This is a genomic window from Pasteurella skyensis (assembly GCF_013377295.1).
GTDB lineage: Bacteria > Pseudomonadota > Gammaproteobacteria > Enterobacterales > Pasteurellaceae > Phocoenobacter > Phocoenobacter skyensis.
Genome location: NZ_CP016180.1, coordinates 1095761 through 1211103, shown reverse-complemented (window position 1 = coordinate 1211103; position 115343 = coordinate 1095761). Strand labels below are relative to the sequence as shown.

General features: G+C 35.8%; 105 protein-coding genes, 1 other RNA gene and 2 pseudogenes (2 of these 108 running past the window's edge). 77 read left to right on the top strand and 31 right to left on the bottom strand.

What is annotated here, in order from left to right:
• The 6 genes from lapB to A6B44_RS05880 form a co-directional block, all read left to right on the top strand.
• Positions 1 to 133, top strand: the end of a protein-coding gene (lapB, locus tag A6B44_RS05905; RefSeq protein ID WP_090919631.1) for a lipopolysaccharide assembly protein LapB. It extends 1058 nt beyond the left edge of the window; 133 of the gene's 1191 nt are visible here — the last part of the coding sequence; its start codon lies off the left edge, out of view; its stop codon occupies positions 131 to 133.
• A 1475-nt stretch (positions 134 to 1608) separates the two neighbouring features.
• The gene (locus tag A6B44_RS05900; RefSeq protein WP_090919634.1) at positions 1609 to 1788 is read left to right on the top strand and encodes an ESPR domain-containing protein; all 180 of its coding nucleotides are present in this window, start codon (positions 1609 to 1611) and stop codon (positions 1786 to 1788) included.
• A 3-nt stretch (positions 1789 to 1791) separates the two neighbouring features.
• Complete coding sequence (locus A6B44_RS05895; protein ID WP_090919638.1) at positions 1792 to 3150, top strand: hypothetical protein; 1359 nt, start codon at positions 1792 to 1794, stop codon at positions 3148 to 3150.
• Complete coding sequence (locus A6B44_RS05890) at positions 3116 to 8734, top strand: YadA-like family protein (RefSeq protein ID WP_176673487.1); 5619 nt, start codon at positions 3116 to 3118, stop codon at positions 8732 to 8734. The genes A6B44_RS05895 and A6B44_RS05890 overlap by 35 nt, the downstream gene beginning before the upstream one ends.
• 549 nt (positions 8735 to 9283) lie before the next feature.
• Positions 9284 to 9381, top strand: an RNA gene (gene ffs / locus A6B44_RS05885) — signal recognition particle sRNA small type.
• A gap of 33 nt (positions 9382 to 9414) precedes the next feature.
• The gene (locus A6B44_RS05880) at positions 9415 to 10098 is read left to right on the top strand and encodes a pseudouridine synthase (protein ID WP_090922391.1); all 684 of its coding nucleotides are present in this window, start codon (positions 9415 to 9417) and stop codon (positions 10096 to 10098) included.
• Here the strand turns inward: A6B44_RS05880 and A6B44_RS05875 are convergent.
• From A6B44_RS05875 to glpE, 3 genes are all read right to left on the bottom strand, one after another.
• On the bottom strand, positions 10093 to 10818 hold the full coding sequence (locus tag A6B44_RS05875; protein WP_090922389.1) for a YwiC-like family protein: 726 nt from the start codon (positions 10816 to 10818) through the stop codon (positions 10093 to 10095). The two genes, A6B44_RS05880 and A6B44_RS05875, sit on opposite strands and share 6 nt — an antisense overlap.
• Before the next feature lie 49 nt (positions 10819 to 10867).
• Positions 10868 to 11833: a 6-phosphofructokinase gene (pfkA, locus tag A6B44_RS05870; RefSeq protein WP_090922387.1), complete on the bottom strand. Its 966-nt coding sequence runs from the start codon at positions 11831 to 11833 to the stop codon at positions 10868 to 10870.
• A 112-nt stretch (positions 11834 to 11945) separates the two neighbouring features.
• On the bottom strand, positions 11946 to 12269 hold the full coding sequence (gene glpE / locus A6B44_RS05865) for a thiosulfate sulfurtransferase GlpE (protein ID WP_090922385.1): 324 nt from the start codon (positions 12267 to 12269) through the stop codon (positions 11946 to 11948).
• 163 nt (positions 12270 to 12432) lie between these two features.
• On the opposite strand from glpE, the gene exbB reads away from it, so the two are divergent.
• The 8 genes from exbB (at position 12433) to A6B44_RS05825 (ending at position 19332) form a co-directional block, all read left to right on the top strand.
• Positions 12433 to 12879: a TonB-system energizer ExbB gene (exbB, locus tag A6B44_RS05860; protein WP_090922384.1), complete on the top strand. Its 447-nt coding sequence runs from the start codon at positions 12433 to 12435 to the stop codon at positions 12877 to 12879.
• A 51-nt stretch (positions 12880 to 12930) separates the two neighbouring features.
• Entirely contained in the window at positions 12931 to 13314 is a 384-nt protein-coding gene (gene exbD, locus A6B44_RS05855; protein WP_090922381.1) for a TonB system transport protein ExbD, read from the top strand.
• Positions 13314 to 14135 carry a TonB family protein gene (locus A6B44_RS05850; protein WP_306383798.1) on the top strand — a complete coding sequence of 274 codons (822 nt, stop codon included), beginning with the start codon at positions 13314 to 13316 and terminating at the stop codon, positions 14133 to 14135. Before exbD ends, A6B44_RS05850 begins: the two co-directional genes overlap by 1 nt.
• 69 nt (positions 14136 to 14204) lie before the next feature.
• Positions 14205 to 14534: a YbaB/EbfC family nucleoid-associated protein gene (locus A6B44_RS05845; RefSeq protein WP_090922377.1), complete on the top strand. Its 330-nt coding sequence runs from the start codon at positions 14205 to 14207 to the stop codon at positions 14532 to 14534.
• Positions 14535 to 14627: 93 nt separating this feature from the next.
• Positions 14628 to 15233: a recombination mediator RecR gene (gene recR / locus A6B44_RS05840; RefSeq protein WP_090922375.1), complete on the top strand. Its 606-nt coding sequence runs from the start codon at positions 14628 to 14630 to the stop codon at positions 15231 to 15233.
• Positions 15234 to 15254: 21 nt separating this feature from the next.
• A complete protein-coding gene (gene sppA, locus A6B44_RS05835) occupies positions 15255 to 17120 on the top strand; it encodes a signal peptide peptidase SppA (protein ID WP_090922373.1) in 1866 nt (621 codons plus the stop codon).
• 12 nt (positions 17121 to 17132) lie between these two features.
• On the top strand, positions 17133 to 18413 hold the full coding sequence (pepB, locus tag A6B44_RS05830; protein ID WP_090922371.1) for an aminopeptidase PepB: 1281 nt from the start codon (positions 17133 to 17135) through the stop codon (positions 18411 to 18413).
• Between the two features lie 10 nt (positions 18414 to 18423).
• On the top strand, positions 18424 to 19332 hold the full coding sequence (locus A6B44_RS05825; protein ID WP_090922369.1) for a LysO family transporter: 909 nt from the start codon (positions 18424 to 18426) through the stop codon (positions 19330 to 19332).
• An 89-nt stretch (positions 19333 to 19421) separates the two neighbouring features.
• Here the strand turns inward: A6B44_RS05825 and A6B44_RS05820 are convergent, their stop codons facing one another.
• The 4 genes from A6B44_RS05820 to A6B44_RS05805 are packed head-to-tail and all read right to left on the bottom strand — an operon-like array spanning position 19422 to position 21457.
• On the bottom strand, positions 19422 to 19718 hold the full coding sequence (locus tag A6B44_RS05820) for a YciI family protein (RefSeq protein WP_090922367.1): 297 nt from the start codon (positions 19716 to 19718) through the stop codon (positions 19422 to 19424).
• Positions 19719 to 19728: 10 nt separating this feature from the next.
• Positions 19729 to 20172 carry an acyl-CoA thioester hydrolase YciA gene (gene yciA / locus A6B44_RS05815; protein WP_090922365.1) on the bottom strand — a complete coding sequence of 148 codons (444 nt, stop codon included), beginning with the start codon at positions 20170 to 20172 and terminating at the stop codon, positions 19729 to 19731.
• Positions 20162 to 20710, bottom strand: a complete 549-nt coding sequence (locus A6B44_RS05810) for a septation protein A (protein ID WP_090922362.1) — start codon at positions 20708 to 20710, stop codon at positions 20162 to 20164. The genes yciA and A6B44_RS05810 overlap by 11 nt, the downstream gene beginning before the upstream one ends.
• A 9-nt stretch (positions 20711 to 20719) precedes the next feature.
• Entirely contained in the window at positions 20720 to 21457 is a 738-nt protein-coding gene (locus A6B44_RS05805) for a hypothetical protein (protein ID WP_090922360.1), read from the bottom strand.
• A gap of 127 nt (positions 21458 to 21584) precedes the next feature.
• On the opposite strand from A6B44_RS05805, the gene yfbV reads away from it, so the two are divergent.
• From yfbV to A6B44_RS05765, 8 genes are all read left to right on the top strand, one after another.
• On the top strand, positions 21585 to 22019 hold the full coding sequence (gene yfbV / locus A6B44_RS05800; protein WP_090922358.1) for a terminus macrodomain insulation protein YfbV: 435 nt from the start codon (positions 21585 to 21587) through the stop codon (positions 22017 to 22019).
• A 155-nt stretch (positions 22020 to 22174) separates the two neighbouring features.
• Positions 22175 to 22816, top strand: coding sequence for a lipoprotein insertase outer membrane protein LolB (gene lolB / locus A6B44_RS05795; RefSeq protein WP_090922356.1), 642 nt, complete (start codon positions 22175 to 22177; stop codon positions 22814 to 22816).
• Between the two features lies 1 nt (position 22817).
• Positions 22818 to 23663 carry a 4-(cytidine 5'-diphospho)-2-C-methyl-D-erythritol kinase gene (gene ispE / locus A6B44_RS05790; protein ID WP_090922354.1) on the top strand — a complete coding sequence of 282 codons (846 nt, stop codon included), beginning with the start codon at positions 22818 to 22820 and terminating at the stop codon, positions 23661 to 23663.
• A gap of 21 nt (positions 23664 to 23684) precedes the next feature.
• On the top strand, positions 23685 to 24635 hold the full coding sequence (locus A6B44_RS05785; RefSeq protein ID WP_090922352.1) for a ribose-phosphate pyrophosphokinase: 951 nt from the start codon (positions 23685 to 23687) through the stop codon (positions 24633 to 24635).
• A gap of 464 nt (positions 24636 to 25099) precedes the next feature.
• Positions 25100 to 25699 (top strand): TetR/AcrR family transcriptional regulator, encoded by a 600-nt coding sequence (locus A6B44_RS05780; RefSeq protein WP_090922350.1) that lies wholly within the window; start codon positions 25100 to 25102, stop codon positions 25697 to 25699.
• Between the two features lie 40 nt (positions 25700 to 25739).
• Entirely contained in the window at positions 25740 to 26795 is a 1056-nt protein-coding gene (locus A6B44_RS05775) for an HlyD family secretion protein (protein ID WP_090922348.1), read from the top strand.
• Complete coding sequence (locus A6B44_RS05770) at positions 26788 to 27711, top strand: ABC transporter ATP-binding protein (RefSeq protein WP_090922397.1); 924 nt, start codon at positions 26788 to 26790, stop codon at positions 27709 to 27711. The genes A6B44_RS05775 and A6B44_RS05770 overlap by 8 nt, the downstream gene beginning before the upstream one ends.
• Entirely contained in the window at positions 27708 to 28844 is a 1137-nt protein-coding gene (locus tag A6B44_RS05765) for an ABC transporter permease (RefSeq protein ID WP_176673486.1), read from the top strand. The genes A6B44_RS05770 and A6B44_RS05765 overlap by 4 nt, the downstream gene beginning before the upstream one ends.
• A 2-nt stretch (positions 28845 to 28846) precedes the next feature.
• Here A6B44_RS05765 and lpxL read toward each other — a convergent pair whose 3' ends face one another.
• On the bottom strand, positions 28847 to 29791 hold the full coding sequence (gene lpxL, locus A6B44_RS05760) for an LpxL/LpxP family Kdo(2)-lipid IV(A) lauroyl/palmitoleoyl acyltransferase (RefSeq protein WP_090922346.1): 945 nt from the start codon (positions 29789 to 29791) through the stop codon (positions 28847 to 28849).
• Positions 29792 to 29992: 201 nt separating this feature from the next.
• On the opposite strand from lpxL, the gene hpf reads away from it, so the two are divergent.
• The 20 genes from hpf (at position 29993) to A6B44_RS05660 (ending at position 57766) form a co-directional block, all read left to right on the top strand.
• A complete protein-coding gene (gene hpf / locus A6B44_RS05755; RefSeq protein ID WP_090922344.1) occupies positions 29993 to 30307 on the top strand; it encodes a ribosome hibernation-promoting factor, HPF/YfiA family in 315 nt (104 codons plus the stop codon).
• Between the two features lie 163 nt (positions 30308 to 30470).
• On the top strand, positions 30471 to 30890 hold the full coding sequence (locus A6B44_RS05750) for an Rrf2 family transcriptional regulator (protein WP_090922342.1): 420 nt from the start codon (positions 30471 to 30473) through the stop codon (positions 30888 to 30890).
• Between the two features lie 45 nt (positions 30891 to 30935).
• A complete protein-coding gene (locus A6B44_RS05745; protein WP_090922340.1) occupies positions 30936 to 32150 on the top strand; it encodes an IscS subfamily cysteine desulfurase in 1215 nt (404 codons plus the stop codon).
• A gap of 28 nt (positions 32151 to 32178) precedes the next feature.
• On the top strand, positions 32179 to 32559 hold the full coding sequence (gene iscU / locus A6B44_RS05740) for a Fe-S cluster assembly scaffold IscU (RefSeq protein ID WP_090922338.1): 381 nt from the start codon (positions 32179 to 32181) through the stop codon (positions 32557 to 32559).
• Positions 32560 to 32678: 119 nt separating this feature from the next.
• A complete protein-coding gene (gene iscA, locus A6B44_RS05735; protein WP_090922336.1) occupies positions 32679 to 33002 on the top strand; it encodes an iron-sulfur cluster assembly protein IscA in 324 nt (107 codons plus the stop codon).
• A gap of 19 nt (positions 33003 to 33021) precedes the next feature.
• Positions 33022 to 33543 (top strand): Fe-S protein assembly co-chaperone HscB, encoded by a 522-nt coding sequence (gene hscB / locus A6B44_RS05730; RefSeq protein ID WP_090922333.1) that lies wholly within the window; start codon positions 33022 to 33024, stop codon positions 33541 to 33543.
• A 241-nt stretch (positions 33544 to 33784) separates the two neighbouring features.
• Positions 33785 to 34462 carry a DUF2625 family protein gene (locus tag A6B44_RS05725; protein WP_090922331.1) on the top strand — a complete coding sequence of 226 codons (678 nt, stop codon included), beginning with the start codon at positions 33785 to 33787 and terminating at the stop codon, positions 34460 to 34462.
• An 87-nt stretch (positions 34463 to 34549) separates the two neighbouring features.
• Positions 34550 to 36403: a Fe-S protein assembly chaperone HscA gene (gene hscA, locus A6B44_RS05720; protein ID WP_090922329.1), complete on the top strand. Its 1854-nt coding sequence runs from the start codon at positions 34550 to 34552 to the stop codon at positions 36401 to 36403.
• 14 nt (positions 36404 to 36417) lie between these two features.
• Entirely contained in the window at positions 36418 to 36759 is a 342-nt protein-coding gene (fdx, locus tag A6B44_RS05715) for an ISC system 2Fe-2S type ferredoxin (RefSeq protein WP_090922327.1), read from the top strand.
• Between the two features lie 13 nt (positions 36760 to 36772).
• The gene (gene iscX / locus A6B44_RS05710; protein WP_090922325.1) at positions 36773 to 36976 is read left to right on the top strand and encodes a Fe-S cluster assembly protein IscX; all 204 of its coding nucleotides are present in this window, start codon (positions 36773 to 36775) and stop codon (positions 36974 to 36976) included.
• A gap of 394 nt (positions 36977 to 37370) precedes the next feature.
• Entirely contained in the window at positions 37371 to 40436 is a 3066-nt protein-coding gene (locus tag A6B44_RS05705) for a TonB-dependent receptor domain-containing protein (protein ID WP_090922323.1), read from the top strand.
• A gap of 153 nt (positions 40437 to 40589) precedes the next feature.
• Positions 40590 to 41375 (top strand): Slam-dependent surface lipoprotein, encoded by a 786-nt coding sequence (locus A6B44_RS05700; RefSeq protein WP_090922321.1) that lies wholly within the window; start codon positions 40590 to 40592, stop codon positions 41373 to 41375.
• Positions 41376 to 41518: 143 nt separating this feature from the next.
• Positions 41519 to 42982 (top strand): surface lipoprotein assembly modifier, encoded by a 1464-nt coding sequence (locus A6B44_RS05695; protein ID WP_090922319.1) that lies wholly within the window; start codon positions 41519 to 41521, stop codon positions 42980 to 42982.
• 164 nt (positions 42983 to 43146) lie between these two features.
• Positions 43147 to 44478, top strand: a complete 1332-nt coding sequence (gene mukF, locus A6B44_RS05690; RefSeq protein WP_090922317.1) for a chromosome partition protein MukF — start codon at positions 43147 to 43149, stop codon at positions 44476 to 44478.
• A 106-nt stretch (positions 44479 to 44584) separates the two neighbouring features.
• Positions 44585 to 45307 (top strand): DUF6088 family protein, encoded by a 723-nt coding sequence (locus A6B44_RS05685; protein WP_090922315.1) that lies wholly within the window; start codon positions 44585 to 44587, stop codon positions 45305 to 45307.
• The gene (locus A6B44_RS05680; protein WP_218061361.1) at positions 45304 to 46203 is read left to right on the top strand and encodes a nucleotidyl transferase AbiEii/AbiGii toxin family protein; all 900 of its coding nucleotides are present in this window, start codon (positions 45304 to 45306) and stop codon (positions 46201 to 46203) included. The genes A6B44_RS05685 and A6B44_RS05680 overlap by 4 nt, the downstream gene beginning before the upstream one ends.
• A 233-nt stretch (positions 46204 to 46436) precedes the next feature.
• Entirely contained in the window at positions 46437 to 47177 is a 741-nt protein-coding gene (gene mukE / locus A6B44_RS05675; protein WP_090922313.1) for a chromosome partition protein MukE, read from the top strand.
• Entirely contained in the window at positions 47177 to 51679 is a 4503-nt protein-coding gene (gene mukB / locus A6B44_RS05670) for a chromosome partition protein MukB (RefSeq protein ID WP_090922311.1), read from the top strand. The genes mukE and mukB overlap by 1 nt, the downstream gene beginning before the upstream one ends.
• A 763-nt stretch (positions 51680 to 52442) precedes the next feature.
• Positions 52443 to 56384 (top strand): ESPR-type extended signal peptide-containing protein, encoded by a 3942-nt coding sequence (locus A6B44_RS05665; protein ID WP_090922309.1) that lies wholly within the window; start codon positions 52443 to 52445, stop codon positions 56382 to 56384.
• Positions 56384 to 57766: a YadA-like family protein gene (locus A6B44_RS05660; RefSeq protein ID WP_176673485.1), complete on the top strand. Its 1383-nt coding sequence runs from the start codon at positions 56384 to 56386 to the stop codon at positions 57764 to 57766. The genes A6B44_RS05665 and A6B44_RS05660 overlap by 1 nt, the downstream gene beginning before the upstream one ends.
• Positions 57767 to 58035: 269 nt before the next feature.
• Here A6B44_RS05660 and A6B44_RS05655 read toward each other — a convergent pair whose 3' ends face one another.
• From A6B44_RS05655 to A6B44_RS05640, 4 genes and pseudogenes are all read right to left on the bottom strand, one after another.
• Positions 58036 to 58662 (bottom strand): ATP-binding cassette domain-containing protein, encoded by a 627-nt coding sequence (locus tag A6B44_RS05655; protein WP_090922691.1) that lies wholly within the window; start codon positions 58660 to 58662, stop codon positions 58036 to 58038.
• Positions 58662 to 59345 (bottom strand): molybdate ABC transporter permease subunit, encoded by a 684-nt coding sequence (modB, locus tag A6B44_RS05650; RefSeq protein ID WP_090922693.1) that lies wholly within the window; start codon positions 59343 to 59345, stop codon positions 58662 to 58664. Before modB ends, A6B44_RS05655 begins: the two co-directional genes overlap by 1 nt.
• Complete coding sequence (modA, locus tag A6B44_RS05645; protein ID WP_090922695.1) at positions 59338 to 60069, bottom strand: molybdate ABC transporter substrate-binding protein; 732 nt, start codon at positions 60067 to 60069, stop codon at positions 59338 to 59340. Before modA ends, modB begins: the two co-directional genes overlap by 8 nt.
• Before the next feature lie 175 nt (positions 60070 to 60244).
• Positions 60245 to 60787 (bottom strand): annotated as a pseudogene (locus A6B44_RS05640) (acetate uptake transporter); the annotation flags it as partial.
• Between the two features lie 273 nt (positions 60788 to 61060).
• Here A6B44_RS05640 and A6B44_RS05635 point away from each other — a divergent pair.
• From A6B44_RS05635 to ccmI, 24 genes are all read left to right on the top strand, one after another.
• Positions 61061 to 61753: a transferrin-binding protein-like solute binding protein gene (locus tag A6B44_RS05635; protein ID WP_090922699.1), complete on the top strand. Its 693-nt coding sequence runs from the start codon at positions 61061 to 61063 to the stop codon at positions 61751 to 61753.
• 196 nt (positions 61754 to 61949) lie between these two features.
• Complete coding sequence (locus tag A6B44_RS05630; RefSeq protein ID WP_090922702.1) at positions 61950 to 62780, top strand: transferrin-binding protein-like solute binding protein; 831 nt, start codon at positions 61950 to 61952, stop codon at positions 62778 to 62780.
• A 116-nt stretch (positions 62781 to 62896) separates the two neighbouring features.
• Positions 62897 to 64339: a surface lipoprotein assembly modifier gene (locus A6B44_RS05625; protein ID WP_090922704.1), complete on the top strand. Its 1443-nt coding sequence runs from the start codon at positions 62897 to 62899 to the stop codon at positions 64337 to 64339.
• 170 nt (positions 64340 to 64509) lie between these two features.
• A complete protein-coding gene (moeA, locus tag A6B44_RS05620; protein ID WP_090922706.1) occupies positions 64510 to 65742 on the top strand; it encodes a molybdopterin molybdotransferase MoeA in 1233 nt (410 codons plus the stop codon).
• A gap of 8 nt (positions 65743 to 65750) precedes the next feature.
• Positions 65751 to 66758: a GTP 3',8-cyclase MoaA gene (gene moaA, locus A6B44_RS05615; protein ID WP_090922708.1), complete on the top strand. Its 1008-nt coding sequence runs from the start codon at positions 65751 to 65753 to the stop codon at positions 66756 to 66758.
• A 4-nt stretch (positions 66759 to 66762) separates the two neighbouring features.
• Positions 66763 to 67281, top strand: coding sequence for a molybdenum cofactor biosynthesis protein B (moaB, locus tag A6B44_RS05610; protein WP_090922710.1), 519 nt, complete (start codon positions 66763 to 66765; stop codon positions 67279 to 67281).
• 18 nt (positions 67282 to 67299) lie between these two features.
• Positions 67300 to 67932, top strand: coding sequence for a molybdenum cofactor guanylyltransferase (gene mobA / locus A6B44_RS05605; protein WP_090922712.1), 633 nt, complete (start codon positions 67300 to 67302; stop codon positions 67930 to 67932).
• A gap of 4 nt (positions 67933 to 67936) precedes the next feature.
• Positions 67937 to 68413, top strand: coding sequence for a cyclic pyranopterin monophosphate synthase MoaC (moaC, locus tag A6B44_RS05600; RefSeq protein WP_090922714.1), 477 nt, complete (start codon positions 67937 to 67939; stop codon positions 68411 to 68413).
• Complete coding sequence (locus A6B44_RS05595) at positions 68397 to 68654, top strand: MoaD/ThiS family protein (RefSeq protein WP_090922716.1); 258 nt, start codon at positions 68397 to 68399, stop codon at positions 68652 to 68654. Before moaC ends, A6B44_RS05595 begins: the two co-directional genes overlap by 17 nt.
• Before the next feature lie 2 nt (positions 68655 to 68656).
• Positions 68657 to 69082, top strand: coding sequence for a molybdenum cofactor biosynthesis protein MoaE (locus A6B44_RS05590; RefSeq protein WP_115315008.1), 426 nt, complete (start codon positions 68657 to 68659; stop codon positions 69080 to 69082).
• Between the two features lie 3 nt (positions 69083 to 69085).
• A complete protein-coding gene (locus tag A6B44_RS05585; protein ID WP_090922719.1) occupies positions 69086 to 70129 on the top strand; it encodes a HesA/MoeB/ThiF family protein in 1044 nt (347 codons plus the stop codon).
• 244 nt (positions 70130 to 70373) lie between these two features.
• Entirely contained in the window at positions 70374 to 71522 is a 1149-nt protein-coding gene (gene torC / locus A6B44_RS05580; RefSeq protein ID WP_090922721.1) for a pentaheme c-type cytochrome TorC, read from the top strand.
• 11 nt (positions 71523 to 71533) lie between these two features.
• Positions 71534 to 74014: a trimethylamine-N-oxide reductase TorA gene (gene torA, locus A6B44_RS05575; protein WP_090922723.1), complete on the top strand. Its 2481-nt coding sequence runs from the start codon at positions 71534 to 71536 to the stop codon at positions 74012 to 74014.
• A gap of 3 nt (positions 74015 to 74017) precedes the next feature.
• Positions 74018 to 74605 carry a molecular chaperone TorD gene (torD, locus tag A6B44_RS05570; protein WP_090922725.1) on the top strand — a complete coding sequence of 196 codons (588 nt, stop codon included), beginning with the start codon at positions 74018 to 74020 and terminating at the stop codon, positions 74603 to 74605.
• A gap of 94 nt (positions 74606 to 74699) precedes the next feature.
• Complete coding sequence (gene tatA / locus A6B44_RS05565) at positions 74700 to 74921, top strand: twin-arginine translocase TatA/TatE family subunit (RefSeq protein WP_090922727.1); 222 nt, start codon at positions 74700 to 74702, stop codon at positions 74919 to 74921.
• A 107-nt stretch (positions 74922 to 75028) separates the two neighbouring features.
• Positions 75029 to 75685 carry a cytochrome c biogenesis heme-transporting ATPase CcmA gene (gene ccmA, locus A6B44_RS05560; RefSeq protein ID WP_090922729.1) on the top strand — a complete coding sequence of 219 codons (657 nt, stop codon included), beginning with the start codon at positions 75029 to 75031 and terminating at the stop codon, positions 75683 to 75685.
• Entirely contained in the window at positions 75675 to 76340 is a 666-nt protein-coding gene (ccmB, locus tag A6B44_RS05555; RefSeq protein WP_090922731.1) for a heme exporter protein CcmB, read from the top strand. The genes ccmA and ccmB overlap by 11 nt, the downstream gene beginning before the upstream one ends.
• A 14-nt stretch (positions 76341 to 76354) precedes the next feature.
• Complete coding sequence (locus tag A6B44_RS05550; protein ID WP_090922733.1) at positions 76355 to 77086, top strand: heme ABC transporter permease; 732 nt, start codon at positions 76355 to 76357, stop codon at positions 77084 to 77086.
• Between the two features lie 98 nt (positions 77087 to 77184).
• Positions 77185 to 77382: a heme exporter protein CcmD gene (ccmD, locus tag A6B44_RS05545; RefSeq protein WP_090922737.1), complete on the top strand. Its 198-nt coding sequence runs from the start codon at positions 77185 to 77187 to the stop codon at positions 77380 to 77382.
• Entirely contained in the window at positions 77379 to 77894 is a 516-nt protein-coding gene (gene ccmE, locus A6B44_RS05540; protein ID WP_090922739.1) for a cytochrome c maturation protein CcmE, read from the top strand. Before ccmD ends, ccmE begins: the two co-directional genes overlap by 4 nt.
• On the top strand, positions 77894 to 79843 hold the full coding sequence (locus A6B44_RS05535; protein WP_090922740.1) for a heme lyase CcmF/NrfE family subunit: 1950 nt from the start codon (positions 77894 to 77896) through the stop codon (positions 79841 to 79843). The genes ccmE and A6B44_RS05535 overlap by 1 nt, the downstream gene beginning before the upstream one ends.
• A 6-nt stretch (positions 79844 to 79849) precedes the next feature.
• Positions 79850 to 80392 (top strand): DsbE family thiol:disulfide interchange protein, encoded by a 543-nt coding sequence (locus A6B44_RS05530; protein ID WP_090922742.1) that lies wholly within the window; start codon positions 79850 to 79852, stop codon positions 80390 to 80392.
• Entirely contained in the window at positions 80392 to 80859 is a 468-nt protein-coding gene (locus A6B44_RS05525; RefSeq protein ID WP_090922744.1) for a cytochrome c-type biogenesis protein, read from the top strand. The genes A6B44_RS05530 and A6B44_RS05525 overlap by 1 nt, the downstream gene beginning before the upstream one ends.
• Before the next feature lie 2 nt (positions 80860 to 80861).
• Positions 80862 to 81734, top strand: coding sequence for a c-type cytochrome biogenesis protein CcmI (gene ccmI / locus A6B44_RS05520; RefSeq protein WP_090922746.1), 873 nt, complete (start codon positions 80862 to 80864; stop codon positions 81732 to 81734).
• Between the two features lie 247 nt (positions 81735 to 81981).
• Here ccmI and A6B44_RS05515 read toward each other — a convergent pair whose 3' ends face one another.
• Positions 81982 to 83379, bottom strand: coding sequence for a YdgA family protein (locus tag A6B44_RS05515; RefSeq protein WP_090922748.1), 1398 nt, complete (start codon positions 83377 to 83379; stop codon positions 81982 to 81984).
• Between the two features lie 11 nt (positions 83380 to 83390).
• Entirely contained in the window at positions 83391 to 84248 is an 858-nt protein-coding gene (locus A6B44_RS05510; RefSeq protein ID WP_090922750.1) for a CYTH domain-containing protein, read from the bottom strand.
• 148 nt (positions 84249 to 84396) lie between these two features.
• Here A6B44_RS05510 and A6B44_RS05505 point away from each other — a divergent pair, with 148 nt between their 5' ends.
• The 3 genes from A6B44_RS05505 (at position 84397) to A6B44_RS05495 (ending at position 87337) form a co-directional block, all read left to right on the top strand.
• On the top strand, positions 84397 to 85803 hold the full coding sequence (locus A6B44_RS05505) for a YcjX family GTP-binding protein (protein ID WP_090922753.1): 1407 nt from the start codon (positions 84397 to 84399) through the stop codon (positions 85801 to 85803).
• Between the two features lie 75 nt (positions 85804 to 85878).
• A complete protein-coding gene (locus A6B44_RS05500) occupies positions 85879 to 86175 on the top strand; it encodes a helix-turn-helix domain-containing protein (RefSeq protein ID WP_090922755.1) in 297 nt (98 codons plus the stop codon).
• A gap of 1 nt (position 86176) precedes the next feature.
• Complete coding sequence (locus A6B44_RS05495; RefSeq protein ID WP_176673484.1) at positions 86177 to 87337, top strand: type II toxin-antitoxin system HipA family toxin; 1161 nt, start codon at positions 86177 to 86179, stop codon at positions 87335 to 87337.
• A gap of 254 nt (positions 87338 to 87591) precedes the next feature.
• Here the strand turns inward: A6B44_RS05495 and A6B44_RS05490 are convergent, their stop codons facing one another.
• A complete protein-coding gene (locus A6B44_RS05490; protein ID WP_090922759.1) occupies positions 87592 to 88734 on the bottom strand; it encodes an MFS transporter in 1143 nt (380 codons plus the stop codon).
• A 240-nt stretch (positions 88735 to 88974) separates the two neighbouring features.
• Between A6B44_RS05490 and smpB the strand changes: the two genes are divergently transcribed.
• Positions 88975 to 89454, top strand: a complete 480-nt coding sequence (gene smpB, locus A6B44_RS05485) for an SsrA-binding protein SmpB (RefSeq protein ID WP_090922761.1) — start codon at positions 88975 to 88977, stop codon at positions 89452 to 89454.
• Between the two features lie 46 nt (positions 89455 to 89500).
• On the top strand, positions 89501 to 90808 hold the full coding sequence (gene serS / locus A6B44_RS05480) for a serine--tRNA ligase (RefSeq protein ID WP_090922763.1): 1308 nt from the start codon (positions 89501 to 89503) through the stop codon (positions 90806 to 90808).
• Between the two features lie 101 nt (positions 90809 to 90909).
• Here serS and mglC read toward each other — a convergent pair whose 3' ends face one another.
• The 4 genes from mglC to A6B44_RS05460 form a co-directional block, all read right to left on the bottom strand.
• On the bottom strand, positions 90910 to 91920 hold the full coding sequence (gene mglC, locus A6B44_RS05475) for a galactose/methyl galactoside ABC transporter permease MglC (RefSeq protein WP_090922765.1): 1011 nt from the start codon (positions 91918 to 91920) through the stop codon (positions 90910 to 90912).
• 13 nt (positions 91921 to 91933) lie between these two features.
• On the bottom strand, positions 91934 to 93460 hold the full coding sequence (mglA, locus tag A6B44_RS05470) for a galactose/methyl galactoside ABC transporter ATP-binding protein MglA (protein WP_176673483.1): 1527 nt from the start codon (positions 93458 to 93460) through the stop codon (positions 91934 to 91936).
• A 55-nt stretch (positions 93461 to 93515) separates the two neighbouring features.
• Positions 93516 to 94514: a galactose/glucose ABC transporter substrate-binding protein MglB gene (gene mglB / locus A6B44_RS05465; RefSeq protein WP_090922770.1), complete on the bottom strand. Its 999-nt coding sequence runs from the start codon at positions 94512 to 94514 to the stop codon at positions 93516 to 93518.
• A 222-nt stretch (positions 94515 to 94736) separates the two neighbouring features.
• On the bottom strand, positions 94737 to 95741 hold the full coding sequence (locus A6B44_RS05460; RefSeq protein WP_090922772.1) for a substrate-binding domain-containing protein: 1005 nt from the start codon (positions 95739 to 95741) through the stop codon (positions 94737 to 94739).
• A 224-nt stretch (positions 95742 to 95965) separates the two neighbouring features.
• On the opposite strand from A6B44_RS05460, the gene galT reads away from it, so the two are divergent.
• The 5 genes and pseudogenes from galT to A6B44_RS05435 all read left to right on the top strand — a co-directional run.
• Positions 95966 to 97009, top strand: coding sequence for a galactose-1-phosphate uridylyltransferase (gene galT / locus A6B44_RS05455; RefSeq protein WP_090922774.1), 1044 nt, complete (start codon positions 95966 to 95968; stop codon positions 97007 to 97009).
• 52 nt (positions 97010 to 97061) lie between these two features.
• The gene (gene galK / locus A6B44_RS05450; protein ID WP_090922777.1) at positions 97062 to 98219 is read left to right on the top strand and encodes a galactokinase; all 1158 of its coding nucleotides are present in this window, start codon (positions 97062 to 97064) and stop codon (positions 98217 to 98219) included.
• Positions 98213 to 99241, top strand: a complete 1029-nt coding sequence (gene galM, locus A6B44_RS05445; protein WP_090922779.1) for a galactose-1-epimerase — start codon at positions 98213 to 98215, stop codon at positions 99239 to 99241. The genes galK and galM overlap by 7 nt, the downstream gene beginning before the upstream one ends.
• A gap of 140 nt (positions 99242 to 99381) precedes the next feature.
• Complete coding sequence (locus A6B44_RS05440; protein ID WP_090922781.1) at positions 99382 to 99720, top strand: DUF496 family protein; 339 nt, start codon at positions 99382 to 99384, stop codon at positions 99718 to 99720.
• A 184-nt stretch (positions 99721 to 99904) separates the two neighbouring features.
• Positions 99905 to 100810 (top strand): annotated as a pseudogene (locus A6B44_RS05435) (IS256 family transposase, variant Zn-binding type); the annotation flags it as partial.
• A 186-nt stretch (positions 100811 to 100996) separates the two neighbouring features.
• Here the strand turns inward: A6B44_RS05435 and A6B44_RS05430 are convergent.
• The 12 genes from A6B44_RS05430 to sucA all read right to left on the bottom strand — a co-directional run bounded on the left by A6B44_RS05430 (position 100997) and on the right by sucA (position 114404).
• Positions 100997 to 102022, bottom strand: coding sequence for a peptidoglycan-binding domain-containing protein (locus A6B44_RS05430; protein WP_090921991.1), 1026 nt, complete (start codon positions 102020 to 102022; stop codon positions 100997 to 100999).
• A 190-nt stretch (positions 102023 to 102212) separates the two neighbouring features.
• Entirely contained in the window at positions 102213 to 102983 is a 771-nt protein-coding gene (locus tag A6B44_RS05425; RefSeq protein ID WP_090921989.1) for a Nif3-like dinuclear metal center hexameric protein, read from the bottom strand.
• A gap of 60 nt (positions 102984 to 103043) precedes the next feature.
• Positions 103044 to 104753, bottom strand: a complete 1710-nt coding sequence (locus A6B44_RS05420; RefSeq protein WP_090921987.1) for a DUF3413 domain-containing protein — start codon at positions 104751 to 104753, stop codon at positions 103044 to 103046.
• Position 104754: 1 nt separating this feature from the next.
• Positions 104755 to 104979 (bottom strand): YejL family protein, encoded by a 225-nt coding sequence (locus tag A6B44_RS05415; protein WP_090921984.1) that lies wholly within the window; start codon positions 104977 to 104979, stop codon positions 104755 to 104757.
• Between the two features lie 115 nt (positions 104980 to 105094).
• Positions 105095 to 106054: an NYN domain-containing protein gene (locus A6B44_RS05410; protein ID WP_090921982.1), complete on the bottom strand. Its 960-nt coding sequence runs from the start codon at positions 106052 to 106054 to the stop codon at positions 105095 to 105097.
• Between the two features lie 124 nt (positions 106055 to 106178).
• The gene (locus A6B44_RS05405) at positions 106179 to 106850 is read right to left on the bottom strand and encodes a DUF799 domain-containing protein (RefSeq protein WP_090921980.1); all 672 of its coding nucleotides are present in this window, start codon (positions 106848 to 106850) and stop codon (positions 106179 to 106181) included.
• A complete protein-coding gene (locus tag A6B44_RS05400; RefSeq protein ID WP_090921978.1) occupies positions 106850 to 107218 on the bottom strand; it encodes a DUF4810 domain-containing protein in 369 nt (122 codons plus the stop codon). The genes A6B44_RS05405 and A6B44_RS05400 overlap by 1 nt, the downstream gene beginning before the upstream one ends.
• A 10-nt stretch (positions 107219 to 107228) precedes the next feature.
• Positions 107229 to 107894 carry a CsgG/HfaB family protein gene (locus tag A6B44_RS05395; protein ID WP_090921976.1) on the bottom strand — a complete coding sequence of 222 codons (666 nt, stop codon included), beginning with the start codon at positions 107892 to 107894 and terminating at the stop codon, positions 107229 to 107231.
• Between the two features lie 103 nt (positions 107895 to 107997).
• Positions 107998 to 108864 carry a succinate--CoA ligase subunit alpha gene (gene sucD / locus A6B44_RS05390; protein ID WP_090921974.1) on the bottom strand — a complete coding sequence of 289 codons (867 nt, stop codon included), beginning with the start codon at positions 108862 to 108864 and terminating at the stop codon, positions 107998 to 108000.
• Positions 108864 to 110045, bottom strand: coding sequence for an ADP-forming succinate--CoA ligase subunit beta (sucC, locus tag A6B44_RS05385; RefSeq protein WP_090921972.1), 1182 nt, complete (start codon positions 110043 to 110045; stop codon positions 108864 to 108866). The genes sucD and sucC overlap by 1 nt, the downstream gene beginning before the upstream one ends.
• Positions 110046 to 110359: 314 nt before the next feature.
• The gene (odhB, locus tag A6B44_RS05380; RefSeq protein ID WP_090921970.1) at positions 110360 to 111568 is read right to left on the bottom strand and encodes a 2-oxoglutarate dehydrogenase complex dihydrolipoyllysine-residue succinyltransferase; all 1209 of its coding nucleotides are present in this window, start codon (positions 111566 to 111568) and stop codon (positions 110360 to 110362) included.
• Positions 111569 to 111590: 22 nt separating this feature from the next.
• A complete protein-coding gene (gene sucA / locus A6B44_RS05375; RefSeq protein ID WP_090921968.1) occupies positions 111591 to 114404 on the bottom strand; it encodes a 2-oxoglutarate dehydrogenase E1 component in 2814 nt (937 codons plus the stop codon).
• 201 nt (positions 114405 to 114605) lie between these two features.
• Between sucA and A6B44_RS05370 the strand changes: the two genes are divergently transcribed.
• Positions 114606 to 115343, top strand: the 5' portion of a protein-coding gene (locus A6B44_RS05370; RefSeq protein ID WP_090921966.1) for a DNA internalization-related competence protein ComEC/Rec2. 1590 nt of this gene lie beyond the right edge of the window; 738 of the gene's 2328 nt are visible here — the first part of the coding sequence; it begins with the start codon at positions 114606 to 114608; the stop codon falls past the right edge of the window.

Genomic DNA, 115343 nt, shown 5'->3' with positions numbered 1-115343 from the left:
CACACAACGCTTCAAATACCACTGTATAAACTGCGGGTATCAAGGTATCAGATTAAATTGGTTTTGCCCCTCTTGTCGCAATTGGGAAACCATAAAACCTGTTCAAAGTTTAGAAAATATGATCAATAATTAACACAAATTTTCTGACTATTCGTTTATATCATTCATCCCTTTTCTATAAAATATTTATAAGTCAAAGGGTTAGAAAGATCGAGTTTAGTGATCGAGATACTCATTCTTACTAGCTATTTAATATAAAAAATCGCCTATATTTTAATAAGCGGTTATGGATTTTTGTTTTATTTACTTAATTGCTTAATTGTCCATATAATAGCACTGGTTACCATTATCAACATAATAACAAAAACAATATAATTAAACATATTAATTCTCCTCTTCTAACTTATTGAGATAAGTAATAATACTCTTTACCACAAAGGTAAGCTGTAATGACAAGTACGATAAGAGAATGCTAAAAGGCTGATTTTTAGCTTACTTAACGATTCTATATGGATAAATGTATAACTTATTACGCCAAACAACGCCATTAAAAAAGCAAATAACAAACTTTTTAGAAAGTCTAACGTTGTTTTGATTCTGTCTTTTTTACTCACAAAAATCTACCATAATTGTATTGTAGGGTTATTCTATATTAATTTTATCTTGTAGCATCTGAGCCAAACTAAGTCAAGATGCTTTCTTTTTGTTATGAATAATCATAGCGGTCACATTTCAATAAAAATTTACCAATTAAATCAATAATCATACTACGTCTCCGTTCTCGGTTACTGAGCCTGTCGAAGTATAAGAGAACGCTCACAGAACAAATTCAGTGCCCAAACACCTAACACTTCGACAGGCTCAGTGACCGGTGTTTGGTTAGTTTTGTGATTTTAATTTAGCTTACGGGAGGATAGTTCATTCGCTTCGCTCATTAAATCCTTTGCTACAAACCATTTATAAATCAAAAAGTTAAAAAATCGACCGTAGGGGAGGATTAGCAAACTTGTTTGCGTATATCCTCCCGCTGCTCGATATAAAAACCTCCACAAAACATTATAAGACATAATCATAGCGGTCACATTTCAATAAAAATTTACAAATTAGATCAATAATTTATAGATGTGATATGTTACGTTCCCGTTCTCGGTTACTGAGCCTGTCGAAGTATAAGAGAACGCCCACAGAACAAATCCCGTGTCCAAACACCTAACACTTCGACAAGCTCAGTGATCGGTGTTTGGTTAGTTCCGTGATCGATATTCCTCGCTTCGGCTCCCTGAACCTGTCGAAGGGAAGAGAAGCGCCCACAGAACAAATCCCGTGCCCAAACACCTAACACTTCGACAGGCTCAGCGACCGGTGTTTGACTAACCCCGTGATCGATATTTCACACTCCCTAATCAAAACCACCCCATCCCCACTCTAAATTGTCTATTTTTCACCCAAATAACCTCCATTACTACGATTTTGCTTGCGTTTTTTTTTTTACAATCGGGAAGTTTATACATATTTTTTAACAAAATATTCACGAGGCGGTAAAAGGAATTTACATCAACCTCAGCAAAGTCCTAAGGAAAGGATATCAACTAAAAAGGATACCTGACTATGAACAGCATCTACAAAATCGTGTTTAACAAAGCAACACAAACTTTCACCGCCGTAAGCGAATTAGCTAAAGGCGCCACAAAAACACAAAGCCAATCAACAAAACAAGGGGGTACATTCTTACCAAAATTTGCAAAAATTACTTTGGCAATCTCAATGGTATTGGGCTTTAGTACTTAAGTAATGGCGGTTACCGATGCGGACTTTAATGCATTAAAATCAAGATTGGATAAACTAGAAGGTGTTAATAATACAACATCTAATAATTCTATTGCTATTGGAGGAAATGACAACCTAAGTATAGGACGTTCTATAACATTGGGCGGATTAGCAAACAAGGTTAAAGGGGATTATTCAACAGTGATGGGGGGGTATTCACTAGTAGAGGGACAAGGTTCTTTCGCTTATGGTACTGGTAATATTGCTAAAATAGATGAAATTGCTGGAAATTTAGAGACGAAAACGATAGATGATTATGTAGATATCTTAACTACAGAAGAACAAGGTAAAATAGCGAATGGTACTGCTACAGCTGAAGAAAAGGTAGCAATGAAGAATAAAATTGCAGGCGCTAAGAGATATCTTGGAAGCTTTGCTTGGGGAAATAATGCATTTGCATTTGGTAGAAATAATGTGGCTGGTTACAGTTTTACTAGTGTGCTAGGTGGTATCAATAACAGAGTAAGTGGAATTGAGTCTATAAAATCAGCAATATTAACAGGAGCTGATAATAAAATTGAAGTAACTGTTGGTCTGGGTATGAGTAAATATAATATATGGAAGAGAGACAGTAATGGGGTATTGCAATTTAAATCAAATGGAGATGCAGACGTCATTAAAGATTATGATGCAGTAGGTGGATATACAGGAGGTTCTATTATAGCAGGTGGAGCGCATAATGTAGTTACTTCAGCGGCGTCTTTTGTTGGTGTGGGTATAAACAATAGAGTAGAGGGAATACATGGTAATGTTATAATTGGAGGAGAGTCTAATACTGTAGGACAAAGAGCAAGGACATCAGATTCAGGAATATTTGTAGGGGAAGGAAATGCAGTTGATAGACACTTCTCAAGCATTGTATCAGGACAAAGAAATAGTGTATTAGCACAATCATCAAGTATATTAACAGGGAAATATAATACTGTTAAGGGAGGTAGATCAGCAATCATAGCTGGTTCTTTTAATAAAGTTACAGGTAATGATGCTACAGCAACAGGTGTTTTATCATACGCTGAAGGACAAAGTTCTTTCGCTGGTGGTGCTGGTGATATTACTAAAATAGATGAAATTGCTGGAAATTTAGAAATGAAAGCGATAAATGATTATGTAGATATCTTAACCAAAGAAGAGCAAGCTAAAATAACAAATGATATTGCTACAGCTGAAGAAAAGACAGCAATGAAATTTAAAATTGCAGAAGCTAAAGGGTATCTTGGAGGTGTTGCTAAGGGGGAGGGTTCATTTGCATTTGGTCAAGGGGTAAGATCCTACACAGCTAGCTGGTTCAATGGCATTAGGAACAGAAACCGTAGCAGGTGTTGAAAATGGAAACCAAGAAGCCGTTGCAATGGGCTACCGTGCTAAAGCTGTTGCAGATAAAACCCTTGCTTTAGGTTTTGATGCTGTCGCAAATAATGAAAACTCAGTCGCCTTAGGTTCAAACGCAGAAACCAGAGCCTTTACACAAGTAGATGGAACAAAGGCTATAAATGGTCTTAAATACAAGGAGTTTTCAGGTATTGCAGATGGTGTGGTGTCTGTGGGTAAAACCGCTCACGAAAAACAAATTATTAATGTTGCACCAGGTAAAATTTCTCAAGAATCAACGGATGCCATTAATGGTTCACAACTTTATGCAGCCACTATCGTATTAGGCAATGTCGCTACCTCAGTAAAAGACAATCTGGGTGGTAATGCCGCAATAGATGAAAATGGCAATATTACTTTCACTGATATCGGTGGTACAGGTAAAGACACGATTCAAGAAGCCATTGCATTTAATAAAGGGAATATTGAGACCAATACTGCAAATATTAACGGAAATCGTACCGCTATCGCCACAAAAGCGGATAAAAATGCCGATAACTTGAGTGTTGATGATGTGAATGCTTGGACAACTAAGTTAAATGATGAAGCGGATTTAGCCACACCAAAAGGCAAATTAGTTACCGATACCCAAGTGAAAGCTGCACTAGATACCAAACTGGAAACGAGTGATATCAAGAGCAGTGATAAAACCGTGGGTATCACCACTGCAGCAGGCAACGTGGATTTAAGGGTAAATCTTGATAATACCAGCTTAACTAAAAATGGTAATGGGGTGATTGGTATTAAGGACGGTGGCGTAACTACCGCTAAAATTGCCGATGGCAATGTTACAAAAGCAAAATTAGCCGATGAGGTCACCACTATTTTAGATAAAGTAGGCACAGGCGCGATTGAAACCGCTAATCACAACACTGTTACTGGGGATGTGGTAAAAACCTATGTGGATGGCAAAGTTGCGACAATTAACACAGAAGTGACCAACTTAGGGGATACCGTTAATACCTTAGGTGATACCATTACTCACGTAGGTAAAACCTCAAAAGAGACCGTGAAAGCAGACAATGGCAGCGGTATTAATGTCGTAACAACCCCTGCCACCAATGAGAAAGGCGCTATCTTCACCTTATCGTTAGATGAAGATGAAGTGAAAGCATTAGCGGGCACCACAAACCTTGACACCACCTATTTAAAAACAGACGGTTCAAATGTGGCTAACAAAGCTACCTTTGGTGACCAAGTGGGTACAGACACTTTAGGGACTTCCACAAAATTAGCGCAAATCAAAGCGGTGAAAGCGGTGGATGATAAAGTCAATACGAATACACAAGATATCACCGACTTAGAAGAGAGTGTCACCACAAAACTGGCTAAAAAAGCCAATCGCAATGCCACAAACTTAAATGCGAATGATGTAGCGGCGTGGAAAGCGAAAATCGATACCAACTCCATTGAAACGGTTACCGCAGGTGAGGGTATTGATGTCTCTGGTGGGACAGCTGCGACAAACAAAGAATGGGTAGTGGCACTATCACAAGAGACCAAAACACAATTGGAAAAAATTGATGATAATACCGCTGCTTTAGCAGGCAAAGCCAATATCAGCTTAGATAACATTTCTTCAGATGGCACGGCGGTGATTAAAAATGCCGCAAGAGATGCCGTAGAAGTGGCGGTCAATCCCGCGACAGACGGTGTCTTAAAATTAGTGAAAACCGCTTCAACGGCAAATCACAAAGACACCTACACCCTATCGATTGACGAGACGAAGTTAAACGACAAAGTCGCTGAAACCTTTGCGAAAAAAGATGCCAGTAACTTAACTGATGGCGATATAGCGGATTGGAAACAAGCCCTTGATATCGGTAATATACTCACACAAGCGAATTTAGCTGACCGTTTATTATTAACAGGCTCGAATGTTGGCAGTGATGACAATAAAGTGAAGTTTGGTAAAAACGTCGGTAAAGGTGAGATTACGGGTGATACCACACAACTTGTTCAAGAAAAAGCGGTAAAAGCGTATGTAGATGCGGCTAAAGCGGATGTTATTACGAATATTGATAACAGCGTGACTAACGCAATGGGTAATCAAACCATTGCTTATAAGGCTGGCAGTACAACCAAAACAGTGAAACTGTCAGAGGGCTTTAACTTTACGAATGGTACAGACACGGTTGCCTCAGTGGGCGATAACGGAGACGTATCGTTTGACTTAAATAATACCGTAAAAGGTCAATTGGCAAGTATTGCAGATAAGTTAGACCGTGCTGCCTTAAATACCATTGAAAGTGACGATATCACCGTGAGCAATGGGGGAGACTTAACCGCAGGTAAAGTGAAACTCACCCTAAAAGAAGCCAGAGTGAAAGCGTTAGCCGGAACCACAAACCTTGAGACGGATTACTTAAAAGTCGACGGTTCAAATATTGCTAACAACAAAGCGACCTTTGGGGATGCCGTGGGTACCACGGATTTAACCAAAACTACCGAGTTAGCCCAAATTAAAGCCGTGAAAGATGTGGATGATAAAGTGAAGGTCAATACAACGGCTATCACAAACTTAAACACCGATTTAACCACCCAAATCACCAATGTGGGTAAAACCTCTAAAGAAGAAGTGGCAGTAAAACCAAACAGTGGTTTAACTCTTGATACAACAGCGGCAACCGCCAGCAAAGGGGCGAAATACACCCTGGGTTTAGATGTAGATAAAATCAAAGAAATAACAGGTACCACAGACCTTGCTACTACCTACTTAAAAATAGACGGTTCGAATATTGGTGATGAGGCAGCGAAAGCGACCTTAGGTTCGAAAGTAGGTAAAGGTGAAATTACGGGCGACACCACTCAGCTTGTTCAAGAGAAAGCCGTTAAAGCTTATGTTGATACAGCGGTGGGTGGTATAGGAAAACCTAAAGACGGAAAAGACGGTTATATCGGCGTTGACGGTAAAGACGGCAAAAATGGTGTCGGCATTGACGGAAAAGACGGTATTACGGTGAAAGGCAAAGACGGTAAAGACGGCGTTACTATCAAAGGTGAAGACGGTGCCAATGGCACCAACGGTGTAATCGGGCTTAATGGGCACGATGGAATCGACGGTAAAGATAAAAAAGCTGTTTCAGCCGACATCAAAGTGGTTAATGGTAGACCGGGTGTTGATGGTAAGGATGGAGACAGCTTAACCCGTATTATTTACGAAGATGAAGCAGGAGACACCCATACTGTTGCCACAATGGATGATGGCTTAGTGTTCAAAGGTGATTCAGGTGATAAAGTCACCCGTAAGCTCAATGACACCTTAAATATTAAAGGTGGTGTAACCGATGAGAACAAACTGACTGATAACAACATTGGTGTCATTAACGATGGTACGAATGGTTTAGCGATTAAACTGGCAAAAGAGTTAACAGCTTTAGATTCAATCGTATTTGGTGCAGCGAAAGGAAATGATATTGTTTCCATCTCTACTGAAGGTGTGAATGCAGGTGGTAAGAGAATTACCAATGTAGGGGATGCCACAGCAGAGACTGATGCAGTTAACTACAAACAGTTAAAAGCAGTTGAAACCGCGGTTGTTAATGCAGGTGCAGGACTGAAATTCACAGGTAATACCGCAGATGAAGTTGCAGTGGTTGCAGGTGGAACCTTAGTGGTTGAAGGACAGAAAGGCACAGACCCTGCGAAGAACTTAACGAAAGACTCTGACTTTGCAGCAGATAACCTCTTTGTAGATACCACAGATGGCAAGTTAGAAATCAAACTGGCGAAACAACTGCAAGGTGTTGAGGGTATCGGTATTGCGGGTAAAGACGGCAAAGATGGCGTTGGCATTGACGGAATAGACGGTATTTCAGTTAAAGGTGATAAAGGTGAAGTGGGTATCAACGGAAACAATGGGATTTCTATTAAAGGCGAAGATGGCAAAGATGGCTCAATCGGTTTAAGTGGAAAAGACGGCATTACCGTTAAAGGAAAAGACGGTGCCAATGGCACTAACGGTATAATCGGACTTAATGGGCACGATGGAATCGACGGTAAAGATAAAAAAGCTGTTTCAGCCGACATCAAAGTGGTTAATGGTAGAGCGGGTGTTGATGGTAAGGATGGAGACAGCTTAACCCGTATTATTTACGAAGATGAAGGTGGAGACACCCATACTGTTGCGACAATGGATGATGGCTTAGTGTTTAAAGGTGATGTGGGTGATAAAGTCACCCGTAAGCTCAATGACACCTTAAATATTAAAGGTGGCGTAACAGCGGCCGATAAACTCACTGATAACAACATTGGTGTGGTTAATGATGGTACGAACGGTTTAGCGATTAAATTAGCAAAAGAGCTCACGGGTATTTCGTCAATTACTAACACAGCAGGTGGTGGAAAACTGACATTAAGTGATACAGAGAATAGCGTATCAGTCAATGGGGGCAGAATCACCCATTTAGGCGATGCCACAGCAGATACCGATGCGGTTAACTACAAACAGTTAAAAGCACTGAACAAGGGTCAAGGTATTGATGTTGATAAATGGAAAGATGCAATATTGTCAACCATTAGCTTCTTTAGTGGTAGCACGGGTACGGGAGCAAATTATAAACAGGGTAATACTGAAGAACAATTTGACTTAAGTAAACTTGCCTTTGACTTTGGTGATGGCTTAAAAGTGGAAAAACAACAAAGCAAAGACGGTAAACAAATCGCTCATATCACTTTAGATAAGGATGCATTGAAAAATGACCCTGACTTTAAAGGTGCGAAAGGTGATGACGGTGCCGCTGGTGCGAATGGCGCCGATGGTCAATCTGCTTATGAGGTTTGGAAAGCACAACCAGGTAACGACGCTAAAACACAAGATGACTTCTTAGCTGCTTTAAAAGGCGCAAAAGGTGACAAGGGTGATAAAGGCGATAAAGGTGACAAAGGTGACAAAGGCGATGCAGGCAACGGCAATGGAGGCAATGGTGCTGAAATCAAGGTTGCTGTAACAGACGATGTTGTATTAGACAAGGATAATCTCTCAAAAGAGGAAGTCGTGAGCAACAAGGGTGCCTTAAGCATCAAAGTCGGTAAAAACCTTAATGCCAAAACGGTGATGAACGGCAATGATAAACAGCTGGTTATTTCCACCACACCTGAAATCAAAGTCGATAAAGTCACTGTAGGCAATATCACCTTAAACCAATCCGGTTTAACAGTGAAAGAAGGTGCGGATGTCAATATTAATATGGGTGGAAACCAAATCCACAATATTAAAGCCGGTACTGCACCAACGGATGCCGTGAATGTGTCTCAATTAGCGAAAGTGGAAGAGTCACTCTCTACCCGTATTGACAGTGTAGAAAAAGCCGCAAGCGGCGGTACTGCGAGTGCGATGGCATCAGCCAGCTTACCACAGGCTTATGTCCCAGGTAAGAGTATGGTGTCATTAGCGGGCGCGAGCTATGACAAAGCGAGCTCAATGGCCGTAGGATTGTCTTCTATCTCTGACAATGGAAAATGGATTATCAAAGGAAACATTAACGCGAATACTGAGAAGAAATTTGGTATTGGTGTCGGTGTTGGCTACCAATGGTAATGTAACACAGGGCGGAAGAGGAGTTCTCTCTTCCAGTCCAACCTAGCAGGTGGTGGTTGAGAACAACTTGAGGGTTACTAGTCCTCTCTCTCAATAACACTTGACCACCACAGCACTCACCCCTTTCATTTGGAAGGGGTGTTTTTTTATGGTGCAAAATAAAATGTTTACAGAACGAGTTCGGAGTATAGACACCTAATGCTTCGACAGGCTCAGCAAGCGGTGTTTTTTGATGACTCAACGGCATTCTTCGCTTCGGCTCCCTGAGCTCGGTTATTGAGCTTGTCGAAATATTGAAGGGCAGAGAAGCGTTCACCAAACTAATTCAGTGCACAAACACCTCACACTTCGACAAGCTCAGTGACCGGTGTTTGGGTAGTCCAGTGACTCAGTTTAGAGATTAGTGTTGTAGATAAAAGAAAACATAGCGGGTAGATTGTGCTAAAAATTTGCAAATTTGATTTGTTTACTACTTGTTTCTTAAGAAGAATTTCTTTATAATCCGCAACTATTGTGTTGCTTTATAAGTGATGCAAATCAATGAGGGCGTTTTTGGTGCCTCGCAATGGAGTTCAGTTTACTTGGTCAGGTTCGGAAGAAAGCAGCCAGAATTGATTTTCCGTGTGCCGAGGGTTTGCTGGGAATGCCCTCACCCTTTTTCTCTCATTTTGAGTATCTTAATGACCTCCACTAAACCAAAATTTAAATCTAGCTCAGTAAAAGCTAAAACTAACCTTAAGGCTACAACTAAAATCAAGGCTCGTAGACCTTTACCTTCTTTTGCAGAAACAATAATAGTTTTATTTAACAAACCTTATGATGTGTTAACGCAATTTAGTGATGATTCAGGACGTAAAACATTAAAAGATTTTATTGATATCGCAAATATTTATCCTGTTGGTCGCTTAGATCGTGATAGTGAGGGATTGCTATTGTTAACTAATAATGGACAAATTCAGCACCGTTTAGCTAATCCTAAATTTGAGAAGGAAAAAACCTATTGGGTACAAGTGGAAGGTGAACCTTCGCTAGACGATTTGGAGAAGTTACAGCAAGGTGTAATATTAAAAGATGGATTAACTAAAGTTGCAAAAGTAAAACATATTGAACCACCTGAATTTAATTGGCAAAATGCACCTAAAATACGTGAACGTAAAAGTATTCCAACAAGCTGGATAGAATTAACGATCACAGAAGGCAAAAATCGTCAAGTAAGACGAATGACCGCTCATATTGGTTTTCCTACACTACGTTTAATTCGTGTTGGTTTAGGTGAGTTTAAGTTGAATAGTTTAGGTAGTGGTGAATATCGCATTTTAAATGATGATGAAAAACATCAATTATTTAAACAGTTGAAGTTATGAAGCGATTAAACAGAGCGTAAAGATCGTGATAATTAAAAATTCCCACATTCCTATTTGTTTAATATTAAGATTTTTTCTTGGTAATATGATTGCACGAATTAATCCACATAAATAAGCAAAAGCGATAAAATAGTAGCTAAATAAAGCATAACCTATCATCAGTACAATATGCGACTGTAAGCTGAGTTTTCGATAGCGTGGATTTTTACGCTCTCGAGCAACGCTTTTAACATAAAAAGTTGTGGCAATAAAAAACAGAGTTGGGTGAATTAATATATCTATATTATATTGTTGAGTGGTTAAATAATAGCTTGCCATCCCCACAATACCGAAAATTAAATAGCCTGTAATGTCGTTAATAAAATTACGTTCATCTTTTTGTTTTGTATAGTAAATTTGGATGAATATAAGCGGTATCATTGGAATAAAAAATTGCAAAATTTGAGGCTGATAAAAAATAGCAGGAAGAGCAAAAATCAGACTGATAATGGCATAAATTATTGCCCATTTTTTATTTCTAGCCGTTGGTTTTTTATTAATTTTACTTCCACGAAATAACGCAAGAAATGGATAAGAAAAAAGATATAAAAATAGCCAAGAAAGCGTGAAGAAAATATAAATAAAATGGAAATGCGTGAGGCTTATACCATATAAAAGTGGTACGAATGCCATCACTAATGCACCATATTGGTTTGAAATAACGGGTTTATCTTTTATCATTTTCTTATATAAAAATAAAGGCTAGCAAATGCCAGCCTTGAATAAATAATTAGAATAGTTTTTTTGCTACTTCAAAGAGTTTTTCATCAAACGGACGTTTCATTGTCGTGATTGCTTCAATAATGTCGTGATGTACAAGCTTGTCTCTTTGCATTCCTACACAACGTCCTGCGTGTCCTTCTAGTAATAATTCAATGGCATAAACCCCCATACGAGAGGCTAAAATACGGTCAAATGCACAAGGTGAACCACCTCGTTGAATATGTCCTAAAATAGTTGCACGAGTTTCATTGCCTAATCTTGCTTCGATCTCTTTTGCAAGTTCGTGCACGTCACATTTATGTTCTGTAATAGCTACAATTGCGTGGCGTTTTCCTTCATTTAGATCTGTTTCAATATTTCTGATAAGATCTTCTCTATCAAATTCTTTTTCTGCAGTAACAATATAATCACAACCACCCGCAATTGCTGCGTTAATGGTTAAATCGCCACAGTAACGTCCCATAATTTCTATCAGTGAAATACGACGATGTGAGGTTGATGTGTCACGTAAATAGTCAATTGCTCTTAATACCGTTTCTAAAGCAGTTTGATAGCCGATACAGTAGTCTGTACCTGGAATATCGTTATCAATAGTACCTGGTAAACCAATACAAGGGTAACCAAATTCTTCAGTAATAAGTTTAGCTCCCATATAAGATCCATCTCCACCAATCACAATCAAAGCATCAATATTATGCTTTTCTAAGGTTTTGACTGCTTGTTTACGCACTTCTGGATCTTTAAATTCTGGAAAACGAGCAGAACCTAAGAATGTGCCACCTCGATTTAATTTATCTGCAACAGAGTGATGTTCAAGCTTAATCACTTGATCGTGATATAAACCATAATAGCCATCTGTAATACCATAGACCTCTAGGCCTTCTTTTAGTCCTGCACGAACAATCCCACGAATTGCGGCATTCATACCCGGTGCATCACCACCACTGGTTAAAATTGCAATTTTTTTAATCATAAAATATCCTTAAAATAGTGTTAAATTTATTAAAATACGAAATGGCGTAAAGGTTACCTTATTCGCTTCTTTGATTCTAGGAAAAATTGTTGAAATTAGTAGAAATTTTGTTCTAACAGCCCATTTCTATAGGTAACCCAGCCTTTTGCCATGCTTCAAAGCCCCCTGTTATGCTGTAAATATCATCAAATCCTTGCTCAATAAAAAATTGCGCCGTGTTGCGACTACTGATGCCGTGATAACAGATGATCATAATAGGTTGATCGTATTCACAACTATTAAGAAACTCTTGACAATTTTGATTATTTAAGTGGATGGCGGTTTTAGGATACGAATGGTTGTAATGTATGGTATTTCGAATATCGACAATAATGGCATTATCAGTGTTTACTTTTTCCCACGCTCGTTGGGGACTAATTTCAATAAAGTTGTTCATATAATAAAAGTGAGTGTAAATTTGTGCCTATTCTAACGTAAAAGCCGTCTAACAGAAAGTTAAGTTTTTTATGCTAAGAATATTGAAATTGTCCTTAGATCAATTATAATTGATAACGGTTATCAAAGTTACTTGATAACTCTTTTTTATTTTGAGGATATTTATGGAATCTTTATTTCAATTTTTGCATTATAACAGTGACTACATTATTTTTGGTCTCTTAGTTTTAATGAGTATTGTGTTAGTTTGGAAAGTAATTGAGCGAATTCTGTTTTATAAGAATGTGGATGTAAATGACTATGCAACTATTGAAGAGTTGGAGATTGATTTAACTCATAACCTCACTACTATTTCAACTATTGGCTCAAATGCGCCTTATATTGGTTTGTTGGGTACAGTAATTGGTATCTTATTAACTTTCTATAATCTTGGACACGCTGGCGGTGATTTAGATGCGGGTTCGATTATGGTGAGTTTATCTTTAGCACTAAAAGCAACCGCATTGGGGATTTTAGTCGCTATTCCTGCGATGATGTTTTATAACGGTTTTAATCGTAAAGTGGATGCGAATAAATTGATGTGGTTAGCACAGCAGAAAAAATCATCTTAAAGAAAACAAGCGGTTACTTGATCGTAAAAATTTACAAATTTTAGGAAAATAATGAAAAAGTTTGATGAAATAAATATTATTCCTTTTATCGATATTATGTTGGTGTTATTGGCTATTGTGTTAGTAACAGCTTCATTTATCTCTCAAGGGAAAATACAGGTTAATGTGCCTCAAGCTAGTACCACCACAACATTTCAAGCAGATGACCTTGCTAAGTTATTGACCATTAATGATAAAAATGAGTTCTATTTTAATGATAAATTAATTACTAAAGAAGAGTTAGAACAAGAAATGGAAACTTGGGATAAAACACAAAAGGTGACGTTAAAAGTTGATTCTGCGGTAACGTTTGATAAGTTTGTGGAGTTAACCGATTTACTTGCTAAAAATGAAATCAAAAATGTAGCTATTGTGACGAAAAAAGAGCAAAAATAATGAAGCATAATTCTCGTATTGGTTTTATCTCCTCACTTTTGATACACGGTGGTGTGTTTGCAGCAATTTTTGTTGCAATTAAAACAGCTGATCCAGTTAATTATGTTGAAAGTGAAGTGACGAGTATTTCAATGGAAATGTTGACGGCTCGCTTAGAGCAACAGCAGGTTGCGGTGAGAACGGAAGTAGCTCCACCTCCTGAGCCTGAAAAAGTCGTTGAAGAAGTTGTTGAACCAAAGAAAGTTGCGGTTCCCGTACCCGAAAAAAAAGTAAAACCTTTAGAGAAGAAAAAAGAGAAAAAGAAAGAAAAACCGAAGAAAAAGCCTAAACCTAAAAAGAAACCAAAGAAAAAGCCTAAAAAGCGCCATAAAAAGAAAAAGCATAGAACTATTAAAGCTAAAGAAGTCGGTAAAGTTGCTAGAAAAGGTGTGGTTGAAAAAGCAAAATTCAATCAAGGCAAACAAGATCAAGCGGGTAGAAATAACGGTTCGAAAAATGGTAATTCCGTACAATCAGGCAAGGTTTCGTCTGGTATTGTGAATGCGTATAAAGCACGCTTACAACGCGCTTTGCAACGTCAAGCAATGCGTAGTTACCCTACTAGAGAGAAAAGAATGTATAAAGAGGGGATTGTGACGATTGCATTTACAGTTAATTCATCAGGAAATGTAGTGGATGTGAAAGTTGTGAAGTCGTCAGGTAATCGTAATTTTGATAGAGCAGCAATGAAAGCAGCAAAAAGAACCAAGATGAATTCATCTCCACCTGGAGGCGTATTACATATTACAGCTGTACCGATAAAATTTTCATTGCAGCAATAACTTGCCTTAATTAACGGTGTTCAGTAAAATGACACCGTTTTTTATAATTAAATTAAGAGGAATTATCCAATGATGGGAAAAGGTGGTTTAGGCAATTTAATGAAACAAGCTCAGCAAATGCAGGAAAAAATGCAGAAGATGCAGGAAGAGATTGCAAAGCTGGAAGTGACAGGGGAATCTGGAGCAGGTTTAGTAAAAATTACTATTAATGGTGCTCACAGCTGTCGTCGTATTGAAATTGATCCATCTTTAATGGAAGATGACAAAGAAATGTTAGAAGATCTGATTGCTGCGGCTTTTAATGATGCAGTACGCCGAGCAGAAGAATTACAAAAAGAAAAAATGGCAAGTGTGACTGCGGGTATGCAATTACCACCAGGAATGAAAATGCCATTTTAAGCACTCCTTGTGTTATTTATTTCTGTAAAACAATAACTCATAAAAGGCGGATAAATTTTATTCGTCTTTTCTCTATCTAAGTGATAAAAATTTATGCAAATTAGTCCGTTACTTGAAAATTTAATTGAAGCGTTAAGAGTATTATCTGGCGTTGGCCCAAAGTCAGCACAACGAATGGCTTACCAACTTTTACAACGTAATCGTTCTGGTGGGTTAAATTTGTCCAAAGCATTAGAGGATGCAATGACTCATATCGATCATTGTGAATTATGTCGCACTTTTACAGAACAAAAAATTTGTAATATTTGTAAAAATCCACGTCGACAAGCAGGTGGGCAGTTATGTGTTGTTGAAACCCCAGCAGATATTCAAGCGGTGGAACAGATAGGGCAGTTTTCAGGACGTTATTTTGTGTTAATGGGGCATTTATCACCGTTAGATGGTATTGGACCTCGTGAAATTGGATTAGATATATTACAACAGCGTTTAGAAACAGAATCTTTTTATGAAGTGATTTTGGCAACTAATCCAACCATTGAGGGTGATGCAACAGCAAATTGTATTGCTCAGATGTGTTTACCTTATAATATTAAAGTCACACGTATTGCTCATGGTATTCCTGTCGGTGGAGAGCTTGAAATGGTTGATGGTACAACACTTTCACATTCCTTTGTTGGAAGACGAGATATTAATACCTAAAAGTTCAGGAGTAACTTCATTATGATGACACTTTTCAAAAAATTGTATCAAATTTTTCGTTGTTTAAGAGAAATAGTAATAAATGTATTTTTTATGGTATTTATTATTATTTGTCTTGCCGTATTTTCATTGATACAGAGTGATAAACCTCAAAATCAGCAAGTCGCTAATTTTCAATCTGGTGCATTAGTTTTAAACCTCAATGGTTATTTAGCGGATAATCACGATGAATTGGATGATTTTTATCGTTTATTACAATCTGAAGTTGGAACGACAGAGCAACCTGCTAAAATCTCTATTTTTGATCTAACACGAGCGATCAAACGTGCTGCCTATGATGAAAAAATTACAGGAATAGTACTTGATTTACAGTTATTTTCTGGTGGTGATTTTCCTTCTATTGAATATGTAGGAGAGATACTCAAAGAGTTTAAAAAAGTAAGCAATAAGCCTGTTATTGCAATAGGGGAACATTATTCTCAAAAGCAATACTATCTGGCAAGTTTTGCAGATAAAATTTATCTTAATAAAGCAGGAGCGGTTGGTTTACACGGACTCAGTTATTCTAATTTATACTTTAAATCTTTATTAAATAGTATTGAAGCACAGCCTCATATTTTTCGAGTCGGGACTTATAAATCTGCCGTAGAGCCTTTTATTCGTGATGATATGTCACCAGAAGCGAAACAAAATGCAACACTATGGTTAGATGGTTTGTGGAGTAATATTCAACAAAAGATAGCTGAGAATAGACAAATTACAAAAGAGAATGTGCTACTACCATTTAACCGTTATATGATTCAATTTAACCAAGCTAATGGTGACGAAGCAACTTTTGCATTAAATCAACAGTTAGTGACAGAGTTGGTGACTAAGCCTCAAATGTTATCTATTTTAAAAGAGATGTTTGGGGAGGATTATGATCAAGATTATCAGCATATTAATTATATTGATTATGCAACATTATTGCCTAGTCGTTTCTATGTTGAGGGTAATAAAATTGCAGTCATTAATGTTGAGGGTGAAATTATTTGGGGAGAAAGTGATAATAACACGGCGGGGAGTGACACTCTTATTGAGCAATTACGTATAGCCAGAAATTCGGAAAGTGTAAAAGGCGTGATTTTACGCGTAAATAGTCCTGGTGGTAGTGCATTAGCTTCTGAGCTTATTCGCCAAGAAATTGAAGCTATTCAACAATCAGGTAAACCTGTTGTAACGTCAATGGGCGGAATGGCAGCTTCTGGTGGTTATTGGATCTCTGCTACAACGGATAAAATTATTGCAAGCCCTAATACATTAACAGGTTCAATTGGTATTTTTGGTTTAGCAATGAGCTTTGAAAAAACCGCTAAAAATGTAGGTGTTAATGAAGATGGTATCGCAACATCCTTACTTGCTAATCAAAGTCCATTTAAAACTTTGAGTAAAGAGCAGGGCGAACTTATTCAATTAAGTATTGAAAATGGTTATAACCGTTTCCTTGATTTGGTGAGTCGTGGTCGTACAATGACTAAAGAGCAAGTCGATAAAATTGCACAAGGACAAGTGTGGTTAGGACAACAAGCCGTTAAAAATGGTTTAGTGGATAAGCTGGGTGATTTTGAGACCGCTTATGATGAATTAATGGCAGTTATTAATACTCAAAGAGCTGAGCAAGAAAAACAAAAGCTGGAAAATCTTCCTGCTGTTTGGATTTTACCTCAAGAGAAGGGATTATTTAGCAGTTTAGTCAGAAATTTTAAAATGAATATTCAAGTTAAATTAACTCAGTGGCTGGACATTCCTTTTGTAGAACAAATAAAACAAAAAACACCTTTTGTTCCAAAATTAAATGATCCAAAACAGAGTTATTTATATTGTTTAAATTGTGGCACAGTCAAATAAAAAGGACATATAATGAAAGTTTATTTATCAACACAATCAGCCCCTGCGCAATGGGGGAAAAATGCCTTAATTTCATTTAATGATGCAGGTATTAGTGTTCATTTAAGAGATGATACCCTTAATAGTATTCAGCAGGCAGCAAGAAAGATTAAAAATCAAGGTATTACAACGGTTTCTTTAATTGGTGATGAATGGAAGTTGGAAGAGTGCTGGGCATTTCAACAAGGTTTTGTCAGTGTTAAAAATAAAGGTGAGATTAAGTTTCCAACACTTACAGAGCAAGAGCAACGTGAATTAGATGCACGTATCCAATGTAGCCAGTTTACAAAAGACATTATTAATGCACCTTCAGATGTTGTTACTCCTGAAGCCTTAGTTCAACAAGCGGTTACATTTATTCAAAAATTTGCAAATAATGATCATCTTTCATATAACATTATTAGTGGAAGTGCATTACAAGAGCAAAATTATCAAGGCATTTGGGCTGTAGGTAAAGGGGCTGTTAATCCACCTGCAATGTTACAACTAGATTATAATCCAACGGGTAATGAAAATGCGCCAGTTACAGCTTGTTTGGTTGGTAAAGGGATTACCTTTGATACTGGTGGTTATAGCTTAAAGCCAAGTAATTCAATGGAAACAATGCGCACCGATATGGGCGGAGCAGCGTTGTTAACAGGTGCATTAGGGTTAGCTATTGCTCGAGGTTTAAAACAGCGTGTAAAACTTTACTTATGTTGTGCCGAAAATTCAATTAGTGGCCAAGCAATGAAACTGGGTGATATTATTCATTATAGTAATGGCGTATCTGTTGAAGTATTAAATACTGATGCTGAAGGGCGTTTGGTTTTAGCTGATGGTTTAATTGAAGCAGATAAACAAAATCCTAACTATATTATTGATTGTGCAACTTTAACGGGTGCTGCTAAAATGGCGGTGGGTAATGATTATCATAGTGTGCTTTCTATTGATGATCATTTCGTTGAGCAATTATTTAGTTCGGCAAAAGTGGAAAATGAGAAATTTTGGCGCTTACCATTTGAAGCGTTTCATCGCAATCAAACTGCGTCTTCTTTTGCTGATATTGCAAATGTAGGTTCTTTACCTGCTGGAGTGGGGGCTGGTGCAAGTACGGCAATGGCATTTTTATCTTACTTTGTAAAAGATTATACACAAAACTGGTTACATATTGATTGTTCAGCCACTTTCCGTAAATCACCAAATGAACTATGGGCAGCAGGGGCAACTGGGATTGGAGTAAAAACTCTGGCAAACTTATTATTAAAATTCTAAGGGTGTTCAAATGTTATATGGTTTATCTATTGTTTTTGTGCCACTTTTAATCGGTTATTTTATTAAAATTAGCCAAAAGAGATGGTTACTTTTAGTAAATCATCTTTTAAATTGGTGCTTTTATTCTATACTTTTTTCAATTGGTTGCTCATTAGGGCAACTTAATAATCTAAATACAGTATTGGCAGATATTGGTTATACGGCATTTTTAATGGCAGTAATAGTTCAAATCTGTAGTATCGGTTGTTTGTTCTTATTTGATATTTTATTTCCTTTCCATTTAGAGGCACAGAGTAATGAGCCGCCACCCTCTCGCCTTAAACTCTTATTTGAATCACTACTGTTATGTTTAACTGTGTTATTAGGTGGGTTTGTTGGATTTTTCTCTAAAGGTATCATTGCATTTTCACCCCATTTAAGTGTTTATCCTCTTGTTGTAATGATCTTATGCGTAGGGATTCAATTAAAAAATAGTGGGATTCCATTAAAAGAGGTGTTTGCGAATAAAAGAGGGCTTCAACTTTCTCTCGTTTTTGTCCTTAGTGGAGCGATGAGTGGCATACTTATTGCTATTTTTTGTGAATTTTCTTTTGCTAAAGGGCTAATGTTTGCTTCTGGATTTGGTTGGTTTTCACTCTCTAGTACATTAATCGGTGACGCATTAGGTACTGTTGCAGGCTCAACGGCATTCTTTAATGATCTGTTCCGTGATATTTGCTGCTTTTTTACTATACCTTTTTTTATGCGACGTTTTCCTTCAACCGCAGTGGGACTCGGAGGGGCTACTTCATTTGATGTCAATTTACCTTTAATTCAAAAAACAGGTGGAATGCAAGTCGTTCCAATGGCAATTAGTTTTGGATTTATTATCAATATACTCGTACCACTATTTTTGTCATTCTTTATTGGATTAGTGTAAAGGAAGCGGTAAGATTGTTACAACTTTTTACAAAATAAAAAAAGGCAGATCAAATTCACTGATCTGCCTTAGTTTTTGTAGACCAAAAACTAAAATACTTTAAGGAAAGGTTTTACAATCACTTCACCATAAACCCCTGCTTCGACATAAGGATCTTCACTTGCCCATTGTTTTGCTTCTTCCAATGAGTTAAATTGAGCAATAACCGTTGAACCAGTAAAACCTGCTTCTGCTGGTGTTTCACTATCAATAGCTGGGTTTGGGCCTGCGGTGAATAAGCGATTTTCTGCTTGTAATTGTTTTAAACGAGCTAAATGTTGCTCACGTACTGCAAGACGTTGTTGTAAGGTATTGGGTTTGTCTTGAGCAAAAATAACGTAATACATCGTGCTTCTCCTATTGATTAAGTAATGTTAATGCTTCATCAAGTTCAGGGTTATCTTCTCGTGGAATAGGACGAGATTTTCCATCTTTTCCTACTGCCACAAAAGTAAACTCCGCTTCTGTTACACATTCTCGTTCACGTATACCGTCGTAAACACGTTTAATAAAAATTTCTACTTTAACTTGTAATGATGAACGTCCAATGCGAGTACATTTGCCATAACAACAAACGACATCACCCACTGAAACAGGGCGCAGAAAGTGCATTGAATCTACCGAAACGGTTACGACTCTGCCTTTAGCAATTTCTTTTGCTAAAATTGCGCCACCCATATCCATTTGAGACATAATCCAACCACCAAAAATATCTCCATTGGCGTTGGTGTCAGAAGGCATTGCGAGAGTTCTTAAAATGAGTTTACCTTCAGGCTCTCTGTATGCGTTTTTATTTTTCATTATTTTGCTCCTGTTGCTTTAAATATGGATAGAGATAAACGCCTGTAATTACAGTTGCCACAAGGCTTAATCCTGTTAAACCAAATACTTTGAATGTATACCAAGTATCATTAGACATAAAGTGGCTAATGTACATATTAAGTAGCATACAGAATATAAAGAACAATGCCCAACCTAAGTTGATTTTATTCCAAACAGCATCGTCTAATTGAATTTCTTTACCAAGCAGGTGTTTAATAATGGGATTTTTTAAAATAAATTGACTGAAAAGTAGTGCTAATGCAAATAATCCATTAACAATGGTTACTTTCCATTTTAAAAAGCTATCATCATTAAAATAAGCGGTTAAACTACCAAAAACTAATACGAATCCAGCGACAAAAAGTTGCATTTTTGTAATGCTACCAAAGAGAACTTTAAATAATATAAGTTGAATAGTGGTTGCAACCACTAATGTAATGGCCGCCTCTTGTGTACCAAAAAGTTTATAGGCAACAAAGAATAAGACTAAAGGAATAAATTCAAGAAATTGTTTCATTAGTAATCCTTATAATTGACGATAAAGCTGATAGAAACGAAAGCTAAATACGATAACAAACACGCCTATAAATGCACTGATAATAGCAGAGAGAATAAGTATAAACGAACCGTTTCCCAAACGCTCAAGACTATTGATAATAAATAGAGGCAAAAATGAAGAAAGTAAACAGAAGAGGATAAGCGGTCGCATTTTTCCTTTACTCAATCGAAAAGTAAAAGAAAGCGTTTCAGTCACACTTTTTTGAGGTTCTTCAATCAAATAAACATAAGTCGTGAGACAAAGTTTGGCAAAAAGGTAAAACCCCATTGCAACAATAGGTAATGCAACAAGACTTATAGACGATTTACCATTGATAGCGAAAGACGCAACCGCATTAATTGTAAATGCGAGTGGGATAGCGCTAATAATATTGAGTATAACCAAAGGGAAGAAAGAGTTTACTATTTTAGTAACAGGTTGGAAAAAGTGTTTGTAGCTACCATTGGTGACAGATTTTATATTTAAAATAATAAGCGCAGTAAAAAGCAACGTCAGAATAAGTAACACAACAGTTGGTATTATTACAGATAACATTCCTTCAGGGTTACCACCGTTTACAGATAACTCCATAGGAAAAAACTGTAAGATAACAAATTGACAAAGCTGAATGAATAGCATTGCTCCTATTGCAAAAACAGAAAATTGGTGTTGATTACGCATAAAATTCCAACTATCTTGAAATAGTTGCATAAATTTAATTGGCATTGAATGGTTCCTTAAGCTAAAACTATATTTTCAGATTATAACAATACTTTAACTTATCTGCATTATCTATTGTAGATTTTTGAGAGTTAGCTACAATGGTGATATTAAATTTTAAGCGGATAATATTATGTATGACACACTAAAAGCAGGGCAAGACTATATTGAGACTTTTCCTAATCAAAAAAAACTTAATTTGTTTATGCCTGATTATCGCTTTATTAAGTGGGTTAAGTTCGCTCAAAAAGTAATGCCAGCCTTTGCTTGTTTTGCGATTGTTTGGCAATATTTCTTACATAGTCCCACTCAATTTATTTTAGTCAATGTTTTAATTACTGCGTTATTTGCATTGAGCATTCCCTTTCAAGGATTGTTTTGGCTTGGCAGAAGAGCCAAATCTCCTTTGTCACTGTCTTTGCTAAAATGGTATGAAGAATTACGAATGAAATTAATCAGCGAACAGATCGTAGTAGAAGAACAAGCGATGCCTTCCTATCAAGATTTTGCAAATTTACTTCAGTTAGCAGAGCAAACTTGGGGTGAGCAGTATTTTGATGAATTCTAAAATTCTAAATTTGTAAATTTTTAATATAATGTCACCGCTACAATTCGGCACTTTAGTCGTTATATTCAGGATGGTATCACTCAATATTTTACAGCTGATCTTTTTATTAAAATCTGTTATATTGTGTTTTCAATTTTTCGATTCATAGTAACCAAATGAATATAAATTCTGTTTTAAAATTAAGTTTGATCACTGCAGTGACGCTACTATCAGGCTGTAGTTCTATTTTAAATGCACCTACACAGGTGGAAAAGGGCATTACTGTTCCTCATAATGATTCGCAATGGCAAGCTCACCTTAAGCAACTTGAAAAAATCAAACATTATCAGGCTGATGGACAGTTTGGTTATATATCTAAACAACCTAAAGAACGTTTTTCTTCTTCATTCAAATGGCATTATCAAAATCCACAACATTTTAGTTTTATCCTGTCTTCAAGTTTATCTAATCAGTCTTTAACCTTAAAGCGTAGCTCACAGGGGTTAACTATTTTGGATAATAAGGGCAATCAGCATACAGAATCAGATATTAATAAATTAATGATACAAACAGTGGGTGTGGCTTTTCCTATTGATCAATTTGGTGATTGGTTAAAAGGATTACCTACAGAAAATACAGACTATGTGGTAAATCAAAAACGTCAATTATCACAGTTTCGTTATCCTTTAAAAGGGCAGGTTTGGGTAGTAAGTTATGTGAGTTACGATGAAAATCAACAGCCTCATTTACCGAAACTAATTATATTAGAAAATGGTAATCAAACATTGAAAATACGTATTGATAATTGGAAAAATTAAGATGTTTTTACCCAGTCCTGCAAAATTAAATTTATTTTTATATATTAATGGTAGACGAGCGGATGGCTATCACGAATTACAAACGTTGTTTCAATTTTTAGATTTTGGTGATGAGATTGAGATTGAAATAACTCAAGATGGTAAGATTGAATTATTAAATGAGATCGAAAATGTTCCTATTGAGCAAAATTTAATTTATAAAGCTGCAAAATTATTACAAAATCATACCGCTTACACTAACCCTAAATTAGGGGCAAAAATGACTGTAACTAAAAGACTACCTATGGGTGGGGGAGTTGGTGGCGGTTCATCAAATGCGGCAACGGTTTTAGTTGGGTTAAATCATTTATGGAAATTAGGGCTGTCACTGCAGGAGTTAGCTGATTTAGGTTTGAGTCTAGGGGCTGATGTGCCAATTTTTGTGCAAGGAAGAGCTGCTTTTGCAGAAAGTGTAGGGGAAAAACTGACATTTTGTGAGCCAAAAGAGCAGTGGTACCTAGTGTTAAAACCGAATGTGCATATTTCTACCGCAGTGATTTTTAATGATCCAAATCTTCCTCGAAATACATCAAAATTTACTTTAGATCAATTATTCTGTAAAAAATGGGAAAACGATTGCGAAAAAATAGTAAAAGATCATTATTCAGAGGTTGAAGATCTTATCAACTGGTTGGTACAATATGCACCAGCTAGGCTTACAGGTACGGGTGCTTGTATTTTCGCTGAATTTGATACTAAAGAAGCAGCAGAGAAAGTCTTTTTATTAAAGCCAGAGGGAGTGAATGGCTTTATCGCAAGAGGGCAAAATATATCCCCTTTGCATCAAAAACTGAATTTATTTTTTTAAACTACTAGAGGTTCTTACACAATGTCCGATCTTCAAATTTTTGCAGGGAATGCGGTTCCTGAACTTGCAAACCGAATTGCAAACCGTCTTTATACTTCGCTAGGAAATGCAACGGTTAGCCGTTTCAGTGATGGTGAAATTCAAGTGCAAATTAATGAAAATGTACGAGGTGGCGATATTTTTATTGTCCAATCCACTTGTGCGCCAACCAATGACAACTTAATGGAATTAGTTGTTATGATCGATGCCCTTCGTCGTGCATCTGCTGGTCGTATTACAGCGGTCATCCCTTATTTTGGTTATGCGAGACAAGATCGTCGTGTGCGTTCAGCTCGTGTTCCAATTACAGCAAAAGTTGTAGCAGATTTTCTTTCTACCGTGGGGGTAGATCGTGTATTAACTTGTGATTTGCACGCAGAGCAAATTCAGGGTTTCTTTGATATTCCTGTGGATAATGTATTTGGTTCTCCAATTTTAATTGATGATATTTTAAAGAAAACAGATTTGGAACGTCCAGTGGTAGTATCACCAGATATTGGCGGAGTTGTACGTGCTAGAGCAGTAGCAAAATTATTGAATGACACTGATATGGCAATTATTGATAAACGTCGTCCAAAAGCGAATGTTGCACAAGTAATGAATGTTATTGGTGATGTGAAAGATCGTGATTGTATCTTAGTGGATGATATGATCGATACAGGTGGGACACTCGGAAAAGCGGCAGAAGCATTGAAAGAGCGTGGTGCAAAACGTGTGTTTGCTTATGCAACTCACCCTGTTTTTTCAGGCAGTGCAGCAAAAAATTTAAGTAATCCAGCATTAGATGAAGTTGTGGTAACGGATACTATCGGTTTAACACCTGAGATTCTTGCTTTAGGTAAGGTAAGACAATTAACCTTATCAGGAATGCTTGCGGAAGCGATTCGTCGAATCAGTAATGAAGAGTCGATTTCAGCGATGTTTGGTGCTTAATTGTTATAAGACCCGGTGGAAATATTGGGTTTTTTATAGGAAAAAATCCATAATATGTCCCAATATAGCGGTCACATCAAACCAATAATTTGCAAATTGATAATGAAACGCTGTAAATAAATTGATGGGGCATTTAATTTTACGACAATATTCACACCCTGTACGTGGCGGTCAGATATACGCAAACTAACGTTTGCTAATGCTGACCCTACAGTTATTTATTATAAATCAACATCTTATAGAAAGTATCGTAGGGGAGGATTAGCAAACTTGTTTGCGTATATCCTCCCACTGCTCAATATAGAAACGCCCACAAAACATCATTAGACATAAAATATAGCGGTCACATCAGACCAAGAATTTACAAATTGATAATAAAACACTGTAAATGGATTGACAATATTAATAGTTTTATTTAAATTACTAACCAGTCAGTTAGTAATGGTTTTGATATAGGGTAAGTAATGAAAAGAGCAAATAATGAAGCTGGAAAAATTTTTAGAGAGCAAACCATCTTAGATGCAGCCCTTACTTTATTTGCTAATAAAGGTTTTCAAGCAACTAAGATGGAAGAAATTGCTACTGTTGCAGGTATTTCCAAAGGCACTATTTATCTCTATTTTGATAATAAAGAAGCATTGTTTCGTAAGTTGATTACTCAACAAATTGGTGAAAAAATGCAAGATTGGGTAATAAAACTTCAAGAAGCACAAACGTTATCAGATGTGTTTGAACAAATGGCGGATGAAATGGTGATTCTCATTACTGAAACATCTTTACCAAAATTATTGCGTATTTTAATCAGTGAATCAGCAATTTTTCCTGAAATGGTTATGTTTTACCGTAAATCTGTGATTCAACCTTGGCAGATCGCTTGGAGTCAAAAACTGGGAAATGATGAGCAGGCAGAATGTTTGTTTAAATTAATTATGGCTCCTTATGTCTTTAGTATTTTATCGCAGGAAATATTTTTTGCTGATCAACCAAATGATAAAGAAGCATTACGGCACTTATTTATGACTCAATTCAAGATGATTGAAAATTTGTTACAGGTAAAAAATTAAACTATTTCACTTAAATATACCCATAAAATGGAGGAACTCTATGTTTAATGATAATAGAAAAAATAGTTATCAATATGGGATATGGTCTGGCTCATTATGGAGTTTAACCTTTATTTTTGTATTAGGTATAATTTCTCTTATATTAATAGCACCATTCTCTCAAGCAACTTCCCCATCATCAACAAACCTTAGTGAAACTAGCAAAAATACTGCTCATTATTATACTGGATATATCGAAGGGGATTATCGATTTATTGCTGCGCCTAGTTCAGGTTGGTTAGAAGTAATGCCTCATCGTGTGGGGGAACACTTATCAACGAAAGAGCTTGCTTTTGTTATAGAAGATGAATTACAGCAGTTAGATGTGGATAAAGCACAGGCACAGGCACAGGTTAATACTGCAAAAGGGCAATTGATGGATTTAAAAAGTGGTAAACGTGATGAAGTTATCGCTAAATTTAATGCTCAACGTGGTGTATTACAAACTAAACTTACTCAAGCTATTATTGATGCTAAGCGTAACAAAAAGTTAGTGGCACAAAAATCGATTTCTTTGATTGAAGCACAACATTCACAAATAAAAGTTGATGAGTTTAAGAAACAGATTGACGTTATTGATGCGGACATTGCACTTGCTCGGCTTTCTGCACGTGATGGGGCATTAATGAGTGGACAATCACAATTAGCGTTGGCACAGGCGAGGCTAGCACAGGCTAAAATAGCACAAGCACGGCGTAAAGTTTATAGTCGCATAGATGGGGAGATTAGTGCAATTTATCGTCATACAGGTGAATGGGTACAAGCAGGCCAAGTTGTCATAAAATTGTTACCTACAAATGCTCGAAAAGTAGTCTTTTATGTGTCAGAAGAGGAAATCAGTCATTGGAAAATTAATGATAAAGTGATGGTGAGTGCTGATGGTGCTTCGCCACGAATGGCGACTATTCGTGAAATTGATGATAGAGCGAGCTTTACACCTCCTGTGATTTACAGTGAAGATACTCGTACCAAACTCGTATTTCGTGTGGTGGCATATTTTGATAATGATGAAGAAAGTTTGCCTGTAGGATTACCAGTGAGTGTTTATGATGTCTGATTTTGCAATTGATGTAACAGGTTTATGTAAATCATTTAATGGTAAAGTTGCTGTAGATAATATCTCTATTGCTCAACCTAAAGGTAGTGTTTGGGGATTTTTAGGTCCTAATGGTTCAGGTAAAACAACTTGTATTCGTTTATTGTGTGGTCTGCTACAGGCAGATAAGGGAGAAGGGCAATGTTTGGGGTTTAATTTTCGTCAGCAATCAAGGGAAATTAAGCGTCGCACTGGTTATATGACACAACATTTTAGCTTTTGGCAGGATCTAACGGTACGAGAGAATTTAATGTTTGTTGCTCAGCTTTATAATTTACCTAAAGCTCGTCAGTTAGTTGCAGAACAAATGGAAACCTTTGGACTAACGCTACGCCAACACGAACTTGCTGCGGCGTTATCAGGAGGTTGGAAGCAAAGACTGGCGTTGGCAGCAGTAACCCTTCATAGACCACAGCTTCTACTACTAGATGAACCAACTGCTGGTGTAGATCCACGAGCAAGACAAGAATTTTGGGCAATGATCCACGATTTTTCTCAATTACAAGACATTACTGTTTTAGTCTCCACACATTATATGGACGAAGCAGAACGCTGTGATCATATTGTTTATTTAGCTTATGGTCAGCTATTGGTGCAAGGACGAGTTGATGAAATTATTTATCGTTCAGGTTTACAAGCACGACATAGTCGTTTGGGTGATGATGTTAGACAGTATTTACCTATACTGCAAGCAGATCCTAATATTGAAAGGGCAACGTTTTATGGTGGTAGATTACACGTAGTGAGCCGTGATCCTCATCTGCTTGATACAGCATTACACCGTCTTTATCATCACCTTGAATGGGAGTCTGAAACGCCTACACTTGATGATGCTTTTATTAGTTTAGAATTAGACAGTGGAGGGGATAAGCGATGAAAAACTCTTTCCGTTCTGTATTGGCTCGTATTGGTGCGATGGTGTATAAAGAGTGGCAACAAATGCGTCGTGATCGTCTAACTTTTGGTATGTTAATTGGGATTCCAGTTATCCAACTGATTTTGTTTGGCTATGCGGTTAATTTACAACCAAAACATTTACCACTTGCGGTACATAGTGAGGAACATACTGATATTACTCGAAGTATTATTGCGACTATGACGCACTCGGATTATTTTGATTTGGTTATCGAAGAGCCAAATGCCTCGAAAACAACGGCTTTGTTGCAAGCAGGTAAAGTTAATTATGTTCTCTCCATTCCAGCAGGGTTTTCTCAAGCAGTCGTTCGTGGGGAGAGACCTTCTTTATTACTTGAAATTGATGCCAGTGATCCTGCTACAAGTGGTGTAGGCGCGTATTTTTCAGGAATGATTACTTATGCACTTCAACCTTTTATGAATGATCCTCGACAAATTCCCCCAACGGTTTCACCTGTTAATATTGTGGTTCACAATGTTTTTAATTCACAGCTTGAAACTCGATTTAATGTTGTTCCGGGGTTGTTAGGAGTTATTATTACAATGACAGGTATTATGATCACGGCTATTACGATGACACGTGAACGAGAGCGTGGCACGATGGAAAATTTACTTGCAATGCCTGTTCGCCCATTTGAAGTGATGATCGGAAAAGTCATTCCATATATTATGGTGGGTTTATTGCAATCACTAATGATTATTGGTGCTGCTCTGTGGCTATTTAATGTACCTTTTATTGGCGATACAACTGTTTTAATTGCTGGATTATTACTGTTCTTATTTACTAATCTGACATTAGGATTTACTTTTAGTACTATTGCCACTTCGCAGTTACAAGCACTACAAATGACGTTCTTTTTCTTTCTGCCCTCAATAATGTTATCAGGTTTTATGTTTACTTTTCGTGGTATGCCAATTTGGGCACAGTATTTAGGAGAAGTCTTACCCCTTACCCATTTTTTACGGATTATTCGTGGGGTAATGCTAAAAGATGCCAGTTGGCAGATGTTAATAGCAGAATTTGGTGCAATTTTAGTATTTTGGTTATTCTCTATTTCAATTGCGATGTTACGCTACAAAAGAACATTAAACTAATTTTAATCATATAAACTTGGGTCATCTTCATTTGGACGAGTTTTAAAGCGTCTATGTAGCCACATATACTGTTCAGGAGCATTCATTATTTCTTTTTCTACCACCTTATTCATTAAGGTAGCTGTGTCAATATCATCTGTACAGTGACTGAAATCGACAGGGGGGCTGACCGTTAATGTATAACCTGTTCCATCAGCATTACGAATTGGTGAGAAAGGGATAATCACGGCATTAGGAGCAGAACGTAGTAACATTCTTGTCCCCGTTGTTGTTGCTGTTTTTTCTATGTTGAAGAAAGGAACAAATACGCTAGATTTTCTACCATAGTCGTGATCAGGTGCATACCAAATCATCTCTCCTTGACGCAGTGCTTTAATCATTCCTCGTAAGTCATTGCGGTTTAACATTGCTTTATTAGAACGCACTCGTCCACGAAATTGAATCCAATCAAGCAAAGGATTATCATTAGGGCGATAAACACCAATACCTTGATGGTGTAATCCCATAATTCTTGCTCCTAACTCTAAGGTTAAAAAATGTACGCCAACTAAAATAATCCCTTTTTGATCTTTTTCAGCTTGTTTAAGGTGTTCTATTCCTTCAAATTTTGACCATTTTAGAATCCGTTTATCCGACCAAAACCACGCCATTCCTGTTTCAATAATTGCCATTCCAATAGATTCAATATTTTTTTCAATTAATTGTTCTATTTGGTTTTGAGTATATTCAGGAAAGCATAATTCTAAATTACGTTTTGCTATAGCGGTACGATACTTTCCAAATTTTGCAAATTTAAATAAGTAGCTAAATCCTTTTGCAATTTGTACGAGTAGGGGATAAGGAAGCAGTAATACTAAACGAAAAAAGCCTAATCCTATCCATAATCCCCAGTATTTTGGATGTAAGAATATTTTTTGAAAAGGGAGTGATTTATTTTTATTGTTCATTTTTTCTCAATTTTTATGTTTATTTTTACTTACTGGAGGATGATTATAATCAATAAATGCATAAAAGTGTTGTTTAGTTCAAATTTTTTAAGTTTTTTATGTATTTTTTCTTTTAAATACTTGAAATTTTTTCAGATAAGAATTAAGTTAGAGGTATCTTGAAACGACCAATCTGGGTCAATAATAGAGAGGAAAAGTACTATGACTATTAATATATCAAGTAAACAAATGGATATCACTCCAGCCATCCGTAGCCATATTGAAGGGCGTTTAGCTAAACTAAGAAAATGGCATACCCAGTTAATTAATCCTCATTTTATGATACATAAATTGCCCAAATCTTATGAAGTAGATGTAACTATTGGTACACCGAATGGTGATTTATTTGCTAAGGCGGAAGAGGACGATCTTTATAAAGCAATTAATAGTGTAGAGCAAAAATTGGAAGTGCAACTGAATAAGCAAAAAACAAAAGCAGAAGCACGTCGCACTGATCAGAGCTTGAATGTCGATTAGTCTTTCGTGTTATTGTGTTACAATCTAAGCCCATAATTTTTGATTATGGGCTTTTTAATTTGTAAAACCTTTCAGTGTAATTATTAAATCTAATGTTAAAATTACTTGACTAAAATAGTCAGGTATATAAAATTATACCTTATATATGTAAGTGGGGTATTTTATGAAGTTAACGTCAAAAGGTCGCTATGCAGTGACTGCTATTCTTGATATTGCGTTATATGGTCAGTCAAAACCAGTAAGTTTATCGGATATTTCGGAGCGTCAAGCTATCTCTCTTTCTTATTTGGAGCAATTATTTGGACAGCTGCGTCGTAAAGGAATCGTGTGTAGTGTACGTGGACCAGGTGGGGGATATCAGTTAAATAAAACTGTCTCAGAAATTAATGTGGGAATGATTGTAAGAGCCGTGAATGAAAACCTTGATGTCACTAAATGTAAAGGGAGTGGAAATTGTAGTAGAAACTCTCTTTGTTTAACCCATTCGTTGTGGGAACGTTTAGAAGATCAAATTGAAGAATTTCTTTATACCATTTCGATAGAAGAATTAGTATTAGAACATTCACGTAACAAAAATGTATAAATAGAAATGGTTATACCATTTTTTAATTAGTACTTAGGAGCAAAAATGAAATTACCGATTTATTTGGATTATGCAGCAACCACACCGATGGATCAGCGTGTCGCAGATGAAATGATGAAATATATGACCAAAGACGGAATTTTTGGTAATCCAGCCTCTCGTTCGCATAAATTCGGTTGGGAAGCGGAAGAGGCGGTTGATATCGCACGTAATCATATTGCCGATTTAATTGGTGCAGATTCACGTGAAATTGTGTTTACTTCTGGTGCTACGGAATCAGATAACCTTGCAATTAAAGGGGCTGCACATTTCTATCAAACCAAAGGCAAACATATCATCACTTGTAAAACCGAGCATAAAGCAGTATTGGATACTTGCCGTCAGCTAGAGCGAGAGGGGTTTGAAATTACTTATTTAGAACCAGAAAGCAATGGTTTGATTGACTTAGCAAAACTTGAAGCGGCAATTCGTGAAGATACGATTTTAGTATCAATAATGTTAGTGAATAATGAAATTGGTGTGATTCAAGATATTGAAACTATAGGTAAAATTTGTCGTAGTAAAAAAATCGTATTCCACGTTGATGGCACACAAGGTGTCGGTAAATTACCCGTTGATGTGAAAGCAATGAATATTGATTTAATGTCATTTTCAAGCCATAAATTATATGGACCAAAAGGCATCGGTGGTTTATATGTAGGACGTCGTCCACGTATCCGTTTAGAAGCGTTAATTCACGGTGGCGGACACGAAAGAGGAATGCGTTCAGGCACATTACCAGTACACCAAATTGTCGGAATGGGCGAAGCATACCGTATTGCTAAGTTAGAAATGGCAACAGAAATGGAACGCTTAACTGTGCTACGTAATCGTTTATTAGATGGATTTAAAGATATGGAAGAGGTCTATATCAACGGTTCAATGGAACAAGGTCTCGGTTCATTGTTAAATATCAGTTTTAACTATGTAGAAGGGGAATCAATGATGATGTCTTTGCGTGATTTAGCCGTTTCATCAGGATCCGCTTGTACTTCCGCGAGCTTAGAACCTTCTTACGTGTTGCGTGCATTAGGACGTAATGATGAATTAGCTCATAGCTCAATTCGTTTCTCTTTAGGGCGTTGGTCAACAGAGGAAGAAATTGATTATACCATTGAATTGGTGAAAAAAGCGGTCGGTAAATTGCGTGAATTATCGCCTCTTTGGGATATGTACAAAGAAGGTATTGATTTAAGCACTATTGAATGGTCAGCTCATTAACCAACAATTTAAACAAAAGGATATTAAAATGGCATATAGCGATAAAGTAATAGATCATTATGAGAACCCTCGTAATGTAGGTATCTTGGATAAACAAGATAGCCACGTTGGTACAGGAATGGTCGGAGCACCTGCCTGTGGAGATGTAATGCAACTTCAGATCAAAGTTGATGATAATGGCATTATTGAAGATGCTAAATTCAAAACTTACGGTTGTGGTAGTGCAATTGCCTCAAGCTCATTAATTACTGAATGGGTAAAAGGAAAATCTATTGCTGAAGCACAATCTATTAAGAATAGTGATATTGCACAAGAACTTGAATTACCACCAGTAAAAGTGCATTGTTCAATTCTTGCAGAAGATGCCATCAAAGCAGCAATTTCTGATTATAAAGAGAAAAAACGTTAAATTTCATAATGTAATGAAACGTATAAAATAAGGCGGTAGGATTTTGTAAATTTTTAACAAAATCTTACCGCTTGTTGGCAATTAAAATTGACTAAAAATTTGAATTTTAAGGAATAACAATGGGAATTACATTAACGGAAGCTGCCGCAAACCGTGTTCAATTATTTTTAGAAAAACGAGGCAAGGGTATCGGTTTACGTTTAGGTGTGAAAACGTCAGGTTGTTCAGGTTTAGCTTATGTATTGGAATTTGTTGATGAATTAAATGAAGAAGATCAGGTGTTTGAACAACACGGCGTGAAGATTATTATCGATCCTAAAAGCCTTATCCATCTAGAAGGAACAGAATTAGATTATGTCAAAGAAGGCTTAAATGAGGGATTTAAATATAACAACCCAAATGTAAAAGATGAGTGTGGTTGTGGTGAAAGTTTTTATGTATAGCCTTTAGAGTAAAATTATAATGAATAATCCTTTTGAACTATTTGATTTAGCGGTAACATTTGAAATTGATAATGCAAAATTATCAAAAAATTATTTAGCCTTACAAAAAGCCTTACACCCAGATAATTTTGCAACAGGCACAAGCCAAGAGCAACGCCAAGCAATGCAGAAATCCGCACAACTTAATGACGCATTACAGACCTTAAAAGATCCGATTTTACGTGCTGAAGCCATAATTGAAATTGCTACAGATGAAATTCAAAACATTGAACAAAAAAGCAATAATGACATTGAATTTTTAATGCAACAAATGCAATGGCGTGAAACATTAGAGCAAATAGAAATTGCAAAAAATGAAGAAAATCTGACCGCTTTCGCCACTGAAATTGAACTACAACATCAAGATATTCTTCATCAACTGACTATTACTTTAAAAAATAAACAATGGCAACAAGCCAAAACACTTTGTGATAAACTACGCTTTATAAAAAAACTAAATGTAGAAATTGAACGAGTAGAAGAGATTATTTTTGAGTTATAATACCGTAGAGACAGGGCATGCCCTGTCTTACGAATTGTTAGAATTATAGCTCCCTGAGCTTGTCGAAGGGGCGGAATATTAGGAACAGGCACTAATGCTTCGACAGGCTCAGCAACCGTGCCTAGTGATGATGTTTAAGTATTAATAATCAAAAGTATATTTTAATCGTGAATATGTCATTGGGTTACAAGTTGTAACCTAATTGAAAGAGAATTTTTAGTTTTAATAAGTGGGGATTAAAATGCAAGATTTAGAACAGCTAATTAATGTGCCAAAACCTGCGTGGGATATTTTGGAAACGTGGTTTGCTCAAACAAGAAATAGTTTTGAGATTTTAGAAAAAGATGATGAACGAGCAGCACAAGAGTTATTAACGTTGCAACTAAATATCGGTACACCGCTGGGTGCAGTGATTTTTGAAACAGGTGGTATTTTAGTTAAAAATGGTTGGTTACGTTTGCTAGGTTCAGGATCAAAAAAAATGGATCGAGGATTAACGGAATGGAACTATGGTAAAACTTTTGCAGAATCAGGTGAAAAACCGAGCTATTTATTAGTCGCAGATGATGTTATCGGTGGCTATTTTGCATTAAATTCTGGTGGTTTAGCAGGTGGATTAGGCAAAATTCATTATTATTCACCAGTAACAGAACAATGGAAAGACTTAAATTTAGGTTATTCAGAATTTTTAGGTTGGGCGTTAAATGCGGATTTAGATAGTTTTTATCAAGGACTATTTTGGGATAACTGGCAACAGCAAGTGAGCGGATTAAGCGGTAATCAAGTGCTAATTTTTACGCCTGAGTTGTCTTTTAAAACCGATAATCAACGTCATTCACAGGTTGTGCCGATTGAACGTCATTACCAAGCCACTTTTAAAACAGACGATAAATTTGGCGGAGCGTATTCCGTTAGCTAAATGTAGGGGCGGCATTAGGGCGTAGCCCGTATATCCGACCGTAAAATAAAGATTAAAAAGTAAATACAGAAAAGATTAGAGAAAATAATGGCATTATTACAAATTGCAGAACCAGGTCAAAGTGTTGAACCACACCAAGCAAAACTGGCGGTGGGAATTGATTTAGGCACAACAAATTCGTTAGTGGCAAGTGTGCAAAGTGGGCAAGCAACCATTTTAAATGATGAACAAGAACGCTCATTAATTCCGTCTATCGTACATTATGCGGATGAGAAAAAATTGATTGGCTATGAAGCCTTTGAAAAAGCGAGTGTCGATCCACAAAATACCGTGATTTCTGTGAAACGTTTGATTGGGCGTAGCCTGAGTGATATTCAACAACGTTACCCTAAATTACCTTATCAATTTACAGAAAGCGAGAATGGACTACCGTTATTACAAACCCGTCAAGGTAATAAAAGCCTTGTTGAGATTTCAAGTGATATTTTAAGTCATCTTAATTGCATTGCAGAACAACGTCTAGCAGGGGAGTTATCAGGTGTGGTGATTACCGTGCCTGCCTATTTTGATGATGCTCAGCGTCAAAGCACCAAAGATGCCGCTCGTTTGGCTGGTTTAAATGTATTACGTTTGTTAAATGAACCCACTGCAGCAGCCATTGCTTATGGTTTAGATAGCGGACAAGAAGGTGTGATTGCAGTTTATGATCTTGGCGGTGGGACTTTTGATATTTCTATTTTACGTCTATCTCGTGGCGTATTTGAAGTGCTAGCGACAGGGGGCGATACCGCATTAGGTGGCGATGATTTCGATCATCTGATTGCAAATTGGATCGTGGAACAATCTCAGCTTTCCCCACAAAATAACACCGAACAACGTGATTTATTAACCCTTGCAACCCAAATAAAAATTACATTAAGTGAAAAAGAAACTGCAATGGTTAGTTGGAAAGCGTGGCAAGGCGAATTATCAAAATTGCAATTTTCTGATCTAATCGCACCGCTTGTAAAACGCTCATTGATGACCTGTCGTCGTGCGTTAAAAGATGCTCAAATTTCTAACGATGAAGTGCAACAAGTGGTGATGGTCGGTGGTTCAACTCGTGTCCCTTATGTACGTGAGCAAGTCGGTACATTCTTTGGAAAAACACCGCTAACATCAATCGATCCTGATAAAGTCGTGGCACTTGGCGCAGCAATTCAAGCGGATATTTTGGTTGGGAATAAACCTGATTCGGATATGCTATTACTTGATGTTGTACCACTTTCACTGGGTATTGAAACAATGGGCGGATTAGTGGAAAAAATTATTCCACGTAACACTACCATTCCTGTGGCGAAAGCCCAAGAGTTTACTACTTTTAAAGACGGTCAGACCGCAATGACGGTTCACGTGGTGCAAGGCGAGCGTGAATTAGTGGCAGATTGTCGCTCATTAGGGCGTTTTACATTGCGTGGAATTCCACCGATGGTGGCAGGTGCGGCTCATATTCGCGTTACTTATCAAGTGGATGCAGATGGATTATTAAGTGTAACTGCAATGGAAAAATCCACTAAAGTGCAAGCCGCTATCCAAATTAAACCCTCTTATGGGTTAAGTGATGATGAAATCACTCAAATGATCAAATCGTCTTTTGAGAATGCTAAGCAAGACATTACGGCTCGTGAATTAGCAGAACAGCGAGTAGAGGCGGATCGTGTGATTGAAAGCGTGATTAACGCATTAAAAGCAAACGGTGCAGAACTGTTAAGTGAAGCAGAATTTCATCAAATTGAAAATGTGTTAGCAGAATTGGTTGAAATTAAGCAGGGTGAGGATCGTAGTTTGATTGCTCAAGGAATTAAAAAAGTCGATTTAGCCACGCAAGAATTTGCTGCACGAAGAATGAATGCATCAGTGAATAAAGCATTAACAGGTAAATTTGTTAATGAAGTTGAATAATAAAAGGAAAGAAAATGCCAAAAATAGTTGTTTTACCCCACGAAGAGCTTTGCCCAGAAGGTGATGTGATTGAAGCTAAAGAAGGTGATAATTTATTGAATTTAATGTTAGATAAACATATAGAAGTGGATCACGCTTGTGAAAAATCTTGTGCTTGTACCACTTGTCACGTGATTATTCGTGAAGGTTTTGATTCATTAAATGAAGCGACCGATCTTGAAGAAGATATGCTAGATAAAGCGTGGGGCTTGGAAATGGATAGTCGTTTAGGTTGTCAGTGTGTTGTGGGTGATGAAGACCTAGTGGTTGAAATTCCCAAATATACCTTAAATCACGCTAAAGAAGCAGAGCACTAGACTAGGAGTAATGATGAAATTAACTTGGCAAGATACGCAGGATATTGCAATTGAACTTTATGATCGAAACCCTGATTTAGATCCAACAACGGTACGTTTTACGGATATGCATCAATGGATTTGTGAGTTAGAGGGTTTTGATGATGATCCACAAAAGTCGAATGAGAAAATTTTAGAGTCTATTTTATTAAAATGGCTTGATGAATATGAAGACTAAAATTTGCAAATTTTAGTCTTAATGTGACCGCTTGTTTGTTTAAATAAATGACCTTCTGTAGGTTACCTTTTCCTATCTATATAGTGGTATTTTTCACACTATTATAAGCTTATTTTTGGTACAAAATTATATTTTTGAGTACCAAAAACTTTTCTTTCTTATCTTTATAAAAATATCGTCAAATTCACATTATCCATTTAATAATAAAGGTTATTTTGGATAAATATCATCACAAAAAGTGGTTGTTTTGAACGAAATTTGATGCTTTTTTATTCCTTCTAAAATTAACCCAATTTTTGTGATAAAAAACGATTTAATTGTATTGATAATAATTCGCATTTATGATAATTTTTGCTTCCCTAATTTAGTAGTTTATTTTAAAAGGAAAGCTTAAATGAAAAATAAAGTGTGTTTGAATTTGATATCAACTGCTCTTATTGTGGTAAGTTCTTCAGCGCAAGCTGTTGATCTTCTTGATAGTCAATTATCAACACTAGGTACAATAACTGTTACAGATAAAGCAGAAAGTATCGATGAACAAAAAAAAGATGAAGTTTATTTACGTGATATTACCAATATGTATGCCGATAAAGAAACTGTTGAGCGCTATAAAGGTGCGGCTCCAGCGGATCTCTTTCAAGAATTTAATGGTGTGTATAGTGGTGATGCACGAAATAGTGGTGCAGTTGATCCAAATATTCGTGGTATTCAAGGGCAAGGAAGAATCCCTGTTACGGTTGATGGCACGGAGCAGGCACTGACTACTTGGCGTGGTTACAATGGCGCTAATAACCGTAACTATTTGGATCCTAATTTAATTGCTGGGATTACAGTAGAAAAAGGACCCGCAATTGCATCAGGTAATCAATCAGGTATTGGAGGTGCGGTTAAAATGCGTACCATTGATGCTGATGATATTGTTAAAGAAGGTAATAAATTTGGTGCGGAAGTAATTGTAGAAACTAGTGATAATTCAGTAAAAGAACGTATTCCTGATTTTTCATGGGGAAAAGATTATCGTAAACACGGTACTCCAGATGTTTTTGGAGACTTTTCTTCTGTTACTTTAGTGGAACCTAAAGAGAAAGGAAAATGGTTTAAAGATAATGCAATGCGAATTGCCCTCGGTTTAAAAGAAGATAAATTTGATTTATTAGGTGCTTACAGCTATCGTAGTAAAGGTAACTATTTAGCAGGCAAAGGTGGTGCTCATAAATATGAAGGGGTTATTGATCCAAAATCAGGACGAGAGTTGAAACAAATTGAACCTAATTTACCTTTTGCGGCATCTATTTATCCTCCTCATACTGAAATACCAAATACCTCCAGTGTAATGGAATCTTTTTTATTAAAAAATACATTACGTTTCACGGATAAACAAAAATTAAAAATAGGTTATCGCCAAACTAAAATTAATTATGGAGAAGTAATGCCTTCTCGCTTAGATTTTAGTAAGTTTGTAGGTTGGATTCCCCAATGGCCTTTGGCTAAAGTAAAGCAAAATGCCTTTAATATGGATTATAGCTATAACCCAGATAATCATTATATTAATTTTAAAGCGGGAGTTTGGTATACCAAAACAGTGAGTGATACTAATACTTCTGGTGGTAATCCTCGAGAGCCAGGAGCTAAAACAAGAGATGAAATAGATTGGGATTGGTTTGGTCAGGCGATGATGTGTTGGAGAGGATATGATCCTAATGTCGATCCACATCATCAAATACAATATGATCCTGAATGTATGAAAAGAATAGGGGCAGAAGCGATAGCAAAAAGACCGAATACTACGGGACAATATAGCTATGTCAATGCTGCTCAGGTGAATGCTTATAATACTCGTCGAGGTTTTAATCTTAGTAATATAATGCATTTAACGAAAAATTTAGATTTAACTCTTTCAGGAGCGTTTCAAACCGAGCGTTTAACCAGTAGTCACTTCAAAGAGCTGCCAAATCCAAGCAGTACCTATGAAAGTCCTCCACGTGTAGGGCATCGTCAAGAATGGGATCTTGCTTTTAATTTTAATTATCGCCCAACAGACTGGTTAGTTTTAACTGCGGGCGGTCGTTATAATGAATATTGGTCTTATGATGACTATTTAGAACGACTCTTAAAAACAGGCGTGTTATATCATAAAGTGTTAGGTGTAGAACCAAAAGTAGCGACTCATTTGGGACTTACTTTCAATGAGGTTTTAACAAAAGAAGAGCTAGATAAATGGAACTATATAGATAAAAGACAAAAGGAGTTGTTGGGTTGTAGTTCACCAGGCAGTCCAACATTTACTCAAGCGTGCCATGATGAATATTGGGCTACTTATACTGACAAAAATAAAATCGAAAAGGGAGAATATAGTACAGATAGTGGTAGTGTCGATCCAAAAACTGGATTGAGATACCATAATGGCGTTGATATACCTTATCGTAAAGATGGACGAACTCACCGAGAAGATAACCCTTTCTATAATGGTACCATTAAAAATAAATTAGTAAGAAATCCAGCAACAGGAAAAATGGAGCATAAATATCAAGGTGGTCGCATTCATGAAGGTTATGAAAAATTACAAGATAAAGATAAGTTAACTCGTGTAGGGAAACAACGTGGTCACGCATTTTCTCCTTCTTTTTCTGCAACAGCATTTTTAAGTGATAATGCAAGAGCCTATTTGCGTTATATCCAATACGCACGTATGCCGAGTATATTTGAAACTACCATTGGATTTTCGGCAAGTGCAGATACAGTTGCTCTTTATCCTGATGCTAAATTAAAACCTGAAAAGGCACAAAATATTGAAATTGGTTATGTGCATAATTTTGGAAATTATTTTGATACCCCTGTTAAGGCAGATTTGAAATTAAGTTATTACCATAATGTTACTAAAAATGTGATTGATCGTAATACAGAATTTCGTTTTGTACAGTTAGAAAAGCGTACCTTAGAGGGATTAGAATTACAAGCTCGTTATGATAATGGTGATTATTTTGGTGATTTAGGGGTGGAATACCATCTTAAAAATAAAGTGTGTGATCCTGATTCTGCAGTAAGATTAGATCCAATTGCATTACGTGTTCCACACTGTATTACAGGAGGCTTTGCTTGGGGTTATTTACGTACTCAATTACAACCAAAATATTCTATTAGTGCCAATATTGGCGGAAGATTTTTTGATCGTAAATTAGAGTTAGGTACACGCTGGTTATATCATAGCAAAGCGAAAAACAAAGATGAGGATAGACTTTGGGAGCAAAAAATTCTTAATGAAGGTATTTGGAATCGTCCAATGTCTTGGCAACCAGTATTAACCTTAGATGCTTATGCTAAGTATCAAGTAAATAAAAATCTTTCTGTTGAATTTACAGGAACAAACTTAACAGATCGTTATTATTTAGATCCAATGACTCGTTCTATGATTCCTGCACCAGGTAGAACGTTTAAATTGGGACTAAAAGCCCGTTTTTAGAAAGTCAGTAATGATTTTTTAGAAAAGAAAGGCAGTAAAAGCATCGTCAAATACATTTTACTGCCTTAAAAGAAATTCCATACAATCAATAATGAAAGTATGGATAATAGTAACTGTGGAAAGATCCACAACTAGACATAATAGGAGATTATTATGCAAAAAGCAACTTTCGCCGTAATGGCATTAACTTCACTCTTCGCTGCGACTACAGCAAGTGCTACTGTAACCTCAGGTATTTCTAATGGAGGTGCAGCATTAAAATTGCCAGTACAGGGTTCTACCTTCCATAATGGTTGGTTCCATCAAGATCCAGGTGGTTTACCTGGTATTGAGATTGAAGGAGTGACTTCAAAAGTGAGTAGCTTTAGTTCATTAAAAAATGTTGCTAAAAAAGTGCAGTGGATGAAAACTTTTGGTGGTGTGGATAGCAATGGTGTGGTTGTTCTTAAAATGAGTAATATGCCAGATTGGGTACCAGGCTTCCATAATAAATTAGGTGACTTTGCTTATAAACAAGTAGGTTCTCAAGAACTTTACTTTGGTGAATGGGTCGCAAAAGATGCAAATCCTAATACTGCTCGTGTAGTTTATTATGCTGGTAATAATAAAACTCAAATAATGCCAACTAACGGTGTCGCTGTTTACTCTGTTAAAGGTATTAACCAAAATAGTGAGTTAAATAAAGCTCTATTAAACGGTGAGTTTACGGCGAACTTTAATACAGGTAATTTAACTGGAACCATTGCAAAAACAGGCTTAACTGTTGGTGTAGATGCTAGAATTAATGCTAATGCGAGTTTTGAGGGTTCTGCAACAGCAAATGGTGCTAATGGTTCTACTAACGGTCACTTCTTTGGTTCAGATGCTTCAGCTTTAGCGGGTTATGCTAAATTTGAAAATAACCAATATGATACTGCCTTTGGTGGTACTAAAAAATAATCTGAGCATTATTTAACTATCATTATAGAGATCTAGTTTACTGGGTCTCTATTTTTTCATTGCGAATTGAATATATTATAGCGGTCACATTAATAATAAAATTTGCAAATTTATTTTGATGATTATTGATGCTCGGAGAATATATGAAACAATATTATTGGGTGCCTTTTTTAGGTGCGATGTTTATACCACAAGCAATTGCACAGCAATATCAAGACAACTCGCATAATCAAGAGAGTATTCAGCTATTACAACAGTACCAACAAAAAGTGCAACAGCAACAACAAGAGTATCAACAGCGTAAAAATGAAACGTCACAAAATGAAATTACTCTCAGCGGTAAAAAGTTTGAGGTAGAAAATAATGTAAATGCTGTTGGACAGGCGTTGTATATTTCGCTAAACCAAGAGTTATGGGATTATGCGGAGAAATTTTTAGCCCAATATCTACAATTTGCCGATCATAAACCACCGCTTGTTTTATTTGCAAAAGGATTGTTAGCAAGGAAGCAAGGAAGTCTTGAACAAGCCGAGCTTTATTATCAGGAACTATTAAAACTGGATCCACAATTTTTACGTGGGCAGTTAGATCTTGCGAGAATTTTATTTGAAAATCATAAAAATAATGAATCGACATCGCTATTTGAAAAAATTACCCAATTAGAATTACCTCAAAATCTATATCAAACCATTGGTGGCTATCAGCAAGCTTTATCCAAACGGGAAAGTTGGCAAGGCGGATTGAGTATCGGTTATCAATATAATCAAAATATCAATCAATCATCACAAAAAGAAGAATGTTTACTTTCTTTGAATAATCAATGTATTGAAAAACAATCTTCTCCAAAGTCAATTAATGCTCAAGGTTGGCATTATGATGCAAATATTCGTAAACAAACTTCATTTGTTGCAAATCACGGTCTAGCATTTTCATTGAATAGTTATGGTCAATTTTATCCTCACTATCGAAACTATAATGAAAATACCGTTAAAACGTCTTTAGGTTATCACTTCCAAAATGCGAAAACAGAATTAACCATTGCTCCTGTATTTGAATATAATGTGTTGCAAAATCATCGTAATTATCACGCTTGGGGCGGACGTATTAATTTTTCACAAAATTTGTCACCTCGTCATCATTTAAACTTACAATTTGAACAGAAGAAATTCTATTATAATAGTGAACAACACTCTCTTGAAAATGCTTATTTAAGCACTTTATCTGGAACTTGGTATTATTTACTTAGCCCAAAAACAACCTTATTTAGTGGTTTAGATTTTGCATATCGTCATACGGTACAAAAAGAAAAAAATTATCAAATGACAGGGTTACGCTTAGGTTTTAACCATCAATTTGATTTTGGATTAAACACTACTTTTTTAGCCTTACTAAAACATTATCGTTATGAGAAAGATTATGGTGTGATATTTAAGGCAAGAAGAGAAAATTTACAAACTTATTTGGCTATTTTTAAAATGCCAAAATGGAATTTTAAAGGCATTGTACCGAGTTTATTGATTAAACATAATCGTAACAAAGCAAATAATGACACGATATTTTCTTATAAACAAAGTGAAGTGCAAGTAAATTTTGAATGGCAGTTTTAGAAAAATGTGCAAATTTTTAAGTGGATCTACCCGCTAGTTTGTTACTAACTGGCGGTAGTTTTTTGATAAAAAGAGAATAGCATTAAAAAAATTCCACTTTTCATTGATGTTATTGTACAATAAACACTATTTTTAGTAATGTACCTTAATAGTAAATAAATCCTATGCAAAATGAGTTGGCACAGACACTTCCAGAACTGATAGATTGGACAAAATCACGAGAATTTTCTCTTTCATTATCAACAGATCGCTTAGCGTTTCTTCTTGCTATTTCTATTTATAATAATGAGCAATCATTAGATGGAGAAATGTTGGAAAGTGATCTTGTTGATCTATTTCGTTATGTATCCACTAGTTTTGAGCAAGCTGAAAATACTTTGGTACAACGAGCCAATAATGCGATTAATGATTTGGTGAGACAACGTTTTTTAAACCGTTTTAGCAGTGAATTTACAGAAGGATTAGCCATTTATCGCTTAACGCCTTTGGCAGTTGGGGTATCAGATTATTATGTGCGTCAAAGAGAGTTTTCTACATTACGTCTTTCTATTCAACTTTCCATTGTTGCAGAAGAAATTGAACGAGCCTCCAGCGCCGCAGAGGAAGATGGTGATGAACGTTTTTGGCGTAGTCAAGTATTTGCACCATTAAAATATTCAGTAGCAGAAATCTTTGATAGCATTGATTTATCACAGCGTGTGATGGACGAAAATCAACAACAAATTAGAGAACGTATAGCACAGTTATTAAGTCAAAACTGGCACGAAGCAATTTCAAGTTGTGAACAATTATTAGATGAAACATCGGTAAGTTTACGAGAATTACAGGATACGCTTAACGCCGCAGGGGATAAATTACAATCACAATTATTACGTATTCAAAGCTGTTTAATAGGGCGTAATGATTTGGATTTTGTGGATCATTTAATTATGAATTTGCAAAATAAATTAGATCGTATTATCAGCTGGGGACAACAGTCTATTGACTTGTGGATTGGTTACGATCGCCACGTGCATAAATTTATCCGAACAGCAATTGATATGGATAAAAATCGTGTCTTTGGACAACGTTTACGTAAATCCATTCAAGGTTATTTTGAACATCCGTGGATGTTGTATTATGCCAAAGCAGACTCCATTCTTGATTTACGAGATGATGAACTTGTCTTTAATGAAGCCGATGCAGTCGGAGAGTTACCAACAGAATTAGAATATGAATCCCTTTCTGATATACAAGAGCAGATTATTGAATTAATGCAAGCTCAGCTAACCCCTTATAGAGAAAATAAACAGCCATTAGATTTAGGGGCAATTTTAAGAGAACAACTAGAAAAATTCCCACAATCTCGCCATTTTGATGTAGCAAGAATTGTTGTCGATCAAGCCGTTAAATTAGGAATGGCAAGCCAAGACCGAGAAGCGATTTATCCACAATGGCAAGCGATTAATGATAAAGGGGCAGAAGTGCAATCTAATGTGATTGATGAGTATAAGTGATAAATAATGTAGGGCTATTAATATAAAATTGATTATTAACACTATAAACTGTCCAGTTTTTTTGATAAAATACTGGACAATTTAGTGTCTAATAGAATAAAAAATAATGAATATATCTGATGCAGTTCAGCAAATAATAGATCGATTTGAAATGGGCTATGTATTTACCTATGATAATTTTCGAGAATTACAAAAACAGCAAGCAGTGGCTAAGGCGTTGAATAGGCTAGTAGCGAAAGGTAAAATAGCTAAACTTTCAAAAGGCGTATACTTTAAACCTGAAGTTACTCCATTTGGTGTACTAGCGCCAAAACAAGAGCAAGTAGTAAAGGATCTACTTAGCGATAATGGAAAAATTACAGGTTATCTTACTGGTTATAGTATTTATAATCAACTAGGGTTAACAACTCAAGTCAGTAACGCCATTCAGATTGGTAAAAATGATATTCGTCCCACCTTTAAAAGAGAAAGATATACTATTAGTTTTGTTAAACAGAAAAATAGTATTACTAAAAAAAATATTCCTTTGTTGCAACTTCTTGATGCCATTCGTTATATAAAAAAAATACCTGATACAACAATAGAGCAGTCTTGCGATCGATTGATGTCGATATTCAAAACATTAGACATTTTAGAAATATCAGAACTTATTAGACTGTCATTAAAATACCCTCCATCAACACGCTCTTTATTAGGAGTAATATTGGATGAGATAGGTTATCAAGACATAACGGCTAAATTAAAAGCATCATTAAATCCTCTTACTGTTTATAAGTTACCGCAAGTGAGAAAAATTTTTTCAAAATCAGATGAGTGGAATATTATATGAAGTTGCATTTAGAAACGAAACTATTTAATCAAGCTATTCAATTTACTGCCGATATAATGAATATTCCTGCAATATATGTTGAGAAAGATTATTGGATAACTTATGCACTATATACTATTTTTCATAGTCATATCGCTCAAGAAGTGGTATTTAAAGGAGGAACATCTTTATCAAAATGTTACCAACTTATTGATAGATTTTCTGAAGATATTGATTTAGTGATTTTGAAAAACGAAAATGACAACGCGAATCAACTAAAAAGAAAATTAAAAGCAATTAGTCATATTGTGGGTGAAGTTTTACCTGAAATTACGGTGGAAGGATTAACGAATAAAAAAGGCACTAACCGAAAAACGGTACATACCTATGACAAATTTTTTCAAGGAGATTATGGACAAGTGAGAAGAAATCTTGTTATTGAAGCTACTTGTCTTGGTTATTTTGAACCTTATACAGAAAAAGAGATTTGTTCCTTTGTTGGCAAAATGATGATGGATAACCAACAAATTGATATTGCTAAAAATTATGATCTTTTACCGTTCAATGTACAAGTGTTAGAGCCGACTCGAACATTATGTGAAAAAATAATGAGTTTAATACGTTTTTCGTATAGTGAAGATCCTGTAACGAGTTTAAAAAATAAAATCCGTCATATTTACGATTTAAACCAACTTTTATTAGAAGAGGAATTTTTGAATTTTTTATATTCACATTATTTTGATGATATGTTAAAAACAGTTGCAAAAGAAGATGTTAAGAGTTTTAAAAATAATAATCAATGGTTAAAATACCATCCTGTCAAAGCACTTATTTTTAATGATCCAACTAATGTATGGAAATATTTACAACCTGTTTATAAAAAAGAATTCAGTTTGCTAGTCTATGGTAAAACCTGATGAAAAGCAGCTATTAGTGACCTTGTTATTACTTAAAAAGCGGTTAGATAAAATTAAATGGTAGTTGTGATATAAACACGAGTTATATTCTATGAGGGATAAAATTATTTTTTAAGAATAGTGTAAAAAATTGCAAAATTTTAACGGCTTTTTGCTATTATATACAGAATTATGTAGAAACAGGATGCGCTCTGTCTCTACGAAATGAATAAGTCAAAGAAAAGAGAACCACAATGACACAAAACATAGAAGACGTAATGCCAACAAAATTAGCAATGGCGATTGCTAATCCTATTTTTCCTGAGTTAGACAGTCAGTTGCGAGCAGGGCGACATATTAGTATTGAGCTACTAGATCAACATAGTTTTTTGATGGATTTTCAAGCGGAATTAGAGCAATTTTATCGCCGTTATAATGTTGAATTAATCCGTGCAGCGGAAGGATTTTTTTACTTACGTCCAAAAGCGACAACATTAATTGCTCGTAGTGTAATGAGTGAAATGGAAATGTTGGTAGGGAAAGTACTTTGCTATCTATATTTAAGCCCTGAGCGTTTAGCACAACAAGGGATTTTTAGTTTTGATGATGTGTATGAAGAATTACTTAATTTAGCCGATGAAGCGAAATTACTAAAAGCTGTAAACCCACGTTCTACTGGTTCTGATTTAGATAAAGCAAAATTATTAGAAAAAGTGGGTGGTGCATTACGCCGTTTAGCACGTATTGGAATAATTACTCGTGTTGGTGAGCAAAATAGTCGTAAATTTGTGATTTCAGAATCGGCGTTCCGTTTTGGGGCTGATGTGCGTAGTGGTGATGATCCTCGTGAAGCACAGCTTCGCTTGATTCGTGATGGAGAGGGTACAACACCGAATGAATTACAAAAACAAGCGGTCACTTTAGAACAAGAAAATGCAAATGATGATGAAGATCAGTTTGATGAAGTTGAATCAGAGAGCGATGAGGAAGCATAATGCAAGAGCAACAATTTGAATTAGAGCAAGAACAACTAGTAGAAGAAAATTTGCAAAAAGTGGAAAACATCATACCGCCTGTAATTAAAAAAGAAACGGTTGCAAGGGGGAAATTTCTTTCATTAACACTGATCAACTGGAATGGTTTTTTTGCTCGTACCTTTGATTTAGATGAGTTAGTTACTACTCTTTCAGGCGGGAATGGAGCAGGAAAATCTACCACTATGGCGGGTTTTATTACGGCATTAATTCCAGATTTAACCTTATTAAACTTCCGTAATACTACAGAGGCAGGATCAACCTCAGGATCTCGTGATAAAGGTTTACACGGTAAGTTAAAATCAGGGGTTTGTTATGCCGTATTAGAAAGTGAAAATTCTCGTAAACAACGTATTATTTCAGGCGTACGTTTACAACAAATAGCAGGGCGAGATAAGAAAGTCGATATTCGTCCATTCTCTTTGCAAAATATTTCAACGGATCACGCTATTATTGATCTTCTAACAGAAAAAGTCGGGGATCGTAATGCAAGAGTATTGGCATTAAATGAGTTAAAAGAAAAATACGAAACAACCACTGTTCAGTTTAAACAATATCATTCTATTACTGATTATCATAGCTTCCTATTTGATTTAGGCGTATTGCCTAAACGTTTACGATCGCCCTCTGATCGTAGTAAGTTTTATAAGTTAATTGAAGCTTCCCTGTATGGTGGTATTTCGGGCGCTATTACTAAATCCCTACGTGAATATTTATTACCTGAAAACTTAGGTGTTCGCCAAGCATTCCAAGATATGGAATCTGCATTACGTGAAAACCGTATGACTTTAGAAGCCATTAAGGTGACACAATCAGATCGCGATATGTTTAAAAAGTTGATTACGGAATCAACAAATTATGTCTCTGCGGATTATATGCGTAATGCAAATGAGCGTCGTGGTAATATTGAAAACGTATTAGCACAGCGTAAAAATTGGCAAGAAGTCAAAGCAAAAATTGAGTTGTCACAAACTCAGTTGGTGGAATATAGCCGTGAAGTGAGTGAAATTTCTGAAGCAGAAAGCAGTTTAGAAGTTGCCTTTAATAGCGCGTCCGATCATCTTAATTTAGTGACTAACGCTTTACGCCATCAAGAAAAAATAGAACGCTATCAAGATGAAGTAAACGATTTGGTTGAAAAAATTGAAGAGCAACAGATGGCGATGGAAGAAATTTCAGAGCAAGTGGAAGTGGCACAAGCGCATTCTGATGAAGCAGAAGACGTAGTTGAAAGTCTTCGTGCAGAATTAGCCGATTATCAACAAGCTTTAGATTCACAACAAACTCGAGCATTGCAATATCAACAGGCAGTGCAAGCCTTAGAAAAAGCGAAAAATCTGTGTGGTTTACCTCAGTTAGATTTACATAATATTCAAGATTATGCTGCAGAATTTGAAGCGCAAGCCGAAGAAGTGACAGATAAAGTATTTGAACTTGAACAGCGTTTATCTATGTCTGAAATGGCAAAAGAGAAGTTTGATAAAGCCTATGAATTAGTGTGTAAAGTAGTGGGTGAAACAGCACGCTCTCAAGCTTGGGGTGAAGCAAAAGAACTATTAGCGGTTTATCCAACACAAAAATCACAGGCTCAGCAGGCTGTAGCATTACGTCAGAAATTAAATGAATTAGAGCATAAATTACAACAGCAGCGCAATGCAGAGCGTTTATTAAAAGAGTTTAATCAAAAAGCACAAACAGAATTTGAAACAGCACAAGAGTTAGAAGCGTATTTTGAACAGCAACAAGATAATTTAGAAGAGCTAGAAGCACAGCTTTCAGAAGCCCTTGAAGTGCGTTCTACACAACGTCAACAACTAGAGCAATTAAACCAGCAATACCAAAAATTATCTCAAACAGCGCCAGCTTGGCATACTGCTCAGTCTGCCTTAGTGCGTTTATCAGAACAGTGTGATACGCATTTTGAAGCCAGTCAGCAAGTGATGCAGTTTATGCAGGACACACTCAATTCAGAACGTGAGATCACCTTAGAACGAGATAAATTAGCAAGACAATCGGATCAGTTAGAAGAGCAAATCACACGCTTAAGTCAGTTAGACGGTGCGGAAGATCCTCGATTAAATCATTTAGCAGAGCGTTTAGGCGGTATATTGCTTTCAGAGCTGTATGATGATGTTTCAATTGATGATGCTCCGTATTTTTCAGCTCTATATGGTGAAGCACGACACGCCATTGTAGTACGAGATTTAGAAGCGGTAAAATCACAACTTGAACAGTTAGAAGATTGTCCAGATGATCTCTATTTGATCGAGGGTGACCCAAATGCATTTGATGATGATGTATTTGAATCAATGGAATTAAGCGATGGTGTAGTCGTACAAGTCTCTAACCGTCAATGGCGTTATTCCAAATTCCCTGAAATTCCACTGTTTGGACGTGCTGCTCGTGAAAAACAACTAGAGCAGTTAAAAGCACAACAAGAAGAGGTTTCTGGTAAACACGCAGAGTGTGCGTTTGAAGTACAAAAATGCCAACGTTTATATCAGCATTTAAGCCACTTTGTAGGTACACATCTTAATCTTGCATTTGAACCTAATCCAGAAGATATGATGCAAGAGATCACCACTCAACGAGTGGATATTGAACGTCAATTAAGTCAAATTAATGGTGATGAGCAACAATATCGTCAACGCAGAGATAGTTGTAAAGCACAATTACAATTACTAAATAAAGCATTACCACAAGTTGAATTATTAGCAGATGAAACCTTAATCGATCGTGTTGAAGAGTGTAAAGAGCAACTATTAGAAGCACAAGAAGACGAACAGTTTATCCGTCAATTTGGGCAATATTTAGCACAATTAGAACCAATTGCAACGGCATTACAAAGTGATCCAACGAAATTTGACGAATTAGAAGCTGAATATAAGCGGTCAGTTGAAGAACAAAAATTACTAAATCAAAAAGTCTTTAGTTTGTCAGAAGTGATGAATCGTCGTTTACACTTTGGTTATGAATCTTCTTTACAAGCAGAAGGTTCAGCATTAACCGAGCAGTTGCGTGATCGCTTAGAGAAAGCACAACTTGAACGTGAAAAAATGCGAGAGCAATTTAAACAGGCGCAATCTCAATATACACAATATAATCAAGTGCTTACTTCATTACGCAGTTCTTATGAGGCGAAAAATGAAATGCTTGTAGAATTAGTGCGTGAAATTGATGAATTAGGTTTACGAGGCGATTCAGAGGCGGAAGAGCGTGCTAGAACACAACGTGATGAATTGCAACAACGTTTAAGCCAACAACGTAGCCGTAAGAGTTATTTAGAAAAACAATTAGCTGTAATTGAGGCTGATATGGATAATCTAAATCGTGCAGTACGCAAGGCTGAGCGTGATTATAAAGTATTGCGTGAACAAGTGGTGCAAGCGAAAGTAAGTTGGTGCGTAGTAATGCGTTTATCTCGCAACAGTGATGTTGAAAAACGCTTGAACCGTCGTGAGTTGGCGTATATGTCATCGGAAGAATTACGTTCAATTTCGGATAAAGCCTTAGGGGCGTTACGTATTGCGGTGGCGGATAATGAATATCTGCGTGATAGCTTGCGAGCCTCAGAAGATAATCGTAAACCTGAAAATAAAGTGGCATTCTTTATTGCGGTTTATCAGCATTTACGTGAGCGAATTCGTCAAGATATTATCAAAACAGACGATCCGATTGACGCCATTGAACAAATGGAAATTGAACTTTCTCGTTTAACCAGTGAATTGACAAATCGTGAGAAAAAATTGGCGATCAGCTCTGAAAGTGTTGCCAATATTTTACGTAAAACGATACAGCGTGAACAAAACCGTATTTTACAACTGAACCAAGGGCTACAAAATATTACCTTTGGACAAGTAAAAGGGGTACGTTTAGTGGTAAATATTCGTGATACCCACGCCATTTTGTTAAATGCACTATCGAGTGAAAAAGAGAACCACAAAGATTTATTTGAAAGTGAAAAATTAGGCTTCTCTGAAGCCTTAGCGATGTTGTACAAGCGTGTTAATCCACACCTTGAACTAGGACAACGCACTCCACAAACCATCGGTGAAGAGTTATTAGATTATCGTAATTATCTTGACCTTGATGTGGAAACCTATCGTGGAGCAGATGGTTGGATGAAAGCTCAAAGTAGCTCACTTTCAACAGGAGAAGCCATTGGTACAGGTATGTCAATCTTGTTAATGGTAGTACAAAGCTGGGAAGAAGAATCTCGCAGAATGAGAGCTAAAGACATCCTCCCTTGTCGTTTGTTATTCCTTGATGAAGCCGCTCGACTGGATGCAAAATCAATCAACACTTTGTTTGAATTATGCGACCGATTAGATATGCAATTACTGATCGCCGCTCCTGAAAATATCAGTCCAGAGCAAGGAACAACTTATAAGTTAGTGCGTAAAATCGCTAATAACCAAGAGTATGTGCACGTGGTTGGCTTAAAAGGGTTTGGTAATGATTAAAAGTTCTCATAAAACATAACCATAGCGGTTACATTTAAGTAAAAATTTACCAATTAGATCAATAATGTAGAGACGTAGCATACTACGTCTCCGTTCTTGATTGATCTCAGTGATCGATATTCCCACTTCGACGTCCCGTTTCGATATTTCTCCGCTTCGGTTCCCTGAGCCTGTCGAAGGGTCGAGAAGCGTTCACCGAACAACTTCCGAGCCCAAACACCTCACACTTCGACAAGCTCAGCGATCGGTGTTTGATTGATTTTGTGATTTTAATTTAGCTTACGGGAAGATATTCCACTCGCTTTTCTCATTAAATACTCTCCTGTAAATTATTTATAAATCAAAAAGTTATAAAGATCTACCGTAGGGGAGGATTAGCAAACTTGTTTGCGTATATCCTCCCGTTGCTCGATATAAAATCTCCACAAAACATCATAAGACATAACTATAGCGGTTACATTTCAATAAAAATTTACAAATCAAACACCTAACACTTCGACAGGCTCAGTGACCGGTGTTTGACTAACCCCGTGATCAATATTTTACACTCTCCCTAATCAAAAACCACGCCATTTTCACTCTAAATTGTCTGTTTTTCACCCAAATAACCTCCATTACTACGATTTCACTTGCGTTTTTTTTTACAATCGGGAAGTTTATACATATATTTTTAACAAAATATTCACGAGGCAGTAAAAGGAATTTACATCAGCCTCAAGAAAAGGCCTAAGGAAAGGATATCAACTAAAAAGGATACCTGACTATGAACAGCATCTACAAAATCGTGTTTAACAAAGCAACACAAACTTTTACCGCCGTAAGCGAATTAGCTAAAGGCGCCACGAAAACACAAAGTCAATCAATAAAACAAGCGGGTACATTTTTACCAAAATTTGCAAAAATTACTTTGGCAATCTCAATGGTGCTGGGTTTTAGTGCTTCAGCAATAGCGGTTACTGATGAAGAATTTAATGCACTAAAACAACAGGTTGAAGCATTAAAAGCACAGAAAACCTATGTTCATGTTAATAATGGAACAAATACAGGGACAGGAGATGCAACTATAAATTTAGGAGATATTTCTACAGCAGCAGGAGCCGTTACAGGTAGTTCGATAGCTATAGGTAGAGGTGCAATAGCAGGAAAATTAAATGCAGATTTTATTCTAGATAATGATGCTACAAATCAAGATGAAACTATTACAACTAATAAAGAAGCTTCTGTAGCAATAGGAGAGGGAGCTAAATCAACAGGATTTGCTTCAATAGCAATAGGAGGGTCTTATAATAGACCTAAATATGAAAATGGAGTTCTGAAAACGGCTGGAATTGGAGCTGCTGAAGCGACAGGAGATGGAGCAGTTGCTCTTGGTAATTCAACAAAAGCAGAAGCTAAAGGAGCATTTGCAGTAGGATTGTTAGCTAGGGCTGCAGGAGAGTTCTCTTCTGCAATTGGATATTCTGCAAGTGCCACAGCAGAAGGAGCAAGAGCTCTAGGGATATATACTGAAGCTTCAGGAGTTTATTCAACGAGTATGGGTTATAAAACAACATCTTCTGGTTCTTCATCGTTAGCAACAGGAGCATATACAACAGCTTCTTGGAAATATTCGGTAGCTATGGGATTAAAATCCAAAGCAGTAGGAAATGGTTCGCTTGCATTAGGTGGATATACTAATGATAGTTCTGATATTTTAGAAGGTGGACAAGCCTACACAGCAGGCTCAATGGCACTCGGAACTGGGACAGTTGCAGGTATTGAAAATGGCACAGAAGAAGCCGTCGCAATGGGCTATCGTGCTAAAGCCGTTGCAGATAACACCCTTGCATTAGGTTTTGATGCTAAGGCTGAACATGAAAACTCAGTGGCCTTAGGTTCAAACGCAGAAACCAAAGCCTTTACACAAGTAGATGAAACAGAGGCTATCAATGGACTTAAATATAAAGACTTCACTGGTTTTGCGGATGGTGTGGTGTCTGTGGGTAAAGATTATCACGAAAAACAAATCATCAATGTTGCACCGGGTAAAATTGCTCAAACCTCAACCGATGCGATCAATGGTTCACAACTTTTTGCTACCAATAAAGCCATTGGTAATGTTGCAAAATCGGTTAAAAATAACTTCGGTGGTAATGCTGCATTAAATGAAGATGGGAACATTACATTTACCAATATTGGGGGAACAGGCAAAGGCACTATTCACGAAGCGATTGGGGATATAAAAACCACTGCCGATGCAGCCAAACGTAAAACCCTTGCAAATAGCACTACACTGAATAACAAAGCAGATAAAAATGCAGGTAATTTAGGGGCAGCAGAAGTAAATGCTTGGACAACCAAGTTAAATACAGGTGCAAATATCACCGCACCAACAGGCAAGTTAGTGACTGATTCGCAAGTAAAAACTGCACTCGACACAAAACTGGATGCGGATGATATCACCAGCAAGGATAAAACAGTCACTATCGACACCACAACCACTGCAGGTAAAGTGGATTTAAAAGTGAATCTTGATGGAACGACTTTAACTAAAGACGGAAATGGTGTAATCAGCCTTGCAGACAACGCAGTGACAACGGCTAAGATTTTAGACGGTAAGGTCACAAAAGTGAAGTTAGCGGGAGATGTCACTAATATTCTGGATAAAGTTGGAGCAGGCGCCGTTGCAGATGGTAATACCAATACTGTGACAGGTGATGTGGTTAAAACTTACGTTGATACAGCGACAGCAGGTAAACTTGACAAAGGTGACCTGAATGTGATTGAAAGTGATGATATCACAGTAAGCAATGCTGGCGATTTAACTAAAGGTAACGTGAAGTTAAGCCTTAAAGCCGATAAAGTGAAAGAGTTAGCAGGAACAACAGACCTTGCAACTACTTACTTAAACGTAAGCGGCGCGAATGTAGGTGACAAAGTGACCTTTGGTGGCAATGTAGGTACAGCGACCTTAGCGAATACGACTGAATTAGCACAAATCAAAGCGGTGAAAGCGGTAGATGATAAAGTGACAGGTAATACTCAAACTATTACTAATTTAGGAGACCAAATCACTAACGTAGGCAAAACCTCGAAAGAAGAAGTGGCGATTGTTGAAAACAGTGGTTTAACACTGGCGAAAACAGCTGCAACGGCAAATAAAGGGGCGGTGTATACGTTAGGCTTAGATGCGGCGAAAGTGAAAGAGGTGGCAGGAACCACGACGCTTGCAGCAGATTTAGCGGCGAAAGCGAATAAAGATGCGTCCAACTTAACTGATGGCGATAAAGCGGATTGGAAACGCGCGCTTGATCTTGGTAATGTGTTAACAAGTGCGAATTTAGCTGACCGTTTATTAATAACAGGTTCTAACGTTGGCAGTGATGACAATAAAGTCAAACTGGGTAAAAACGTAGGTAAAGGTGAGATTACTGGTGAGACCACCCAACTTGTTCAAGAAAAAGCGGTTAAAACCTATGTTGATACAGCGATTGATAAAGTTGGGAAAGCTAAAGACGGTAAAGACGGTCATATCGGTGTTGACGGCAAAGATGGCAAAGATGGTTCAATCGGCTTAAGTGGAAAAGATGGCATTACCGTTAAAGGAAAAGACGGTGAAAATGGCGTATCAATCCACGGTGATGATGGCATCAGTATTAAAGGTGAAGATGGTAAAACATTGGTTACTCTTGGTAAGGATGGTCAAAATGGTGTTATAGGGCTTCAAGGAGCACCAGGTAAAAATGGTGCAGACGGCAAATTCTATGACATCAGTATCCAAAATGGAAAAGGTGGCTTAGATGGCACCACAACTGACAGAATCGTTTATGTTGATAAAGCAACGGGAGACAAAAAGGAAGTTGCCACACTGGATGATGGCTTAGCTTTCCAAGGTAATGATGCGTCGAAGAAAGTGACGACAGCCCTTAATGGCACCTTGGTGATTGAAGGACAAAAAGGCACAGACCCAGCGAAGAACTTAACGAAAGACTCTGACTTTGCAGCAGATAACATCTTTGTCGATACCACAGATGGCAAGTTAGAAATCAAACTGGCGAAAAAACTGCAAGGTGTTGAGGGTATTGGCATTGCAGGTAAAGACGGTTTAAGTATTGCAGGGAAAGATGGAGCAAATGGCTTAAACGGTAAAGACGGTGAAAATGCAGTTGCGATTAATGGAAAAGACGGAATTTCAATCAAAGGAAAAGATGGAAAAGACGGCGTATCTATTAAAGGTGAAGACGGTATTTCCATTAAAGGTAAAGATGGCATGGATGGCTTAAACGGCATCGGGCTCAATGGCAAAGATGGAATTACGGTTAATGGAAAAGACGGTAAAGACGGAAAAGATTCCATTGCGATTAACGGCAAAGACGGCATTTCAATCAAAGGTGAAAATGGCAAAGATGGCATTTCCATTAAAGGTGAAGACGGCATTGCGGTAAATGGTAAAAATGGAAAAGATGGCGTATCAATCCACGGTGATGATGGCATCAGTATTAAAGGTGAAGATGGTAAAACATTGGTTACTCCTGGTAAGGATGGTCAAAATGGTGTTATAGGGCTTCAAGGAGCACCAGGTAAAAATGGTGCAGACGGCAAATTCTATGACATCAGTATCCAAAATGGAAAAGATGGCTTAGATGGCACCACAACTGACAGAATCGTTTATGTTGATAAAGCAACGGGAGAAAAAAGGAAGTTGCCACACTGGATGATGGCTTAGTGTTCAAAGGTGATGTGGGTGATAAAGTTACCCGTAAGCTCAATGACACCTTAAATATTAAAGGTGGTGTAACCGATGAGAACAAACTGACTGATAATAACATTGGTGTCATTAACGATGGTACGAATGGTTTAGCGATTAAATTAGCGAAAGAACTTACAGGTATTTCGTCAATTGCTAACACAGCAGGTGGTGGAAAACTTACATTGAGTGAGACGGAGAATAGCGTATCAGTCAATGGTGGTAGAATCACCAATTTAGGCGATGCCATAGCAGATACCGATGCGGTTAACTACAAACAGTTAAAAGCACTGAACAATGGTCAAGGTATTGATGTTGATAAATGGAAAGACGCAATATTGCCAACCATTAGCTTCTTTAGTGGTAGCACGGGTACGGGAGCAAATTATAAACAGGGTAATACTGAAGAAAAATTTGACTTAAGTAAACTTGCCTTTGACTTTGGTGATGGCTTAAAAGTGGAAAAACAACAAAGTAAAGACGGTAAACAAATCGCTCATATCACGTTAGATAAGGACGCATTGAAAAATGACCCTGACTTTAAAGGTGCGAAAGGTGATGACGGTGCCGCTGGTGCGGATGGAGCCGATGGTCAATCTGCTTATGAGATTTGGAAAGCACAACCAGGTAATGGCACTAAAACACAAGATGACTTCTTGGCTGCTTTAAAAGGTGACAAGGGTGATAAGGGTGATAAAGGCGATAAAGGTGACAAAGGCGATGCAGGCAACGGCAATGGAGGCAATGGTGCTGAAATCAAGGTTGCTGTAACAGACGATGTTGTATTAGACAAGGATAATCTCTCAAAAGAGGAAGTCGTGAGCAACAAGGGTGCCTTAAGCATCAAAGTAGGTAAAAACCTTAACGCCAAAACGGTGATGAACGGCAATGATAAACAGCTGGTTATTTCCACCACACCTGAAATCAAAGTGGATAAAGTCACTGTGGGCAATATCACCTTAAACCAATCCGGTTTAACAGTGAAAGAAGGTACTGATGTCAATATTAATATGGGTGGAAACCAAATCCACAATATTAAAGCGGGTACTGCACCAACGGATGCCGTGAATGTGTCTCAATTAGCGAAAGTGGAAGAGTCACTCTCCACCCGTATTGACAGTGTAGAAAAAGCCGCAAGCGGCGGTACGGCGAGTGCGATGGCATCAGCCAGCTTACCACAGGCTTATGTACCGGGTAAGAGTATGGTGTCATTAGCGGGCGCGAGTTATGACAAATCAAGCTCAATGGCCGTAGGACTGTCTTCTATCTCTGATAATGGAAAATGGATTATCAAAGGAAACATTAATGCGAATACCGAGAAGAAATTCGGTATTGGTGTCGGTGTTGGCTACCAATGGTAATGTAACACAGGGCGGAAGAGGAGTTCTCTCTTCCAGTCCAACCTAGCAGGTGGTGGTTGAGAACAACTTGAGGGTTACTAGTCCTCTCTCTCAATAACACTTAACCACCACAGCATCTCACCCCTTTCATTTGGAAGGGGTGTTTTTTTATGGTGTAAGGAAAGTGTTTAAAGAACGAATTCGGAGTATAGACACCTAATGCTTCGATACTTCGACAGGCTCAGCAAGCGGTGTCTGTCGAGAGCTCAGTGACTGGTGTTTAGTTGATTTTAATCTAACTGAATAATTTGATCAGATTTAATATATTTCAACTCTTCAGAATCGTGAGATACATAGATCGCAGGTAAATTGCGTTGCTCTAAATAATCCATTAAATAATCTAAAATAATACTTTTGCGTTGTTCATCAATGGCAGAAAAGGCTTCATCAAATAGAAAAAGACTTGGTGTGTTCATTATAGATTGAATAACCAATGCTCGTTGGGTTTCTCCTGAAGAGAGTTGATCGGGTAATTTCAGTTTACAGTGATGGAGGTCAAAAATGCCAAATAATTCATCTAAATTAGGTAAGGCATAATCAGAACAACTTCGTCTTTTTTGAGCAAAAGCGATATTTTTTTCTATATTTATAAAAGGCAATAAACAACTCTCTTGTCCTACATAGGCAATAGGGCGTTTTTCAGCAGGGATGAAAATATCATTTTGTTGAAATACTTGATTATTGACAATAAATGTATTGTTAGGCGAGTAGTCTAGTCCTGCCATTAAACGTAATAAACTGGTTTTTCCACAACCTGATTTTCCTTTAATAATAGTAATTTTATTCCCTGATAATTCTGCATTAAAAGAGAGTGAAAAATCCGTTCGTTTAATGTTGAAATCGCATTTTATGGTCATTACAGTTTTACCACGCTGTTAAATGAGTGATTAATTTTAAAGATAAATAATAATAAAACAAAAGAGATTACCAGTAAAATTCCTGCAAGCCAATGGGCTTGAATATAGTTTAGGGATTCTACGTGATCGTAAATGGCAATAGAAACAACTTGTGTTTTATTGGGAATATTTCCCCCTAACATCAATACCACACCAAATTCCCCTAATGTATGGGCAAAGCCCAATACTGAAGCTGTCATAAAACCTCGTTTTGCCATTGGTAATACAATATGGATAAAACGATCTAAGGGGTTGGTATTGAGTACTTTTGCGGTTTCAATAACATTGGGATTAATACTCGCAAAGGCATTGGTTAAAGGTTGGGTGACATAGGGGAATGAATACACAATAGAACCAATCACCAAACCTGAGAAAGAGAATAAGATAGTTTCACCAGTCAGTTGGAACACTAGAGAACCAATAAAACTATTGGGATTGAGTAAAATTAATAGATAAAAGCCTAATACTGTTGGCGGTAGGACAAGAGGTAACGCAATCAAGGCTTCAATAATAAATTTAAAGCGATTGCGTGATGTGGCTAACCAAAAGGCAATAGGCGTACCGATAATAAGTAAACACAGTGTCGTTGTGATACTGAGTTTAAATGAGAGTAATAATGCCTGAAATGAAATGTCATCAATCATTGAGGGAATATCCATCGGCTAAGATTAAATTTTGTACTTCTTTAGAGTGAAAATAATGTAAAAATTGTTGCACTTCTTTGTTATCGTGAATAATTGCCACATCTTGTTTAATTAAAGAATGGTAGCGTTGTGGTACTAACCAAAGATTATTTTCATTAATTTGTTTATTTTGCTTAACTTGAGAATAAGCAACAAAACCTGTATCACTTGCCCCTGATGTGACAAAATGATAAGTCTGTGCAATATTTTCACCAAAAATATATAAAGGCTGTTTTATTTTCCATAGTTCTAATAATTCTAATGTTTCTTTTGCTGCAATTCCGTAAGGTGCATATTTAGGGTTGGCTAATGCAAGGTGGTTACTCTTCTGTTTTACCGCTTCTTCAAAGGTTGTTTTTTCGCCATTGTATTGTGGTTTCCAATAAACCAAACGACCGATGGCGTAAGTAAAGGTACGTATTGCTTTTTGTTGCTTTAATAATTCATTAGGGCGTTTTTGATCGGCAGAAAAAAATAAATCAATGGGTGCACCGTATTGAATTTGAGCGTAGTGTTTTCCACTTGAACCTGAAAGAATATTGATTTTTGTAGCGGTCACATTCGTATAACTTTTTACAATTTTTTGCATTGTAGGTACAAAGTTACTGGCTACGGCAATATTAATATCCGCAAAGCAGTTTGTTGTAAAAAATAGTAGTAGATAGACTATTTTTTTTAAATTCATTATTTGAATACCATAAAATCATTATTTAATAGTGGGTTTATAATATTGTTGAGTATAAATTGCAACAATTAAATTGTATTTTATATGATGAAAATCATTATTTGGTCTTTTGAGGTTAAGTGGAATAAAAAAGGTTGATCTTATGAAATCAACTTTTGGCATTATATATTAATATCTATTTAGTCGGTTCACCAATAGGTAACAGAGTACGCCCAAAACTTTCATTAATTACTTCTGCAGAAGCAAGGTAAAATGCTGCAAGAGCAGTCAAATAACCAAAATAACCACCAATATGGGTGATACTATGATTGCCTGTAAAATCACCAATTGCAAGTAGGTAAAAGGTGAGGGTAAGTAAACCAAAAATGGTTTGTAAAGCACGTGGTTTAGTGAGAGTTGCGACAAACATCATTAAGGTAAATGTTCCCCAAGCAACGAGATACCAAGCAATAAATGAGGTTTCTACACCTGTAGTAAAAAAGAGTTTAAAGAGGGCAAAACTCCACCAAAATGCACCATAACTGGTAAAAGCCGTAAATCCAAAAGTATTACCTTTTGCAAACTCAAACATACCCGCTATCATTTGAGCGGTGCCACCAAAAGCCAATCCCATAGCTAAAACTAAGCCTACATTTGAGCTTGAAAAATGACCAGTATTAATTAAGCTGAGTAACCAAGTGGTTAACGCAAAGCCACAAAGACCCAGTGGGGCAGGATTGGTGTAACTTGTTTATTCATAAAATTCCTTGAAAATATAAAAGAGGGCGGATTCTAACAAATATTTATGCTTTTTCAATTAAAATATGATGAAAATAATTAAATGCAAAAATAATGGTGATAAGTAGCATAAAAATGCAAAATAACGTTTAAAAAACAAACGGTTTTATTTGTTTTATGACATCAATTGTATGTTTTGTAAATAACAGTTGCTAATAGTTGTTTTTTGGGATAATAATGGCTTGTTTTTTAACTCATTTAACAGGAATTAATTATGAAAAACAAAGTATTAGCTATTACACTATTTACCATTTTAATCACTAACGGAAGAGGTTATGCAATAAGTGGTGAAAGTGTATCTATATCGAATGGTACCAATCACTCTTCTGATGTTACTAATCATAGTAACGAAAGGAATATGTTTTTAAACAATATACCTAAAGAGGAAATAAATCAATTTGTACTGAATGGCACGGAAATTACTCTTGTGCCAAGTAATGTCTCAATTACAGGAATGATTATTAATAATCGTGGTATTTTTTATGGTGATACTTTAACTAAAGCGGCGAGTGGTACAAAATATAGCTACTCGCGTTTTGGCATTTTAGTTCCTGACAATAGCGATATGCTAGGGTTTAGTCAAGGTGAACTCACAACCTTAGATGATATGCCAGTAAGTAACACGGATGTGAAATATCTTGGTGATTTTGTAAATTATGATGCAGGATTGCAAGAATTTGCAAGGGGTAGAATAGACATTAATGTTAACTTTTATAATAAGACACTTACTATAGAACAATCGAATGATCAGTTAAATAAAACGATGAAAGGTGATATTACAGGGAATACATTCACCTTTGACTCAGGAAAGGGAAAAGGTCAATTTTATGGTTCACAAGCTGTAGAAATGGGTGGTGTTCATAAGGATCACAACATAGTGACCAGTTTTGGTGCTAAAAAACAGTAACCAAGCGGTATGATTAATATAAAAATTTACCAAAATTAAATTAAATAAGGAGGCTTTTGCTTCCTTTTTTAGTTATTTATCAACTTATGAGTTAAATCACACTTTCAGAAAATTTTTTAAATAGTAGTTGCTAAACCATTTTCTTTTTTGCACAGTCATTGATAGTTTTTTCACTTGTTAAAGGTAAGGTATTATTATGAAAAAATTAATATTATCAACTGCAATGGCTTTAGTTTTAACGGCTTGTGGGAGTGCTGGTAACAGTAATTCTGCTGATAAGATAAAATCTGGTAAGGTTGAAGGTGTTTTATTAGCCTATGATTTACAAAATCCTGTTAAGAAACAATCCGAAGATCCTGCTGGAAATATTACCGAATATGACGATTATGTGTTAAAAATGACTCGATTGTCTAAGAATAAGGACATTAACAGTATTAAGATCAATTCTATCGATGTTCAATTGTTACCTGATGGATATGACAAACAAGAAAATTATGAAAAACAAGCAACTTATTATGACGAAAATGCAGTAGGTGGTCCACAGCCAAAAGGACAGGTGTTATGTACAGCTGTTAGTGGTAAAAAATATAAATATGTTCGTTTTGGGGTTCATAATGCTTATGTTTATGATTCAAGCAAGCCAAATCCTCATGCAAAAGATCCTGAATTAGGAATGTTTGTGCAAGGTTATATAACAACAAATATGCCAACAAAGGCTACGTCCGATCCTGTTGTTTATATTGGTGATGCTTATGGTGGTGCTCGAGCATTAACTAAAGGTAAAAGTGAAATTAAAGTAAACTTTAAGGATAAAACTTTAGCAGGTACTTTATTTGATTGGAATGATTATAAGTTTGTTGATAAGAAAACACCAATTATTCACTTTAATGCTAATATTAAAGAGAATAAGTTTGAAGGAGAAAATGTACAAGGTGCATTTTTTGGTGATAAAGCAGCTGAAGTTGGCGGTATTTATTATAATAAACAAAAAAATGAAGGTGCTGTTTTTGGTGCTAAAAAGCAGTAACCAAGCGGTACGATTTATATAAAAATTTACCAAAAAAATATTGTTGTAGAGACGTAGTATGCTACGTCTCTACGATATTAATGATATTGAAAGCCTAATTAAATAAAAGAATTTAAATGAAAAAACAACTGCAACTAGTTAGTATTTTAACCCTTACCGTAATTTCCACTTCTGTGATGGCAAAGGATTATACACCAGCAGATTATAAGTCTGAAACTAATCCTGATCTTCAAGTGATCGATAAAATTGAAAAATTTGCAAAAAATGATAAAAAAGTGACCGCTTCTGTGCTTCAAAAAAAGAGTGAAGCGGTACAAGTTAATGAGCAAAACTTATTGGCTAATCCTTCTTTGTTAAAACGTGCAATGCGAAGTGTGATTTTAACCAAACAGATGGCAGGTATTGAGGTGGTGTTGCCGATTTATCAAAAATTAGCTGATGCTGATCCGTTATTGATCACTTATGCCAAAGGGCTTTTAGCACATTCCAAAGGACAGCTTGATAAGGCGATCAATTATTATCGTGAGATTATTGCAAGTAATCCTGAAATGTCGGTAGTACGTTTGGATTTAGCGATGGCATTATATGCTAATCAACAAAAGCCGACTGCTTATGAGCAGCTTAAAAAATTACAAAGTGAACCTTTGCCGCCAGCTGTTGCAAAAATGGTGCAGCAAATGAGGGTAAATATCGATCGTGAACAAGAGTGGCAGTGGAATGCAAATTTTTATTTTCGTAACGAGCGCAATATTAACAATGCACCCAAAGAGCGAGAAGTGGAGTATAAAGGCGGTAAAGTGACGACACCGACACCTGAAAAAGCACAGGGCATACATTTAGATTTAAGTGTGTCAAAACGTTTTAATTTAAAGGGTAATTTTTATAGCAATTTGCAGCTAGATTTAAATAGTGATTTATTTTGGAATAATCATAAATATGACGACGTGTCTGCTCAACTTGGAGTGGGAATAGGCTATCAAACAGCACAATTTACTGCGCAAATCCAACCTTTTGCTAAAAAACGCTTTTATGCAACGGATCCTTATTCTGTTAGCTATGGGGCGAGTGGATTTGAAAGTTATCAATTTACACCACGTTTTAAGCTGTCTAATAATTGGTCGTGGGAATATGAGAAATTTGATACCAGAAAACACTTAAATGGTCAGCGTCAATTCGTGGGTATTTCAGCATTATTTATGCGAAATTCACAGCAATATTGGTTAGCAGGAATTAATCTTTATAATAAACAAGCACGAGATCAAGATGATGCTTTTATTCGTAAGGGTGCCTATATTGGTTTAGGACAAGAGTGGCAAGGCGGTTTATCATCTAAGTTGATTTTATCATTGGGAAAACGTGATTATAAAGGCGTAGATATTTTTAATATTAAACGTTCTGATAAGGAATATTCCGCAAAACTGTCACTATGGCACCGTAATTGGCACTGGCTTGGTATAACACCTCGTTTGGTTTTATCTTGGAACAAAACAAGCAGCAACCATTTTTTATATAATACACAAGAAAGCAACGTAAATATTGAGTTTTCAAAATCATTTTAATTTTATGTTTTATTCGTCTGTAGTAAGGTTATACAATGAACTTACATATTTTGTTCTAATTTGTTATAATCACGCTCTTTTTGTTTGCTAATTAGAATAGAAAAGCATTAAATGAGTTTTATGAGTCAATAATAAGACAAATTTTTAATCTTAAATATGGATAAATAAATATGATTCACGTTGAAGAGCTACGTCGCATTATTATAGAGGATATAACAAGTATCCCTAAGAACACACAAACTGAAGAGGTTGAATTACTTAATGCGATTGGTAGAGTATTAAGTGATGATATTATCTCTAGTATCAATATTCCAACGTCATCAGTATCCGCAATGGATGGCTATGCATTACACTCAAGTGAGCAAAATTTTCAAGAAAAAAGTGAATTTGTCTGTATTGGAGAATCTATCGCAGGAAAACCTTTTGATGGCGTGTTAGGTTCTGGTGAATGCGTGCGTATTATGACGGGGGCAGTAATTCCTGAAAATACCGATTGTGTGGTAATGCAAGAGAATGTTCAGCGTGAAGAAGCAGAAAATAAAATCACAATTAAGCTAATGAAAGAGCAACCTTTGGGCAATAATATCCGTCGTGAAGGCGAGGAAGTGTCTAAGGGGGTAGCGGTATTAAAAGCAGGACATTGTATTTCTGTTACTGATATTCCTTTATTAGCAAGTGTTGGTTATGCAACAGTGAAAGTCTATGCGTCGTTAAAAGTTGCAGTTTTCTCAACAGGCGATGAGTTGCGTGAAGCGGGTGAAGAATTACAAAAAGGGCAAATCTACGATTCAAACCGTCCAACCGTTAAAGCATTATTACAATCTTTCCCTGTTATCATCAATGATTACGGCATTATCAAAGACAATCCTGATGAAATTAGTCGTATTTTAGAAAAAGCAGCGAGTGAAAATGACATTGTTGTAACCTCTGGCGGCGTGTCTGTTGGGGATTATGATTTCTTAAAAGATTGCGTGAGCAAACTTGGTAATATCGTGCAATATAAAGTGGCATTAAAGCCAGGAAAACCTTTTGTGTTTGGGCATTTAGGCAAGGCACGTTATTTTGGCTTACCAGGTAATCCACTTTCAACCACAATCAGTGCAACCTTATTCTTACTACCCGCAATTTATCAATATTTTGGTGTAACCTTGCCGAAATTAAGCGTAAAAGCAAAATTAGGCAATGAAATTAAACGTCGTTCAGGTCGTACTGAATTACAACGTGGTTTTGTTGAGAAAGACGCAAATAATGATTGGGTGGTTTACACGCAATTCTCACAAGATTCACACCGTATTTATCAGTTAAGCCAAGCAAATGCATTTGTCTATTTGCCAGCAGAGAAAGCTGAATTTGAAAAAGAGGAATATGTTGAGATTTTCCCTTTAAACGGCAAATTTTTGTAGAGGTGTAAATGAGAAATCTTACCGAGTCTGATAATAAATCAGCCCCTTTAACTGATTTATTTCAGCGGAGATTGAGTTATTTACGCTTGTCAGTCACTGATTTATGTAATTTTAAATGTAATTATTGCTTGCCTGATGGTTATCAAGGAAAGAAGCCGAAGAATGAATTAACGGTATCTGAAATTGATAATTTGGTTTCAACTTTTGCGGATTTAGGCACAAAGAAGATCCGTTTAACAGGTGGCGAGCCAACGTTAAGAAAAGACATTAACGAGATTATCCAAGTTTGTCAGCGACCAGAGAATATTGAAAAAGTCGCTTTAACGACTAACGGTTGGAAGTTGGAGCAACATTATAAAAAGTGGATCGACTCAGGACTGAATCAGATCAATATCAGCGTGGATAGTTTAGACGAAGATACCTTTGAGCAGATCACGGGGCGACGTTCTTTGGGATCGATTTTAAGAGCAATTGATTTGATAATGGATTATAAGCCGTTACCGATTAAACTGAATGCGGTATTGTTGAAAGAAAGTGGCGTTCAGCAACTTCACAGTGTTTTGGCATTTATCAAGGATAAACCGATCAGCTTCCGCTTTATTGAGTTAATGCAAACCGCTGAGAATAATTTATTATTTGAAAATTCGCATTTAAGTGCGAGTCGCATTGTAAAAATTTTAGAAAGAGAAGGTTGGACGGCGTTGCCACGAGGTAAAGACGCAGGTCCAGCCGTAGAATATGCTCACCCTGATTATATGGGACGAATGGGCGTGATAGCACCTTATAGCAAAGATTTTTGTAAAAATTGTAACCGTTTAAGAGTAACCGCAATGGGAAACTTGCATTTATGTTTGTTTGACAGTTGTGCGTTTAATATTCGTCCTTATTTGGCGGATGGAAAGCGGTCAGATTTGATCAATTATTTACAAAATTTAATGCCACAAAAACCAGAAATGCACCATTTACACGAGAACAATTCTGGCTTAATTACAAATTTATCTATGATTGGAGGATAAGAAAATGCACGACGGTGGAAAACAATTTGAACCATTAAATATCGCCATTTTAACGGTATCGGATACCCGTACTTTTGCGGAAGATACGTCAGGCGATTACTTACAAGAGTCGTTATTAAAAGCAGGACATAATTTATATGAACGTAAATTGTGTACCGATCATCTTTATGATATTCGTGCAATTGTAAGTCAATGGATTGCGGATAAAGAATGCCAAGTTGTGATTATCACAGGTGGTACAGGTTTTTACGATAAAGATATTACCCCAGAAGCGGTGAGCATTTTATTTGATAAAACTGTTGATGGCTTTGGCGAAGTATTCCGTCAATGTTCACAAAATACGGTTCAATTATCAACGATTCAATCACGTGCCGTAGCAGGTGTGGCAAATCGTACTTTGATTTTTGCCATTCCAGGTTCAACTGGGGCGTGTAAAACAGCGTGGGGCGATATTTTAGAAAATCAATTAGATGCAAGAACTAAACCTTGCAACTTTGTGCCACACGTTAGATTTATCAAATAATTTTTGTAAAGAGTAAGAATGAATAAATTAGCACATATCGCCATTTTAGCAGGTGGCAACAGCCGCCGAATGGGGCAGAATAAAGCACAGCTACTTTTTGAAGGCGAAACCTTGCTTTCAAGATTAGTGCAAGACGCTTGTCAATTAGGCTTAGCCACTTTTGTATGTGCTGATGATTACACTTATTCAGAAATTGCAACGCAGAATATTACGTTATCCCCTGATTTATTGCTGAATAAGTCAGGGGCATTATCTGCCATTCAACCTGTGTTAGAGCAGAGCTATTTAGCAAATCGGCAGTGGTTGTGGGTATATAGCTGTGATGCGTTGTTGTTACCGTCAGAAATTATTGATTTATTTCAGCAAGCGATCGATGAAATCGATGCAAATCAAGATACACAAACAAAAACAATTTTATTAAAAAATCACAAGTTATTGCCATTGGTGGGTTTATATCACACATCGTTGGTGAAGGATTTAAAAGATTATTTATTAGCTGGCAATCGTAGAGTAATGCCATTTTGTGATCAATTTAAGATGAAAGAAATTGAATTGCCAGATTCTGTGAGTTTATGTTGTAATTTTAATACGCCAGAGCAGTTTGAGAATGCAAAGCAACAGTACACGCAATATAGAAAAAATATAGGTTAAAATAATGAATTTTACGCATTTAGATAATAATGGAAATGCAAATATGGTGGGCGTGAGCAATAAAGTTGCCACACACCGCACAGCCAAAGCGATGGCCAAAATCCGTTTTCCACAAGATATTTATCAAATTATTTTGGAAAATGATCGTCAAACCCCAAAAGGCTCAATCGAAGGTATCGCACGAATTGCAGGGATTATGGGAGCAAAACAAACGTCAAATTTAATTCCACTTTGCCATCCATTACCTTTGGAAAAATGCGAAGTCTCTTTTGAATATTCAGAAACTGAGCCTGTTTTAACCATTTATACCTCTGCGGAAGTGACCCATAAAACTGGGATTGAAATGGAAGCTTTAACCGCAGCTAGCGTTGCTGCTTTAACGGTTTATGATATGTGTAAGGCATTAACGCACAATATGATTATTGAAGACGTTCGCTTATTAGAAAAAACAGGGGGCAAAAAAGATGTCTGTATCAAATAATACCTTTAAAATTTTATATTTTGCGGTTTTTCAAGAAAAGGCGAATAAAGCAGAAGAAATACGCCCGTTAAGTGACAACCTAACCGCTGAAATGTTGTTTAGCAATATTTGTACAGAGCTAGGTGTTGAGTTATCTCAAAAACAAGTACGAGTAAGCGTGAATCATCAGTTTACCGCTTGGGATACGGTTATTATGCCAAATGATATTGTAGCATTTATTCCACCAGTGGCAGGGGGCTAATGATGTTTTTAATTAAATCCGAAGAATTTGATATTGAAAGCTACAAAAAAGAGCTACGTTTAGATGAATGTGGCGGTTATTGTAGTTTTGAAGGCTGGGTAAGAAATCATAATAACGACAATCAAGTGCGTGGGTTGGAATACAGTGCGTATGAAGAATTAGCCGTTGCCACAGGCGAGAAAATCGTAGCCCAAGCAAAAGAGCTGTTTGATATTGAAGAGGCAATTTGTATTCATCGTGTGGGTAAATTAGCGATTGGCGATTTAGCGGTGTGGGTTGGCGTGAGTGCCAAACATCGTGGGGCAACCTTTGAAGCTTGTCAGTATATTATTAACACCTTGAAAGCCGATGTGCCGATCTGGAAAAAAGAGTTTTATTTAGACAAAGAAACGCACGAGTGGGTTTCAAATATTGAGAGCCGACCTTAGTTTATGCAACATTCAACCCTTGATGTTTCTCGTCAATTACTTGTAAAAGGAATGACGGCGGAGAAGCAACAGCAATTAAATAACAGTCGAGTATTAGTTATTGGAGCAGGTGGGCTAGCAACAACGGCGGTCAGTTATTTAGCAATGTCAGGTATTGGGCATATTACGATTGTTGATTATGATGATATCGAACCAAGTAATTTGCACCGTCAAACGTTGTTTACCCAAAATGATTTAGGTAACAATAAAGCAGAAACGGTTAAGCAATATTTATTGGCACGTAACCCGCAGTTAGATGTAAAAGCCATCGGTTCGTCATTAGATGTGCAAACATTATTACGTTTAATCTCACAATATGATGTGGTGTTAGATTGTACGGATATGTTGTCTTTTAGCTATATGCTAAATGATGTCGCGATTTTACGCCAAATCCCCGTTATCTTCGCAAATGCCTCTGCAATGACAGGGCAACTATTTACGATGATCCCACAACAAGATCAGCCATTTAGCTGTTTCCGTTGTATGTGGCCAGAAGGTGTAGAAGTAACAGGAAGTTGCGATATTCTTGGAGTATTAGGTCCTGTTCCAGGTACGATGGGTTGTTTGCAAGCCTTAGAAACGATTAAGCTACTTTCAGGATTTTATCCTGTGGCGGAAAGTGTGCTTTATCATTTTGATTTTTATTCGTTGAGTTTAAATAAAATTACTATTCCTTTTGATCACGATTGTTGTCATTCGCAGAGTGATAAAGCGATTGTTGAGCGATATACAGCAAATTTAGTTTTTCAAGGGGAATTAAGCGAAGCATTGGAACAGGGGTATGAAATTATTGATATTCGTCGTGAAAATGAAGTGAATACAAAACCTTGTGAATATGCGACAGCCCATTTTACGCCAGATCAATTATTAGATAATCCAAGTGATTTTCTATCAAAGTCTAAATCCTATATTTTTATTTGTAGCAATGGCACAAGAAGTAAAAGTCTTGTGAAATATTTACAATATAGTGGATTTAGTCAAACGTTTACTTATCAAGAAGATTGGTAAAGTTTGTAGAGTAAGCGGTAATATTTTCCATAAAATTTGCAAATTTTATTCAAAATGTAACCGCTTATAATAGAAGCAATACTTTATTATTAAACAAAGATTGTTTGATTTTAAACAACTTTTATTAAGGTATCTAGCTATATATCTATAATTATAACTGTATAATGCAAAGTTAATATTATTTATTTTTTATTACTGGTTTTAGCCAGTAAGTTTATTTTTTATTTTTAAGTTGGGGTGTTCAATGAAAGTATTTCATTGGTTAAAGAATTTTTTCTTTAAGCCGTCTAAATTAGGATTAGGCGTATTATTAGTAACAGGTGCTATTGCAGGTATTATTGCTTGGATAGTTTTTAATACGGTAATGGAAGAAACCAGTACTGAAGAGTTTTGTGTAAGTTGCCATTCAATGCAACAACCATTAGAAGAATTGAAAGAAAAATCTCATTTTTCAAATAAATTCGGTGTAAGTGCTTCTTGTGGAGATTGTCACGTACCACACAAGAAAATTGACAAATATATTCGTAAAATTGAAGCGCTTAAAGAAGTGTTTGCAGAAGTGACGGGTAAATATGATGAAGAAGGTTCTTTTGAAAAACACCGTTTAGAAATGGCGGAAAGAGAGTGGGCAAGAATGTCTGCAAATGGTTCTCAAGCGTGTAAAAATTGCCACCGTTATGATCGTATGAAGTTTGATGAAATGAAACCTGCGGCACGTGAAGTAATGAAAGCGGCGGCAGCAAAAGATCAAAGTTGTATTGATTGTCACAAAGGTATTTCGCACCATTTACCAAAACCAAAAGAGGTTGAGGCAGTGAGTGATTTAACCGCAGGAACAACGTATTTCACGAAAGAAAGTGCGAAATTATTCACTGATGAAAATATGCAACAGGAAATTGGTTATTTAGAAACGGCCGTACCTGTGAAATTTGTTAAATCAGGCGATAAGTCTGACTTAGTTGAGTTTACCGTATGGCGTAAAGCAAAAGGTTTTGGACGTATTGGTTATCACGAAATGGGTAAAAATATTACCGATGCGGTATTAACAAAAGCGTTTATGAAAACAAAACCAAAACAATATGAAGTACTTGAAAAAGTTAAAGATTCTGTTACTCGTTTAAAATGGCAAAAAATTAAATTGCAAGCGTGGGTAGCAAAATCACAGTTAATAGAGAACATTGATAGCCTTTGGGCGAAAGCAGAAGGTGTGTATAAAACACAATGTAGCGTTTGTCATAAGCAACCAGATGTTGCACATTTTGATGCAAATACTTGGATTGGTTTATTTAATGGAATGGTTGGCTTTACTAGTATAGATGAAACAACTGGTAAACAAGTATTGCGTTATTTACAAATGCACTCATCAGATTTTGAAAAACATCCGAATAAATAAGGAGAAACATTATGCAACAATCTCGTCGTCAGTTTTTAACCAGTGCTTCGGCAATGGCTGCAACTCTTTCAATGCCAAGCTTTCTTGTTTCAAGAAGTGCTTTTGCAAATGCAGAGTCATCAGAATGGAAATTAACCGGTTCACACTGGGGTGCATTCCGTGCCAAAGTTGAAAATGGTAAAGTAAGTGCAGTTAAAGCATTTGAGTATGATAAAAACCCAACAGAAATGCTTAAAGGTATTAAAGGATTAATTTATAGTGAAGCCCGTGTTCGCTATCCTATGGTACGTTTAGATTGGCTTAAAAACCGTAAAAATCCTGAAAAATTGGTCGGTGTTGAAAACCGTGGAGATAACCGTTTTGTACGTGTATCTTGGGATGATGCGTTAGATTATTTCTATCAAGAATTAGATCGTGTTCAAAAAAATTATGGTCCTTGGGCATTACACACGGCAAACGTAGGTTGGCGTTCAACAGGTCAATTCCACAGCTGTGGTAACCATATGAATCGTGCAGTAGGTATGTTTGGTCATAGTGTCACTTCTGCTGGGGACTATTCTACTGGTGCAGGGCAAGTGATCCTTCCTTATGTTTTAGGTTCAACCGAAGTTTATTCACAAGGTACGTCTTGGGACGTAATCTTAAAAGAAAGTGAAAATATCATTTTCTGGTCAAGCGATCCTGTTAAAAACTTACAAGTAGGTTGGAACTGTGAAACTCACGAAGCTTATGCTTATTTAGAACAATTAAAACAGAAAGTTGCGGCAAAAGGCGTAAATGTCATTTCTGTTGACCCTGTTAAAACAAAAACACAGAATTTCTTAGGTTGTGAACATCAGTATATCAACCCACAAACAGACGTTGCGATGATGTTGGCAATGGCGTATGTGCTTTATACTGAAAAATTATACAATGAAGACTTTATTGATACTTATACCGTAGGTTTTGAAGATTTTGTTCCATACTTAATGGGTGAAACAGAAGATAAAGTTGCAAAAACACCAGAATGGGCAGAAAAAATCTGTGGTATTCCAGCAGATAAAATCCGTGAATTTACTCGCTCATTAGTCGGTAAACGTACACAGTTTATCTTTGGTTGGGCAATTCAACGTCAACAACACGGCGAACAACCATATTGGATGGCAGCTGTTTTAGCATCAATGTTAGGACAAATTGGTTTACCAGGTGGTGGTATCAGTTATGCTCACCATTATAGCTCAGTGGGTGTATCAAGCTCAGGAGCGGCAATGCCAGGTGCATTCCCTCTTAATATTGATGAAGGTCAAAAGCCTGTTTACGATAACAAAGATTATAAAGGTTATAGTGCGGTTATTCCTGTGGCAAGAGCAACAGATTCTATTCTTCACGCTGGCGAAACCATTAACTATAACGGTAAAAAAGTGGTTTATGCACCATATAAAATGGTTATCTTCTCTGGTTGTAACCAGTGGCATCGTCAGTCACAACATAACAAAATGAAAGAAGCGTTTAAAAAATTAGAAACTGTTATTTCTGTTGATTATGCTTGGACTGCAACTTGTCGTTTTGCTGATATTGTATTACCAGCTTGTACACCATTTGAACGTAATGATATTGATGGTTACGGCTCATACAGTGCACGTGGTGTGATTAAAATGGAAAAATTAGTTGAGCCATTATACGAGTCTCGTCCAGACTTTGAGATCTTTAAAGATCTTTGTAAACGTTTTGGTAAAGAGAAAGAATATACGCGTGGTATGGATGAAATGCAATGGGTTGAGTCACTTTACGAAGATTGTCGTAAAGAGAATAATGGCAAATTTGAAATGCCTCCATTTGCAGAATTCTGGAAAAAAGGTTATGTGTTATTCCCAGAAGGTAAACCTTGGGTACGTCACGCTGACTTCATTGAAGATCCAGAATTACACGCATTAGGTACACCATCAGGCTTTATTGAAATATTTAGTAATAAGATTGCTGAGTATGGGTATAATAACTGTAAAGGTCACCCAATGTGGTTCGAAAAAGAAGAACGTTCACACGGCGGTCCTAAATCAGATAAATATCCATTCTGGTTACAATCAGCTCACCCTGATAAACGTTTACACTCACAAATGTGTCAATCAAAAGAGTTACGTGAAACTTACGCAATTCAAGGTCGTGAGCCATTATTTATGAACCCAGAAGATGCGAAAAAATTAGGTATTGCTCACGGTGATTTGGTTCGTGTATTTAATGATCGTGGTCAAGCAATTGTAGGTGCACATTTATCTGATAACTTCCCAAGTGGTGTATTACGTTTACAAGAAGGGGCTTGGTTCTCTCCATTAGGAGCAGAAGACGGTGCTATTGATACCTATGGTTCACCAAATACAATGACATTAGATATTGGTACATCTGAGCTTGCTCAAGCAGTATCGGCAAATACTTGTATTGTGAATGTTGAAAAATATCAAGGTGATGCACCAGCACCAAATGGCTTTACTGGTCCAACAGAAGTTAAGTTATCATAAAATATGATTAACTTAGCAAAAGAAGAAAAGGCATTTCTTTGCACGTGGTTTGGCAGTTTGCTAAGCCACGAGCTTACAGAAGAGCAGCTTAAACAATATCAGCGAGGTACGTTTGAGCCATTATTTGAATTATTATCTGAGCTGTTATCTGAACGAGGATTTTCATCACAGGTTCAACAGATTAAATCTGATATAACTCAAATCAATGAAATGCCTTATGGTCAGTTAGAGCTAGCAGCTGATTTTACGCAACTTTTCTTACTTGATGGAGAAAGTAGTGCATTGCCGTATGCTTCTGCTTATTTAGAAGAAGAGGATTTAGCAACGAACCTTAACTATATGGATTCATTGTTAACACAATTTGGATTGCAATTTAATCAAGAAAGTAAAGAACCCAGCGATCATATTGGTGTTTATTTGGAAATCTTGAATAAATTAGTGACAGAATCTGATTCTGAAAAACAGCAAGATTTTATACAAAATTATTTATTAATATGGTTAATTCCATTTAATGAAAAAGTACAAAAAGTTAAAACCAAAACAATGTTTTACCAAAATATTGTAGCGGTACTTGTTGCGATATTCAGTTAATAAGGTAGCGTTAAATTTATAACGAAGTGTGGTTGGATAAAAAATATTCAACCACATTTTATTCTATTTAGAGTATTATTTTTAGGAGATGAAAATGGGAATTAGTCCTTGGCAGTTATTAGCAATTGTTGTTGTCGTTATATTACTTTTTGGAACAAAAAAATTAAGAAATATGGGTTCTGATCTTGGTGGAGCAATGAAAGATTTCAAAAAGGCAATGAAAGATGAAGGACAAGAAATCGAAGCTAAAGATGCAGAATTTGAAAAAATTGTAGATGAAGTTAAACAAGATACAGTAAAGCAAGAGAAAAAATAAAATTCTCTTATAAATAAAGGCTATTTTTAAGATCCTGTGATAAATTTATTTTCACAGGGTTTCTTGTTATTAGTATTTTATAAAAAATAAAGATTAATCCATATATTATGTCAAACAATAATCAATTAAAAGTTGTGCAACTTTGTTGCCAGAGAGGAAATAAACGACTATTCAGTCATTTAGATTTTTGCTGGAATGCAGGTGATTTTGTGCAAGTTGAAGGACATAATGGTATTGGAAAAACCAGCTTGTTACGTATTTTAGTTGGATTAGCTCAACCTTTAAGCGGTGAGATCTTTTGGAATAATTGCAAAATTCATAAAAATCGAGAAGAGTATCACCATAATTTACTTTATTTAGGACATCTTGCAGGAATTAAACAAGAATTAACCGCTTGGGAAAATTTACAATTTTATCAAAAAGTGACAGATTGTAAGCAAGGCGACGATATTTTGTGGGACGTTTTGCAAAAGGTTGGTCTGTTTGGGCGTGAAGACATTATTGCAAGCCAACTTTCAGCGGGGCAACAAAAACGTATTGCTTTAGCACGATTATGGTTATCTAATGCACCTTTGTGGATTTTAGATGAACCTTTTAATGCGATTGATAAACAAGGTGTTCAGGTTTTAACCCAATTATTTGAGCAACATACTCAAAAAGGGGGAATTGTAATTTTAACCAGTCATCAAGCAATTCCAAGTGAAAAATTGAAAATACTTCAATTAGAAGAGTATAAATATCAGGATAATTATGATGATATTTAGCCAAGTTATTAAAAGAGAATTACAAATTGCAATGCGAAAGCAAGCAGAAATTTTAAATCCATTATGGTTTTTTCTGATTGTTTTAACGTTGTTTCCACTCGCTGTGGGATCGGATCCCGTATTACTTTCAAAAATTGCAGCGGGGATTGTATGGGTAGCAGCATTACTTTCAGCATTGCTTTCTTTTGAGCGTTTATTTCGTGATGATTTTATAGATGGTTCGTTAGAACAACTAATGCTTATTTCTCAACCTCTACCAATAGTTGTATTGGCAAAAGTTGTTGCTCATTGGTTATTAACAGGTTTACCCTTGATTTTATTATCCCCTATTGCGGCATTATTACTCTCTTTGGAAATTCAAGTTTGGTGGGCATTGGTATTAACATTATTATTGGGAACTCCTATTTTAAGTTGTATTGGTGCAATAGGCGTAGCATTAACTGTTGGGCTAAGAAAAGGAGGCGTTTTATTAAGTTTATTAGTCCTTCCTCTTTTTATTCCAGTATTAATTTTTTCCGCCTCAGTATTAGATGCAGCAAATTTACAATTACCTTATCACGGTCAACTGGCTATTTTAGGGGCATTTTTAACAATAGCAATCACTTTATCACCTTTTGCAATTGCCACTGCATTAAGAATTAGTTTAGATCAATAAAAGGATAACAAAGAATGTGGAAATGGTTACACCCTTATGCTAAATCAGAAACTCAGTATTATTTGTGTGGAAAATTTATTCCATTATTTGCAGTACTAAGTATTGCATTATTAGGCGTTGGAATTGTATGGGGGTTGGCTTTCGCTCCAGCAGATTACCAACAAGGGAATAGTTTTAGAATTATGTATATTCACGTTCCAAGTGCAATTTGGTCTATGGCTGTTTATGGTTCAATGGCAATTGCGGCTGTTGTGGCATTAGTTTGGCAAATTAAACAAGCCCATATTGCAATGATTGCAATGGCACCGATTGGAGCAACTTTTACATTTATTGCACTGGTCACAGGAGCTATTTGGGGCAAACCAATGTGGGGTACTTGGTGGGTGTGGGACGCACGTTTAACCGCAGAACTTATTTTATTTTTTCTTTATATTGGTGTAATCGCACTTTATTCAGCCTTTCAAAATGAAAAGGTAGGGGCAAAAGCAGCGGGTATTTTGAGTATTGTTGGGGTAATCAATTTACCTATTATTCACTTTTCAGTGGAATGGTGGAATACGCTACATCAGGGAGCGAGTATTACAAAATTTGAAAAACCATCCATCGCTACCCCAATGCTAATACCATTAATTTTATGTATTTTTGGTTTTATGATGCTTTATATTTGGTTTACCTTAGTACGTTACCGAGTAGAATTAGTGAGAAGTGAGAAAAATCGTGCTTGGGTACAGAATCTAGTAAAATAAGCGGTTATATTTAATTAAAAATTTACACATTTTAATACTTTTGTAGAGACAGGGCATGCCCTGTCTACGAATATACAAATATGGAGAATAGAACAACAATGTTTTTTCAATCTTGGAGTGATTTTTTTAATATGGGAGGCTACGGTTTTTATGTCTGGCTCGCTTATGGGATTTCTTTTGTCGCAATTTTAGTTTTAGGTTTGCAAAGTATTAGCAGTAAGAAAGCACTATTTAAAGAAATAAAACGAGAACAACAGCGTAAACAACGTCAACAAACAATAAGAGGGAGCTTATGAACCCTAGACGTAAATCCAGACTAACCATCATTATTTTTGTATTAGTGGGCGTGACTATTGCGTCCACTTTGATGCTCTATGCACTGCGTCAAAATATTGATTTATTTTATACACCATCAGAAGTAATTTATGGTAAAAACGACGATGTTTCCACTAAACCTAAAGTAGGGCAACGTATCCGTGTGGGCGGAATGGTTGTGGTTGGTTCTGTTGAACGTGATAATAAAAGTTTAAAAGTTACCTTTGAACTGAATGATATAGGACCTTCAATGACGGTTAAATATGATGGTATCTTGCCTGATTTATTCCGTGAAGGGCAGGGAATAGTTGCTCAAGGGGTGCTTGTTGCACCAACAGTGTTAGAAGCAACAGAAGTATTAGCAAAACACGATGAAAACTATGTACCACCTGAATTAAATGACCAAATGAAAAAAATTCATAAACCTATGGGTGTGTCTAATTTAACGCGTGAAAGTGAAAAAGATCGTCAACAATTGAAAGAAGGTAATTAATGATTGCTGAATTAGGTAACTATACTTTATCCCTCAGTTTAGCTATTTCATTGCTCTTAGCTATTTTTCCACTTTGGGGTGCTGAAAAAGGTAATGCTCAGTTAATGGCGTTGGCTCGTCCAATGGCATACAGTTTATTTTTAAGTTTAACTCTTTCTTTTTTTGCGTTATTTTATTTATTTGCAACCAATGATTTCTCAGTGCAATATATCGTAAACAATTCCAATACAAATTTACCTTTGGAATACCGTTTATCAGCAGTGTGGGGATCTCACGAAGGGTCACTTTTATTATGGATTTGGTTGCTTTCCCTTTGGAGTGCTGCCGTTGCCTTTTTTAGCAAACCGTTGCCACAAGAAGCGGTCGCTCGTGTATTAGGTATTTTAGGTATTGTGGCGATTGGATTTTTAATCTTTGTATTATTTACCTCTAATCCTTTTGATCGAACTTTCCCTGACTTTCCAGTAGAAGGGCGAGAACTTAATCCTTTATTACAAGATATAGGATTAATTTTTCATCCTCCATTACTCTATATGGGCTATGTGGGATTCTCTGTTGCCTTTGCCTTTGCGATTGCGTCATTGATGACAGGGCGACTTGATACCGCTTGGGCAAGATGGTCACGCCCTTGGACAATGGCTGCGTGGATTTTTCTTACATTAGGAATTGTATTAGGTTCTTGGTGGGCATATTACGAACTTGGCTGGGGCGGTTGGTGGTTCTGGGATCCTGTTGAAAATGCCTCGCTAATGCCTTGGTTGGCTGGAACAGGCTTATTACATTCCCTTGCTGTGACTGAAAAACGAGGTTCATTTAAAGCGTGGACAGTGTTATTAGCTATTTTAGCTTTTTCACTCTGTTTATTAGGTACGTTTTTAGTACGTTCAGGTATCTTAGTTTCTGTGCATAGTTTTGCCTCTGATCCTACACGTGGTTTATATATTTTAGCTTATTTAATCGTTGTTGTGGGTGGATCCTTTGGATTATACGCTTACAAAGGAAATCAAATTCGTTCTCGCCATAATGCAGAACATTATTCACGAGAAACAGCCCTATTTTTAAATAATATTTTCTTAATGACTGCATTAACAGTGGTTTTTTTAGGGACATTATTACCTTTAATTCATAAGCAATTAGGGTTGGGAACAATCTCTGTTGGTGCACCTTTCTTTAACCAAATGTTCCTCTATATTATGATTCCTTTTGCCCTATTACTAGGTGTGGGTCCTTTAATAAAATGGCGACGAGATCAGTTTTGTGCTATTCGTAAACCTTTTATTATCAGCTTAATTATTATGCTAATTTTAGGTTTTATGTTACCGCTTGTACTACAAAGTAAAATTACCGCAACATCCGTATTAGGATCAATGATATCTGTATTTATCGTGCTATTTAGTCTTTATGGACTACATCAACGATCCACCCATAGACACAGTTTCTTAGTGGGAATAACCAAATTATCTCGTTCTCATTGGGGAATGATATTGGCTCATTTAGGGGTCGCAATGACAGTATGGGGCATCGCATTTAGCCAAAATTACAGTGTTGAACGTGATGTACGAATGAATGTTGGAGAAAGTGTCAAAGTCGCTGATTATGATTTCAAATTACAAGGTATCTCAGAGGCAAACGGGGCAAACTATATCGGCGGTAAGGCTCAAATTGATATTACCAAAAATGGGCAATTTGAAACCACATTATTTGCAGAAAAACGTTTTTATACAGTCAGCAAAATGTCGATGACGGAAGCAGCCATTGATTGGGGATTTAACCGTGATTTATATGTAGCCTTAGGTGAACAACTTTCAGATGGTGCGTGGGCATTACGTTTATACTACAAACCATTTATCCGTTGGATTTGGTTTGGGGGTATATTTATGGTACTTGGCGGTTTGCTGTGTATTTTTGATCGCCGTTATCGTTTTTCAACATTGTTAAAAGAGAAGTAAATTATTATGAATAAAAAACGTTATATTCCACTGATCCTTTTTTTGGTTTTAGTGATCGCATTTTTTGTACAATTACAACACAATGCTCAAGGTGATGATCCTAGGGCATTAGAAAGTGCCTTAATTGGTAAACCAGTACCAGCTAAAGAATTAAACGATCTCTTTGACGACAAAATACACAGAAATGAACTTTTTAAACAAGGTAAGCCTTTGTTAGTGAATGTGTGGGCGACGTGGTGCCCAACGTGTTATGCAGAACATCAATATTTAAATCAATTAGCTAAGCGGGGGATTAATATTATTGGCGTGGACTATAAAGATGATCCTAAAAAAGCACGACAATGGCTTAAAAAATTAGGTAATCCTTATCAAACGGTAATTATCGATGAAAAAGGCTCTTTTGGATTAGATTTAGGGGTTTATGGTGCACCTGAAACCTTTATTGTAGATGGTAAGGGGATTATTCATTATCGTCACACTGGAGATATTAATTCAAAAGTTTGGCAAGATAAATTACAACCTATTTATAATAAATTAAGTGAAAAATAATGAAAAAAATACTTTATTTACTTCTTTTTTGTTTTAGCCTGTCAGCTGTTGCGGCTATTGATGCATTAGATTTTTCCTCACCACAGCAAGAGGAAGATTATCATTCATTAACGCAGGAATTACGTTGTCCACAATGTCAAAATAATAATATTGCAGATTCCAACGCAACCATAGCTGTAGATATGCGAGCCAAAGTATTTGAGTTACTTCAAGAAGGTAAACAGAAACAAGATATTATTCAGTATATGGTGGAGCGTTATGGTCATTTTGTAACTTATGATCCGCCTGTTACAACGGCAACAGCAATCTTATGGATTGCACCAGTACTATTAATTTTATTTGGTTTATTTTTTATTTTTAGCCATCACTCAAGAAAAAGTAAAATACCAAAAATTGCAAAAAGTAATGAAGATCTGACCGCTTCCGAGCAACAACGTTTAGCCGCATTACTTAAAGAAAAGGAATAAAAATGAGTTTTTGGATAATCGCCATTGTTATCACTGCAATTATAGGATTGATTGCTTTCTATCCATTATTTTGGCATACCGCTAAAGATAAAGGTATTAATCGTAATAAACTTAACAAAGCCTTTTATTTTAATCGTTTACGAGAGTTAAATGATGATGAAGAGCAGGGGTTGTTAGATAATAGCAAGCAAATTAAAACCGAATTACAGCAAGTTTTATTACAAGATATTCCAGAGCAGGAAGAAGCTCCTGAAGATAAAAAAAGTTTTGGAAAAATTTGGGGTATTTCAGGTTTTTTAACTTTACTTATTTTAGCAACCTTAAGTTATATACAAGTTGGATCGTGGCAACAACAAGCAATGCTTGAAATGACCTATCAAAAATTGCCTTACTTTTATGAAAGGTTAAAAGACGAAACTAAACCACTGGATAAAAGTGAACTACAACAATTAACCATTGCATTACGTTTAAAATTACAAAAAGAGCCTGAAAATGCACAGAACTGGTGGAAGTTAGGGCAGATTGCAATGGTGCAGGAAAAAGGACAACTCGCTTTTGATAGCTTTGCACAAGCCCATAAATTTGAGCCTGAGAATGTAAAATATAAACTTTCTTATGTACGTTTTTTACTGTTTTCTCAGGATAAAATGGAGAATGTCAAAGGAATGCAATTATTGAAAGAAATATTAAGAGTAGAGCATACCAATCTAGAAGCATTGAGTTTATTAGCTTTTCAGTATTTTGAAAAAGAGAATTATGAAAGAGCAATGACAACCTGGATAATGATGTTACGTTTACTTCCAAAGGATGATCCTAAGGTTGCAATTATAGAAAAAAGTATCTTGATTGCTCAACAAAAATTAGAGCAACAATAGTAGTGATTTGAATGAAGTAATGATACTTATAAAAAGTAAAAATGATCTTGTTAGTTTATGAATAATTTATGTAAATAATTTAACTTGTAAAAAAAATGAACTTTTTATAATGAGGGGCGTCTTAGTATGTACTAGATGCTTTTACTGAAGTAAGTAGTTTTTCATAATTTCCTTAGCAGATTAAGTTACCCCGATACCATATTGATATCGGGGTTTTTCTTTAGTTTAATACTTAGAGGTTTAACACTTAGAAATTAAAGCCTGCACCCATTAACATAAATATAACTATCATTTCTAGTTGACCTATTTCTTGATGTGACATTTTTCTATTATTGAGTTCCACTTTGCCATTATCAATTGCTAGTTTCATTTTGATATTTTCATTATCTATAACAAAAGGATCGTCATCTTCCGCTTGAGCAATTAAGTTTTTAATTTTAGTATCTGCTAAATATTTAGCATCTTCTTTTGTTTCTCCATTCAGCAATTCTGATTGTTCGATCATTAGACGAAAGGCAGGAATGCTAAATTTCATATCCAATAATGATTTACTCAGTGTATTGATAACTTCATTTTCTGATTGTATTAAATCAGGATCAAATGGTTTTACATTTAAATCCAATTTAATATCACTTTTTCCTTGTTTATTTTTCAATGAAAGATCATTAATTTTTAATGATGAACCTTTTGAGATCGCTTCAAGAAATAACTTTGTGGCATAATCCGAATTTTCAGGATCATCATACATTTTTTCTATGGCATTATTCCACATTTTAGCGTCTCCAACAAAATCTGCATTTAGCTTCATTTCACCAAAATTTTGTGTTATTTCATTTTTTGTCATTGAAATATCTGTTTTCATTTTAGTGTTGCTTGAGTAAGATACTTTATCAAGATAACCTTTTCCTTCCATTTCAAGATTATTCATAGCAAATTTATTTTTATTATCTCCAACATAAAACTTTTCAACATTAAAAACATAATCTCCCAATCCTAAATATGGGTATTCACTTTTCTCTGAGGTGAATTTATATTCCATATTTTTAGCCGCAAATTTTACGTTTACTCCATTGAAAAATGCAACAGAGTCAAGTGCTAAATTCACATCTCCAATGCCATTTTTATCTGTATCAAATTCTGCTTCCACTTCTGATATTTCAAAGTTTCCATCAGTTGATTTAGCCGCATTCGTTTTTGCACTACCGTTTAAATTAGTGTTGTAATCAATATCAATATTAGTCGTAAGCACTACACCATCTTTAAATACCGATTTGAGGGAATCTGGGCTATATAAAATGCCTTCATCACTTGCCATAACCGGCAATAATTTACCTTTGATTAAACGGTTTAGTGGGAAAGGACCGTGATGAAGTGTGTCGGCACCTTTAAAGATATAGTTTTCACCATCATAATTTTTAACGACTAAGTTATAATTGATATCAGAGCTAAAGAAACCACGTTCGATTTTGACGTCTTTATACTCGGCATTAACGCCGTATGCTTTAAGTACTTTAAGTTCTTTATTGGCAAGATTAACGAGTTCACCATAACGAGCTTCAACTTGTTTTCCTGTATACCACGCACCGCCTATTTGTGCGATACCAACTACCGCAACTAATGAGAGGGCAATTTTTGATAATTTCATTGTTTTATCCTTTATAAATAGAGTTGTTGAATTAAGCGAATATTTTGTTTTAGATAACCTTGACTTTTTAAGTAGTCTTTCAGTTGTTGCCAATTCAAAATACCTATATTACTTAACGTAATAAATTGTTCTAATAATATCGCATTTTCAGTAGGAAGAATACGAATAATGTCTGCTAAATTTTGTTCAAATTGATATTTTTCTGCTTTTGTCATTGTTGAGCTATCACAAGCGGTAAGATCATTTACTTTTTTTGCAATTTTTTCAGGACGTCCTACAAAATAACCTCTTTCCGCCTTACTTAATGCACTAAAATACATTCCATCAAGGGTGGGGAGAGCATTTAAGAATTGCATTAAATCACTTAATTCACCCTTTTTAAGCTCTAGTTCAATTTCACAAATAGGATCTTCTCCCCATTTATTTTTTACCCAACCTTGATCTAAGGCGATTTCGATTTCAGTGTTTTGATATTGAATAAGCCAACAGGTACGAGTGACATCAGTACTAAATACTTTTTCAAGGGAGTGATGAATATCTTCAACATTAGAAAATTGCAAATTAAAGTGATCATCTAACCGCTTAAAATCGGGTTTATCGTTGGGTAAATTCATATTGTATTCAGGACGAATATGTAACCCTCCTACAATTTCTCCTTTGGTTTTTAACGTCATTTCACAGTGCTGATTGACTTGACGTACTCGTAATCCCATTTTTTGATTAGCAAAAAAGAGCGAAGGGGTATCGTAGTAAGTATTGATTAATTCGTTGGTGTGCTGAGTTAGAATAGGTTGAGTGGCTAACCATTTTTTTATCTCCTCAATATTATGAGGTTCAAGCATTATTTTTAATTCAATTTCGTTTTGCATTTTAGTGACTTTTTTGATTTTGACTGACCCTATTATAAATAATCAGCCTTCATTGTCATACTGATTATTTTATAAAATGGAGATTACGTTTGGATCGTTTATTTCTTATGATAGAATTAGCCTGTTTATATCATAATTTAAGAAAAAAATGTTTAATACAATCACACATAAAGTTAATACCTTAGTTCACCGAGTTACGGATGATCACTTAAGGTTAGCGGTAACGGGTTTAAGCCGTAGTGGTAAAACGGCGTTTATTACCAGTTTGGTTGATCAGTTGCTACATATCAATCCGACAGACAATTCACATTTGAAATTATTTGCTCCTGCAAAAAATGGGCAGATTTTATCTGTTAAACGAGTAGAGCAGGGGGATTTAACCTCGCCTCGTTTTGAATATGATAAAAATCGTCACTGTTTTGAAATTGAACCTCCTGTGTGGTCGCCATCAACAAAAGGAATGAGTGAAATTCGATTAGCCATTCGTTATCAGCGTCAAGATGGCTTATTTCGTTATATTAAAGAAAAAAATACATTGTATTTAGATATATTTGATTATCCTGGTGAATGGTTGTTGGATTTACCAATGCTTTCTCAAAATTTTAAACAATGGTCTGAAAATCAACAACAAGTCCATCAAGGGCAACGAGCAGAACTGGCTCAGTCTTGGTTGAAAAAAGTACAACAACTGGATTTAATGGCAAAAGCTGATGAAAATCAACTTGCAGATTTAAGTGAAGATTACACTGCTTATTTACTAGAATGTAAAAAACAAGGAATGCAATATATTCAACCGGGACGGTTTGTCTTGCCGAGTGAGGCAAAAGGAGCACCTGTCTTTCAGTTTTTTCCCTTGTTGGATTTAGATGAAGATAAATGGGAACAGTTAGAAAAAAGTGATAAAAATAGTGTTTATCATACGTTGAAAAAACGTTATCGACACTATCAACAGAAAATAATTAAACCGTTTTATGAAGATTATTTTTCACAATTTGATCGTCAGGTGATCCTTGCTGACTGCTTGACACCACTAAATCATAGCCAACAAGCTTTTATTGAAATGAAGTTAGGTTTACAACAACTCTTTAAACATTTTCACTACGGTAATCGCTCTTTATTTCATCGTTTGTTTTCCTCAAATATAGATAAATTACTCTTTTTAGCAACAAAAGCAGATCATATCACCAGTGATCAATTACCGAATTTAGAAAATTTAATGCGACAACTTGCACAGGAAGGGGGACAGCATAAACAATTTGATGGAGTTGAAACAGGGTATTATGCCATTTCAGCCATTCGAGCAACTGATCCTGTCATTGTGACTCAAAATGGCGAAAAATTCAAAGCAATTCGAGGAGTAAGAAGTTCGGATAAAAATAAAGTTACATTATACCCAGGATCGGTTCCTAGTCGTTTACCTAATGCCAAGTTTTGGGAAAATAATCGTTTTGAGTTTGAACAATTTGAACCGAAACAAATTGATTTTGATGAAAGCATTCCCTATTTAAGAATGGATACCGTATTACAGTTTTTATTGGCGGATATGTTGGATTGATATTAAAATAATCATTCACTTTTGATTTATAAATGCTATAATTAAGGTGTTATTTATCAAATTTGAGTAATTATAATGCGCTTTGATTTTTATACACCAAGTGAAATTAGCCAAATATTAGGGCAACGTCTTAAACAGCATCGTTTACATCAGAATTTAACCCAAGCACAACTTGCTGAGCAAATCGGTGTTGGGGTGAGTACAGTTGTAAGAATTGAATCGGGCAAAGGAGGAACATTAGAAAATGTTCTTCATATTGCGATTGGATTAGGTTTAATTAATGAGTTTGCTGACTTATTTGATTATAAACCAAAAACGGTAGAAGAAGTGATTCAGAAATATGCACCACGTCAACGTGCATCTGGGAAATAAAATGAAGAATAAGAATATTATACAATCTATCGCGGTCTATTTTGCAGGATATGGTCAGTATCGTCTAGTAGGGCGATTAGGATTAGATCGCCAACGTCCTGTATTCTCTTATGATCCTACTTGGCTTGCAAATGGATTACCCCTTTCACCGATAGAAATGCCATTATATACACCAAATTCAAATAAATTATATTATGGCGAACATCGTTCATCACAATATTTGTGTGGGTTGTTATCCGATAGCTTACCTGATGGTTGGGGAATGTTACTAATGGATCGTTTTTTTCGTCAAAAATTAGGTAAAGAACCACACGATATAACTGTGCTTGATCGTTTTGCCTATATTGGTAAAAAGGCAATGGGGGCATTAGTTTTTGAACCAGAACATTTAATTGATACTGATAATGAAGCCTTAGATTTGATAACACTTGCACAAGCCAATCAACAGGTTTTGGAAGGTAAAGATACAGATATCTTAAGTCAGTTATTACAGGTTGGTGGTTCACCACAAGGTGCAAGACCTAAAGCTCAAATCTATTTTGAACCAAAATCACAAATTGTAAGTACCATAAATTTATCAAATCAAGCGGAGTCTTGGTTAGTTAAATTTCCTGCTCAAAATGAGCATAAAAGTGTGTGTTTATTAGAGGGTCTTTATGCTGATTTTGCCAAATGCTCAGGAATTGAAATGCCTGAACATCACTATTTTGATTTAAGTAAAGAGCACAGTGCTTTTGGTGTGAAACGTTTTGATCGCCATAATGGAGAGCGTATTCATATTCATACATTAGCAGGCTTACTCAATACAGATTTTCGTTTACCCACCTTAGATTATACGCAATTATTACGTTGTGTAAGAATGATGACTCGCTCACAAAAAGACGTTGAGCGAGCTTATCGTCAAGTGGTTTTCAATGTAATTTTTAACAATAAAGATGACCATACTAAAAACTTCTCTTTTATAATGGATGAAATGGGAAAATGGTCATTATCGCCTGCTTATGATCTTACCTTTAATACAGGGATAAATGGTAGTATTATTGATCAAATTATGCTTTCAGCAGAGCAATTTTTAAATGTTATTAAGGATTATCCTTTACAAAAAGATCTATCAAATACCGTACAAAAAACCATAAAAGCAAATATTAAGAGAATGATATAAAATAGCTAAATTTAATGGTTTTTTAATTTTTATCTCTGATAATAATAAGGTATCTTATGTACTTTAATAGAATATTTTTTTCTGATGAAAAGATGAAAGAATGCTTTAAAAATTTAGACTATTTTTCGTAATTTATTGATGTATAAGTATTTATCAAAATATCCATTTCGTTAAGGAATGCCTTGACGCTACGTTTTTTACATTAAAAAATTTGCAAATTTTAATCAACATCTTACCGCTTATTTTAACTGCGATTATGCTTTTCTAAACTTTAGTATTACAAGTAAAAGTATGCCTAAAATAGCAAAGAAACCACCAAAGATATGTGTATTTATTCCGCCGATGCTTAGTATAATAAAAGCGATAATAGGAGAAAAAGACATATAACAAAAGCCTAAAATACCAGATGCAATAGAAGAGTATCCTTGATGATTAGCCAGAGCAAAGGAGATTGAAGGGCCTAATACAAGGGAAAACCCAATACTACCAAACATAATTAAAATCCAGAATAGTACAAGGCTAATTTCTACTATAAATAATCCAAGTGATGCAGTAATTAATAAAGATAATCCTACAAAGACACATTTCATTGCACCAAATTTTTCAATGATTTTTTTAAGTAAAAAGGACGTTGTGGAAATAATGGCAGCGTTAATGGCAAAGCAGACAGAAAATACCAATGTTGTTGTGCCAAATTGCTCCATCATTAAAATTGGGGCAATATTCAGATATGCCATAATAAAACCTAAACAATAAACACAAATTAAGGCAAATAACAGAAACTGTTTATCTGAAAGTAAGTTTTTAATGGCAATGCTATAATCACTTTTTTGTGAATTATCGATGTAATTAAAATGGGTTTGAAATTGCCATAAAATAATGACAGCATAAATAACAAAGAAGATAAAAATCAGTTGCCAGCCCCAGATGGTGAGTAATATTGCACCTACAATAGGCGCAACTGCGGGAATAATATTTAAAAAGCCACTTTGAATTGAGAAAATAATAGCGGCTTCATCTTTTTGGTAATTTTCATTGACTGTGGCGTAAGCGATTACACTGAGTGCTGAAGCCCCTAATCCTTGCAATATACGAGAGAGCAATACAAAATTGTAATTTTTAATAGCAAGAACTCCGATAGAGCCGATAATAAAAAGTAATACACCTAAGTATCCAATTTTACGTTTTCCAAAATGCTCAGATAAAAAGCCAAATAATAATTGTCCGACTCCCATCGAGAAAACAAAGACTAAGATAGAGAGTTGCGCAAGATTATTATTGATACCAAAATAGTTTTTGATTTCTACCAATGCAGGTAAATGTAAATCAATTCCTAATGGGCTTAATGTGACTAAAAGATATAAAATAAAAGGGGAATGTGTGGTAGTGTTTTTCATTAAATATCCTTATGGCATAAAATAATTAGAATAGGATCTTTATTATATAGATAAGAATAGATTTTACGACATATTTTGAATGTGATAAAAAGGAAAGCATTAAGTTGTCGTTTTCTCTTTTAGAAAAGAAAAAAATTTGCAAATTTTTATCAAGATGTGACCGCTTATGATTTTATTCTAAACCTGATTCAGGTAGAATGATACGATATTTTACCAATAACAATTTATAACGTAAAAACTATGGCTAAATCAAAGAAAAAATCAGCAGATAATACCATTGCTCAGAATAAACGGGCAAGACACGAATATTTTATTGATGATGAAGTGGAAGCTGGTTTAGAATTACAAGGGTGGGAAGTAAAGGCTTTACGAGCAGGTAAAGCGAATATTGGTGACAGCTATGTCATTTTTAAAGATGGTGAGGCATTTTTATTTGGAGCCAATTTTACTCCTTTAAGTGTCGCATCGAGCCACGTGGTGTGTGATCCTACTCGTACTCGTAAATTACTATTAAGTCGTCGTCAATTAGATTCTCTTTTTGGCAAATTAAACCGTGAGGGCTACACTATTGTTGCGACCGCTCTTTATTGGAAAGGGGCGTGGGCAAAGGTGAAAATTGGCTTGGCGAAAGGTAAAAAACTTCACGATAAGCGAGCAGATATTAAAGATCGTGAATGGCAAGTTGCAAAAAGTCGTATTATGAAAAATGCGGCAAGATAACTCTTCAAATTAAATTTAAAATTAAATAAAAAGGAAGGAACTCAATATGATCGACCAAAATTTATTACGTAATCACTTAGAAGAAGTGGCGCAGGCGCTTAAAATAAAACGTAATTTTGATTTAGATGTGAAACTTGTGGCAAGTTTAGAAGAGCAACGCAAAGCATTACAAATTAAAACAGAAAGTTTACAAGCAGAACGTAATACTCGCTCGAAAAATATTGGTATGGCAAAAGCGAAAGGTGAGGATATTACTTCATTATTAGCAGAAGTAGATTCAATGGGTTCAGAATTAGATTCGGCAAAAGCAGAATTAGAGAAAATTCAATCACAAATCAATGAAATCTTGTTAACTGTTCCAAATTTACCTGCTGATGAAGTGCCATTAGGTAAAGATGAAAATGATAATTTAGAAATCTCTCGCTGGGGTGAACCACGTGAATTTGATTTTGAGGTGAAAGATCACGTCACTTTAGGTGAAAATTTATTAGGTTTAGATTTTTCAGCTGGGGCAAAATTAACGGGTAGTCGCTTTGTGGTAATGAAAGGACAAATCGCAAAATTACACCGTGCATTAAGTCAGTTTATGTTAGATTTACATACCGAACAGCATAATTATTTAGAAACTTATGTACCTTATTTGGTGAACCACGATACCCTGTATGGTACAGGGCAATTGCCAAAATTTGGTGAAGACTTATTCCATACTCGTCCGCTTGAAGGACAAGATCCAAATGAAGTACAAAAATCGTATGCATTAATTCCAACTGCAGAAGTACCAGTGACTAACTTAGTACGTGGTGAAATTGTTGAAGGTGAAAAGTTACCACTGAGAATGACGGCTCATACACCTTGTTTCCGTAGTGAAGCAGGCTCTTATGGACGTGATACGCGTGGTTTAATTCGTATGCACCAATTTGATAAAGTGGAATTAGTGCAAATCGTTGAACCTGAAAAATCAATGGACGCATTAGAAGAATTAACAGGTCACGCTGAAAAAGTATTACAACTGTTAGGCTTACCTTATCGTAAAGTGTTACTTTGTACGGGCGATATGGGCTTTGGTTCAGCGAAAACTTATGATTTAGAAGTTTGGTTACCTGCTCAAAATACCTATCGTGAAATTTCATCTTGTTCAAATATGTGGGATTTCCAAGCTCGTCGTATGCAAGCACGTTTCCGTATGAAAGGAGATAAAAAACCTCGTTTAGTGCACACCTTAAATGGTTCAGGATTAGCGGTAGGTCGTACCTTAGTGGCTATTTTAGAAAACTACCAAAATCAAGATGGTTCAATTACTATTCCTGAGATTTTACGTCCATATATGGGTGGAGTGGAAGTGATTGGAAAATAGTTAATAAAATTTGCAAATTTTACTCAAAAAGTAACCGCTTATCATAATTGATAAGCGGTTTTTTTATTTTCAGTAATCTCTAGTAGTTTCTATTTTATGCGTTATTTTTTCTTCGCATATTTTAAGCTATCAATTGCAACAGCGAAAATGATAATACTACCTTTGATGATATATTGCCAATATGGGTTTACGCCGATATAAGTTAAACCGTAGTTGATAAGAGTAAAGATTAATACCCCAGTCACAACGCCAGCAACAGTACCAACACCACCAGCAAAGGATACGCCCCCAACCACACAGGCTGCGATAGCATCAAGTTCGTACATAAAACCTAAGTTATTAGTTGCACTACCTACACGTCCACCTTCAAGCATACCTGCGAAAGCGTATAACATACCTGCAATCATATAGATTACAATTAAGTTACGAGTTACGTTTACACCCGATACACGAGCGGCTTCTGGGTTACCACCGATTGCAAAGATGTTTTTACCAAAGCGAGTTTTATTCCACATAATCCATACTAAGACCGTAATAATGGCAGCATAAATGGTAATGTAGGATAGCTTAAATGATCCTATTCGGAAGAAATTCTGAGTAAAATCTAAGAATGCATCACTAAATCCTGCAATAGGTGAAGCACCAACGGCATCATAGTAAAGTGAGTTTACACCATATACGATAATCATTGTTCCCAATGTGGCAATAAACGGTGTTACATTGAGTACCGCAATCACGAGACCATTGATTAAGCCGATGATAGCACCAATCACACACACGATTAGAATAACCACAGGAATTGGAATCTCACCGAGATCTGGGAAGACTCGGTTCACGTTATCCATTGCCTGTAATAATGTTGCAGATACTACAGCGGTAAGCCCCACTTGACGACCTGCTGATAAGTCGGTTCCCTGTGTAACAAGTAACCCTGCCACACCCAGTGCAATAATAAGACGAACAGATGATTGAGTTAAGATATTACTAAAGTTACGTAAACTTAAAAAGCTTGAATCTTGAGAAATAATCACTGTAAGTAAGATTAATAATACAAAATAAATGGCATTTTGTTTTAAAAAATCAAGAGATTTGTTTTGTTTTAAGGCTGACATAATACTGTTCCTTTTATAAATATTTAGCAGCTAATTGCAAAATTTCTTCCTGCGAGGTTTCTGCTGTGTTTACGATCCCCGCAACCTTTCCATTACTCATCACTAAGATGCGATCCGTTACACCTAAAAGCTCAGGCATTTCCGATGAAATCATAATGATACCTTTATCTTTGTTGGCAAGATCTAAAATTAATTGATAAATTTCAAATTTTGCACCGATATCAATACCACGAGTAGGTTCATCAAGCATTAAAATTTCAGGCTGAGTAAGTAACCATCGACCAATAACCACTTTTTGTTGGTTACCACCAGAAAGTGAGCCGATGTTTGTTTGATGAGAAGGTGTTTTTACATTCATTGAGTCAATCACCCATTGAGTATCACTTTTCATTTTTTGATTACTCAGTAAACCAAAGCTACCCAAATAGGATTTCATATTTGAAATTAATGAGTTAAATTGAATGTTTAAGTTTGCATAGATACCAGTGGCTCGACGTTCTTCTGTCACAAGTGCAAATCCGTGATTGATTGCCTCAAGAGCACTATTATTTTTTACAATTTTATCGTGTAACTTAATTGTACCACTTTTACGTTGACGGACACCAAAAATGGTTTCAACAATATCAGTTCGTCTCGCTCCCACTAAGCCAGCAATACCTAAAATCTCTCCTTTATGGAGATCAAAACTCACATCTTGAATGGAGGGTTGGTTAGTTGCAGTCAATCCTTCCACTTCTAAAATTACTTCTTTTGGTGTATTGGTTTTTGGTGGGAAACGTTGCGTTAATTCACGTCCAACCATCATTGCAACAATATCATCTATAGTACAATCTGCGACAGCAACACTATTGATCCATTTACCATCTCGTAAAACGGTAACTTCATCACAAATTTTGAAGATTTCATCCATTTTGTGAGAAATATAAATAATCCCACAGCCACGATCTTGTAGTTTTTTAATAATTTTAAATAGGTGATCAACTTCTTTTTCCGATAGAGAAGAGGTGGGTTCATCCATAATCACAATTTTAGCGTCATAAGAAAATGCTTTAGCAATTTCAATCATTTGCATTTGTGAAACAGATAATTTGCCTACTTTTTCTTTCGGATCAACATCAATTTCGAGCTCATCAAAAATAACTTTCGTGTCGTTATACATTTTTTTATGATCAATAAAACCACCTTTGGTTGGGTAGCGACCCAGCCAAATATTATCCATAACACTTTGTTGACGAACTAAGTTTAGTTCTTGGTGAACCATTGAAATCCCATTTTCAAGGGCTTCTTTTGATGTTTTAAAATCTATTGGCTTTCCTAAAAAGAGAATTTCCCCTTCATCTTTAGCATAAATACCAAACAAACATTTTAATAAAGTCGATTTTCCTGCACCGTTTTCACCCATTAAGGCATGAACAGAGTAGGAACGTACAGTTAAATTTGCTCGGTCAAGTGCTTTTACTCCGGGAAAGGTTTTACTGACATTTGTCATCTCAAGTAGCACTTCACCCTTAGGTTTTGATGCTGTATTTTGTGCTGTCATATTCAACCTCAATTAAAAAAAGGGGGGATCACTCCCCCCTAATAAATATTACAAATTATTTTAAAAAGTCTTTTAAGTTATCTGCATCTACAGCAACATAAGGAACGTTAATACGTTTACCATTAAGTTTGTAAGTCATTCCTGCTGTTGGTGCTTTACCTTCAGCTAAGTTTTTAGAAAGTTGCATAACTGCTTTACCTTGGTTTACACCATCGTTAAGAACAGTACCAAGAATTTCACCTTTCTTAACCATTTGTAAAACTTCTGGAAGTGCATCTACACCAAAGATTGGTAATTTTTTACCTGCAGCTTTGATTGCATTGAATGCACCCATTGCCATACCGTCGTTGTTACAGATAACGACTTCGATATTTTTACCTTTAGGGTTAGATAACCAAGATTGCATTTTATCTTTTGCCATTGATGCATCCCACATACCTGTATCGATAAATAATTCATCAGTTTTGAAACCTTGATCATTTAATTCTTTGATAACAAATTTAGTACGAGCTTCTGCATCTGGGTGTCCAGGTTCACCTTTTAATAAAGCAAATTGGATTTTACCATCTTTATTTAAATCAAATTCAGGATGAGATTTCCATTGTTTTGCAATTAATTGACCTTGCATTACACCAGATTCTTCAGGATTTGTTCCAACAAAATATGCTTTGTCATAAGTATCAAGTGCTTTTGTACCCGGATCACGGTTAAAGAATACGATTGGCACATCGTCACCTTTTGCTTTACGAATAACTGTTTTTGCTGCACCTGGGTCAACTAAGTTGATTGCTAATGCTTTAACAATAGGATCTCTTGAAAGCAAACCATCAATTTGGTCATTTTGAATTGATTGTTGATTTTGAGAGTCATTCATACTTAATTTAATACCACCAAGAGCTTGGGCTTCTTTTTCAATCTCTTGACGCATTAATGCCATAAAGTTATCGTCGTATTTGTAAATTGTTACACCGATTGGAATGTCTTTTGCAGATGCTGTTGCTACCGCACCAAAACCAACTGCTAATGCCACAGCACTTAAAAACGTTTTTTTCATAATGTGTTTCTCCATTGAAAAATCTTTGTAAAACAAAGTATATTGAGTTTTATTGATAGTAAAAATTTTATTACCAATAATTGAACTTATCCGTATAGCATATTGGATAATCGCGATGATCATACAGCAATTTATAATACAATTCTGTGATCTGTTTCACAATTATGAAAACGTTTTCATAAATTATTTAGAAATATAGCTTGAAATCTAAATTCAAGAAAATTATTTATTGGATAAACTTTTAGTTGAAAATCGTTTAACTAGAGTAGGTTTAAATTGTACATAAGTGGGACGCTCAATTTCTTTATTTGCTAAGTTTAATGCTAATTTGGTTGCATAACTTGCCATTAAATCAATAGGATATCTGATTGTAGTGAGTTTTGGTACTAAATATTTTGCAATAGGAACATCATCAAATCCGATAATTGAAAATTGCTCAGGAACTTTAATATTGTTTTCATTTAAAACCGATAATGCACCTGCTGCAATATTATCATTATATGCGACAATAGCTGTTAAATCAGAGTGATAGCTAAGCAGTTCTATCATTGCTTCTTCACCGCCTTCAAAATCAGGAGAGGTGTGTACAATAGCGTGCTCTAATTGTGAAAGTTGATGTTTTTTTAATGCTTTTAAATAGCCATTTTTACGATCAAACTCATCAGTAATATAATGATTAGAACCAATGTAACCTATATGTTTATGCCCTAATTTAATCAATGTTTCAGTGGCTAAAAAAGTGCCTTTTTCATTATCAAGATCAACACAGCGATGCTCATACCCTTCAATAACACGGTTAATGATGACCATACTCGGTACACTTTCTAGGTAATGTTTTAATATTTCATCATCAAGCGCTTTACTATGAACAATTAAGCAATTACAACGTTTACGTAATAAACTCTCAATGGCATTAAGTTCTTTTTCTGCGTTATGGTAACCGATACCAATTAAGATACTTTTACCATATTCAGTGGCAACTTGATCGACAGTTTTCACTAAAATAGCAAAAAAAGGATCAGTTACATCTGTGACTACAACGCCAACGGTATCTGTATTTTTTAGTGCGAGAGCTTGAGCATTAGCATTAGGACAATAACCTAATGTTTCTACAGCGCGTAAAACAGATTGGCGAGACTTATTACTAGAGGAAGCATTATTTAAAACTCGAGAAACGGTAGCAACTGAAACGCCTGCGAGAGTAGCAACATCACGAATTGTAATCATAATTTTCCTTTTAATTGATCTGTTTTGACATTAAACATCATATAAAAAATATATTTTTTTGAAAGCGGTTACTTTTAAAAATGATACCTAGCTCACAAAAAATAATGTAATTTACTATGATTATTTTAAATTTGTGATGTAGATCACAGTAATTGTATTTTGCTGGGTTAAAATAGGGATGTAATCGTTTACATTTTTAAAAAGAAATAAAAAGGAGAGGAAAAATGAATAATGTATTTGATCCAACTGAGCATCCACATCGACGTTATAATCCATTAACCGAACAATGGGTTTTGGTTTCCCCACATCGAGCAAAACGTCCTTGGCAAGGTCAACAAGAAAAAGTAGTGGAAGAAAATAAACCAAGTTACGATCCAAGTTGTTATTTGTGTCCAAGTAATAAACGCATTACAGGTGAACAAAATCCAGCTTATACTCAACCTTTCGTGTTTAAAAATGATTTTTCCGCACTTTTAGAAAATACACCAGCTCCACAAGAACAACAAGATCCTCTCTTTCAAAGTTCTCAGGCACAGGGTGAGAGCCGAGTAGTTTGTTTTTCACCTGATCACAGTAAAACCTTACCTTTATTGACCGTTGAAGAAATCACCGAAGTGATCAAAACGTGGCAAGAACAATTACAAGAATTAGGTCAAAAATATCAATGGGTACAAATTTTTGAGAATAAAGGGGCAGCAATGGGCTGTTCAAATCCTCATCCTCACGGGCAAATTTGGGCAAGCAATTTCTTACCAAATGAAGTTGCCCAAGCAGATAAAGCACAAGCTGAATATTTTAAAAAACATAATTCGGTACTTTTAATGGATTATGTCAATAAAGAATTAGAACTTAAAGAACGCATTGTGGTAGAAACAGAATATTGGGTGGCGGTTGTGCCTTATTGGGCGGTATGGCCGTTTGAAACCTTGTTACTTCCAAAACAGCATATTAAACGCTTAACGGATTTAAATACAGAACAAGAAAAAGATCTTGCTTTAGCAATAAAAAAATTAACAACAAAATATGATAATTTATTTAATACATCATTCCCTTATTCAATGGGCTTTCACGCTGCACCTTTTAATGGAAAAGAGAATGAACATTGGCAATTACACGCTCATTTCTATCCACCTTTACTACGTTCTGCCACCGTGCGTAAATTTATGGTTGGCTATGAGATGTTAGGGGAGAGCCAGCGAGATCTAACGGCAGAGCAAGCTGCAATACGTTTAAGAGAGTTGTCAGATACTCATTATAAAATGAAGTAATATTGAATATAGCGGTTACTTGTGAGTTAAAATTTACAAAAAAGGAAATATTATGCAACCAATCGAAAAAGCGAAACAGTTATTTGTTGAAAAATTTAATCAAAAACCAACCTTATGTGTTTATGCACCAGGGCGAGTCAATGTGATTGGCGAACATACCGATTATAATGACGGTTTTGTGATGCCTTGTGCGATCAACTATGGAACAGCAATCAGTGGTACTAAACGTAGTGATAGTATTTTTAACGTCTATGCGGCAGATTTAGATCAGTTTGATAAATTTGATTTAAGCCAACCGATCACAAAAAACAGTGAGGCTAAATGGACGGGCTATGTGCGTGGCGTGGTTAAATTTATTCAAGAGCGTTGCCCTGAATTTAAACAAGGGGCAGATTTAGTGATTAGTGGCAATGTGCCTTTATCTTCTGGTTTGAGTTCTTCTGCATCATTAGAAGTGGCGGTAGGGAAATTCTGTCAGCAATTAGGCAATCTTTCACTTTCTCATACTGAAATTGCGTTAATCGGGCAGAAAGCTGAGAATCAATTTGTAGGTGCAAATTGTGGCAATATGGATCAGCTGATTTCAGCATTAGGGCAAAAAGATAATTTATTAATGATTGATTGTCGTAGCTTAGAAACTAAGCCAACCCCCGTGCCACAAGATGTTGCTGTGATGATTGTAAACTCAAATGTGAAACACGATTTAGTGACAGGGGAATATAATACTCGTCGCCAACAATGTGAAAAAGCAGCGGAATTTTTTGGTGTAAAAGCATTGCGAGATGTCTCCATTGAAGAATTTGCAAAAAAAGAAAAAGATCTTACCGCTTGTGATCCTGAAATGATGAGAAGAGCCAGACACGTAGTGACTGAAAACCAACGAGTGTTAGATGCCGTAAAAGCGTTAGAGCAGGGAGATTTAACCTCATTGGGACAATTGATGTATGCTTCACATAATTCAATGCGAGATGATTTTGAAATTACCACACCTGAAATTGATTACTTAGTAGAACTTGCTCAAGTCGTTATCGGTTCAAGTGGTGGTGCGAGAATGACAGGCGGCGGTTTTGGTGGTTGTATTGTAGCGATTGCACCGACTGAAAAAGTAGAAGCAGTACAAAAAATTATTGCAGATAATTACCAAAAACAAACAGGTTTAAAAGAAACTTTTTATGTATGTACTGCATCACAAGGGGTTTCAGTATGCTAACGGAAACCACCAGTGGTATAGCACCTGATAATATTCCTTTTCAGCTCTTTACTTTAACGAATGGCAATGGAATGTCCATTCAAGTGATGGATTGGGGGGCAACGTGGATATCCTGTAAAGTCCCTGTAAATAACCAATCAAAAGAAGTGCTATTAGGCTGTCAGCCTCAAGATTACTTGGTTCAACAGGGTTACTTAGGTGCAACAGTAGGACGTTACGCTAATCGTATTGCTAATGCCAGTTTTCAGCTAAATGGTAAAGAATATTCGTTAGTTGCCAATCAAGGAAAACATCAACTGCACGGTGGTGAGGGTTTTAGCCATAGACGTTGGTGTGTTAAAGAAAAAGGCGAAAATAGTATTACTTTTTCGATTTTTTCTCAAGATGGTGATCAAGGATTTGCAGGTAATGTGACCGCTTATGTCACTTATCATTTAACGGAAAATAATGAAGTCAAAATTGAATTTGAGGCTGAGTCCGATCAGGATACACCATTAAATTTAACTAATCATAGTTACTTTAATTTAGACAATGCTGAGCTTAGTAGTGATGTTCGTGATCATAAATTACAGCTGAATTCGGATTATTTTTTACCTGTAGATAATGAAGGTATTCCAAACGCACCATTAAAAAATGTCACAAACACGAGTTTTGATTTTCGAAATGAAAAGACATTAAAAACGGATTTTTTAAAAGAGGAACAGCAAGCGACCAAAGGTTATGATCATTCATTTCTATTAAATCAGAAAAGTGAGCAACCTTGTGCTATTTTAACTGCTTCGGATAATTCATTACAATTACAAGTCTTTACCTCACAACCCGCGTTGCAGGTGTATACTGGAAACTATTTGGCAAACAACCCAAATCGTCACAATGGTGTTTATAATGATTATTCAGGTATTGCATTGGAAACTCAAGCATTGCCAGATACCCCTAATCATCCTGAATGGCAGAAATATGGTGGGATTATAAAGGCAGGTGAAAAATATAAACATTGGACTGATTTTAAATTTAATGTGTAAAGAATAAGTGTAGATATTCAAATAATTTGTGATTTTCTTCGCAATATTAGCATAAGTTGATAAAAATACTTTGACGAATGACACTAAACGATTTAGGATTTCCGATGTTAACAATTTTAAATTTACCAAAGGAGCGCTTTATGGGAAAACAAACACAATCTTTTCAAGATATGCTTGATTATGTACACTTATATCGATTAAAAAATAAGTTATTACGTGAGACAGCAGAAAATGATCGTAGAATTAGAGATAATAGAAAACGAGCATTGTTACTTAATAACTTAAATCAATATATTACAGATTCAATGACTGTGGCGGATATACGTGCAATTATTGCAAATATGCATGATGATTATGAAAGTCGTGTTGATGATATTACGATCCGTAACGCTGAGTTATCTAAAGAGCGTCGAATTATTCGTCAAAAAATGGCGATTCACGCAGGAAAGAAACAATCGAAAGAAGATGGTAAAAGTTAGAAATTAATTGCTAGTATTAGCATTAAATTCGATAGTTTATATTATTGTTAAAGGACTGAGTTAAATTAACTTAGTTCTTTTTTTAGGCATAGTAGACAAAATAGTTGGTAAAAAATGGGTTAAAGCTTTATATTACTGTGCTTTAGCCCACTTTTTTGAAAATGAATAAAAAACTTGTCCTTTTTGTCATAAAACGAATATTCACAAATATGGTACCCAAAATAATGTTCAACGTTATAAATGCTCTATTTGTAATAAAACTTTTACCTTCAAAAAATCCTTAAATTCAAGCCAAATTTGGCTAGATTACACAGAAGGTAAACAAACCTATAAGCAACTAGCAATTAAATATAATTGCTCTGTTAGAACTATTCAAAGATATGTTTTAAAAGCCCCTAAAACGCCATTAAATATCCCACAAAATAATAAATTGAACTTAATGATGGATACCACTTTCTTTGGTCGAAATTTTGGTGTTCTCGTTTTTATGGACACTTTATCAAAGAAGGTAATTTATCATCAAATTGTGACAACAGAAAAAAATCTTTATTATCTATTAGCAATGAATAAATTAAGAGAAAAAGGCTATATTATTCAATCTATTACTTGTGATGGAAGACGAGGATTATTAAGAGATTTTTTAAATACGCCTGCACAACTTTGCCAATTTCATCAAATAGCAAATGTAATAAGGAAATTAACAAGGAACCCTAAATCTGAAGCGGGAAAAGAGCTAAAAATATTAGTTAAAACATTAAAAAATAGCTCTAAAAACGAGTTCTATATTAATTTACATTATTGGTATTTAAAACATAAAGAATATTTAAATGAACGCTCCGATAAAATAAATGAAAAGGGTAAATATCCTTTTAAACATCGTAATATAAGAAGTGCTTACAGGAGCTTAAAATATAATATGGATTATTTATTTACTTTTGAAAAATATCCTGAATTAAATATAGAAAAAACAACAAATAGGCTTGAAAGTTTATTTGGAGAACTTAAACGAAAACTATCTAATCATAATGGTTTAACCAAATACCATAAGATTATGTTTATAAAAGATTTTCTAAATAAAAGGAGTTGGTAATTATTTATAAAATAATAAAAACCAACTCATTTGTCTACTATGGGCATAGCTCCTCAAAATTACCAACTATTTTGTCTACTATGCCTTTTTTTATTTATACTGTTATCAATATTCACTTATCTGTTGTGAGGCCATAAAAAAACGAGTCCTAATAATAGGACTCGTGTATCATCAATATTTAATTAATTAAAGACCAAGACTTTTTAACGTTGCTAAAGTTAATTGACCACTTGGTAAGTTATTAGCTCTTTGATATTTAATTACAGCTCTTAAAGTATCACGACCTAGTACACCATCAACTTTACCTGAACGGTAGCCTTTTTTGTTTAACGCAGTTTGTAAACGGCGAATAAGGTCTGGAGTTGTGTTTGTTTCACACAAAATTCCACGCCATTCTAAATGAGGTTTAGTTTCAACAACACGTTTTGTAATTGTTTTGTATTCTGCTGGAATAGGTGTTTTTACTGTTTCAGCTGGCTTAACTAACTTACGTACAGAAACGGTTTTATATTTCGCTGGAATAGTCACTTTTTGTGTTGTTGCTTGAGTGGCAACGATACGTTTTGTCACTGTTTTATATTTAGCTGGAATAATTTTTTTAACTGTTCCTGCTGGTGTTGCTAATACTTTTTTACTTACTGTTTTGTATTCAGCTGGAACTTCAACTAAACACATAATTTCACCCGTACTTTGATCGTACTTAGAAACAACATCACCATTTTTTGTGACTGTTGAGTAAGAATCTGAAACTGGATTAACACCACGCTTCCAAGTTGTATAAGCTGGTTTAACTAAGACTTTTTCTGTAACCGTTTTGTATTTAGCAGGCACTTTAGTAAGCACTTCTTGTGCTGGTGCAATTAATACTTTTTCAGTTACAGTTTTATATGTTGCAGGAATAACTTTTAATTGCGTGCTTGCTTCACTAATTAATACTTTTTCTGTCACAGTTTGATATTGAGCAGGAATAACTTGGATACTTTCTCCAGCTCCTTTTGCTAATACTTTTTCTTCTATTACTTTATAAGTTGCTGGAGTTAATACTCGAGCATAACACTCACCAGGTTTGGCTTGAGGAGGATACATATTACTGTCGTTAAATATGCCACTTTGTTGTTGAGTACCAGACGTTGTTTGCGGAGCCTTCTGCATTGTTGAACAGCCACTTAAAACCAATGTTGCAATGGTAGAAATTAATACAACTTTTTTCATAAATTACCTCTTTGCTGTTTAAACTTGCTTACAAATAAATAAAAAATATTGTATTTATTTGTAAACGGTGATTATATTGTATACTGTTTTTAAAAATCTGTCTAATTGTAGAAGAGATGTTAATGTCAAAGTTGTAAAATATTTCGTTTATTAACTAATCAATAACGAAGTAAAGGATGATTATTGTTTATTAAGCAGGGTTATCAATGTCAATAAATTCCACATCTAATTGATATTCTTGTGCTAGCCATTCACCTACTGCTTTAATTCCATCCCTTTCTGTGGCGTGATGTCCCGCTGCAAAGAAGTAGATACCTTGTTCTCGAGCTGAGTGGGTAGTTTGTTCAGAAATTTCTCCTGTAATAAAAGCATCAACGCCTTTCTGTGCAGCAAGGTCGATATAGTTTTGTCCGCCACCTGTACATAACCCAACGGTTTTAATGAGTTTTTGAGGATAATCAGTAATAAATTCATCACACAAAATAGGTGTACGGTGTAGCACTTTTTCAATACGTTTAGCTAGGGCAACTGCAGTAATGGGTGTTTCTAACTCACCATATACAGGAATAGAATAAGGAGAATCTTCCAAACCTTGTAAATTTGTTATACCTAATTTTTGTGCCAATTGAGCATTATTGCCCAACTCTGGATGAATATCTACAGGTAGATGGTAACCATATAAATTAATATTATTTACAAGTAACTGTTTGATACGTTTACCTTTCATTCCACGAATACAAGGTGATTCATTTTTCCAAAAATAACCGTGATGAACTAAAATTGCATCAGCATTACGTTTGATCGCTTCTTCAATTAAAGGCAGTGTTGCTGTTACCCCTGTCACAATTTTTTGAATATTCTGTTTTCCTTCAATCTGTAGGCCGTTAGGGGCGTAGTCGTTGATGGCATTACTGTTTAATTTAACGTTTAAAATGTGTTCTAGCTCTAAATTATTTAGCATAGTGTTGTGAAGCGGTATGATTTATTCAAGATTTTGCAAATTTTGAATGAGATCTACCCGCTATTTCTCCATAAATTGATTACTGTCACGAATAAGTTGTAAAAAGAGTGCCAGAGGTGCTTCTTTATTTTTTTGTTGTTTACCCTCAATATTGAAATATTTAAAGCGCCCTTTTTTAGGATTAATTTGGTATTGCTCACCATCAAGCATTATTGCCACTCGCCATTTATGATCTGCACTAGGTAGCCATTTACGGTTATTGGTCTCATTAAGGTTAATTCCTTGAGCATAATCTGAAATTGGATTTGTGACACCAAAAAATTGATTTAAGAGTGTTGGCATTATATCTAAATGGCTTGAAAGTTGTGAATAATCACCTTTTTCACCTTTCCAATACATCATCATTGGAATGTGTGAGCGTTTTTTATCAAATGAGTTATCTATTGTGAGATCTTCACCTAAACTTGCTGTAATAATGACAAGCGTGTTGGAGAGTTGATCCTGTTCTTTTAATGTATTCCACAACGTACCAATTTGACGATCTAACAGTTGTACTCTTTTAGTATAATTTATAGATTGAGGTAAATTGAGATCTAAATAACTAAAAGAAGGGTATTGATTACTTTTTTGTAACCATTTTTTCCATTGTTTAATAATATTATTATTGGATTTTTTTGCCATTACTTTCAATTTATTAAATAATGCCTGACGATAAATCGGGGCTTTAAATTCATTGGCAGAAAAGAGACCTAACTGATATTGATACTGTTGCAAGGTAGTAATAAGAGGAGAAGGTTGTTGTTCATTTAAAATAGAATCAACATATTGACCACTTAGTCCATAAAAGAGGTTTACTACACTTGCCATTGCAGTATTACCTGCTGTGTAATGTTGGTTAAAATATAATGAATTGGAACGGATATCCGTTAAATTAGGCATATTTGTTGCTGAAATAGCATCAGGACGTAATGTTGCAACATTTATGATCATTAAGTTAATTTTATGTTCAGGTTCATCCATTATTAATTTTGTTTTAGGATAGTTCAGATAAAAGGCTTCAGGACGACCGTGTTCTTTGATCTGTTGCTCTAAAACAGAATGATTTGCAAAACCATGCTTTTCAAAAAAGGTTTTTGCTGTCATTGGATAGGATAATGGGTAATTTGATTTTTGAGCTGTAATTGGTCGATATAATGTGACATCTGCCCACGCATAAAATAAATGTGTTGCAATGAAGCAAGTAATAAAAAAGAGAGCAACAAACTTACCCCATTTTTGACGTCCAAAGCGTCTTAATTTTCGCCATATCCAATAAGAACTTGCAATTTCAGCAATAAAAATAGCTAAAATTGGAATAATAAATTGCCAATGGCTTAAAAAATTTAAACCTTTAGGGCTGATAAATAACTCCCAGACGAGTGGAGATAAATGTAAATAAAGAGTACGAAATACTTCGGTATCGATCAGTAATAAAACCATTCCACCTGTTGCTAAAATAACGGAAATCACTCTGAAAGTCAGTTGATTTTTAATAACAAAACTCAGTGGAAAAAGTAAGAGTAAATAAACAGCAAAAACAACAAAGCTAAAATGTCCAAATAAGCTGATAAAAAAATACGCTTTCCCTAAAAAAGTATTTGGCCAGTCTGCATTAAAGGCATATCGAGAGGCGATAAATAAAACAATGCCAATATTAAACAGTGTGAACCAATGTCCCCACGTAATACGTTGAGAAATTGCTTCTGAGCGTTTTTGAAAAAATTTAAGCATACTAATGTTTGGTTATAAGTGAACTTTTTAGAGCTTGAGAGAATGTTTCTGCTAAATGCTCACGTTGTTGAGGTTCATTAATATTATTGAGTAAAATATTACTCACCATATTACCTAGCACCATTAATGAAAGATCGACAGGAGTGTGATTTTTTTCTAATACAGCGATTAATTCATTTAATAGTGTATCAACTTGATCGTCTTGATATTTAGATTTTATTGCCATAACTATTCTCATATTAGGAAAACTAAACTAGTTTAGTAATTAATTAAGGGAATGATAACATAAATTTGTAAATTTTTATGTAGATCTTACCGCTTATTTTATTGAGGTTATTTGTTTAGGAAGCCTTAATGCGCAAGCTGTCTTTTTCAATTTCTATATTATGTACAGTTTCTAATAATTTCTCAAAATTATCAAAGCCATACTCTTTGTAATCCCAACGGGGAGTGATATAGTTTTCGACAGTACTTACTTTTGACCAACCTTTTTTACTTTGAAACTTTTGAGTTGCTTTGTTGAGTAGTTGGATTAATTCACCATAAGGAATTTTACGACAATACATACGGTTTGCTTCATCATAATGAAATTGTAAGCTATCTAGTTTTTTAAGCATATTAGAAAGTTTTGCATATCCATAGCTACGAGGATCGAAATCAGACTGAGTTTGAGTTAAGTAATTACTAATATCTCCCATATATGCCCAGCCAGTATTATCATTTATACATTCTTTGATGGCTTTATAAAGTAGCGATTTTAAGGAACTCTCTATAATTTGCTGTGTTGTTGGGCGTGTTTTATTAGATTTTTCTGAGGTTGTTGGTTGTTCTCGTTCTCCTTCTTTTAATTCTTCAGTTACTTTTTCTTGTAAATTTTCTATATAAAAGAATCTATCACAAGCTTGACGAAATGCTTCAGGTGTAGTTTTACGTCCAAAGCCATAAACAGTTAATCCGCTTTCACGAACACGCATTGCAAGAGGAGTAAAATCACTGTCACTAGAGAGTAAACAAAAACCGTCAAATGTATCACTGTACAATAGATCCATTGCATCAATAATCAGTTGCATATCTGTTGCATCTTTACCTTTAGTATAAGCAAATTGTTGCACAGGAATTAAAGCGTGTTTAAGTAAATTATCTTGCCAACCTTTTAAATGTGAACTACTCCAATCCCCATAAATTCGTTTAGCACTTGCTACACCATATTTAGCGATTTCTGCCATAATTTCTGTTATAGCAGATGAAGGGGTATTATCTGCATCAATGAGAACAGCAAGTTTAGGTTGTGTATTGGACATTCTATATTCTCCTTTCATAAAAATATTTAAAATAAGAACATTTAATAATTATGGCATAACTTTTTTATATTTTGAAATCGTATGTATTAAAAAGGCTATAAAATTATAGCCTTATTTGGAAAGATTATTTAGCTTGTAGTTGAGGATCTTTTTGATAAAGAGGGTGTTTTGGACCATAGAGGATATTTCCACTATGTCCTGCATTAAATAATTGTGCAGTAGTTTGTCCAGCTACTTTATAACCCTGATCTGTTACACTATTAATAATTTGGTTAACCATTGCAGAAATTAAAACACCGAAGATGTTATTAGATTGGTCTCCATTGCTACTGGTAGCCACTTTAGCATTGCCAGACCATAACGATTTTCCTGATTTTAGATCAACTAAATTTGCTGTAGCTGAAACAGTGGTAACACTATCAAATACTTTATAGCTAGAACCATATTCATCTACTGTCATATACATAGCCGCATCAGCACCAAAAATTTGGTGTAATTTTTTTGCACTGACATTTTGAATATCATTGCCGTTTGTTACACCATTTTCTTTAAATAATTCATTCACCAATGTAACTGGAAATACGTAGTAACCTTTTTCTGCTAAAGGAACAGTTGATTGAGCAAGTACTGCAATATCTGCTTTTACTTCTGGTGAGTTATTTTTAGGTAGAACCAATAGGATTGATTTTGGACTACTATTTTGTAACGCTGAATAGTCATAAGGCTTTGACGTATTACTACAACCAGATAGTAAAATAATGGATAAAGAAGCTAACCATAGAGATAATTTTTTCATTATTTAACCGCTCCTTTTAGAGAATTATTTTTACGTTGTAAAAACTGAATAAAAGTGGCAGACTCTGGATAAAGAGTCATTTCTTTTTGGAAATAGTCTTGAGCCTTTTGAGCCATTCCTTGTTTTAATGAAATCAAACCTAAATGTGCATAAATGCCTGGACCAACTTGTTTACCTGATTCTTGAGCATTATTGATAATTTGTAGCATATTTTGTTGCTGTGTATCTAATGTGCTCTCATCATCATAATAAGAATAAACAGAATCAGAATAGTTTCCCCAATAATAAAGAGATGGGCTAGGTGATTGGCAACCAATCACCACAAATCCACAAAGCAATACAGGGAATATTTTTAATGTTTTTAACATCACTTTCTCCTTATTTACTTGGTGTCCATTGACCGGATTCAATGCCTTTGACTAAATTATTGACTGCTTCACGAATAGCTAAATCAAGTACTTTTCCATTTAGTGTTGCATCATATCCTGCAGTACCGCCGAATCCAATGATTTCACGATTTGATAAGCTGTATTCGCCTGCACCAAGAGCAGAGTAAACGACTTCAGAAGTATTCACATTTAGTACATTTAAAGCTACTTTTGCATAAGCAACTTGTTGCTTACCACGACCTAAGATACCAAATAGTTGGTGATCACCGACAGTTTTACGTCCAAATTCAGTAACATCACCAGTGACTACATACGTTGCACCTTTAAGATGCTGTTTTTTACCTCTGATTTTTGCTTCTTTTGCCATTTCTTTTAAATTAGCACGTTCTAAAACAGTAAAACGTCCTGTTTGTTGTAAATGTGTTAATAAAATTGTTTTTGATTGGTTACCCAAACGATCTGTACCATCAGAGAAGATGCCATTTTGATAGCTTGAACGATTGTTAAATTTACCTAATGCAATAGGAGATTTTTTTCCATGATAGGTTGTATTATAAGTGGCGACCTTCTGAGTTTCTACAACTCGAGATCCTTCAGTGGCACAGCCAACAAGAGTAAGGACTGAAAGTCCGATGATAGGTAGTAATTTTTTCATAAGTTTTCCTTAATAGAAATGAAATTCGAGTATAATATTAGATCATTTATTAATAGTCGTCTAGTAGATTAAGAGTTTATTTTTTAAGATAATAAAGTGCGCTTTATAATATTGAGTTAAGTTGTTTTCCAATATCAGTTAAGCTATTGATGGTTATAACGCCTGCATCTTTTAATGCTTTATATTTTCCTAAAGCAGTTCCTTTTTTACCATTAATAATTGCTCCAGCGTGTCCCATCCGTTTACCTTTTGGAGCAGTTACTCCTGCAATATAAGCAATAACAGGTTTAGTAATATGCTGTTTAATAAATTCAGCGGCTTCTTCTTCGGCTGTACCGCCAATTTCACCAATCATTACAATGGCTTCTGTTTGTGGATCTTGTTCAAAGAGTTTTAAAATATCAATGAAACTAGAGCCTGAAATAGGATCGCCTCCAATTCCAACGCAAGTAGATTGTCCTAATCCTGCATCCGTCGTTTGTTTTACGGCTTCATAAGTCAGTGTACCAGAGCGAGAAATAATACCAATTTTCCCTTTTTGATGTATATGAGCAGGCATAATACCAATTTTACATTCATCAGGTGTGATGACACCAGGGCAATTTGGACCTATCATTATTACATCACTTTGATTTAAGCGTTGTTTTACATCAAGCATATCCAATACAGGGATGCCTTCTGTAATACAAATAATGAGCTTAATACCACCATCGATTGCTTCGAAAATAGCATCTTTACATCCACTTGCAGGTACGTAAATAACAGAAACAGTTGCCCCAGTATTATTTACAGCTTCACGCACTGTATTAAAAACAGGAAGACCTAGATGAATTGTTCCTCCTTTGTTTGGTGATACACCACCAACAAGCTGTGTGCCGTACGCCAGCGCATCAGAGGAGTGTAACGTACCTTGACTACCCGTAAATCCCTGACAAATAACTTTACTATTTTTATCAATTAAAATTGCCATTATTTATTCATCTCCTCATCTTTCTTTGCAATATCTACGGCAAGCTGTGCGGCTTGAGTAAGGTTGGTTGCACTTATAATATTTAAGTTACATTCAGATAAAATATGATGAGCGATTTCAGCATTATTGCCTTCTAAACGTACAATGACGGGAATTTCAATTCCGATTTCATTGACTGCAGCAATAATCCCTTTTGCGATTAAATCACAACGTACAATGCCACCAAAAATATTTACTAAAATAACTTTAATATTAGGATCAGATAAAACAAGTTTAAAGGCTTCTGTTACTCGCTCAACTGTAATTTTGCCACCTACATCAAGAAAATTGGCAGGTTGACCACCAAAGGCTTTTAAGCTATCCATTGTTCCCATTGCAAGCCCTGCACCGTTGACTACACAACCAATATTTCCTTTTAAAGCGACATAATTTAATTGGTGATATTCAGCAATGACTTCTCGAGGATCTTGTTGTGTTGGATCATTCATTTTGTATAGTTCAGGTTGTCGATAAAGAGCATTATCGTCGACAATGATTTTTGCATCAAGGCAGAGTAAATCTCCTTGTTGTGTAATAACGAGAGGATTGACTTCTAGTAACGAAAGATCTTTTTGTTTAAACAATTTGATTAGTTGCATAAAAATGTGTGTAAATTGTTTAACTTGCTTTCCTGTTAGACCGAGTTGAAATGCTAACTCTCGACCTTGATAAGGCATTACCTCAATCAGAGGATCAATGGTGATTTTATAAATGACATCAGGATTAGTTTCTGCGATATCTTCAATATTTATGCCTCCCTCACTTGATGCAATAAAGACCATTTTTTGTAAAGAAGAATCAATGAGTACACTTAGATAAATCTCTCGCTCAATAGTAGCACTTTCTTCCACATAAATAGTATGAACAGGTAAACCTGTTGAATTTGTTTGATAAGTAACTAAATTTTTACCAAACCACTGTTTAGCAAAATTAGTGGCTTCACACTCATTGTTGACGATTTGAATGCCGCCTGCTTTACTGCGTCCACCTGTATGTACTTGGCATTTCATTACCCATTGTGAAGTAGCAATTTTATGTAAAGATTGTTTAATTTCATCAAGATTAGTACAAGGTACGCCTTGTGGTGTGGGAATATTATATTGATTAAGCAACTGTTTTGCTTGGTATTCGTGTAAATTCATTATGCCTGTCCATTTGTGATGATTTATCGTGAATATAGCGGTTACTTTAGCAGAAAATTTTGCAAAAATGAAAGGAGATTTTTAGTTTTTTATACTAATTAAATCTAGAATAAGGTTGTTAAGTATTATTTTCCGTTCTCGAACCTATCGAAGAGCGAATGATTACAAAGCACTTATACTTCGACAAGCTCAGTAACCGTGCTTTAACAAGCTCAATAGTTGTACAATACTGTTTGAGTTAAAAACTTAATTGCTTACTGGCATATAAAAAAAGCCCTCCTACATAGGTTGGAGGAGGGGGAGAAGAGGAGAAATTAAATATCTAATAATAGCCTTGTAGGATCTTCGAGTAAGTCTTTAATTGTCACTAAGAAGCCAACAGACTCTTTACCATCGATCAAACGATGATCGTAAGAAAGTGCTAAATACATCATTGGTCGTATAACGACTTCACCATTGATAGCAACAGGGCGATCTTTAATGGTGTGCATACCCAAAATTGCACTTTGTGGTGGATTTATAATAGGCGTAGACATAAGAGAGCCAAAAACTCCGCCATTAGTAATGGTAAAATTACCGCCCGTTAAGTCTTCGACGGTTAATTTACCATCTCGTCCTTTAATAGCTAATGCTTTAATTGATTTTTCAATATCTGCCATACTCAATTTATCACAATCACGAAGTACAGGAGTAACTAAACCTCGAGGAGTAGACACGGCAATACTTACATCAAAATAATTATGATAAACCACATCACTACCATCAATAGACGCATTTACTTCAGGATAGCGTTTTAATGCTTCGACAACGGCTTTAATATAGAAAGACATAAAACCTAAGCGAACATCGTGCTGTTGTTCAAATTTATCACCATAGGTTTTGCGTAGTTGCATAATAGGTTGCATATCTACTTCGTTGAACGTAGTGAGCATTGCAGTGGTGTTTTTCGCTTCTAATAAACGTTCTGCAATACGTTTACGTAAACGTGTCATTGGAACACGTTTTTCACTACGACCGCTATAAGTAACGGTTTCGAGTGGTTCAGATGGAGTTTGTGTTGTTTTTTGAGTAGCAAGCACGGTTTCCACATCACTACGAGTAATACGACCACCTACACCAGTACCTTTAATGTCATCACTATTAATTTCGTGTTCTGCTAACAGGCGACGAATGGCAGGGCTTTGTGCATTAGAGAGATGTTGATCATTTTCAATGGCGGCGGTACGACGATCTAATGGAGTAGATTCTGTTTTATCTACAGTGGCAGTCGTTAATTTACCGTCTTGACTACTTGATAATTTTCCAAGTAACTGCTTGCTGACAACAGTTGCACCTTCATCTTCAAGGATTTCTGTAATTACACCCGCTTTTTCCGCAGGTACTTCAAGCATTACTTTATCTGTTTCAATTTCTACAATGATTTCATCTCGCTCAACGCTGTCACCGACTTTTTTATGCCATGTAGTGACTGTGGCATCAGAAACAGATTCTGGTAAATCAGGAGTAAGAATTTCAATAGTCATAATATTTTCCTTTTTATCTCTTCTAAAGGGTTAATGCATCATCAACCAATTGTTTTTGTTGTTGTGTATGTAGTGCCATACTGCCGACTGCAGGTGAAGCAGAAGCTTCTCTACCAGCATAACTTAATGTCGATCCAGCTGGAATAGAGTCTTCAAAATTATGCTTACTACAGTACCACGCCCCTTGATTTTGAGGTTCTTCTTGACACCATACATAATCCGTAACGTGTTGATAAGATTCTAGAATCTGAACAATTTCTTTCATTGGGTATGGATATAGCTGTTCAATACGAAGAATCGCGACATCGTTTTGTTGATTTTTACGGCGTTGTTCTAAGAGATCGTAATAGACCTTACCAGAACAAAATACAACACGTTTTACATTTTTAGGATCGATATTATCAATTTCGTCGATGACATTCTGGAATGTACCATTTACTAGTTCCTCTTGTGTTGAGATGGCAAGAGGGTGTCGTAATAATGATTTTGGTGAGAGAACCACCAAAGGACGACGCATTTTACGCACAGATTGACGACGTAACATATGATAAACTTGCGCAGGCGTTGAAGGAACACAGACTTGTATATTATGCTGAGCACAGAGTTGTAAGTAACGCTCTAAACGAGCAGAAGAGTGCTCAGGTCCTTGTCCTTCATAACCGTGAGGGAGTAACATTACTAAGCCACACATACGACCCCATTTTTGCTCACCAGAGCTAATAAATTGGTCGATTACAATTTGAGCACCATTAGCAAAATCACCAAATTGCGCTTCCCAAATCGTTAATGTTCTTGGAGAGGTTATTGCATACCCATATTCAAAAGCAAGTACCGCTTCTTCGGAAAGAACGGAATCCCATACTTCAAATCTACCTTGACTAGAATGAATATTCATTAATGGAATATAGCCTGAACCATCTTTTTGATTATGAATAACGGAATGGCGATGGAAAAAAGTGCCTCGCCCTGCATCTTCTCCTGAAAGGCGAATATGAGTGCCATCATCAAGTAAAGTTGCGTAAGCCATTATTTCAGCCATACCCCAGTCAAAAGGTTTTTCCCCCTTTGCCATAGCGGTACGATCATTATAAATTTTTGCAACTCTTGATTGTGGTGTAATAGTATCAGGATAAGAAGATACTTTTTGAGCAAGAGTAACAAAACGATCTGCTGGGAATTGACTTTGATAAGGAGTATTCCAATCATGATCAAGGAATTGTACCCAATTGGCTTTTGTTTTATCCATTTTACGCCATTCAGGAACAACACGTTCACCATTATCGAGTGCGTCACGATACAGATTTACCATTTCTGTTACTTGTTCTTCTGTGACAACACCTTCTGCGATTAATCGATCCGCATAAATTTTACGAGGTGTCGGATGTTTTTTGATAATGCTATACATCATCGGCTGTGTTGCCATAGGCTCATCAGCTTCATTATGACCATGACGACGATAGGAAATGAGTTCAATAAAAATATCTCGTTTAAATAAAGATCTATATTCTACTGCCATTTGTGAAGCAAATGCCACTGCTTCAGGATCGTCACCATTAACATGAATAATAGGCGCTTGAATCATTTTTGCAATATCAGTACAAAATTCAGTTGAACGAGTATCAAGCGGATTAGAAGTCGTAAAACCAATTTGGTTATTAATCACAATACGAATAGCGCCACCAACAGTGTAGCCACGAGCATGAGACATATTTAAGGTCTCCTGTACTACTCCTTGACCTGCTAAAGCAGAATCACCGTGAACTGTGACTGCTAAGACGTTATCCTGTCCTTTATTCATTCGAGTTTGTCTTGCTCTCGTTGCACCAATGACAACAGGATTGACAATTTCTAAATGAGATGGATTAAATGCCAGTACTAAATGCATTAATTTTTCATCAGTGGCAAAATAGGAAGAGAATCCTTGATGATATTTTACATCTCCTGTTCGCTCTGTTGAATGTTTTCCTGAAAATTCATCAAAAAGCTCAGCGGTTTTTTTGCCTAATACGTTTACTAGCACATTTAAACGACCACGATGTGCCATTCCCATTGTGATATCTGATATGCCTTGATGACTTGCGTGGCGTATAATTTCTTTCATCATTGGAATAAACGCATCGCTACCTTCTAAGGAGAAGCGTTTTGCACCAGGAAATTTTGCCCCTAAATAACGTTCTAAGCCATCAGCAGCGGTAAGCTCTTCTAAGAATTTGATGCGCTCTTGAGGTGTGAAAAGGGGTTTTTGAAGAAGACTCTCCATTTTTGCTTGTAACCACGTTTTCTGCTCTTGATCTTGAACGTGCATAAATTCAAGCCCAATACTACCACAATAGGTTTCTTTTAGCTTTTGAGCCAATTCTCGTAAGGTGATTTTCTCTTTATTATAAGCAACGTGCCCAATAATAAACTCTTCATCTAAATCAGCTTCAGTAAAACCGTGATAACGGTAGTCTAATTCAGGAACAGAGGAGGTTTTCCAGCGGTAGTAGTTTAGAGGATCAAGATTAGCTTCTAAATAACCACGAAAACGGTGAGCATTAATAAACTGTAATATTTTTACCAGCTTCATTCCCATTTTTGGATCCATAACGGAATCCACATTAGATTGATTTGCTTTTGCTAAGCGTCGGAAATAATGTCGAATAGGGGAGTGAGCTTGCTCTGTAGTATCTGGTTGAAGTGCGGGTAGTTGATCGAAAATATCACACCAACTTTGTTCAATAGAAGTAGGATCATCTAGATATTGTTCATAAATATCTTCAATATAAGATTGGCTTGAACCATTAAATGGCGATGAACTTAACCAATCATTCAAATTTTTGTACTTAGTCTGCATAATGGTTTAAATCTAAATTAACGTTTTTAAGTAGTCTATATTATGCCTTAAACAAATTCAAAAAACTTAATTTCTTACAAAAAACACAACTTTTTAACAAAGCAAAAACAATTTTTGTGATCTTGATCGAATAAATTAGGGAATTTGAGGATAAATTTTGCATAAATTTGCATACTTGTTTGCAATTTATAAGAGAAAAAAATGAATTTAGATAAATTTTGTATTTTATTTGTGCTACTTCAAGTCGTGCTTTTATGGCTACCATTAGATTATTTTTCAATCATTATTGTTATGAGTGTGATAGTGGCAGTCGTGATGTTATGGCATAAAAAAAGATTATGGGGGCTTTTGGGATTAGTTATTGCAATGAGTTTTTATAATGTGCAACAAATTGCAAAAAATGCGGAGAATGTAACCGCTACAACGGTAACAAAGCCATTAAAAATCGTCAAAATTTTACATCAACAGGATTATAAAACGGCTATTGGAGAATTATATAATGGTAAAAGGCTTTATCTACAATGGCGAAATAATATACCGTTGAAATTAGAGCAGCATTATCAAGCGACACTTAAAATTCGTCCTATTTCAGGTCGTTTAAATCAAGGAAATTTTAATCGTCAACAGTGGTATTTTGCAAATAAAATGAATGGTATTGCTATTGTAAAACGTGCAAAACTTATTGATAAAAAATCGATGTTTGATTTTTCTATTAGAACAAAATGGTTAAATCATACTAAAACTCAAACGCAACATTTAGCCACTCAAGGGCTTATTCTGGCTCTTGGATTTGGAGAAAGAGCGTGGCTGACTGCATCTCATTGGCATATTTTTAAACAGACTACCACTGCACATTTGATTGCTATTTCAGGTTTACATATTGGTTTAGTGACGTGGTTAGGTTTTTGGTTTGCGAAACTATTGCAATATATTATTTTG

What these genes read in the sequence shown, in the direction of transcription:
- A6B44_RS05900 (WP_090919634.1), top strand. Translation starts at nt 1,609, where the DNA reads ATGAACAGCATCTACAAAATCGTGTTTAACAAAGCAACACAAACTTTC.
- A6B44_RS05685 (WP_090922315.1), top strand. Translation starts at nt 44,585, where the DNA reads ATGAATATATCTGATGCAGTTCAGCAAATAATAGATCGATTTGAAATG.
- A6B44_RS05655 (WP_090922691.1), bottom strand. Translation starts at nt 58,662, where the DNA reads ATGACCATAAAATGCGATTTCAACATTAAACGAACGGATTTTTCACTC.
- yfbV (WP_090922358.1), top strand. Translation starts at nt 21,585, where the DNA reads ATGTATGACACACTAAAAGCAGGGCAAGACTATATTGAGACTTTTCCT.
- ccmE (WP_090922739.1), top strand. Translation starts at nt 77,379, where the DNA reads ATGAACCCTAGACGTAAATCCAGACTAACCATCATTATTTTTGTATTA.
- exbB (WP_090922384.1), top strand. Translation starts at nt 12,433, where the DNA reads ATGGAATCTTTATTTCAATTTTTGCATTATAACAGTGACTACATTATT.
- mglB (WP_090922770.1), bottom strand. Translation starts at nt 94,514, where the DNA reads ATGAAAAAAACGTTTTTAAGTGCTGTGGCATTAGCAGTTGGTTTTGGT.
- A6B44_RS05590 (WP_115315008.1), top strand. Translation starts at nt 68,657, where the DNA reads ATGTTTTTAATTAAATCCGAAGAATTTGATATTGAAAGCTACAAAAAA.
- smpB (WP_090922761.1), top strand. Translation starts at nt 88,975, where the DNA reads ATGGCTAAATCAAAGAAAAAATCAGCAGATAATACCATTGCTCAGAAT.
- A6B44_RS05630 (WP_090922702.1), top strand. Translation starts at nt 61,950, where the DNA reads ATGAAAAAATTAATATTATCAACTGCAATGGCTTTAGTTTTAACGGCT.
- A6B44_RS05460 (WP_090922772.1), bottom strand. Translation starts at nt 95,741, where the DNA reads ATGATTACAATTCGTGATGTTGCTACTCTCGCAGGCGTTTCAGTTGCT.
- sucA (WP_090921968.1), bottom strand. Translation starts at nt 114,404, where the DNA reads ATGCAGACTAAGTACAAAAATTTGAATGATTGGTTAAGTTCATCGCCA.
- A6B44_RS05510 (WP_090922750.1), bottom strand. Translation starts at nt 84,248, where the DNA reads ATGCAAAACGAAATTGAATTAAAAATAATGCTTGAACCTCATAATATT.
- lolB (WP_090922356.1), top strand. Translation starts at nt 22,175, where the DNA reads ATGAATATAAATTCTGTTTTAAAATTAAGTTTGATCACTGCAGTGACG.
- modB (WP_090922693.1), bottom strand. Translation starts at nt 59,345, where the DNA reads ATGATTGATGACATTTCATTTCAGGCATTATTACTCTCATTTAAACTC.
- yciA (WP_090922365.1), bottom strand. Translation starts at nt 20,172, where the DNA reads ATGAAAAATAAAAACGCATACAGAGAGCCTGAAGGTAAACTCATTTTA.
- iscX (WP_090922325.1), top strand. Translation starts at nt 36,773, where the DNA reads ATGAAATTAACTTGGCAAGATACGCAGGATATTGCAATTGAACTTTAT.
- torD (WP_090922725.1), top strand. Translation starts at nt 74,018, where the DNA reads ATGATTAACTTAGCAAAAGAAGAAAAGGCATTTCTTTGCACGTGGTTT.
- mukB (WP_090922311.1), top strand. Translation starts at nt 47,177, where the DNA reads ATGCAAGAGCAACAATTTGAATTAGAGCAAGAACAACTAGTAGAAGAA.
- A6B44_RS05745 (WP_090922340.1), top strand. Translation starts at nt 30,936, where the DNA reads ATGAAATTACCGATTTATTTGGATTATGCAGCAACCACACCGATGGAT.
- A6B44_RS05415 (WP_090921984.1), bottom strand. Translation starts at nt 104,979, where the DNA reads ATGGCAATAAAATCTAAATATCAAGACGATCAAGTTGATACACTATTA.
- ccmB (WP_090922731.1), top strand. Translation starts at nt 75,675, where the DNA reads ATGATATTTAGCCAAGTTATTAAAAGAGAATTACAAATTGCAATGCGA.
- serS (WP_090922763.1), top strand. Translation starts at nt 89,501, where the DNA reads ATGATCGACCAAAATTTATTACGTAATCACTTAGAAGAAGTGGCGCAG.
- A6B44_RS05825 (WP_090922369.1), top strand. Translation starts at nt 18,424, where the DNA reads ATGTTATATGGTTTATCTATTGTTTTTGTGCCACTTTTAATCGGTTAT.
- A6B44_RS05490 (WP_090922759.1), bottom strand. Translation starts at nt 88,734, where the DNA reads ATGAAAAACACTACCACACATTCCCCTTTTATTTTATATCTTTTAGTC.
- ccmD (WP_090922737.1), top strand. Translation starts at nt 77,185, where the DNA reads ATGTTTTTTCAATCTTGGAGTGATTTTTTTAATATGGGAGGCTACGGT.
- mglA (WP_176673483.1), bottom strand. Translation starts at nt 93,460, where the DNA reads ATGACAGCACAAAATACAGCATCAAAACCTAAGGGTGAAGTGCTACTT.
- moeA (WP_090922706.1), top strand. Translation starts at nt 64,510, where the DNA reads ATGATTCACGTTGAAGAGCTACGTCGCATTATTATAGAGGATATAACA.
- A6B44_RS05680 (WP_218061361.1), top strand. Translation starts at nt 45,304, where the DNA reads ATGAAGTTGCATTTAGAAACGAAACTATTTAATCAAGCTATTCAATTT.
- A6B44_RS05810 (WP_090922362.1), bottom strand. Translation starts at nt 20,710, where the DNA reads ATGAAACAATTTCTTGAATTTATTCCTTTAGTCTTATTCTTTGTTGCC.
- hscA (WP_090922329.1), top strand. Translation starts at nt 34,550, where the DNA reads ATGGCATTATTACAAATTGCAGAACCAGGTCAAAGTGTTGAACCACAC.
- tatA (WP_090922727.1), top strand. Translation starts at nt 74,700, where the DNA reads ATGGGAATTAGTCCTTGGCAGTTATTAGCAATTGTTGTTGTCGTTATA.
- sppA (WP_090922373.1), top strand. Translation starts at nt 15,255, where the DNA reads ATGATGACACTTTTCAAAAAATTGTATCAAATTTTTCGTTGTTTAAGA.
- A6B44_RS05770 (WP_090922397.1), top strand. Translation starts at nt 26,788, where the DNA reads ATGTCTGATTTTGCAATTGATGTAACAGGTTTATGTAAATCATTTAAT.
- galM (WP_090922779.1), top strand. Translation starts at nt 98,213, where the DNA reads ATGCTAACGGAAACCACCAGTGGTATAGCACCTGATAATATTCCTTTT.
- ispE (WP_090922354.1), top strand. Translation starts at nt 22,818, where the DNA reads ATGTTTTTACCCAGTCCTGCAAAATTAAATTTATTTTTATATATTAAT.
- exbD (WP_090922381.1), top strand. Translation starts at nt 12,931, where the DNA reads ATGAAAAAGTTTGATGAAATAAATATTATTCCTTTTATCGATATTATG.
- recR (WP_090922375.1), top strand. Translation starts at nt 14,628, where the DNA reads ATGCAAATTAGTCCGTTACTTGAAAATTTAATTGAAGCGTTAAGAGTA.
- galK (WP_090922777.1), top strand. Translation starts at nt 97,062, where the DNA reads ATGCAACCAATCGAAAAAGCGAAACAGTTATTTGTTGAAAAATTTAAT.
- A6B44_RS05875 (WP_090922389.1), bottom strand. Translation starts at nt 10,818, where the DNA reads ATGATAAAAGATAAACCCGTTATTTCAAACCAATATGGTGCATTAGTG.
- torC (WP_090922721.1), top strand. Translation starts at nt 70,374, where the DNA reads ATGAAAGTATTTCATTGGTTAAAGAATTTTTTCTTTAAGCCGTCTAAA.
- A6B44_RS05665 (WP_090922309.1), top strand. Translation starts at nt 52,443, where the DNA reads ATGAACAGCATCTACAAAATCGTGTTTAACAAAGCAACACAAACTTTT.
- pepB (WP_090922371.1), top strand. Translation starts at nt 17,133, where the DNA reads ATGAAAGTTTATTTATCAACACAATCAGCCCCTGCGCAATGGGGGAAA.
- A6B44_RS05395 (WP_090921976.1), bottom strand. Translation starts at nt 107,894, where the DNA reads ATGAAAAAATTACTACCTATCATCGGACTTTCAGTCCTTACTCTTGTT.
- A6B44_RS05695 (WP_090922319.1), top strand. Translation starts at nt 41,519, where the DNA reads ATGAAACAATATTATTGGGTGCCTTTTTTAGGTGCGATGTTTATACCA.
- mobA (WP_090922712.1), top strand. Translation starts at nt 67,300, where the DNA reads ATGAATAAATTAGCACATATCGCCATTTTAGCAGGTGGCAACAGCCGC.
- A6B44_RS05750 (WP_090922342.1), top strand. Translation starts at nt 30,471, where the DNA reads ATGAAGTTAACGTCAAAAGGTCGCTATGCAGTGACTGCTATTCTTGAT.
- A6B44_RS05785 (WP_090922352.1), top strand. Translation starts at nt 23,685, where the DNA reads ATGTCCGATCTTCAAATTTTTGCAGGGAATGCGGTTCCTGAACTTGCA.
- A6B44_RS05515 (WP_090922748.1), bottom strand. Translation starts at nt 83,379, where the DNA reads ATGAAATTATCAAAAATTGCCCTCTCATTAGTTGCGGTAGTTGGTATC.
- lpxL (WP_090922346.1), bottom strand. Translation starts at nt 29,791, where the DNA reads ATGAACAATAAAAATAAATCACTCCCTTTTCAAAAAATATTCTTACAT.
- A6B44_RS05430 (WP_090921991.1), bottom strand. Translation starts at nt 102,022, where the DNA reads ATGAAAAAAGTTGTATTAATTTCTACCATTGCAACATTGGTTTTAAGT.
- odhB (WP_090921970.1), bottom strand. Translation starts at nt 111,568, where the DNA reads ATGACTATTGAAATTCTTACTCCTGATTTACCAGAATCTGTTTCTGAT.
- A6B44_RS05495 (WP_176673484.1), top strand. Translation starts at nt 86,177, where the DNA reads ATGAAGAATAAGAATATTATACAATCTATCGCGGTCTATTTTGCAGGA.
- ccmI (WP_090922746.1), top strand. Translation starts at nt 80,862, where the DNA reads ATGAGTTTTTGGATAATCGCCATTGTTATCACTGCAATTATAGGATTG.
- moaB (WP_090922710.1), top strand. Translation starts at nt 66,763, where the DNA reads ATGCACGACGGTGGAAAACAATTTGAACCATTAAATATCGCCATTTTA.
- glpE (WP_090922385.1), bottom strand. Translation starts at nt 12,269, where the DNA reads ATGAACAACTTTATTGAAATTAGTCCCCAACGAGCGTGGGAAAAAGTA.
- sucD (WP_090921974.1), bottom strand. Translation starts at nt 108,864, where the DNA reads ATGGCAATTTTAATTGATAAAAATAGTAAAGTTATTTGTCAGGGATTT.
- torA (WP_090922723.1), top strand. Translation starts at nt 71,534, where the DNA reads ATGCAACAATCTCGTCGTCAGTTTTTAACCAGTGCTTCGGCAATGGCT.
- hpf (WP_090922344.1), top strand. Translation starts at nt 29,993, where the DNA reads ATGACTATTAATATATCAAGTAAACAAATGGATATCACTCCAGCCATC.
- A6B44_RS05595 (WP_090922716.1), top strand. Translation starts at nt 68,397, where the DNA reads ATGTCTGTATCAAATAATACCTTTAAAATTTTATATTTTGCGGTTTTT.
- A6B44_RS05585 (WP_090922719.1), top strand. Translation starts at nt 69,086, where the DNA reads ATGCAACATTCAACCCTTGATGTTTCTCGTCAATTACTTGTAAAAGGA.
- A6B44_RS05635 (WP_090922699.1), top strand. Translation starts at nt 61,061, where the DNA reads ATGAAAAACAAAGTATTAGCTATTACACTATTTACCATTTTAATCACT.
- pfkA (WP_090922387.1), bottom strand. Translation starts at nt 11,833, where the DNA reads ATGATTAAAAAAATTGCAATTTTAACCAGTGGTGGTGATGCACCGGGT.
- A6B44_RS05530 (WP_090922742.1), top strand. Translation starts at nt 79,850, where the DNA reads ATGAATAAAAAACGTTATATTCCACTGATCCTTTTTTTGGTTTTAGTG.
- moaC (WP_090922714.1), top strand. Translation starts at nt 67,937, where the DNA reads ATGAATTTTACGCATTTAGATAATAATGGAAATGCAAATATGGTGGGC.
- A6B44_RS05625 (WP_090922704.1), top strand. Translation starts at nt 62,897, where the DNA reads ATGAAAAAACAACTGCAACTAGTTAGTATTTTAACCCTTACCGTAATT.
- A6B44_RS05780 (WP_090922350.1), top strand. Translation starts at nt 25,100, where the DNA reads ATGAAAAGAGCAAATAATGAAGCTGGAAAAATTTTTAGAGAGCAAACC.
- A6B44_RS05880 (WP_090922391.1), top strand. Translation starts at nt 9,415, where the DNA reads ATGACCTCCACTAAACCAAAATTTAAATCTAGCTCAGTAAAAGCTAAA.
- A6B44_RS05765 (WP_176673486.1), top strand. Translation starts at nt 27,708, where the DNA reads ATGAAAAACTCTTTCCGTTCTGTATTGGCTCGTATTGGTGCGATGGTG.
- A6B44_RS05400 (WP_090921978.1), bottom strand. Translation starts at nt 107,218, where the DNA reads ATGTTAAAAACATTAAAAATATTCCCTGTATTGCTTTGTGGATTTGTG.
- A6B44_RS05895 (WP_090919638.1), top strand. Translation starts at nt 1,792, where the DNA reads ATGGCGGTTACCGATGCGGACTTTAATGCATTAAAATCAAGATTGGAT.
- A6B44_RS05550 (WP_090922733.1), top strand. Translation starts at nt 76,355, where the DNA reads ATGTGGAAATGGTTACACCCTTATGCTAAATCAGAAACTCAGTATTAT.
- A6B44_RS05805 (WP_090922360.1), bottom strand. Translation starts at nt 21,457, where the DNA reads ATGCCAATTAAATTTATGCAACTATTTCAAGATAGTTGGAATTTTATG.
- hscB (WP_090922333.1), top strand. Translation starts at nt 33,022, where the DNA reads ATGAATAATCCTTTTGAACTATTTGATTTAGCGGTAACATTTGAAATT.
- A6B44_RS05505 (WP_090922753.1), top strand. Translation starts at nt 84,397, where the DNA reads ATGTTTAATACAATCACACATAAAGTTAATACCTTAGTTCACCGAGTT.
- ccmA (WP_090922729.1), top strand. Translation starts at nt 75,029, where the DNA reads ATGTCAAACAATAATCAATTAAAAGTTGTGCAACTTTGTTGCCAGAGA.
- mukF (WP_090922317.1), top strand. Translation starts at nt 43,147, where the DNA reads ATGCAAAATGAGTTGGCACAGACACTTCCAGAACTGATAGATTGGACA.
- mukE (WP_090922313.1), top strand. Translation starts at nt 46,437, where the DNA reads ATGACACAAAACATAGAAGACGTAATGCCAACAAAATTAGCAATGGCG.
- iscU (WP_090922338.1), top strand. Translation starts at nt 32,179, where the DNA reads ATGGCATATAGCGATAAAGTAATAGATCATTATGAGAACCCTCGTAAT.
- moaA (WP_090922708.1), top strand. Translation starts at nt 65,751, where the DNA reads ATGAGAAATCTTACCGAGTCTGATAATAAATCAGCCCCTTTAACTGAT.
- galT (WP_090922774.1), top strand. Translation starts at nt 95,966, where the DNA reads ATGAATAATGTATTTGATCCAACTGAGCATCCACATCGACGTTATAAT.
- A6B44_RS05700 (WP_090922321.1), top strand. Translation starts at nt 40,590, where the DNA reads ATGCAAAAAGCAACTTTCGCCGTAATGGCATTAACTTCACTCTTCGCT.
- A6B44_RS05775 (WP_090922348.1), top strand. Translation starts at nt 25,740, where the DNA reads ATGTTTAATGATAATAGAAAAAATAGTTATCAATATGGGATATGGTCT.
- A6B44_RS05420 (WP_090921987.1), bottom strand. Translation starts at nt 104,753, where the DNA reads ATGCTTAAATTTTTTCAAAAACGCTCAGAAGCAATTTCTCAACGTATT.
- iscA (WP_090922336.1), top strand. Translation starts at nt 32,679, where the DNA reads ATGGGAATTACATTAACGGAAGCTGCCGCAAACCGTGTTCAATTATTT.
- mglC (WP_090922765.1), bottom strand. Translation starts at nt 91,920, where the DNA reads ATGTCAGCCTTAAAACAAAACAAATCTCTTGATTTTTTAAAACAAAAT.
- A6B44_RS05890 (WP_176673487.1), top strand. Translation starts at nt 3,116, where the DNA reads ATGGCATTAGGAACAGAAACCGTAGCAGGTGTTGAAAATGGAAACCAA.
- A6B44_RS05725 (WP_090922331.1), top strand. Translation starts at nt 33,785, where the DNA reads ATGCAAGATTTAGAACAGCTAATTAATGTGCCAAAACCTGCGTGGGAT.
- A6B44_RS05705 (WP_090922323.1), top strand. Translation starts at nt 37,371, where the DNA reads ATGAAAAATAAAGTGTGTTTGAATTTGATATCAACTGCTCTTATTGTG.
- A6B44_RS05410 (WP_090921982.1), bottom strand. Translation starts at nt 106,054, where the DNA reads ATGTCCAATACACAACCTAAACTTGCTGTTCTCATTGATGCAGATAAT.
- sucC (WP_090921972.1), bottom strand. Translation starts at nt 110,045, where the DNA reads ATGAATTTACACGAATACCAAGCAAAACAGTTGCTTAATCAATATAAT.
- A6B44_RS05425 (WP_090921989.1), bottom strand. Translation starts at nt 102,983, where the DNA reads ATGCTAAATAATTTAGAGCTAGAACACATTTTAAACGTTAAATTAAAC.
- modA (WP_090922695.1), bottom strand. Translation starts at nt 60,069, where the DNA reads ATGAATTTAAAAAAAATAGTCTATCTACTACTATTTTTTACAACAAAC.
- A6B44_RS05440 (WP_090922781.1), top strand. Translation starts at nt 99,382, where the DNA reads ATGGGAAAACAAACACAATCTTTTCAAGATATGCTTGATTATGTACAC.
- A6B44_RS05525 (WP_090922744.1), top strand. Translation starts at nt 80,392, where the DNA reads ATGAAAAAAATACTTTATTTACTTCTTTTTTGTTTTAGCCTGTCAGCT.
- A6B44_RS05845 (WP_090922377.1), top strand. Translation starts at nt 14,205, where the DNA reads ATGATGGGAAAAGGTGGTTTAGGCAATTTAATGAAACAAGCTCAGCAA.
- A6B44_RS05820 (WP_090922367.1), bottom strand. Translation starts at nt 19,718, where the DNA reads ATGTATTACGTTATTTTTGCTCAAGACAAACCCAATACCTTACAACAA.
- A6B44_RS05405 (WP_090921980.1), bottom strand. Translation starts at nt 106,850, where the DNA reads ATGAAAAAATTATCTCTATGGTTAGCTTCTTTATCCATTATTTTACTA.
- A6B44_RS05500 (WP_090922755.1), top strand. Translation starts at nt 85,879, where the DNA reads ATGCGCTTTGATTTTTATACACCAAGTGAAATTAGCCAAATATTAGGG.
- A6B44_RS05535 (WP_090922740.1), top strand. Translation starts at nt 77,894, where the DNA reads ATGATTGCTGAATTAGGTAACTATACTTTATCCCTCAGTTTAGCTATT.
- A6B44_RS05850 (WP_306383798.1), top strand. Translation starts at nt 13,314, where the DNA reads ATGAAGCATAATTCTCGTATTGGTTTTATCTCCTCACTTTTGATACAC.
- fdx (WP_090922327.1), top strand. Translation starts at nt 36,418, where the DNA reads ATGCCAAAAATAGTTGTTTTACCCCACGAAGAGCTTTGCCCAGAAGGT.